Annotated in this window: 89 protein-coding genes, 1 other RNA gene and 1 pseudogene (1 of these 91 running past the window's edge); 47 read left to right on the top strand and 44 right to left on the bottom strand. The window is 59.0% G+C overall.

Annotated features, from left to right (window positions below):
- Positions 1–347: 347 nt before the first annotated feature.
- The 4 genes from Q7T36_RS15640 to Q7T36_RS15625 all read left to right on the top strand — a co-directional run bounded on the left by Q7T36_RS15640 (position 348) and on the right by Q7T36_RS15625 (position 3,305).
- The gene (locus tag Q7T36_RS15640; protein WP_304850724.1) at positions 348–893 is read left to right on the top strand and encodes a hypothetical protein; all 546 of its coding nucleotides are present in this window, start codon (positions 348–350) and stop codon (positions 891–893) included.
- A 442-nt stretch (positions 894–1,335) separates the two neighbouring features.
- Positions 1,336–1,692, top strand: a complete 357-nt coding sequence (locus Q7T36_RS15635) for a hypothetical protein (protein WP_304850721.1) — start codon at positions 1,336–1,338, stop codon at positions 1,690–1,692.
- A gap of 343 nt (positions 1,693–2,035) precedes the next feature.
- Complete coding sequence (locus Q7T36_RS15630) at positions 2,036–2,689, top strand: hypothetical protein (RefSeq protein WP_304850719.1); 654 nt, start codon at positions 2,036–2,038, stop codon at positions 2,687–2,689.
- Between the two features lie 388 nt (positions 2,690–3,077).
- Complete coding sequence (locus Q7T36_RS15625) at positions 3,078–3,305, top strand: hypothetical protein (RefSeq protein WP_304850716.1); 228 nt, start codon at positions 3,078–3,080, stop codon at positions 3,303–3,305.
- Between the two features lie 30 nt (positions 3,306–3,335).
- Here the strand turns inward: Q7T36_RS15625 and Q7T36_RS15620 are convergent, their stop codons facing one another.
- Positions 3,336–3,647 (bottom strand): YkgJ family cysteine cluster protein, encoded by a 312-nt coding sequence (locus Q7T36_RS15620; RefSeq protein WP_304850714.1) that lies wholly within the window; start codon positions 3,645–3,647, stop codon positions 3,336–3,338.
- Between the two features lie 43 nt (positions 3,648–3,690).
- Entirely contained in the window at positions 3,691–4,635 is a 945-nt protein-coding gene (locus Q7T36_RS15615) for an SDR family NAD(P)-dependent oxidoreductase (protein ID WP_304850711.1), read from the bottom strand.
- Positions 4,636–4,757: 122 nt separating this feature from the next.
- On the opposite strand from Q7T36_RS15615, the gene Q7T36_RS15610 reads away from it, so the two are divergent.
- The 6 genes from Q7T36_RS15610 (at position 4,758) to panD (ending at position 9,604) form a co-directional block, all read left to right on the top strand.
- The gene (locus tag Q7T36_RS15610; protein ID WP_304850709.1) at positions 4,758–5,465 is read left to right on the top strand and encodes a YdiY family protein; all 708 of its coding nucleotides are present in this window, start codon (positions 4,758–4,760) and stop codon (positions 5,463–5,465) included.
- 114 nt (positions 5,466–5,579) lie between these two features.
- Positions 5,580–6,896, top strand: a complete 1,317-nt coding sequence (gene pcnB, locus Q7T36_RS15605; protein WP_304850706.1) for a polynucleotide adenylyltransferase PcnB — start codon at positions 5,580–5,582, stop codon at positions 6,894–6,896.
- The gene (gene folK, locus Q7T36_RS15600; RefSeq protein ID WP_304850703.1) at positions 6,893–7,396 is read left to right on the top strand and encodes a 2-amino-4-hydroxy-6-hydroxymethyldihydropteridine diphosphokinase; all 504 of its coding nucleotides are present in this window, start codon (positions 6,893–6,895) and stop codon (positions 7,394–7,396) included. Before pcnB ends, folK begins: the two co-directional genes overlap by 4 nt.
- A 19-nt stretch (positions 7,397–7,415) precedes the next feature.
- On the top strand, positions 7,416–8,210 hold the full coding sequence (gene panB / locus Q7T36_RS15595) for a 3-methyl-2-oxobutanoate hydroxymethyltransferase (RefSeq protein WP_304850700.1): 795 nt from the start codon (positions 7,416–7,418) through the stop codon (positions 8,208–8,210).
- 15 nt (positions 8,211–8,225) lie between these two features.
- Positions 8,226–9,086, top strand: a complete 861-nt coding sequence (gene panC / locus Q7T36_RS15590; RefSeq protein ID WP_304850697.1) for a pantoate--beta-alanine ligase — start codon at positions 8,226–8,228, stop codon at positions 9,084–9,086.
- Positions 9,087–9,223: 137 nt separating this feature from the next.
- Positions 9,224–9,604: an aspartate 1-decarboxylase gene (panD, locus tag Q7T36_RS15585; RefSeq protein WP_304850742.1), complete on the top strand. Its 381-nt coding sequence runs from the start codon at positions 9,224–9,226 to the stop codon at positions 9,602–9,604.
- Positions 9,605–9,656: 52 nt separating this feature from the next.
- On the opposite strand, the gene Q7T36_RS15580 is transcribed toward panD, so the two are convergent.
- From Q7T36_RS15580 to Q7T36_RS15570, 3 genes are all read right to left on the bottom strand, one after another.
- The gene (locus Q7T36_RS15580; RefSeq protein WP_304850694.1) at positions 9,657–9,980 is read right to left on the bottom strand and encodes a cupin domain-containing protein; all 324 of its coding nucleotides are present in this window, start codon (positions 9,978–9,980) and stop codon (positions 9,657–9,659) included.
- Position 9,981: 1 nt separating this feature from the next.
- On the bottom strand, positions 9,982–11,004 hold the full coding sequence (locus Q7T36_RS15575) for a bifunctional nicotinamide-nucleotide adenylyltransferase/Nudix hydroxylase (RefSeq protein ID WP_304850691.1): 1,023 nt from the start codon (positions 11,002–11,004) through the stop codon (positions 9,982–9,984).
- A gap of 170 nt (positions 11,005–11,174) precedes the next feature.
- On the bottom strand, positions 11,175–11,540 hold the full coding sequence (locus Q7T36_RS15570; protein WP_304850688.1) for a DUF962 domain-containing protein: 366 nt from the start codon (positions 11,538–11,540) through the stop codon (positions 11,175–11,177).
- A gap of 80 nt (positions 11,541–11,620) precedes the next feature.
- Between Q7T36_RS15570 and Q7T36_RS15565 the strand changes: the two genes are divergently transcribed.
- The 6 genes from Q7T36_RS15565 to Q7T36_RS15540 are packed head-to-tail and all read left to right on the top strand — an operon-like array spanning position 11,621 to position 15,989.
- Positions 11,621–11,740 (top strand): lipoprotein, encoded by a 120-nt coding sequence (locus Q7T36_RS15565; protein ID WP_304850686.1) that lies wholly within the window; start codon positions 11,621–11,623, stop codon positions 11,738–11,740.
- 15 nt (positions 11,741–11,755) lie between these two features.
- Entirely contained in the window at positions 11,756–13,000 is a 1,245-nt protein-coding gene (gene lysA / locus Q7T36_RS15560) for a diaminopimelate decarboxylase (RefSeq protein WP_304850683.1), read from the top strand.
- A 44-nt stretch (positions 13,001–13,044) separates the two neighbouring features.
- A complete protein-coding gene (gene dapF / locus Q7T36_RS15555) occupies positions 13,045–13,887 on the top strand; it encodes a diaminopimelate epimerase (protein WP_370690140.1) in 843 nt (280 codons plus the stop codon).
- Positions 13,874–14,809, top strand: coding sequence for a tyrosine recombinase XerC (locus Q7T36_RS15550; RefSeq protein WP_304850680.1), 936 nt, complete (start codon positions 13,874–13,876; stop codon positions 14,807–14,809). The genes dapF and Q7T36_RS15550 overlap by 14 nt, the downstream gene beginning before the upstream one ends.
- Positions 14,806–15,513 carry an HAD family hydrolase gene (locus Q7T36_RS15545; protein WP_304850677.1) on the top strand — a complete coding sequence of 236 codons (708 nt, stop codon included), beginning with the start codon at positions 14,806–14,808 and terminating at the stop codon, positions 15,511–15,513. Before Q7T36_RS15550 ends, Q7T36_RS15545 begins: the two co-directional genes overlap by 4 nt.
- Positions 15,510–15,989 carry a YaiI/YqxD family protein gene (locus Q7T36_RS15540; RefSeq protein ID WP_304850674.1) on the top strand — a complete coding sequence of 160 codons (480 nt, stop codon included), beginning with the start codon at positions 15,510–15,512 and terminating at the stop codon, positions 15,987–15,989. The genes Q7T36_RS15545 and Q7T36_RS15540 overlap by 4 nt, the downstream gene beginning before the upstream one ends.
- Positions 15,990–16,090: 101 nt before the next feature.
- Here Q7T36_RS15540 and Q7T36_RS15535 read toward each other — a convergent pair whose 3' ends face one another.
- The 4 genes from Q7T36_RS15535 to Q7T36_RS15520 all read right to left on the bottom strand — a co-directional run bounded on the left by Q7T36_RS15535 (position 16,091) and on the right by Q7T36_RS15520 (position 19,723).
- Positions 16,091–16,402: a hypothetical protein gene (locus tag Q7T36_RS15535; protein ID WP_304850671.1), complete on the bottom strand. Its 312-nt coding sequence runs from the start codon at positions 16,400–16,402 to the stop codon at positions 16,091–16,093.
- Between the two features lie 136 nt (positions 16,403–16,538).
- Positions 16,539–17,780: a UbiH/UbiF/VisC/COQ6 family ubiquinone biosynthesis hydroxylase gene (locus Q7T36_RS15530; RefSeq protein WP_304850667.1), complete on the bottom strand. Its 1,242-nt coding sequence runs from the start codon at positions 17,778–17,780 to the stop codon at positions 16,539–16,541.
- A 28-nt stretch (positions 17,781–17,808) separates the two neighbouring features.
- A complete protein-coding gene (pepP, locus tag Q7T36_RS15525; RefSeq protein WP_304850664.1) occupies positions 17,809–19,128 on the bottom strand; it encodes a Xaa-Pro aminopeptidase in 1,320 nt (439 codons plus the stop codon).
- Between the two features lie 13 nt (positions 19,129–19,141).
- Positions 19,142–19,723: a UPF0149 family protein gene (locus Q7T36_RS15520; RefSeq protein ID WP_304850661.1), complete on the bottom strand. Its 582-nt coding sequence runs from the start codon at positions 19,721–19,723 to the stop codon at positions 19,142–19,144.
- A 75-nt stretch (positions 19,724–19,798) separates the two neighbouring features.
- On the opposite strand from Q7T36_RS15520, the gene Q7T36_RS15515 reads away from it, so the two are divergent.
- The 4 genes from Q7T36_RS15515 to Q7T36_RS15500 all read left to right on the top strand — a co-directional run bounded on the left by Q7T36_RS15515 (position 19,799) and on the right by Q7T36_RS15500 (position 21,283).
- On the top strand, positions 19,799–20,116 hold the full coding sequence (locus Q7T36_RS15515; RefSeq protein WP_304850658.1) for a TIGR02449 family protein: 318 nt from the start codon (positions 19,799–19,801) through the stop codon (positions 20,114–20,116).
- Positions 20,117–20,128: 12 nt separating this feature from the next.
- Positions 20,129–20,419: a cell division protein ZapA gene (locus Q7T36_RS15510; protein WP_304850655.1), complete on the top strand. Its 291-nt coding sequence runs from the start codon at positions 20,129–20,131 to the stop codon at positions 20,417–20,419.
- 54 nt (positions 20,420–20,473) lie between these two features.
- A non-coding RNA gene (ssrS, locus tag Q7T36_RS15505) (6S RNA) lies at positions 20,474–20,676 on the top strand.
- A gap of 4 nt (positions 20,677–20,680) precedes the next feature.
- A complete protein-coding gene (locus Q7T36_RS15500) occupies positions 20,681–21,283 on the top strand; it encodes a 5-formyltetrahydrofolate cyclo-ligase (protein WP_304850652.1) in 603 nt (200 codons plus the stop codon).
- Here Q7T36_RS15500 and Q7T36_RS15495 read toward each other — a convergent pair.
- Positions 21,280–21,519, bottom strand: a complete 240-nt coding sequence (locus tag Q7T36_RS15495) for a hypothetical protein (protein WP_304850649.1) — start codon at positions 21,517–21,519, stop codon at positions 21,280–21,282. The two genes, Q7T36_RS15500 and Q7T36_RS15495, sit on opposite strands and share 4 nt — an antisense overlap.
- 182 nt (positions 21,520–21,701) lie before the next feature.
- A complete protein-coding gene (locus tag Q7T36_RS15490; protein WP_304850646.1) occupies positions 21,702–22,358 on the bottom strand; it encodes an HAD family phosphatase in 657 nt (218 codons plus the stop codon).
- 114 nt (positions 22,359–22,472) lie between these two features.
- On the opposite strand from Q7T36_RS15490, the gene rppH reads away from it, so the two are divergent.
- The 3 genes from rppH (at position 22,473) to Q7T36_RS15475 (ending at position 26,134) form a co-directional block, all read left to right on the top strand.
- On the top strand, positions 22,473–22,961 hold the full coding sequence (rppH, locus tag Q7T36_RS15485) for an RNA pyrophosphohydrolase (protein WP_304850643.1): 489 nt from the start codon (positions 22,473–22,475) through the stop codon (positions 22,959–22,961).
- 34 nt (positions 22,962–22,995) lie between these two features.
- Positions 22,996–25,293, top strand: coding sequence for a phosphoenolpyruvate--protein phosphotransferase (gene ptsP / locus Q7T36_RS15480; protein ID WP_304850640.1), 2,298 nt, complete (start codon positions 22,996–22,998; stop codon positions 25,291–25,293).
- Between the two features lie 88 nt (positions 25,294–25,381).
- Positions 25,382–26,134: a class II aldolase/adducin family protein gene (locus Q7T36_RS15475; RefSeq protein WP_304850637.1), complete on the top strand. Its 753-nt coding sequence runs from the start codon at positions 25,382–25,384 to the stop codon at positions 26,132–26,134.
- A 6-nt stretch (positions 26,135–26,140) separates the two neighbouring features.
- On the opposite strand, the gene Q7T36_RS15470 is transcribed toward Q7T36_RS15475, so the two are convergent.
- From Q7T36_RS15470 to Q7T36_RS15445, 6 genes are all read right to left on the bottom strand, one after another.
- Entirely contained in the window at positions 26,141–26,527 is a 387-nt protein-coding gene (locus Q7T36_RS15470; RefSeq protein ID WP_304850633.1) for a hypothetical protein, read from the bottom strand.
- Complete coding sequence (locus Q7T36_RS15465) at positions 26,524–28,431, bottom strand: clostripain-related cysteine peptidase (RefSeq protein ID WP_304850630.1); 1,908 nt, start codon at positions 28,429–28,431, stop codon at positions 26,524–26,526. Before Q7T36_RS15465 ends, Q7T36_RS15470 begins: the two co-directional genes overlap by 4 nt.
- Before the next feature lie 60 nt (positions 28,432–28,491).
- Positions 28,492–29,811 carry an adenylosuccinate synthase gene (locus tag Q7T36_RS15460; protein WP_304850628.1) on the bottom strand — a complete coding sequence of 440 codons (1,320 nt, stop codon included), beginning with the start codon at positions 29,809–29,811 and terminating at the stop codon, positions 28,492–28,494.
- Between the two features lie 135 nt (positions 29,812–29,946).
- Entirely contained in the window at positions 29,947–31,116 is a 1,170-nt protein-coding gene (locus tag Q7T36_RS15455; RefSeq protein ID WP_304850625.1) for an ATP phosphoribosyltransferase regulatory subunit, read from the bottom strand.
- A gap of 210 nt (positions 31,117–31,326) precedes the next feature.
- Positions 31,327–32,016 carry an LrgB family protein gene (locus Q7T36_RS15450; protein ID WP_304850622.1) on the bottom strand — a complete coding sequence of 230 codons (690 nt, stop codon included), beginning with the start codon at positions 32,014–32,016 and terminating at the stop codon, positions 31,327–31,329.
- Entirely contained in the window at positions 32,009–32,353 is a 345-nt protein-coding gene (locus tag Q7T36_RS15445; protein ID WP_304850619.1) for a CidA/LrgA family protein, read from the bottom strand. The genes Q7T36_RS15450 and Q7T36_RS15445 overlap by 8 nt, the downstream gene beginning before the upstream one ends.
- A gap of 214 nt (positions 32,354–32,567) precedes the next feature.
- Between Q7T36_RS15445 and sph the strand changes: the two genes are divergently transcribed.
- Positions 32,568–34,085 carry a sphingomyelin phosphodiesterase gene (sph, locus tag Q7T36_RS15440; RefSeq protein WP_304850616.1) on the top strand — a complete coding sequence of 506 codons (1,518 nt, stop codon included), beginning with the start codon at positions 32,568–32,570 and terminating at the stop codon, positions 34,083–34,085.
- Between the two features lie 113 nt (positions 34,086–34,198).
- The gene (yegQ, locus tag Q7T36_RS15435) at positions 34,199–35,542 is read left to right on the top strand and encodes a tRNA 5-hydroxyuridine modification protein YegQ (RefSeq protein WP_304850613.1); all 1,344 of its coding nucleotides are present in this window, start codon (positions 34,199–34,201) and stop codon (positions 35,540–35,542) included.
- Between the two features lie 83 nt (positions 35,543–35,625).
- On the opposite strand, the gene Q7T36_RS15430 is transcribed toward yegQ, so the two are convergent.
- From Q7T36_RS15430 to miaA, 6 genes and pseudogenes are all read right to left on the bottom strand, one after another.
- Positions 35,626–35,976 carry a DUF3147 family protein gene (locus tag Q7T36_RS15430; RefSeq protein ID WP_304850610.1) on the bottom strand — a complete coding sequence of 117 codons (351 nt, stop codon included), beginning with the start codon at positions 35,974–35,976 and terminating at the stop codon, positions 35,626–35,628.
- A gap of 1 nt (position 35,977) precedes the next feature.
- Positions 35,978–36,835: a protease modulator HflC gene (hflC, locus tag Q7T36_RS15425; protein ID WP_304850607.1), complete on the bottom strand. Its 858-nt coding sequence runs from the start codon at positions 36,833–36,835 to the stop codon at positions 35,978–35,980.
- 8 nt (positions 36,836–36,843) lie between these two features.
- Entirely contained in the window at positions 36,844–37,932 is a 1,089-nt protein-coding gene (gene hflK, locus Q7T36_RS15420) for an FtsH protease activity modulator HflK (protein ID WP_304850604.1), read from the bottom strand.
- 42 nt (positions 37,933–37,974) lie between these two features.
- Positions 37,975–39,297 (bottom strand): ribosome rescue GTPase HflX, encoded by a 1,323-nt coding sequence (gene hflX / locus Q7T36_RS15415; RefSeq protein WP_304850601.1) that lies wholly within the window; start codon positions 39,295–39,297, stop codon positions 37,975–37,977.
- 192 nt (positions 39,298–39,489) lie between these two features.
- Positions 39,490–39,780, bottom strand: a pseudogene (hfq, locus tag Q7T36_RS15410) (RNA chaperone Hfq); the annotation flags it as partial.
- A gap of 71 nt (positions 39,781–39,851) precedes the next feature.
- Positions 39,852–40,814 (bottom strand): tRNA (adenosine(37)-N6)-dimethylallyltransferase MiaA, encoded by a 963-nt coding sequence (gene miaA / locus Q7T36_RS15405; RefSeq protein ID WP_304850598.1) that lies wholly within the window; start codon positions 40,812–40,814, stop codon positions 39,852–39,854.
- 186 nt (positions 40,815–41,000) lie between these two features.
- On the opposite strand from miaA, the gene Q7T36_RS15400 reads away from it, so the two are divergent.
- Entirely contained in the window at positions 41,001–42,038 is a 1,038-nt protein-coding gene (locus Q7T36_RS15400; RefSeq protein WP_304850596.1) for a hypothetical protein, read from the top strand.
- A 29-nt stretch (positions 42,039–42,067) separates the two neighbouring features.
- Here Q7T36_RS15400 and mutL read toward each other — a convergent pair whose 3' ends face one another.
- The 4 genes from mutL to Q7T36_RS15380 are packed head-to-tail and all read right to left on the bottom strand — an operon-like array spanning position 42,068 to position 47,833.
- Complete coding sequence (mutL, locus tag Q7T36_RS15395) at positions 42,068–43,930, bottom strand: DNA mismatch repair endonuclease MutL (protein WP_304850593.1); 1,863 nt, start codon at positions 43,928–43,930, stop codon at positions 42,068–42,070.
- Positions 43,927–45,936 (bottom strand): N-acetylmuramoyl-L-alanine amidase, encoded by a 2,010-nt coding sequence (locus Q7T36_RS15390; protein WP_304850590.1) that lies wholly within the window; start codon positions 45,934–45,936, stop codon positions 43,927–43,929. The genes mutL and Q7T36_RS15390 overlap by 4 nt, the downstream gene beginning before the upstream one ends.
- On the bottom strand, positions 45,933–46,394 hold the full coding sequence (tsaE, locus tag Q7T36_RS15385; RefSeq protein ID WP_304850586.1) for a tRNA (adenosine(37)-N6)-threonylcarbamoyltransferase complex ATPase subunit type 1 TsaE: 462 nt from the start codon (positions 46,392–46,394) through the stop codon (positions 45,933–45,935). The genes Q7T36_RS15390 and tsaE overlap by 4 nt, the downstream gene beginning before the upstream one ends.
- Positions 46,391–47,833 carry an NAD(P)H-hydrate dehydratase gene (locus Q7T36_RS15380; protein ID WP_304850583.1) on the bottom strand — a complete coding sequence of 481 codons (1,443 nt, stop codon included), beginning with the start codon at positions 47,831–47,833 and terminating at the stop codon, positions 46,391–46,393. The genes tsaE and Q7T36_RS15380 overlap by 4 nt, the downstream gene beginning before the upstream one ends.
- 64 nt (positions 47,834–47,897) lie before the next feature.
- Here Q7T36_RS15380 and queG point away from each other — a divergent pair, with 64 nt between their 5' ends.
- Positions 47,898–48,962, top strand: a complete 1,065-nt coding sequence (gene queG / locus Q7T36_RS15375) for a tRNA epoxyqueuosine(34) reductase QueG (RefSeq protein ID WP_304850580.1) — start codon at positions 47,898–47,900, stop codon at positions 48,960–48,962.
- On the opposite strand, the gene Q7T36_RS15370 is transcribed toward queG, so the two are convergent.
- Both Q7T36_RS15370 and orn read right to left on the bottom strand, forming a co-directional pair.
- Positions 48,959–50,218: a dicarboxylate/amino acid:cation symporter gene (locus Q7T36_RS15370; RefSeq protein ID WP_304850577.1), complete on the bottom strand. Its 1,260-nt coding sequence runs from the start codon at positions 50,216–50,218 to the stop codon at positions 48,959–48,961. The two genes, queG and Q7T36_RS15370, sit on opposite strands and share 4 nt — an antisense overlap.
- A 12-nt stretch (positions 50,219–50,230) precedes the next feature.
- Positions 50,231–50,782: an oligoribonuclease gene (gene orn / locus Q7T36_RS15365; RefSeq protein ID WP_304850574.1), complete on the bottom strand. Its 552-nt coding sequence runs from the start codon at positions 50,780–50,782 to the stop codon at positions 50,231–50,233.
- 42 nt (positions 50,783–50,824) lie between these two features.
- On the opposite strand from orn, the gene rsgA reads away from it, so the two are divergent.
- The 4 genes from rsgA to secB all read left to right on the top strand — a co-directional run bounded on the left by rsgA (position 50,825) and on the right by secB (position 53,106).
- Positions 50,825–51,832: a small ribosomal subunit biogenesis GTPase RsgA gene (gene rsgA, locus Q7T36_RS15360; protein ID WP_304850571.1), complete on the top strand. Its 1,008-nt coding sequence runs from the start codon at positions 50,825–50,827 to the stop codon at positions 51,830–51,832.
- A 54-nt stretch (positions 51,833–51,886) separates the two neighbouring features.
- Positions 51,887–52,297, top strand: coding sequence for a rhodanese-like domain-containing protein (locus Q7T36_RS15355; protein ID WP_304850568.1), 411 nt, complete (start codon positions 51,887–51,889; stop codon positions 52,295–52,297).
- A gap of 61 nt (positions 52,298–52,358) precedes the next feature.
- Positions 52,359–52,613, top strand: coding sequence for a glutaredoxin 3 (gene grxC, locus Q7T36_RS15350; RefSeq protein ID WP_304850566.1), 255 nt, complete (start codon positions 52,359–52,361; stop codon positions 52,611–52,613).
- 28 nt (positions 52,614–52,641) lie between these two features.
- Positions 52,642–53,106, top strand: coding sequence for a protein-export chaperone SecB (gene secB / locus Q7T36_RS15345; RefSeq protein WP_304850564.1), 465 nt, complete (start codon positions 52,642–52,644; stop codon positions 53,104–53,106).
- A gap of 54 nt (positions 53,107–53,160) precedes the next feature.
- Here the strand turns inward: secB and Q7T36_RS15340 are convergent, their stop codons facing one another.
- Entirely contained in the window at positions 53,161–53,628 is a 468-nt protein-coding gene (locus tag Q7T36_RS15340) for a tRNA (cytidine(34)-2'-O)-methyltransferase (protein ID WP_304850736.1), read from the bottom strand.
- A 133-nt stretch (positions 53,629–53,761) separates the two neighbouring features.
- Between Q7T36_RS15340 and Q7T36_RS15335 the strand changes: the two genes are divergently transcribed.
- The 6 genes from Q7T36_RS15335 to Q7T36_RS15310 all read left to right on the top strand — a co-directional run bounded on the left by Q7T36_RS15335 (position 53,762) and on the right by Q7T36_RS15310 (position 56,799).
- A complete protein-coding gene (locus Q7T36_RS15335) occupies positions 53,762–54,295 on the top strand; it encodes a hypothetical protein (protein WP_304850562.1) in 534 nt (177 codons plus the stop codon).
- Between the two features lie 90 nt (positions 54,296–54,385).
- Positions 54,386–54,931 carry an RNA polymerase sigma factor gene (locus tag Q7T36_RS15330; protein ID WP_304850559.1) on the top strand — a complete coding sequence of 182 codons (546 nt, stop codon included), beginning with the start codon at positions 54,386–54,388 and terminating at the stop codon, positions 54,929–54,931.
- Entirely contained in the window at positions 54,928–55,269 is a 342-nt protein-coding gene (locus Q7T36_RS15325; protein ID WP_304850557.1) for a hypothetical protein, read from the top strand. Before Q7T36_RS15330 ends, Q7T36_RS15325 begins: the two co-directional genes overlap by 4 nt.
- Positions 55,259–55,480: a hypothetical protein gene (locus tag Q7T36_RS15320; RefSeq protein ID WP_304850555.1), complete on the top strand. Its 222-nt coding sequence runs from the start codon at positions 55,259–55,261 to the stop codon at positions 55,478–55,480. The genes Q7T36_RS15325 and Q7T36_RS15320 overlap by 11 nt, the downstream gene beginning before the upstream one ends.
- Positions 55,473–55,973 carry a DUF3106 domain-containing protein gene (locus Q7T36_RS15315; RefSeq protein WP_304850553.1) on the top strand — a complete coding sequence of 167 codons (501 nt, stop codon included), beginning with the start codon at positions 55,473–55,475 and terminating at the stop codon, positions 55,971–55,973. The genes Q7T36_RS15320 and Q7T36_RS15315 overlap by 8 nt, the downstream gene beginning before the upstream one ends.
- A 31-nt stretch (positions 55,974–56,004) precedes the next feature.
- Positions 56,005–56,799: a porin gene (locus tag Q7T36_RS15310; protein ID WP_304850551.1), complete on the top strand. Its 795-nt coding sequence runs from the start codon at positions 56,005–56,007 to the stop codon at positions 56,797–56,799.
- A 15-nt stretch (positions 56,800–56,814) separates the two neighbouring features.
- On the opposite strand, the gene glnG is transcribed toward Q7T36_RS15310, so the two are convergent.
- Together glnG and glnL are read right to left on the bottom strand one after the other, a co-directional pair.
- Positions 56,815–58,245 carry a nitrogen regulation protein NR(I) gene (glnG, locus tag Q7T36_RS15305; RefSeq protein WP_304850549.1) on the bottom strand — a complete coding sequence of 477 codons (1,431 nt, stop codon included), beginning with the start codon at positions 58,243–58,245 and terminating at the stop codon, positions 56,815–56,817.
- Positions 58,232–59,329, bottom strand: coding sequence for a nitrogen regulation protein NR(II) (glnL, locus tag Q7T36_RS15300; RefSeq protein ID WP_370690139.1), 1,098 nt, complete (start codon positions 59,327–59,329; stop codon positions 58,232–58,234). Before glnL ends, glnG begins: the two co-directional genes overlap by 14 nt.
- A 312-nt stretch (positions 59,330–59,641) precedes the next feature.
- Between glnL and rimO the strand changes: the two genes are divergently transcribed.
- The 3 genes from rimO (at position 59,642) to Q7T36_RS15285 (ending at position 62,559) form a co-directional block, all read left to right on the top strand.
- A complete protein-coding gene (gene rimO / locus Q7T36_RS15295; RefSeq protein ID WP_304850547.1) occupies positions 59,642–60,967 on the top strand; it encodes a 30S ribosomal protein S12 methylthiotransferase RimO in 1,326 nt (441 codons plus the stop codon).
- 101 nt (positions 60,968–61,068) lie between these two features.
- On the top strand, positions 61,069–61,743 hold the full coding sequence (locus Q7T36_RS15290) for an HAD family hydrolase (protein ID WP_304850545.1): 675 nt from the start codon (positions 61,069–61,071) through the stop codon (positions 61,741–61,743).
- Positions 61,744–61,791: 48 nt separating this feature from the next.
- Positions 61,792–62,559, top strand: coding sequence for a YciK family oxidoreductase (locus Q7T36_RS15285; protein ID WP_304850543.1), 768 nt, complete (start codon positions 61,792–61,794; stop codon positions 62,557–62,559).
- A 61-nt stretch (positions 62,560–62,620) separates the two neighbouring features.
- Here Q7T36_RS15285 and rluB read toward each other — a convergent pair whose 3' ends face one another.
- The 6 genes from rluB to Q7T36_RS15255 form a co-directional block, all read right to left on the bottom strand.
- Positions 62,621–63,523, bottom strand: coding sequence for a 23S rRNA pseudouridine(2605) synthase RluB (gene rluB, locus Q7T36_RS15280; protein ID WP_304850541.1), 903 nt, complete (start codon positions 63,521–63,523; stop codon positions 62,621–62,623).
- A 15-nt stretch (positions 63,524–63,538) separates the two neighbouring features.
- Complete coding sequence (gene scpB / locus Q7T36_RS15275; protein ID WP_304850539.1) at positions 63,539–64,156, bottom strand: SMC-Scp complex subunit ScpB; 618 nt, start codon at positions 64,154–64,156, stop codon at positions 63,539–63,541.
- Positions 64,147–64,995, bottom strand: a complete 849-nt coding sequence (locus Q7T36_RS15270) for a ScpA family protein (RefSeq protein WP_304850536.1) — start codon at positions 64,993–64,995, stop codon at positions 64,147–64,149. Before Q7T36_RS15270 ends, scpB begins: the two co-directional genes overlap by 10 nt.
- 6 nt (positions 64,996–65,001) lie before the next feature.
- A complete protein-coding gene (locus Q7T36_RS15265; protein WP_304850533.1) occupies positions 65,002–66,216 on the bottom strand; it encodes a tryptophan--tRNA ligase in 1,215 nt (404 codons plus the stop codon).
- Positions 66,217–66,532: 316 nt separating this feature from the next.
- A complete protein-coding gene (locus tag Q7T36_RS15260; RefSeq protein ID WP_304850530.1) occupies positions 66,533–67,156 on the bottom strand; it encodes an L-threonylcarbamoyladenylate synthase in 624 nt (207 codons plus the stop codon).
- 87 nt (positions 67,157–67,243) lie between these two features.
- Positions 67,244–68,077, bottom strand: coding sequence for a PHP domain-containing protein (locus Q7T36_RS15255; protein WP_304850527.1), 834 nt, complete (start codon positions 68,075–68,077; stop codon positions 67,244–67,246).
- A gap of 64 nt (positions 68,078–68,141) precedes the next feature.
- Between Q7T36_RS15255 and ispZ the strand changes: the two genes are divergently transcribed.
- Genes ispZ through Q7T36_RS15230 form a run of 5 tightly spaced genes read left to right on the top strand, consistent with a single transcriptional unit; the run spans position 68,142 to position 73,140 of the window.
- A complete protein-coding gene (ispZ, locus tag Q7T36_RS15250) occupies positions 68,142–68,678 on the top strand; it encodes a septation protein IspZ (protein WP_304850524.1) in 537 nt (178 codons plus the stop codon).
- A gap of 1 nt (position 68,679) precedes the next feature.
- On the top strand, positions 68,680–68,979 hold the full coding sequence (locus tag Q7T36_RS15245) for a YciI family protein (protein WP_304850521.1): 300 nt from the start codon (positions 68,680–68,682) through the stop codon (positions 68,977–68,979).
- A gap of 26 nt (positions 68,980–69,005) precedes the next feature.
- Complete coding sequence (locus tag Q7T36_RS15240) at positions 69,006–69,602, top strand: hypothetical protein (protein ID WP_304850518.1); 597 nt, start codon at positions 69,006–69,008, stop codon at positions 69,600–69,602.
- Entirely contained in the window at positions 69,596–71,467 is a 1,872-nt protein-coding gene (gene mnmC, locus Q7T36_RS15235) for a bifunctional tRNA (5-methylaminomethyl-2-thiouridine)(34)-methyltransferase MnmD/FAD-dependent 5-carboxymethylaminomethyl-2-thiouridine(34) oxidoreductase MnmC (RefSeq protein WP_304850515.1), read from the top strand. Before Q7T36_RS15240 ends, mnmC begins: the two co-directional genes overlap by 7 nt.
- 29 nt (positions 71,468–71,496) lie before the next feature.
- Positions 71,497–73,140 (top strand): SulP family inorganic anion transporter, encoded by a 1,644-nt coding sequence (locus tag Q7T36_RS15230; protein WP_304850511.1) that lies wholly within the window; start codon positions 71,497–71,499, stop codon positions 73,138–73,140.
- Positions 73,141–73,188: 48 nt separating this feature from the next.
- Here the strand turns inward: Q7T36_RS15230 and ligA are convergent, their stop codons facing one another.
- From ligA to Q7T36_RS15205, 5 genes are all read right to left on the bottom strand, one after another.
- Entirely contained in the window at positions 73,189–75,216 is a 2,028-nt protein-coding gene (gene ligA / locus Q7T36_RS15225) for an NAD-dependent DNA ligase LigA (RefSeq protein WP_304850508.1), read from the bottom strand.
- A 156-nt stretch (positions 75,217–75,372) separates the two neighbouring features.
- Positions 75,373–76,242 (bottom strand): cell division protein ZipA, encoded by an 870-nt coding sequence (gene zipA, locus Q7T36_RS15220; RefSeq protein ID WP_304850505.1) that lies wholly within the window; start codon positions 76,240–76,242, stop codon positions 75,373–75,375.
- A gap of 11 nt (positions 76,243–76,253) precedes the next feature.
- The gene (gene smc / locus Q7T36_RS15215; protein ID WP_304850502.1) at positions 76,254–79,733 is read right to left on the bottom strand and encodes a chromosome segregation protein SMC; all 3,480 of its coding nucleotides are present in this window, start codon (positions 79,731–79,733) and stop codon (positions 76,254–76,256) included.
- A gap of 49 nt (positions 79,734–79,782) precedes the next feature.
- Complete coding sequence (locus tag Q7T36_RS15210; protein ID WP_304850730.1) at positions 79,783–80,499, bottom strand: GntR family transcriptional regulator; 717 nt, start codon at positions 80,497–80,499, stop codon at positions 79,783–79,785.
- A gap of 98 nt (positions 80,500–80,597) precedes the next feature.
- Positions 80,598–83,717 carry a DUF748 domain-containing protein gene (locus tag Q7T36_RS15205; protein WP_304850499.1) on the bottom strand — a complete coding sequence of 1,040 codons (3,120 nt, stop codon included), beginning with the start codon at positions 83,715–83,717 and terminating at the stop codon, positions 80,598–80,600.
- A gap of 296 nt (positions 83,718–84,013) precedes the next feature.
- On the opposite strand from Q7T36_RS15205, the gene Q7T36_RS15200 reads away from it, so the two are divergent.
- Positions 84,014–85,666 (top strand): nitrite/sulfite reductase, encoded by a 1,653-nt coding sequence (locus Q7T36_RS15200; protein ID WP_304850496.1) that lies wholly within the window; start codon positions 84,014–84,016, stop codon positions 85,664–85,666.
- Entirely contained in the window at positions 85,659–86,147 is a 489-nt protein-coding gene (locus tag Q7T36_RS15195) for a DUF934 domain-containing protein (RefSeq protein WP_304850493.1), read from the top strand. Before Q7T36_RS15200 ends, Q7T36_RS15195 begins: the two co-directional genes overlap by 8 nt.
- A 60-nt stretch (positions 86,148–86,207) precedes the next feature.
- Here the strand turns inward: Q7T36_RS15195 and Q7T36_RS15190 are convergent, their stop codons facing one another.
- A protein-coding gene (locus Q7T36_RS15190) for a hypothetical protein (protein ID WP_304850490.1) crosses the window boundary here: on the bottom strand, positions 86,208–86,317 show its final stretch. It continues 1,858 nt past the right edge of the window; 110 of the gene's 1,968 nt are visible here — the last part of the coding sequence; the start codon falls outside the window, past its right edge — the gene reads right to left on this strand; it ends in the stop codon at positions 86,208–86,210.

Genomic DNA, 86,317 nt, shown 5'->3' with positions numbered 1-86,317 from the left:
GTTTCAAATGTTTCAAATGTTTCAAATGTTTCAAATGTTTCAAATGTTTCAAATGTTTCAAATGTTTCAAATGTTTCAGGATAATGCTTCTATTTTTTTAAGAATTCTAGGTTCTTATACTGCTTTAAGTGCATCAATTCGTATTGACGCGCAAGCTGAGCAAAATACAATCTAACTTCGGCCTCAACTGCGACAAGTACCCAGCCGATTATTGTGTCATTTTTGATGGTTCTGAGGTAATCTCAGTTTTTAATTTTGTTGTGGGTGCTTTCGCCTTACGTAGTTGGGCGGCAGAAGAGTCTAGGCGTTCTACTCCGAGCATTAGAACCGTCATTGGGTGAGGCGTAATGAAATCTCGAAGCTTTTGGATTGGTCTCTTGATCTTACTCGGACTGCTAGTTGGCGCTTGGGTTGCTCTGACTTTGGTCTTTCAGTGGTTTGGCTCACTTGATGAGAATCTCGCAGCCGCACTCATCACTGCTCTTCTGGGGTTGATAGGGCTTTGGTACACGCAGTGGGAGTCAAAAACTAGAGACATCTCGGAGAATCATCGGGAAAAGAAGATTGAGGTTTACAACAACTTCTTTGATCTTGTGGAGCGTTTCCAAAACAATGCGATCCCTGCATCAGCCCTTGACGGCGGCGATGTCTCGGAGCAGTTAAAAGCAGAGTTTCGGCGCCTCACTCGCGGCCTCTTGATTTGGGGGTCGCCTGCTGTAATTCGAGCGTATCTAAAATTCAGGGTGGTATCAGCAGAAGGTGGGAATATCTTGTTGGCAGTTGATGAGATGTATCGAGCTATGCGGAAAGATCTCGGCAACAGCAATTTTGGGTTACAGAATGGAGATTTGATCCGACTGAACCTGAAGGATCCCAATGAGCTCAAGCCCTGACTGCCGGCGTGGTATGGCTTAATTTAGGCGATAGGTGTTTTGTGACGGATCATGATGAAACTAAGAACGCCATTCGTAAAAGACTTTTTTGTCAGCACTAGCTCCTGGCGAAAGAAACGAAAAATATGGGTTTAAATTATGTCCCAAATGTCGCGGTCGCGGCTTTGAGTGTGTCGTGCATGAAAATTCTTATATCATGGACGATTGCCCAACCTGCCACGGTGAAAAAGTATTTTCTTATACAACGAATTAAAAGCCTGGTGGAATGAGTTAAGGCACTGTGTTCAACAACAGCTTTTTGGCGTTGTGTCTGCCCAACTTCTGCGTCAAGTGTGACAAGCACCCAGCCGCTTACGGGGCTATTTTGAATTCAGTGATTACTGAATTTTAGTTTATTTTGTTGTGGGTGCTTGCACCCTACGCGGATAGTTGGGCATTAGCAATGAATGATTTTCAGCACACCGGTGAAGCATTGAGAAGAGAAGGCAGCAGCACTGCAGCCGTAGATGATCTCGTTTCTAAAACTTCGACAGCTACATCGCTCGAAGATGTGGCTGCATTTTTGAAGCAATTAGAGTTAGAAGCCAATAAGCTACCATGGCCATTTGACCGCGATTATGCTGCCTTAGCACTTCAATATTCGGCTGACGGCGCGGCACCCTCCGTTGCTAAAGAAATGCTCAAGCTTGCTCTTGGTCGGGCACAATGGTGTGCATCCTGTGCCACCGCCGGGGGTGAGGGTTTAGCAAGGTCAAGGCACGTACGTGAACTAGAGTCGTTGCTCCGCCCACATGCCTAACCATACTATAAGGAACCTCCCCGTCAACCCTTCGCCAAGATGAAGGCCCTGGCCGGATCAAGCCCGGCCGCTTATGCACCCATACCCCACCCTCCAAAGCCTGAACCCTTCCAACAGCAAACGCGCCACATCCACGGATATTGGACTGCCAATCTATAACCGGTCTTATTGGGCTAGCGCCCACCGGATTTTCCGACAAACAACTGTCATTCCGCGAATTTCTTGACATAGATCACATTTTATTCGTATAAAATCGGTTGATTCCACTGAACAGGGTACAAAAAGCCCTTTTCCCATCCTACCAACACCAGCCAGCAAGGCATACACGTCAGGAAACACCACCATGAAGAACAATCGATGGAATGCACCCCGGCGGGTTGCCGCCATCCTGCTCGGCATGGCCTTGACCACCCTTGCTTTGGCAGATGCAGGCTCCGGCACATCCGGCCGCAAAATCTGGTATCGCTATGTTGACAGCAGCGGCCAGACCACCCTGAGCGACCAGATTAGCGAAACCCATATCCGTCTTGGCTACGATATGCTGGACCGCAACATGCAGGTCATCCGCCATTTTCCTGCTTTCGACGCCACCCTCTACCAACAGGACAAGGCTGCCCGTGACAGCGCAATGCGGCGTCAAAAGGAGGATGCCCGCATTCTCCGCCTATATTCCTCCGCCAGCGACGCCACCCGTGCCCGTGACCGCCAAATTGAGGCGTTGGATACCTCCATGGGTTACAACCGCCTGCAATTGATGCGGCTGAACAGCATGCGTGCCAATATTGTAGAGGATTTGGCCAATAAGGAGCGCATGGGCCTGAAACCGGCGGAAAGCGACCGCAACACTGTTGGAAAACTGGATTTGCAAATCGCCGATCTGTCGAAACTGATTGCCGAGCAAAAGGCAGAAGTCAGCACTGTAAAGGTTCGCTTCAGCCCTATCATCAGCCGACTGAAGGAAATTGAAGCAACTCCGGCTCTGGCCTCAGGGAACTAACCGATAGTCTGAAGGCCAGCTTCACTCCCCTGAACACAGCGCCGTCCTTGGAGACGCATAGCACTTTTCAGGTCAAATACGCCAACACTCCCATTACTCCCAACCTAAGAAGCATCACGATACCCCCCCCCCTGCATAAGCTTCTGAATCCGCGCCCGTTGCTTGTCAGCAAATCGATGCATGGCCACATGATTTGCAATCTAACCAAAGACGCATTAGACTTCAAAAAGTGGCGGGTGATTCAGCACGTACACTTGAAACGTGCTGAATCAATCAGAAAGCCCAGTATCACTTTGCTATGGAACCCATCATTTGTTCTCAAACGGCAACACAAATGGATTTTAATTTAAGGTCAATACCTCATGGCCAGGCCACAGGAGTGAGCTCAATGCAAACTTACAAGAACGGCAAAACCGCCATTCTCGCGTTTAAAATCACAGAAGAATCAATCACGATCCAGTACAAGGATGGCAGGTTCTATTTATACACGCGAGAAAGCCTTGGACATGAAAAATTGTCTGAAATGAAGAAGTTAGCGTTAAGTGGCGAAGGATTGGGTAATTTCGTCAGCAACAAGGCCGCCCGGAATTACGCCGGGAAATGGATCTTGGGCTGAAATGCCGGGCCCGGCACCCCTGCAGAAGGATTACACGCGCCCCCCTTCGCTGAGTAGCCCTTGCCTTTCATCCAGGCACTCCGCCGAACCCGTCTCGAATTCCCGGCAAATCAACGGCCGTTTCTCGTAAATGGTGCACATGTACGTCTCCCGGTCCAGCGCCGCGCACCAGCCGTCCTCCAACCGCAGCATCACCTCGCCGCCCCAGGCGTCAATTTCAATGAAATAGTCCGGAACTCCTGTTTCCGTAATCAGCATCACTTCCAGCTTGCAGCAACACGCACGGCAAGTAGCGCAGGTCACCTTCAGTTCCGCAACCGCACGGACATCAATTTTCATCATTCACAACTGACATGGCATTTTTCCGGCATGGTACACCCATCCGTCAACCGCGCCACCCCTGTCCCAGCAGCCGTACGGCATACTCCTCCAGCAACACGTCCAGTTGCTCCGTTTCTTCCGGCCGCTCCCGGGTTGAGTTCATGCGATGTTCCGGCCACACCCGGCGGTCATGGAAAAACCGGCCTGATGCCCCCAAGGGCTCATCACTCGCCGCCAGCCACACCATCGTATCGGCCCCTTCCGCCGCACTACGCAATACCGGGCGCGTCAGCTTGCGGAACAACGGCAGGGCATTCTGCACCCCCGTGGTATCCGCCCAGCCCGGATGCATGCTGAACACCGCCAACGCCGGAAAGCGCTTCGCCCAACGCCGGGTCAGCATGACCTGGGCGCGTTTCGTCCGCGCATAGACCTCCGGCCCCTGATAAGGCATTTGACGCGTCTCCGGATCATCCAACCGGATACGCTGGGTATACATGCCTCCGGACGAAACATTGATCACCCGCGATCCCGGCCGCCCCGCCAAGGTCGGTAACAATATTTCGGTCAGGATGTAATGGCCCAGCAGGTTGGTCGCAAATGTGCTTTCCAGCCCTTCCTCCGTTTCCGTACGTCGGTTCAATAACACACCGGCGTTATTCAGCAGGATATCCGGCTTGCGGGCCACCAACCGTCGGCCCAGCGCCGCCACCGACTTCATATCCGACAAGTCCGCCGACTCCACCTCCGGCTTGCAGGCTCCGGGCAAGCGGCCTATGCGCTGCAACATGGCTTCCAGTTTGACGGCATCCCTCCCCACCAGGATTACGCGTGCCCCCAATCCCGCCAGCCGCTCTGCCGCCGCAGCGCCCAAACCGCCGGTAGCGCCGGTCACCACCACCGTCCTGCCATCTAGACGCGGTAAATACTCCCAGTCCGGGCGATGACGCACTGCATAACCCACGCGGGTATAGCCCAACAGCGATTTTTCCAGCAACCAGTCCAGCATGATGATCAAACCTTGAGTTTGCGACACATTAAGTCCAGCTTCCTTTCTCACCTGTCCCGGCGTCAACGTCAATCTGACAAACCCTTTGTTATGATCCGCACACCCATGAACCGGAGATAATCATGCGTTTGTCGTTATTGCCATTACTGATTGTCCTGTCTTTCAATAGCCATGCCGATGAACCGGTCAAACGCCTGACGGGTACGGTCGATGCCGGATATATCAGCAGCATGGGCAGCACTGGCGGCAGCAAGGACACCTTTCGCGGCAAAGTTGCCCTGACCCATACCGGTGACTACTGGGTCAATATTTTCTCGGCCGAAGGCATCAGCACGCGCGATGATCTTGCCGCCACCAACGATACCGAACGTTATCTGCTCAACTACAAGGCACGGCATTATTTCAACCCGCGCGACTTCTTCACCTTTCGCGCCCAATGGGAAAAGGATCTGCTAAGCGCCAACGATTACCAGAACTTCGTCTCGCTGGGACTGGGACGGGAAATTATCAAGAACGAGCATCATTTCCTGAAAGTGGAGCTTGGCCCCGGCATCCGCCATACCAAACCGGTGGGCGGCCCCGCCAGAGACAACGCCATGGGCCTGCTGAGCTGGGACTATGACGGCAAGATCAGTGAGGCCTCGCGCTTCATCCACAAAGGCACGCTGGAGGCTGGTGAAGACAGCGTCATTACGCGGGTCAGTAACCAGTACAAGCAGCACATTACCAAAGTGGTGGCTATGACCGTGGCCCATGACTACCGGCACGAGAACGGACCCGTCAACACCCGCAGCGGGGTATTCAGCTTTGGCCTCAATTACCAGTTCTGAACGCCCCGACACGGATATACCCTTGACACCCGCAGCCGAATCCTCACGCCGGGCTGAAAAACTTGCTATGATTCAGGCTCCGATTTTCCCGAACGCAGGAAACCCTCCCGTTCCATGAGCAGACACAACCCACCCCTGCAACCTGTCATTTACCAGGACACCGACTCCGGTCTGGATCGCGTGGATTTCAGTGACGCCGCCCATCATGTGGTGAAGCAGCTCGACGCTGCCGGTTATGCCGCCTATGTCGTCGGCGGCAGCGTGCGCGACAGTGTCCTGGGCTTGCATCCCAAAGATTTTGACATTGCCACCAACGCCACGCCGGATCAGATCAAGCACGTGTTCGGCCGTCAGTGCCAGATCATCGGCCGCCGTTTCCTGCTGGCCCATGTCTATCACAACCGGCACATGGTCGAGGTCGCCACCTTCCGCGCGCCTCACCATGAAGGCAGCCACGGGCAAACTTCCGACCACGGCATGATTACCCGCGACAACGTCTGGGGCCGCATTGACCAGGATGCGCTGCGCCGAGACTTCTCCATCAATGCCCTTTATTACCATCCGCTGACCGGGGAAATCCTCGACTTTGCCGATGGCATGAAGGACTTGCGCGCCCGCAAGTTGCGCATGATCGGCGATGCCGCCGTCCGTTACCGTGAAGATCCGGTGCGCATGCTGCGGGCGCTGCGTTTTGCCGCCAAGCTTGGCTTCTCGCTGGAAAAAGGCACCGCCGCGCCCATCCGCAGCCTGGCCTACCTGCTGGGCAGCATTTCGCATCACCGCCTTTATGATGAAAGCCTGAAACTGTTCAGCTGCGGCCATCTGGAAGTGCTGATGCCCGGTTTGCAGTTCTCCGGCCTGCTGTCACAACTGTTCCCGCATATCCGCGAAAGCGGCCACCTGCCGTCGCTAGTGACGCTGGCCTCGCGCAATACCGACGAACGCCTGCGTCAGGGCAAGACGGTCAACCCGGCCTTCTTCTACGCCGTGCTGTTGTGGGACCTTCAGCAAAGCATCCTGCAGCAACGGCTGGACGAAGGCGAAATGCTGCTGCCTGCTTACCAGCAAGCCGCCATCCAGGCGCTGGGCCAACAATACCAGCGTACCGCCATTCCCAAGCATGCCAGCCAGACCGTGCGTGAAATCTGGGAAATGCAGCCGCGCCTGCAACGCCCCAAGTCGCGTCAGGTGCCGGAATTGCTGGCCAGCCCCCGTTTCCGCGCCGCCTTCGACTTCCTGCTGTTACGTGAACAGACTGGCGACAAGGGCACACACGGCATGGCCGTCTGGTGGGAGGAATACCAGACCGCCCATGACGACCACCGTGAGCAGATGCTGCGTCAACTGGACCGTCCCGTTGCCGGCAAGCGCAAGCCTGCAAGGAAAAAACCGGCTCAATCCTCTGCTGCACCGGAGTCCGGCGAGGCATGATGTACCCCGCCTTCATCGGCCTGGGGGCCAATCTGGGCCAACCGCGTGAGCAATTGGTTTACGCGGTTCAAGCCATGGCCTCCCTGCCCGACACCCGGCTGACGCACGTTTCCCGCCTGTATGGCAGCCCCCCCATCGGCCCGCAGGACCAGCCGGATTACGTCAACGCCGTTGCCCGCCTTGAAACAGCCCTGACTCCGCATCGACTGCTGGCCGAACTGCAAGCCATTGAAAATGATGCCGGTCGTGTCAGGGAAAGGCACTGGGGGCCGCGTACGCTGGATCTGGACCTGCTGCTCTACGCCGACGATGAAATCCGCACTGTCAACCTGACCGTTCCGCACCCGGAAATGGTCCATCGCGCCTTTGTCATTGTCCCGCTGCTGGACATTGCCTCCGACGCGGTTTTGCCAAACGGAGCAAAAGCCGCTAGCCTACAGGCCGCCACACCCGGCCCGGACCTGCTTGTCCTGGCCGAATCCGGTTGGTGGCAAACCTGAAATCCTGTGAGGTGCCCGCATGCCTGTCTCCCTGACCACCCTGCGCGACCTGAAACAGCGCGGCGAAAAATTCGCCATGATCACCTGTTACGACGCCATTTTTGCCCAGACCATGAGCCAGGCCGCCGTGGATTGCCTTTTGATTGGTGATTCGCTGGGCATGGTGCTGCAAGGCCATGACTCCACCCTGCCCGTATCCATGGCCGACATGGTGTACCACACCCGTTGCGTGGCCCGCGGCAATCACCATGCCTTCATTTTCGCCGACATGCCGTTCATGTCCTACGCCACCGTCACCGACGCGCTGAAGAACGCCGGTGACCTGATGCAGGCCGGCGCGCACGCCGTGAAGCTGGAAGGCGGCGGCTGGCTGGCAGAGACCGTTACGCAAATGGCGCGCTGCGGCATTCCCGCCTGTGTGCACATGGGGCTTACCCCTCAATCCGTCAATGTCTTTGGCGGCTACAAGGTGCAAGGCCGCTCGGCTGATGCCGCCGCGAAGATGGTGGAAGACGCCAAGCTTCTGGAACAGGCCGGAGCCGCGCTGCTGCTGCTGGAATGCGTACCGACACCGGTGGCAAAGCGGGTGACCGAAGCGGTCAGCATTCCTGTGATCGGCATTGGCGCAGGCCCGCATTGTGACGGCCAAGTGTTGGTGCTGCACGATTTGCTGGGCATGTATCAGGGCAAGCCCGCACGCTTCGCCAAGAACTACCTGCAAGGCCGCGACTCGGTGAAAGACGCACTGAGCGCCTATGTGCAGGATGTGAAATCCGGCACTTACCCTGCCCCCGAGCACGGCTTCAGCCAGTAATCCGGAGACCCGCGCATGAAAACCGAACACACCATCAACGGCCTGCGTGATCCACTGCGCCAGGCCCGGCGCGAGGGCAAGACCATCGGCTTCGTGCCCACCATGGGCAACCTTCACGCCGGTCATATCTCGCTGGTGGAACGCGCCAAGGCGCAATGCGACCTGGTTGTCGCCAGCATCTTCGTCAACCCGACCCAGTTCGGGGCCAACGAAGACTTCGGCACCTATCCCCGCACGCTGGAGGCCGACAGCCAACTGCTGGCTGCCGCCGGTTGCGATTTCCTGTTCGCCCCGGCCGCCACCGAAATGTACGCCAACGGCCTCAACCAAAGCACCAGCGTTCATGTGGCCGAACTGGGCAAGGAACTGTGCGGCGCGCACCGTCCCGGTCATTTTGACGGCGTCAGCAGCGTGGTCAGCAAACTGTTCAACATCGTACAGCCCGATACGGCTTTCTTCGGCGAAAAGGACTTCCAGCAATTGGCCATCGTGCGGCGCATGACGCAGGAACTGAACTTCCCCATCACCATTATCGGTGTGCCGACACTGCGGGCGGAAGACGGTCTGGCACTGAGCTCACGCAACGGCTACCTCAGTGCGGCCGAACGCCAGCAGGCGCCAATGGTTTACCGCACCCTGTGCCAATTGCGCGACGCCATCGGCTATGGTCAGCGTGATTACGAAATGTTGACTGAAGCTGCCCGCCAGCACTTGCAAAAGTCGGGATTTGATCCAGACTATGTATCGGTGCGTCGTGCGTCCGATCTCCTGCCTGCCAAGGCCGAAGATACCGCGCTGGTGATCTTGGTTGCCGCCCGGCTGGGGAAGACACGACTGATCGATAATCTGGCTTTTGAGCTTCCGGCGAGTGCCTGAACGCAACTTGTTGGACGTTATGCATCTTTTTTGGGTTCCGAATGATTGAACCCAAGAAAAGTTTGGGGCAAAATGGCGCGCCATTTCGCCCCTGAAATGGGTTAATGCCCGCGCACCCCCACCCGGAGGCCACCGCCATGCAATGCACCATGCTTAAAGCCAAACTGCACCGCGCTTGTGTGACCCACGCGGAACTGGACTATGAAGGTTCCTGTGCCATTGATGGCAACTTGCTCGACTTGGCGGGCATTCTGGAATACGAACAGATCCAGATCTACAACGTGACCAACGGCGAACGTTTCACGACTTACGCCATTCGTGCCGAAGCAGGCTCGCAAATGATTTCGGTGAACGGCGCGGCTGCCCACAAGGCCCGTCCCGGTGATCGCGTCATCATCTGCACCTACGCCAACTACAACGCCAACGAGCTGATTAACTTCAAGCCGCGTCTGGTGTACTGCAACGTGGACAACACGGTCAGCCATAGCGCCAATGCCATTCCGGTACAGGTTGCCTGATCAGGTCCCGCTGAATTTCAAAGGCCCGGTTTCCAACGAAACCGGGCCTTTTTTATGAATAAAAAACCGCCACCCAAACCGTCTCCTCCTCAGGCGTCGTCCACTCCACCCGATGCCGCTCCCGTGCCGCAATCTCCACCCAATCACCCGGCTTCAATTCCACCACCCGGTCACCCTGTTCAAACCGCAGCCGCGCTTCCCCCTGCACCACCATCACCCACTCGGCTTCCTTCTGTTCATACCAGAAACCGGCCTCAGAGCAGTGGCCATGCGAAATGATGCGCTCAATGCGCACTCCCGGCCGCTGAACCAGCGCCTCAAAAAACTCTCCGGACGCCGGCATCACGGCCGGCGTGGTCAGGTTGCCGACAAGCATCTCAGTACAGCCCCGTCATGGCCCGGATAATGTGGTAATGGTCCTCAAACAACTTCTCCGGCGCCACGGCCGACAGCGGAACCCAGAATGCCAAACGCGCATCATCGCCGCCCTTCACCTTCGGTAACGCCGAGTCCACCGGCTTCAAGTCAAAATGGAAAGCATGGGTAATGGTGCGCCCCCGCGACGAGCGGTACGGATCATCAAATACCTGCTGGCCCTTGATGGCCCCCTTCAGCACCGGCTCCGGCACCTTCAGCCGGGTTTCTTCACGCAACTCACGAATGCAGGCCGTCAGCAAGGTTTCCTTCTGGTCCACAAAGCCGCCGGGCAGCGCCCACTGGCCCTTTCCAGGCCGGGCCTTGCGCTCCACCATCAGGATGTGCCCGGCCTGGATCACCACCGCATCCACGGTCACAAAGGTCGGGGGATAAGGGGCCGCCTCCCAGGTCTTGCGGTACTTGGCAATGAATTCAGCTTCCTCATGCAACTCGGTATAGGTTTCAGTGGCCATGAAGTCCTTGAGAAACTGCCACGCGCCTTCTGGAAACAGCTTGGGGTCGGGCATCTGCCCCAACAGGTAGCAGTCGCGTAACGGCGTGGCGGAAATGGACTGGATGTTATCGACCGGCACGCTGTCCCACTGTGGAAACAACCGCAGGTAATATGAGCTCTCGTCCTTCATGTGGCCAATCAAACCTATGCGCAGCGGCGACGGCTTGCCCAACCGCTCCACCACCGCCTTCACCCCTTCCTGCACGTTCTTCACCCAGACGTCATCGTTATAGAGGCAGTCCTCCAACGGTTGAAGATGCACGCGCGACTGCACTTCCGGCGGCAGGCTGGCGCGGATCATCGCCATGCGCTCCTCAATCGTAAACGGATTGCGTAAATTGCGTGGCTGGCGTGAGGAGCCGATCAGGACAATGACGTCCCTGCCCTGGGTCAGCGCCTGCTCAATGACGCGCTGGTGGGCAATGTGAAAAGGCTGGAATCGTCCGATAAAAACGAGAATGTCGTGCATGGCAGCAAACCCCTTGCTGTAGTGGATGAACGGCGCTGTCTGTCAGCACCGGTTGGATACAAGTAACAGCCACACATCGTCATTCCCACGCAGGCGGGAATCCACGGTGGTTCAATACACTAGTGTTTGTACTGGGTGGACTCCCCCCTGCGCGGGAATAACGGTGTGACTCAGAACGGTACTTTGCCCGTCAGCATGTCCTTGTACATCACCCAGTCGCCCATAAAGCTGTAGACCGGGTACTTGAAGGTGGCGGGCTTGTTATGCTCGAAGAAGAAGTGCCCGACCCAGGCGCAACCGTATCCGGCGACAATTCCCGCGGCGATATAACGCTTCTTGCCGGTCAGCATCGCAGCGCCCAACCCTGCCAGTCCCAGCGTGCTGCCCACAAAATGCAGGCGGCGGCAGGTGCTGTTTTCATGCTGGCTGAGGTAAAAGGGATAGAACTCCTCAAAACTGTTGAAAACCTCCGGAAATTCATCGGTCAGACCAGCCTCGGAGGACATCAGCTCGGTGGGATATGCGTGGGAAGTCATGACCATCTCCTTTTTGTTTTATGGCGGCAATTCCGCTAGCATAGCAGGCTATTTCCGTCTGTCCATGCCGCCCTGAAATCATGCGAATCACATTGCTGCTGCTGTCCTTGGGACTGCTGTCCGCCTGCGGCCAGAAAGGGGCGTTGTACCTGCCCGAAAAACCCGCCCAGGCCCCCGTGAATCCATCGTCCCAACCCTGAATTATTGAGTAAGCCATGACCGCCTTTACCTACCGCAACGGCTCGCTGTTTGTTGAAAACCAGTCGCTGCAAGACCTCGCCTCCCGTTTCGGCACACCGCTGTATGTCTACTCCCGCGCCCAGCTGGAAGCGCACTACCGCGCTTTCGACAACGCCTTCGCCAGCATTCCCCATCAAGTATGTTATGCAGTCAAGGCCAACTCGAACCTTGGCGTGCTGAACGTGCTGGCGCGTCTGGGCAGCGGGTTTGACATCGTTTCCGGCGGTGAACTGGCGCGGGTGCTGGCGGCTGGCGGCGATCCGGCCAAGGTGGTTTTCTCCGGTCTGGGCAAGCAGGATGCAGAAATTGAAGCGGCGCTGGATGCCGGTATCGCCTGTTTCAACGTCGAATCCGATGCCGAACTGGACCGCATCAGCGCCGTTGCTGCCCGCCTCGGCAAAACCGCGCCCATCTCGCTGCGCGTCAATCCCGATGTGGATGCGGGCACCCACCCCTACATCTCCACCGGACTCAAGGAAAACAAGTTCGGCATCGCCATCGAAGACGCCCTGTCCGTGTACCAGCGCGCCGCCGCCCTGCCCGGCCTGAAGATTGTGGGCATTGATTGCCACATCGGTTCGCAACTGACCACCACCCTGCCGTTCGCCGACGCGCTTGACCGGGTGCTGGCCATGATCGACACCTTGGCTGAAAACGGCATTACGTTGGAACACCTCGACATTGGCGGCGGCTTGGGCGTGCGCTACCGCGATGAAGTGCCACCCACTCCCGCTGAATATGCTGAAGCCCTGCTGCCGCGCCTGCAAAGCCGGCAATTGAAAATCTACATGGAACCGGGCCGCGCCATTGCCGCCAACGCCGGGGTGCTGCTGACCCGAGTCGAGTTTCTGAAGCCCTCGGCTGCGAAGAATTTTGCAGTGGTGGACGCCGCCATGAACGACCTGATACGACCCTCGCTGTACAGCGCCTGGATGGACATCGTGGCCGTCACCCCTCGTGACGCCGAGCGTCTGCCCTACGACATCGTCGGCCCGGTCTGCGAAACCGGCGATTTCCTGGGCAAGGAACGCAAGCTGGCGCTGCAGGCGGGCGACCTGCTGTCGGTGATGGGTGCGGGCGCTTATGGCTTTGTCATGAGCTCCAACTACAACACCCGTGGCCGCGCCGCCGAAATTCTGGTGGACGGCGACCAGGCCTATACCGTGCGCCGCCGAGAAACTGTGGCGGACCTGCTGGCACTTGAATCCGTGCTGCCTTAAGGCCACTATAGCCGCAACGTCAAGTATTTAAAGAGAGTGCCTTTATGCGTCTGGAATTCACCAAGATGCATGGCCTCGGCAACGATTTTGTGGTGATTGACCTGGTCACCCAGCGTGTCCGTCTGGAAGCACCGCAAATCAGACAGATTGCCGACCGCCATTTCGGCGTGGGCTTCGATCAGCTATTGATCGTGGAACCGCCAACGCGTCCCGATGTGGACTTCAAGTACCGCATCTTCAACGCCGACGGATCGGAAGTTCAGCAATGCGGCAACGGCGCGCGCTGCTTTGCGCGTTTTGTGCGTGAGCGCCGCCTCACCCGCAAGAGCAGGCTGGTGGTGGAAACTGCCAGCGGCATCATCGAGTTGTTTGTCGACAGCAACGGCTGGGTCAAGGTCAACATGGGCGCCCCGCGCCTGGAACCGGCCGAGATTCCGTTCAAGGCCGACCTGCATTGCCAGACCTACGATATCGAAGTCGGCGGCCGCACCGTTGAAATCGGTGCCGTCAGCATGGGCAATCCCCACGCCGTGCTGCTGGTTGACGACGTGCAAACTGCCCCGGTGGAAACCTTGGGGCCGCTGCTGGAAAGCCATCCGCGCTTCCCGGAACGGGTCAATGTCGGCTTCATGCAGGTGGTGGACCGTCAGACCATCAATCTCCGCGTTTACGAGCGCGGCGCGGGCGAAACCCTGGCCTGCGGCACCGGCGCCTGTGCGGCCGTAGTCTCGGGCATCCTGCGTGGCTTGCTGGACGATCAGGTGCGCGTGCGCCTGCCCGGCGGCGAACTGGATATCCAGTGGCAGGGCCAAGGTGAACCGGTATGGATGACCGGCCCCACCGCCCGCGTCTTTGACGGTGTGCTGCGTCTTTATGACTGGCGTTGAACATGCGGATGCGTTGGAAGGCCTGATGTCGGCCTGGCTGCGCGGGATGCAAACCCAGCAGCAGGCCTCCACGCACACCCTTGCCGCTTATCGCCGCGATGTCAGCAAACTATTGCACTACCTGACCCAGGCCGGTTGCACCGATTGGGCCGAACTGGACCGTGAACGCCTCACGCGCTTCATCGGACCGCTGCTGGGCACCAACGCCCTGCTGCCGTCCAGCGTGCAGCGCCTGCTGTCCAGCGTGCGCAGTTTCTATGACTGGCTGGCGGCGGAAGGCCATGTCTCCCATAATCCGGCCGCCCATTTCCGCATCAAGCGTCCTCCGCGTGAATTGCCCAAGGTCATGGACGTTGACCTGATCAACGCCCTGCTGGACGCCCCGGCACCGGAGGAGCCGGAAGCCGCCCGTCGCTGGAAACGCGATCGCGCGGTCATGGAATTGCTTTATTCCAGCGGCTTGCGGGTGTCCGAACTGGGACACATCCGCCGCCCCGATTACGACGCCTCCGCCGGTTTGGTAACGGTGCTGGGCAAGGGCCGCAAGACCCGCGTCAACCCGGTGGGCAGGAAAGCCCGTGAAGCCATTGCCGAGTGGATGGAGGTTCGCCCCCATTACGCCCGTGAACACAGCGAAAACTGGTTGTTCCTGAATACGCGCGGCGACCGTCTGGGTGAGCGCAGCATCCAGCGCGCCCTGGAGGAACAAGCCTTGCGGGTGGGTATTCCCCAGCACCTGCACCCGCATTTGTTGCGGCACTGTTTCGCGTCACATTTGCTAGAATCGTCGCAGGACTTGCGGGCGGTGCAGGAGTTGCTGGGACATGCCAGCATCAGCACCACCCAGATCTATACCCATCTGGACTTCGGACACTTGTCCCGTGTGTATGAACAGGCCCACCCTCGAGCCAAAAAAGAATGATAAAGCTGCTGACCTTCGACCTGGACAACACGCTCTGGTCGGTTGACCCCATCATCATTCGCGCCGAAAACGCGATGATGGAGTGGTTGTACGAGAACTATCCAGAATTACGCTTCCGCATCAGCCTGGTGCAGTTCGAACAATACAAGAACCGGATTGCCAGCGAGCATCCGGAGATCAGCCACGACCTGACGCAATTGCGCCTCACCACCCTGCGCGAAGTGCTGGAAGGTCACGTCAAAGGCGATATTCCCGGCATCGTCAAGAAGGCCTACGAGGTCTTTCACGAGCAACGCAACCTGGTGCAGTACTTCCCCTATGCGCGGGAAATTGTGGAAGACCTGTCACGGGATTATCCGCTGTACGCCCTCAGCAACGGCAATGCGGATGTGCACAAGGTCGGTATCGGGCATCTGTTCCAGCAGCATTATTCGGCAGGCAGTGTCGGCTTCGCCAAGCCTCATCCGGCCATGTTCGAGCGCGCCCTGCAACATGCCGGGGCCAAGCCGCACGAAGGCATCCATATCGGCGACCACCCTGTCCAGGATGTGCAGGCCGCGCAGGAGGTGGGCATGAAGACCATCTGGGTGAACTGGTTCAACCATCCTTGGCCGCTGACCACGCCGCCGGATGGCATCATTACCCATTTCGAGGAACTGCCGGAAGTGATTGACCGCATCAACGCCACCCGGAACGACCGATGAAGATCTGGGTGGATGCGGATGCCTGTCCGCTGGTGGTGAAGGAAGTCTTGTTCCGGGCCGTGGAGCGTTTGCAGATTCCCTGCACGCTGGTGGCCAATCAATGGATTCACACACCGCCTTCCAAAGTAATCCGGGCTATTCAGGTGGAAGCCGGTTTTGATGTGGCGGACAACCGCATTGTGCAGGAATGCAATGCCGGTGATCTGGTGATTACGGCGGATATTCCGCTGGCCGGAGCGGTAGTGGCGAAGGGGGCGTTTGCCTTGAATCCGCGCGGGGAGTTTTATACCCCGGAAAGCATCAGCCACCGCCTGACGATGCGGAACCTGATGACGGAGTTACGGGATAATAATCAGGTGAAGACGTTTACGGCGGGTTATGGTCCGAAGGACAAGATGGCGTTTTCGAATCAGCTGGACCGGTTTTTGGCGAGGCACTGGAAGAAACCGGCGGAGTCAGAAAACACCAGCCTGTAGGTCGGGTTTCAACCCGACAAAACCCTCCGCCAAATAACCTGGTGTAATCCATTATCGAAGGCTTGTGTCGGGCTGAAGCCCGACCTACACATCACAATACCCTAGATCGGCTTCGATCCATAACTGCTGACTGGCTTCCGTGGCGGGTCCGACGTCTCATCCGCCGGCACCTCTACAATCTTGCCGCCGCGTGACAGGAAGCGCTCCATCTCCTCTTCCAGCTGCCGGCGCAAGGACTCCTTGCTCGACACCGTCAACGACTCGGCTTCAGCCACATCACTCAACGCACCCTCAGAAGCCGGCGCAGCGCCGCCTTCGGCAGGCGCTTCAGCCGGTTCATCGCCAGTATCCGGATCATCATCGACCGGATCAGCGGTTTCATCAAACTCATCATCAAAATCGCTGTTAGACATAAAAACCTCGACTGCATAAATCCATGGTGAAGATTCTTACGATTTCGGCGGAGAAATACCAGCCTTGAGCATCACGACAGAACATGGTAATGCAACGCCGCCAATGCCTACCTTTTTAGTCACTGCCGCCGAAAAATCAAGCGCTGGCCCGATGAAAGTCCGGAATATCGGGACAGGCTTGCGCCAAGGCCGGTAAATCGCCTTCCAGCCCCAGCGCCTGCCGTTCAAAAAACGCTTTCAGGGGTAGCACCCGGTTCACCACGCCCACACCGTCATTGCGCAGCTGGATCAACCACGGCCAGTGCGCGGCGTACACCCGTTCCAGCCCGGTCATGCTGTGCATGATCAGGGCATTGTGCCCGCGACGACGCCGTGAATAGCGCCCCAGCACCGACTCATGCCCCGGCGGCAAACGCCGGTCCAGGCCACGGCCGATTTCCTCGGCCAGCACCGCCGCATCCAGAAAGCCCAGATTGACCCCCTGCCCGGCCAGCGGATGGATGTTATGCGCGGCATCGCCAATCAGCGCCAGCCCCGGCAAGGTGTAGCGTTCGGTATGGCGCGCAATCAACGGGAATGCGAAGCGACGATCGGTCCACTCCACCACACCCAGCGCATCGCCAAAAGCCGTTCCCAGCTCCCGGCAAAAAGTCTCATCATCCATCTGCATCACCTGATCCGCCCGTTCATGGGTGGCGGACCAGACTATGGAGCATAGATGGGGGTCAGGCAGCGGCAGGAAGGCCAAGGGGCCGGTTTTGAGGAATATCTGTCGTGCGGTAGCCTCATGAGGCCGGGAGGTGCGCACGGTGCATACCATGGCCTTCTGGTGATAGCCCCAGACCTCCATGGAAAGCGGAGCCAGACGCCGCACCGCCGATTGCGCGCCATCCGCGCCCACCACCAGACCCGCCTCGATGATTTCGCCGGAATCCAGTTGCACCTGCCAGTGCGAAGCATAACGCTCCAAACCTACCACACGGGCCGGAGCCAGCAGGCGCACCTGCGGATTTTCCAGGGCGGTTTCGGTCAGGGCCCATTGCATCAGCCGGTTTTCCACCAGGCAACCCAGATGGCTTTCACCAATATCCGCGGCGGAAAACACCAGCTCGGCGCGGCCCTCTTCTTCACGCACTTCCATGCGGGTGTAGGGTGAATACCGCACTGCCGTTACTTTCTTCCAGGCACCGACATGCCGAAACATGTTTTCAGAGGCGCGGGAAATGGCGGAGACGCGCGGCTCGTAGGGCGCGTCCGCCGCCGGAGGAGTCACCGGGGCGGTGTCAATCAGCAGGATGTCCAGATGCCGGTCTTTCAGCGCGGCGGCAAGCAGACTGCCCACCATGCCCGCGCCCACAATCACGATATCAGCTTTCACACAGCCTTCCTTCAATCCACGGTTAGAATCAGCCCCGCATTATTTGTTCAATGTCCGCCACATGCTTGGGAGCCGCCAGCGTCAGGATTTCATGGCCCTGCCGGGTTACCAGCACATCATCTTCAATGCGCACGCCAATGCCGCGCCAGCGCGGATCCACCGACTGGCAGTCGGGCGAAATATACAGGCCCGGCTCAATGGTCAGCACCATACCCGCCTCCAGTTGCCGCCAATCCTCGGCCACCTTGTAATCACCCACATCATGCACATCCATGCCCAGCCAGTGACCGGTGCGGTGCATGAAGAACTCGCGGTACAAGGCTTTTTCGATATTTTCTTCATAGCTGCCCTTCAGCAGGCCCAGATCCAGCAGGCCGCGCGTCAGGATATCCACCACTACTTCGTGCGGCTTGTTCCAGTGATTGTCCGGATGCACCACTTCAATCGCCGCTTCCTGTGAAGCCAGCACCAGCTCGTAAATGGCTTTCTGTTCGCCGCTGAAACGGCCATTGACCGGGAAGGTGCGGGTGATATCGGAGGCATAATGGTCCAGCTCGCCACCGGCATCAATCAGCACCAGGTCGCCGGACTGCATTTGCCGCCGGTTTTCCACGTAATGCAGGATGCAGGCGTTGTTGCCGGAACCGACAATGGTGTTGTAGGCCGGAGCACTGCAGCCGTTGCGCAGGAACTCATGCAGCAATTCCGCTTCCAGCTCGAACTCGTAGAGGCCGGGCCGGGTCTTCTGCATGGCGCGGATGTGCGCCTGGGCGGAAATACTGGCCGCCTTGCGCATGATGTCCAGTTCACCGGCGCTCTTGTACAGGCGCAACTCATGCAGCAGGTGGCTAAGCATCAGGAACTCGCCGGGCGCTTTAACGCCTTGCCGGGCGCGGCCCTGCAAATGACTGATCCAGCCCATCACCCGCGTATCAAATTCCGGCTGCGCGCCCAGGTTCACGTACACCCGCTTCTTGCCTTCCAGCAGGCCGGGAATGGTTTCATCCAGCTTGGCGATGGGGTAAGAGTCATCGGCTCCGTAAAGTTCAATGGCCCCTTCCACCCCGGCGCGGATGCCGTCCCAGATTTCCCGTTCCCGATCACGCTCGCGGCAAAACAGGATGAACTCTCCCTGCGGCCGGTTGGGTATGATGCAGATCACCGCTTCCGGTTCGCCAAAGCCGGACAGGTAATAAAAATCACTGTCCTGCCGATAACGGTAGTCGGTATCGCGGTTGCGGACGGCTTGCGGGGCGGCGGGAAGGATGGCGATGGAGTCCGGCCCCATCCATTCCATGAGGGCGGCGCGGCGCTGGGCGAATTGTTGTTTTGGCAGCAGGGAATACATACGCGTTTTCTGCTCAGTGCAATTGTTCGTGAACGGGACGATGTTCTTCGGCGGGCGACATTTCCTCAAACAGGTGAATGGCCGCCAGGCGCACAAACTCGTAGACCTCCATGAAGGCCTGTTCATCCTCTTCGTTGTCCGACTCGCCTTCACTGCTGACATGGGCAATGTGCACCAGGTCCTGCAGGGTTTCCTGGATGTCGCCGTCCTTCAGGCGAAGGTCATCGCCGCGCACTGCCAGTCCGAAACCGGCCAGCAATCCCTGACACCAGTCGGCCAGTCCTTCCAGTCGGTCGGCCAGCAGGGACTCGTCCCCCGGAATCAGCGGCAGGAACACCAGATCGGACGCGCCCAAACCTTCCAGCGTGGAAAGTTGCAACTGCCAGAGGCTGGCCACCAGCCCGTCATCAAAGGCCTGATCGGCCTCGGTGTGGGCTTCCAGCATCTTCATGAGTTGCTGGCGATTGAAGCGCACTCCCCCGGCCAGTAGGCCCGTCATGACCCCGTGGATTTCCGGCGCGGAGCTGTTCAGCTGTAAATCTTGTAACAACTGATTTAATTCCGGCAAAGAAGGGGCTTTTGCAGCTGGATGCATGATAAATCCTGATTGACCCTGATTGAGTTTAAAAACTATATTAGCCGCCAAAATCCCTGAGTGCGACTGAAAAAAATGTTGGAACAAGATCTCCGCACACTAAACGCCCGCATCGACAGCCTGATCCAGAAGATCCAGGCGGTTGGCGCTGAAAATGCCCGGCTTCGTGCAGCCGCTGGCGAAGTCCAGAACCTGCGAAACGCCGCTGCCGGCGAAGTGCAGTCCCTGCGTGCAAAGGTAGAAGCTTTGACCGCCGAAAACAATAGCCTCCGGGCCAAGGAAACAGCCCTCGCCGGCGAGCGGGACGAACTGTCCCGCAAGAATGATCTGGCCCGCGCCCGCGTGGAAGCCATCATTTTGCGCCTGAAGGCCCTTGAAACTCCCGAAGCCTGAGAGTAAACGACCATGTCGGTTGAAACCGTTGAAGTACAGATTTTTGACAAGTCCTACCGGATCAACTCCCCGGCCGGTGAACAGGCAACGCTGAAGCAGGCCGCCAATTACCTGGACCAGAAAATGCGGGAAATCCGCGCCGCCAGCAAGAACATGGAAAGCGAGCGCGTCGCCGTGCTGGCCGCCCTCAATATCTGCCACGAACTCTTCTCCAGCAAGGCCAAACCGGCTGAAGATCCGTCAAAGATTGCGCAGGCGCTGCAACTGCTGATCGGCAAGATTGATCGCGCCATCGCCAGTTAGTCGTAACAAAAGATGAAAGCCGTTGCATCCCGGAATCAGTGGGATATACTGAAGCCATCTCTAGGATGCACGCCAATCTATCGCGTCCCCTGAGCCGATTTCATCTCTTTGGGAAGCGGTATTGATGTGGTGGTGTGCATGTCTGTTCAGTGCCCGGCCTGTCCGGTCACCAGCAGAAAGCCTGATCCGCATACTGGCTTCCCCCTTGAACCTTTGGGTTCAAGGGCCAAGATGGGTAGCGGCATTCTGGAGCCTTTCCCCTTGCTTCCCGATCAGCGTCCCGACCTTCGCAAGCAACTGCGCCTGAAAAGGCGTGATATTCCCTCGCATATTCAACGAAAGTCCGCCAAGGATTTGCTGCTGCATTGCCGCCGTTGGCCCGATTTCCACCAAGCCCGCACTGTTGCATTCTACCTGCCTATCCAGGGTGAAATCAGCCCCCTGCCCCTGATGCATCTGGCGCATGCCTTGGGCAAAGCCTGTTATCTGCCGCGCATCAGGCCCTTTCCGGCCGGCAGTCTGGTCTTTGTGCGCTGGCGCCCTGGCAGCCGACTATACCGACAGCGCTGGCATATCCGCGAACCGCGTCATGGCGGCCGAAGGGAAGCGCGAGGACTGGATCTGGTCTTCATGCCGCTGACCGGATTCGACCGGCAGGGACACCGACTGGGTATGGGGGGCGGATTTTATGACCGGACGCTGGCGAAATTGCCGCAGCGACCATTAAGGGTGGGATTGGCTCATGATAGCCAGCAGGTAGCATCCATACCGGTCTGCCCTTGGGATATCAACCTGCATGCAGTGGTGACACCTTCCGGGCGGACAAGCTTCCGGGCGGGCGCAAGCCGCCGGATACCGCTTTAGCGGAAAAATTCCGGGTAACGCAGGCGTCGCGCAGCATCACGCACTTCACGGTCGGAAATGGATTCCGCAAAATCCAGCACGGCATTGGCATATTCCTGATTCTGACGAAACCAGACCAGATCAATGACACGGCCGCTGGCGCGACGAAGCGCCACATAAAAACGGGTTTGCAGAATAAAATCTTCCGGTTGCTCAACCGGCGGGCCGGCTTGTTGCAGACTCTGAGACAGGGCCATCTCACTCTCCTTTCGCACAGGCAATGCGCTGATTGTGCAAAAAGTAGCAAAGCCCGCATTAGGGAGTTGAACAATCTCGTCCTACAATCGAACAATATGACGGGATTTGGGATGAATTGGCCCGGAATGACGATGAACGGCGTCCGGCCGGATAATGCCGGACGGTGCTTTGACTCTGTTGATCAGCCGCGCAGGTCCAGCACCGGCCATCCCAGACGACGAGCATGAGCCCCCAGAACCTCGTCGGGATTGACCGCGACCGGCTTGTCCACCACCTCCAGCAACGGCAGGTCATTGCGGGAATCCGAGTAGAACCAGGCTTCGGTGAAGATCTTACCCTGACCCGCCAGCCATTGCTGATAGCGGGTAATCTTGCCTTCTTTATAACAGGGAACGCCCTGCACCTTGCCGGTATAACGTCCGTCAACCTGTTGCGGTTCGGTGGCCAGCAACTGCTCAATGCCGAAGGCCCGGCCAATGGGTTCGGTGATGAAACGGTTGGTGGCGGTGATGATCAGCAACTCATCCCCCTGTTGACGGTGCGATTCGACCAGGTCACGCGCCTTGGGCAGCATGATGCCTTCGATGCAGGTGCGCATGAAGTCATCGTGCAGCGTCTTGAGCCATGCCATGTCATGCTGCGCCAAGAAAGCAAACACGAACTCGCTGTAGGCAATGATGTCCAGTGTTCCGGCGCAATAATCAGCGTAGAAACGGTCGTTTTCGGCCTTGTAGCGGACGCTGTCCACCAGGCCGCGCATCACCAGGAATTCGCCCCAGGCATGGTCGGAATCACCGGCCAGCAGGGTATTGTCGAGATCAAAAATCGCCAGTCGCATAATTTTCCGCTGAATGTCCGGGTAATTGCCAAATGATAACAGATAAGGCTTGCCGCCTTGCGGCCCTATGGGTTATGAATAGCGCAAGTCTTTATATTTTTTAGGGTATTCACCGTGATTGACGCTGAAGGGTTCCGACCCAATGTCGGTATCATCATCGCCAACGATGAAGGACAAGTTCTGTGGGCTCGACGCAACGGCCATGAGGCCTGGCAGTTTCCGCAAGGCGGCATCAATGCCGGCGAGTCTCCGGAACAGGCGATGTACCGGGAGTTATGGGAAGAGGTGGGGCTGGAAAAGCAGGATGTCCGCATACTGGCGCAAACACGCGGCTGGCTGCGCTATCGTCTGCCCCGGCGCTATGTCCGCCACGACTCCGCACCGGTTTGCATCGGACAAAAACAAAAATGGTTCCTGCTGAAGCTGGCCGCCAAGCCTGAGCGCATCCGCCTGGACAGTTGCCGGCCCGCCGAGTTTGATGACTGGCGCTGGGTCAGCTACTGGTTTCCGCTGAACCAGGTGGTGTCCTTCAAACGCGAAGTCTATCGCAAGGCCTTGCTGGAACTGGCTCCGCGCACTCCATTCCTTAACGAAGCCGGTTAAGCCGGAAACACCGCCAAGACCGGGGACGTCTGACATGCTCGACATATTACGCAAGATTGTTCAGGAGGTGGATTCAGCGCCAACGCTGCTGACCGCCCTCGACGTCATTGTGGTGAATGTCCAGGAAGCCCTGAGTACGGAAGTGTGCTCCATTTACCTGCTGGACGAGCGCAGCAATCGCTATGTGCTGATGGCCACCCGGGGCCTGAATCCGGATGCAGTAGGTGTGGTGTCGCTGGGCCTGTCCGAAGGCCTGGTGGGCCTGGTTGGCCAGCGCGAAGAACTGATCAACCTGGAAGAAGCCTCCGCTCACCCCAAGTACCGTTATCTGCCCGAAACCGGTGAGGAGCGCTATGGCTCCTTTCTGGGCGTGCCGATCATGCATCGCCGCAAAGTTCTGGGTGTGCTGGTGGTGCAGCAACAGGAAAAGCGCCGCTTCGGAGAAGCGGAGGAAGCCTTCCTGGTCACCCTCTCCGCCCAGATTTCCGGGGTCGTGGCCCATGCCCGCGCCTTGGGGCAACTTGATAACCTGCATGCACCGAAAAACATCAACAGTCCGCGCATCTTTCACGGCGTGGCTGGCGCCAGCGGCATCGCCATGGGCCGCGCCGTCGTCATTTACCCCCCCGCCGATATCGACTCGGTACCCGACCGCGGGGTGGAAGACATTGACAGCGAACTGGCGCAACTGAACCAGGCGCTGAATGCGGTGCGGGCGGAAATGCAGATGTTGGGCAACAAGATGACGGCGTCATTGATGCCTGAAGAGCGCGCCCTGTTTGATGTCTACCTGAGCATGCTGGATGACAATGCGCTGGGGGGTGAAATCGCTGACAAGATCCGCTCCGGCAACTGGGCGCAAGGCGCACTGCGCGCGGTCATTGACGAGCACATGCAGAGCTTTGCTGCCATGGACGACCCCTATCTGCGGGAACGCATGGCCGATGTCCGCGACCTGGGTCGCCGTATTCTGGCGCACCTGCAGAAACAGGCCAGCACCACGCGCGACTATTCAGAAAACAGCATCCTGATCGGCGATGAGATTTCCACGGCCACGCTGGTGGAGACTCCTCTGGAAAGCATTGCCGCCATTGTCACCACCACCGGCGCCGCCAACTCGCACATGGCCATTGTCGCCAGGGCGCTGGGCATCCCCACCGTGGTTGGTGTCGCGGAGTTGCCGGTCTCCAGCCTCGACGATGCCGAAATGATCGTTGATGCCTATCAGTCCCGGGTTTATGTGCATCCCTCGCGTGAGCTTCGCAAGCGCTACAAGGAAATCATCCGCGAGGAACGGCAACTGGTGGCGGGTCTGGACGCCTATCGTGACTTGCCGGCCGAAACGCCGGACGGGCACAAGGTGGTGCTGTATGTGAACACCGGTTTGATGGCGGATGTCGCCCGTGCCCGTGATCGCGGCGCCGAAGGGGTCGGCCTCTACCGCAGTGAAATCCCGTTCATGCTGCGCGACCGCTTCCCCAGTGAAGAAGAACAACGCACCATCTACCGCCAGCAGTTGACGGCCTTTGAGCCGCGTCCGGTCACCATGCGCACGCTGGATATCGGCGGCGACAAGGACCTGCCCTACTTCCCCATCAACGAAGTCAATCCGGCGCTGGGCTGGCGCGGCATCCGCATCACCCTCGACCACCCGGAAATCTTCCTGGTGCAGATGCGGGCCATGCTGAAGGCCTCCATCGGACTCAACAACCTGCAGATCATGTTGCCCATGGTGTCCTCGGTATTCGAGATCGAGGAGGCCCAGCACCTGATCCACCGCGCCCTGACCGAAGTGCAGGAAGAAGAAAAAGCGGAAATCCCGATGCCTAAACTGGGCATCATGATTGAAGTACCTGCCGTGCTGCTGCAAATTCGCGAACTGGCCGGCATGGTCGATTTCGTATCGGTAGGTTCCAATGACCTGACGCAATACCTGCTGGCGGTGGACCGCAACAACTCCCGCGTGGCCGACCTGTACACCTCCTATCACCCGGCGGTGCTGCGCGCCTTGCAGTACATCGTCAACGAGTGCCACGCCATTGACAAGCCTGTAGGCATTTGCGGCGAAATGGCTGGCGACCCCGGCACCGCCATCCTGCTGATGGCCATGGGTTTTGACTCGCTGAGCATGAGCGCCAGCAACCTGCTGAAGATCCGCAAGGTGGTGCGCACCGTGCCGCTGGCGACCGGCAAGCGCCTGCTGGCGCAGGCCTTGGGTGTGGACAATGCCGCTGTGATCCGCAGCATGATGGAACTGGAACTGAACAACATGGGGCTCTGGGATATTGTGCGGCCTACCCAGAGGCCGGTTGGCGGCAAATTGCCCAGTTAAAGCGGTCATTGTCGGCTGACCGACAGTGTTCCGTGGGCCGGACCGCTATGCTTCCCCGCATCATCCGATGGTCCGCGAGACAACAACAATGAATGATTCCCTCCGCAACACCGTTTCTCCCGAAGAATGGCAGGCCCGTGTCGATCTGGCCGCCGCCTACCGGCTGGTGGCCCTGTATGGCTGGGACGACCTGATCTTCACCCATATCTCGGTCAAGATTCCCGGCACGGAACACTTCCTGATCAACCCCTACGGCATGATGTTTGAGGAAATCACTGCGTCGTCGCTGGTTAAGATCAATCTGGCCGGGGAAAAGCTGACCGACTCCCCCTGGCCGATCAACCCGGCCGGTTTCACCATCCACAGTTGCGTGCATGAGGCGCGGCCGGATGTGCAATGCGTGATGCATACGCACTCGATCAACGGCGTGGCAGTGTCAGCGCAAAAGAATGGCGTATTGCCGCTGTCGCAACAGTCGTTTTTTGTGCTGTCGTCATTGGCTTATCATGACTATGAAGGGGTGGCGCTGCTGGAAGGCGAGAAGCCGCGACTGGTGCGCGATCTGGTGGACAAACGCTTCCTGATGTTGCGCAATCACGGCCTGCTGACCACGGGCAACTCCGTGGCCGAGGCCTTCCTGAGCATGTATGTGTTTGAAGCGACGTGCATGATCCAGGTGCGGGCGCAAGCAGGCGGCGGCGAACTGACGTTCATTCCGCAACCCATTCTGGACCTGGCGCCGGGACAGATTACGCAGGTCACTCTCGGCATGGGCGGCGCCTTGGCCTGGCCGGCGCTGTTGCGCAAACTGGACCGGGTCAATCCCGGTTACAAGGACTGACTACGTTCAGGGAATGCTGATGTAAAGCACGCCGTCGCGGCTTTCACGCAGCGTTCCCACCACTTTCAGCAACCGGGGCTTGCCATTGACGGCGGGTGCCGCTTCCGGCTTGGGCCCGTGTACGTAGAGGCAGCTGCCGCCGTCCACCAACTGCCAGTCTGAGCGGCTCACCGGCGGCGCAGTCTTGCAGCCCCCCTGCCAACCGCCGTCAAAGCCACGCACTTCCACCGGCATCTCCAGATAACGATCCTTGGTGTTCACCGCGCCAGGCACGGTCAGAACCGGATGATCCTTCGTCAATGGCGACACACCGGTCGGCATATCGGATTTCACGGTATCACAGGCGGCCAGTGAACCGGCCATCAGCAACGACAACCATCCCATACTTTTCATGATGCTGTCCCTGTCTTCACGGTTTTCAACCGTCGTTTCAGTTTCGCCCGGCGCTCATTGAAATGGACCACAACCCGCTTGCCATCCGGCAGTTGGAATTCGCGGTTAAAGGACAAATTTGCACCCAAATGACGGGTCAGACCTCGGGGATACCACCAGTCTGAATAACTCCCCGCCGCCACACCGGCGTCGTTCAGTGGGTTACTTTCAATGGGAGCTATCGGCAGCCCGTCAATCAGCATCTTTTGGCTGAACTGTTTGGTTTCAACCGTGCTGGCATCTGAATAGTACAAGTCCACCTGCGTGGGGCCAGAACCCGAGTAATAGCTGACAAAGATGTCATAGTCGCCCTTCTGGACTAGCTCATCAGCCACATAACTTTCCATGGGCTCACCGCTTTCACTGGAGTCCGGCGAAAAGAAACCATTCGGGGTGCGGACGCCCATGTACGGGGCATACAAGTCTTCCGGCTCATTGACGTAGAGATCGATATCCACTGACGGATCATCCCAACGCAAGGTGAAGGCGAAATTACCCTCTACTTTTTCCAGCAGGCCGCCGACATCCCCATTGACCATCAGATTGACCAGATCCCGCCACTTATTCCTGCCATTCAGGCTGCTCGATAACTGGCTGTACTGCTGAAGTTCGTCCTGAGTGATCTGTGTATTTTGCGGCAGGAAAATGGCCAACCCTCGCGAACGATAGACCGGTGAACCGGGGCTTGACGCATGAATGCGGCTGTCCACCACCGCCTGCATGTGGGCCAGCTTCACGGCTCCGGTCAGGTTCTGCAAATCGGCGTCAGCCTTCACGGATGCCTGGGCCTCCAACTGGATCAGGAAATCCCACAAATCATGACTGTGGTTATTTGCATAGGAAACACTGGCTGAACGGGCCGCCTGCAGGGCAATGCGGTGTTGCACCAAGTGGCTCCCTGCATAGGCCGCAAGTGACTCAACTGTGTCCTGCAGTGCGGGCATGGCGGCAAGACGAACCACGGATTTGGTGACCGCATCATCCCTGAAATCCGGATCGCTGGCATAAGAACTGCGGTAAGTGCGGGCGATGGCTACTGACAAGTCCAAGGGGGCCATGGACGGCTTGGCTTTCAGCTCGCCAATCAGTGTCTTGTAATCGTCCCCCGCGCTGGGCTCCACTTCTTCGGAAGCCACCAGATAATCCGCAAGACCGATGAAGGCGTGCGCCACTTCGTACATGCCCATCAGGCAGGCATCAAAATTCAGTACCTGGAGACTGATGCCGGAGTCCTTGACCGCCTTGGCGATATCAGGCACCGACATGAAGCTGCCCGAGGTGTCGTCCGCCAGCGCGCCACGCGTGATGACACCGCCGACATCCCGCTTGACCTTCCAGCCGTCACCATGCGACCACAGCACCAGAGCATAGTTCTTGGCGGGATAGTTCTGTTTGGACCAGTTGATGAAATCGGTGAGGGTTTGGGCTTTGCCCATGTCCACGTTTGAACCCAGACTTTGCAACGGGCTGCTGATCCAGGCCGGGTCGAAATCCTTGATGATGCGGCCGCGCACCGATGCAAATCCACTGGCCGCCCCGGGAAACCCGATGCCGATATTGATGCCATCCCTAACCGCAGGGGAATTGGATTTGGTCAGACCGGGAACCGTGGGAGTGTAAGTCGGACTGAACTCCGCCTGCACCACGACATTCACTTTGTCCGAGGAACCGGACTGTTCCATCTCGTTAATATCGGCAATGGCGGCCGCTGAAAGGTTGTTATCGCCCGCCAGATAGACCATGTAGGTCCATTCGGCAGTTGCAGCGGGAGCCGTTGCCGAGGATGAGCCGCCGCCACCGCCACCGCAGGACACCAGCAGGCTGGAGAGACACAAAAAGGAGGTACGGAAGAGGAATGTGCGCATGGAAGTCCCTTCGCCATGGTTAATAAAAAGGGGCGCTTTGCGGGCGCCCCTCAGAGTCAATTACTGGAACGGATGCCGCAAGACAATGGTCTCATCGCGGTCCGGACCGGTGGAGATGATGTCAATGGGGCAACCCACCACTTCTTCCAGCCGCTTCAGGTAAGCGCGGGCATTGGCGGGCAGTTCTTCCAATTGTTTGATGCCGACGGTGGAACCTTCCCAGCCCGGCAGTTCTTCATAGACCGGCTCCACATGGGCGAAGGATTCGGCATCGGAACTCAGGCACTCTATGGTGCCAGGCTTCAGGAACTTGTAGTCCACGCAGATCTTGATGCTGTCCAGGCCGTCCAGCACGTCCAGCTTGGTCAGGCACAGGCCGGAAATAGAGTTCAGCTCGACGGCGCGACGCAGCACCACGGCATCAAACCAGCCGCAACGACGCTGGCGGCCGGTGGTGGCGCCAAACTCATGACCGTTAACGCCCAGATGCTTGCCGACAGCATCGCCTTCGTCCTTGGCTGCGTCATACAGCAGCTCGGTGGGAAACGGGCCGCCGCCGACACGGGTGGTGTAGGCCTTGGTGATGCCCAGCACGTAATCCAGGTACAGCGGGCCGAAACCGGAGCCGGTGCTGGTGCCGCCCGCCGTGGTGTTGGACGAGGTCACGAACGGATAGGTGCCGTGGTCGATGTCCAGCAGCGAACCCTGCGCGCCTTCGAACATGATGTCTTTGCCGGCGCGGCGGAAGTCATGAAGGATGCCGGGCACATCGGCGACCAGATCCTTGATCTGCTCACCCCAGGCCAGGGCATCGGCCAACGTCTTTTCATAGCTGACCGGCGCAACCTTGTAGTAATGCTCCAGCTGGAAGTTATGGTACTCCATGACCGTGGCCAGCTTTTCGGCAAAACCGGTGCCGCGAATCAGATCGCCCAGACGCAAGCCGCGACGAGCCGCCTTGTCTTCGTAGGCCGGGCCGATGCCGCGACCAGTGGTGCCGATGGCCGCCTTGCCGCGGGCCAGCTCACGGGCCTGGTCCAGCGCGCAGTGATAGGGCAGGATAAGCGGGCAGTTGGGAGAAATACGCAGACGCTCGCGGACAGGCACGCCCTTGGCGGTCAGTGTCGCCATTTCCTTGATCAGGGCGTCGGGAGCCAGCACCACGCCGTTGCCGATCAGGCACAGTACGCCTTCACGCAGGATGCCGGACGGAATCAGGTGCAGCACCGTCTTTTCGCCGCCCACGACCAGTGTATGACCGGCGTTGTGACCGCCCTGATAGCGCACCACGGCTGCCGCATTGTCCGTGAGAAGGTCGACAATCTTGCCCTTGCCTTCATCGCCCCATTGCGTGCCGAGCACGACTACATTCTTACCCATGGTTTTTGACCCTTGTTACAGTTGGCCGGGCTTGCGCCCTGATTCGGTTTGCCCGCCCGGCCGGAACGGCGCAGGGCGGTTTTTCGCATCACACGGAAACGGTTCCGCAGTAGCCGGAACACATTTCTCAAACTATTACAGCGTCACCACCCGCCATTGACCGCCCTGCTCTGCCAACGTGGCGGTGCAGCCCAGATCAGCGGCCGTGGCTCCGTCACCCGGCAAGGCCTGGATGACGATATTGCCCGCCGCACGCAGGTCACGAACCGCCTCGCACAGACGCAGGTCGTGACCAGCCGGAGCCAGCACGCGTTGCGGCATTTCCGGGGCGGCGGCATAGGCCAGCAGGGTTTTCAGGTCGGCGCTGAATCCCGTGGCGGGACGCGCCCGGCCAAAGGCTTCGCCAATGTGATCATAACGGCCGCCCTTGGCGATTTCGGTGGCGGAGTCACTGACGTAGGCGGCGAAGACCAGCCCGGTATGGTAGTGATAACCGCGCAGCTCGCTCAGGTCCAGCGACAGGCGCACTTCAGGATGCGAGGCCTGCAGGGCCGCCGCCACACCGCGCAATTCATCCAGCGCCTGCGTGACTTTTACAGGCGCATCAGCCAGTAACTGCACGGCTTCATTCAGCACCGCCACGTCACCGGACAAGGCGCCTAAAGCGGCGAACCATTCACGGTGCGGCAATTGCGGCAGCAAATCCTGCAATTCCGGCAGGCTCTTGCGCTGATAGATGTCGAACAAACGGGACTCGGTGGCGACGCTCAAACCGGCGGCCAGCGCCAGTTCGCGGAAAATGGCGACATGGCCCAGATCGAGGTGCAGGTCGGCCACCCCGGACGCGGACAGCATGTCCAGCATCAGGCGCAGGATTTCGATATCGGCATCGACACCGGTATGACCGTAAAGCTCCGCCCCGATCTGGATGGGACTGCGCGAGGCCTCCAGCGATTGGGGACGGGTATTGAGCACGGTGCCGGCATAGCAATAGCGGGCGGCATGCGGACGCGGCAGGCAGTGCGCATCCAGCCGGGCCACCTGCGGCGTGATGTCGGCGCGAACGCCCATCAGGCGGCCGCTGAGCTGGTCGGTGATCTTGAAGGTCATCAGGTCGAGGTCATGGCCGGAACCGGTCAGCAGCGACTCCAGGTATTCCATGAGCGGCGGGAACACCAGCTCATAGCCCCAGACGGCAAACAGGTCCAGCAAACGGCGACGCAGCGACTCGAGGCGTGCTGCCTCGGCGGGCAGGATATCCTGCACCCCATCGGGCAACAACCAGGTCTCGGCAGGCCTTGGCATCCGACTTTCACCTTTGAAAAGCAATAGGCCGCGACCCCGGACAGGGTCGAAGCAGGAAAATTTCCGGTTGACCGGACACAAAAAAACCGAGTTCTTACTCGGCTGGCCAATCATAGCAGAAAGGGAGAAGCATCGCCATAAAGCGATGCCTTCAACCGGAAAAACCCGCCTCAAAAATGTGCTGTCTGTCGCAAATACCGGAATGGACGCTTAATGCCACAGCCCGATGGCCGCCGGCAGCCACAAGGCCGTCAGCACCCCGTTCAGGCTCATGCCCAGCGCCGCAAACGCGCCGCAGGTGGGGCTGATTTGCAGCGCCCTGGCCGTGCCCACCCCGTGCGCGGCCATGCCCAGCGCAAATCCGCGAGCCATGTCCGACCGGATGAAACCCAGCAACGGCTCCACCAGCATGGCCCCGATAATGCCGGAAATAATGATGATGGCGGAGGCCAGCGCCAGCGGCGCATGAATCTTCTCGGCAATGCCCAAGGCCATGGGGGTTGTCACCGCCCGTGTCGCGAAGGCCAGAATGCTGCTGTCGGACAGGTGGAACAGCCAGGCCAGTCCCATCGCCGTGCCCACCCCCAATACCGATCCGAACACCAGCGAAATTCCCAACGGCCCTGCCGCCGCTTTCAAACGCGGCAGCGACTGGTACAAAGGCACCGCCAACGCCACGGTGGCCGGGCCCAGCAGGAAGTGGATGAACTGGTTACCCTGGAAATAGGTGTCGTAAGGCACCCGGAAACCCACCAGCACGCCAACCAGCAGCGTGAGCGCTATCAGCATCGGCGGGAACCACAGCGGCTCCCGGAGCTGACGATGAATCCAGAAACCGGCCTGATAACAGGTCAGCGTCAAGGCGAGCCACAACAGGGGCGAATGCATCAGGCTAGACATGCTTGCGCCCCTTCAACAGGAAATCCAGCAAAGCGGCCACGGCCACCAAGGGAATGATGGTGGAAAGCACCATCACCAGCCCGATGCGCAGTCCTTCCGCCGCCAGCAACGCGCCGAGGGTCATAACCCCGGCGGAGACCGGCAGGAAGTACAGGGTCAGGTGCGGCAGGAACTTCGGGGCGAAGGTGGCCAGACTTTCCGGCACTCGGCCGTGGATCACCAGGAAGACGAACAGCAGCAGCATGCCCGCGAGATTGCCGGACAAAGGCACCGGCAGCAGGCGGACCGTCAGTTCGCCCAACAGTTGAAAAAGGAGCAACAGGAAGATGGCAGGCATGCGAAAGCCGGAACATTAAAGAGATGAAAACGCAATTCTACCTGCCGGGCACGTTCTGACAATGACCCAATCGTCTTGATCGCTCACATGCCTGACCAACCATTGGTCGGCTGGCCGCCAATATCCCCTTTTTGGCCCGACCCGTTCTGTGCAGCAGCGGGTCACCTTCCTATGCTGGGCGTACCCCATAACAACCAAGACAAACGGGTATTCCATGAATAAATCCATCACCACCGGCGGCAGCCTGCTTTTTTGCCTGTTGATGACGGGCAACCCCGCCCTGGCAGATGGCTATACCGACGGCCTGCATGTCCTGACGCACAATGTCTATATGCTCTCCACCAACCTGTATCCCAACTGGGGCCAAAACCAGCGCGCGACGCTGATTGCCCAAGCCGACTACCTGAAGAATCAGGACGTCGTCATCCTCAACGAAGCCTTCGACAACACCGCCTCGACTACCTTGTTAAGCAGGCTTGCCGGACAATACCCCTATCAAACCCCGGTGCTGGGCCGCTCCACAACGGGCTGGAACGCCACTCTGGGCGCGTACTCGTCGATGACGCCGGAAGACGGCGGTGTGACTATCGTCAGCAAGTGGCCGATTGAGGAAAAAGTTCAGTTCGTCTACAGCGCCGGTTGCGGCGCAGACGCCCTTTCCAACAAGGGTTTTGTTTATGTGCGCATCAACCGCAACGGCCAGCGCTACCATATTGTCGGCACTCACGTACAAGCACAGGACAGCAGTTGCAGCGCCGGTCAGCCGGAGTCGGTTCGTCAGCAACAATTCACCAATATCCGTGACTTTCTGGCCGGAAAAGGGATTCCGGCAAATGAAGTGGTGTTGATTGGCGGCGACATGAACGTGGTGCGCACCAGCCCGGAATACACCGCCATGCTGACCGCCCTGGACGTTAATGCGCCCAGTGCGTATGTCGGCGTCGATTACACCTGGGACCCGCGCAGTAACGGCATCGCCAACTACAACTACCCCACTTCGGCCCGCGAATATCTGGACTACATCCTGGTGGCGCGGAATTATGCCCAGCCATCATTCTGGCAAAATCAGGCGCGTGACGTGGTTTCACCACGTTGGGAAGTCAGCGGCGGCGTGGAGCGTTACCAGTTCAAGGATTACTCCGATCATTATCCGGTGGCCGCCTTCGCCAAGGCCGACGCATCCACCCCGACGCGCAGCTTCAAGCCGGTCAATGCACGTTACGGCGATGTGGCCATTGAAAGCAGCGTTAACAAACTGGCCTTGCGCACCGGCAGCACCCCGACCTCCTGGATCACTACCACCGGCAACAGCGCCAATCTGGATAGCCGCTGGCAGGTACGTAACTTCTCTTATCCGCAAACCGGTTGTTTGCAAACCGGCGACATGATTGAAGTCGAGTCCCGCAAGAATCCCGGTTATTTGTGGAACTGGTGGCTGGGAGGCGGTGCCGGCAATTATGCCTATTACCCGAAGCAGGGAGACAGCTCGAACCGGCTGCGGATTGAAAACCTGTCGCGGGCGGCGTCGGAATGCCTGCAGGACGGGGATCAGGTGGCGTTTCGGGATACGTCGACGGTGAGCGGGTCGGATTATTATCTGAAACGCTGGGATTCGGGCTCTTGGGCCAATCATCTTTATCTGTGGTCATCCAGCATTGGCGCGGCGGAGAAATTCCGGGTGAAGGGGGTGGCCGTGCCGGTTTATCAAAACTTCAGCAACTTGCAGTACTAAACCTGACGGCGTCATTCCTGCTTAATGGAGTGACGCCTGCCCGATGGAACAGTTCATCCAGGGCTAATACCCATGTAGAATACGCGCCTTTCTCTGCCACCCCGATTTCCTCCATGAAAACCGAACTGCTCCTGCCCGCCGGCAGCCTTGAAAAAATGCGCACCGCCTACGACTTCGGCGCGGACGCCGTCTATGCCGGCCTGCCCCGCTACTCCCTGCGCGCCCGCAACAACGAATTCCGCCAGGAACAACTGGCTCAGGGCATCAGCGAAGCCCATGCCCGCGGCAAGCAGTTCTACGTCACCGCCAACATCCTGCCGCACAACGACAAGGTGCGCTCCTTCGTCCGCCAGCTACAACCGGTGGTGGACCTGAAGCCCGACGCCTTCATCATGGCCGATCCCGGCCTGATCATGCTGGCGCGGGAAGCCTGGCCCGACCTCAACATCCACCTCTCGGTGCAGGCCAACACCCTGAACCACGCCTCGGTGAAGTTCTGGCAGAAAGTCGGCGTGAAGCGGATCATCCTGTCGCGCGAGCTGTCGCTGGACGAGATTGCCGAAATCCGTCAGGAATGCCCGGAGATGGAGCTGGAAGTGTTCGTGCACGGCGCGCTGTGCATCGCCTATTCCGGCCGCTGCCTGCTGTCCGGCTACTTCAACCGCCGCGACCCCAACCAGGGCACCTGCACCAACGCCTGCCGCTGGGACTACAAGGTGCATGACGCCGCCGAGACCGAACAGGGCGATGTGGTGAAGCTGCAAGGTTTCGACTTCACGCACGAGCTGGAAGAAGCCAACAGCCACTTCGCGGCCTGCGGCGGTTCGGAGCGTCACCCGGATGCCGACAAGGTTTACCTGATTGAGGAAGGCAACCGTCCCGGCGAGCTGATGCCGGTGATGGAGGACGAGCACGGCACCTACATCATGAATTCCAAGGACCTCCGCGCCATTGAGTACGTGGACCGGCTGGTGCAGATTGGCGTCGATTCGCTGAAAATCGAGGGGCGGACCAAATCACTGTATTACGTGGCGCGTACGGCACAGGCCTATCGCAAGGCCATTGATGACGCCCGCGCGGGCAAGGCCTTCGACCCCTCGCTGCTGGCCGATCTGGACGGGCTGGCCAATCGCGGCTTTACCCCCGGCTTCCTGCAACGCCATGTGTCGCAGGACACGCAGAACTACCTGACCGGGCATTCGGAAAGCAAGCGCAGCCTGTACGTGGGCCAGGTGCTGTCGGTGGATAACGGCTGGGCGGTGGTGGATGTGAAGAACAAGTTTGCGGTGGGTGACCGGCTGGAAATCATCCATCCGTCGGGTAATCGCGAAGTGACGCTGGAGACGTTGTTCCATGTGGAAGGCCAGCCGCTGGACGTGGCGCCGGGGAACGGGATTCTGGTGAAAATACCCTTGGACAAGGCGCTGGACGGGGCGTTGGTGGCAAGGTTGTTTTGATAGTTTAAGCAGAAAGTTGTAGGTCGGGATTCAACCCGACAACCGCCCTCCGATCGGAAAGTGGTGTCGGGCTGAAGCCCGACCTACAACAGGTCGATGCCGGCTTTGGCCATGAGCCAGGCGTAAGCGGCAAAGATCACCAGGGTTCCCAGCACAAACAAGCCCAGCGCCCCGGCAAAACCGAACTGGTTCAACAGCCGGGGGAACAGCAGGAACATCGGCAGGGTCGGCACCACATACCAGAAGGTGTACCAGGCGTGGTTGGCGATCTTGTCCGTGGGTTGATGCTCCACATACAGCCATACCAATGTCAGCACCGTCACCAAGGGCAAGGAGGCCAGCAGCGCCCCCAGCTTGTCGCTGCGCTTCGCCAGCTCGGAAACGGCCACCACCACGGCGGCCGTCACCAGGTACTTCACCAGCAAGTAGGACACGCTACTTGCCTCCCGACTTCATGTACTTCAGGAACTCGCTGTCTCCTTTCAAAACAAAGACATCCCCCGGTTTGTTAAAGCTGGTGCGGTACGCTTGAAGTGACCGGTAGAAACGGTAGAACTCGGGATCCTTGCCAAAGGCCGCACCGGAAATGGCAGCCGCTCGGCCGTCACCTTCGCCGCGCAGGATTTCCGCTTTGCGGTAGGCTTCCGCCAGCAGCACCCGTTGTTCACGGTCGGCATTGGCCTTGATGGTTTCCGCCATTTCATTGCCTTGCGAGCGGTGCTCGCGGGCCTCGCGTTCGCGTTCGGTGCGCATGCGGTTGTAAATGGATTCGGAGGTGGACTCCGGGAAGTCGACCCGCTTGACCCGGATATCCACCACCTGAATGCCCAGCTCCTTACGCGCAGCCAGATTCACGGTTGCCGCCAGATCCGTCATCATTTGATCACGTTGCCCGGAGACCACTTCACGCACCGTGCGCTCGGACACCTTGTTTTTCAGCCCGTCCTTGACGCGGGGCATCAGCAGCAACTCCGCCTTGCGGGGGTCGCCGCCGGTAACAGTGAAGTATTTCTTCACATTCGCCACTTTCCACATCACAAACGCATCCACAATCAGGAACTTGTTTTCCTGTGTCAGGAACTCGGTGCGCTCGGCATCGCTGACCTGGGTGCGGGCGTCGAACTTGCGGATTTCGTGCACCAGCGGCAGCTTGTAACCCAGGCCCGGCTTGAGGTCAGGATCAATCACCTCTCCGAATTGCAGCAGCACCCCCCGCTCCGTTTCCCGCAAGGTGTACATGGAGCCCGACAGCACGCTGATCACCAGCGCAACGATCACCACTATCTGAATCATGCGCGGCGTCATTCCGAAGCCCTCCCCTTGGTGGCCGTTGCCGGAACCTGTGGCTCCGGCAAGACCTGCACCGGCGCCTGGACGGCCGGTGGAATCATCTTGTCCAGCGGCAGGTACAACATCTGGTTGCCCTGAGCCTCCACCACCACCTTGCTGGACTTGCCCAGCACCGACTCCATGGTTTCCAGATAAAGGCGCTGGCGCATCACTTGCGGCGACTGCCGGTAGGCGGCCTGCAATTGCACAAATCGCGAGGCATCCCCCTCAGCGCGATCCACAACTTCCTGCTTGTACGCTTCGGCTTCAGACACCAGCCGCGCTGCCTGGCCGCGCGCTTCCGGCACAATGCCGTTGGCGTAGGTTTCCGCCTGGTTCTTCAGCCGCTCCTTGTCTTCCTTGGCGCGGATCACATCATCAAACGAGGCCTTGACCTCCTTGGGCGGCAGCGCTTCCAGCACGTTGACGCCGGTAACTTGCAGGCCGCATTCGTAGGAATCGAGATATGCCTGCAGACGCGGCTGGATATCACGCGCCAGCGTGGCGCGCCCTTCATTCAGGATCTGCGTCATCTTCGAGCCGCCCACCACATGGCGCAAGGCGCTTTCCGTGGCATGCAGCAGGCTGGCCTCCGGGTCGCTGACCTTCATCAGGTATTTACGGGCATCCAACACGCGATACTGCACCGAAAGATTGATATCCACGATGTTGGCATCTTCGGTGATCATGGTGGCATTGAGCGGCATCTGCTCAATACGCTGGATATTGACCTTGCTGATATTGTCCACCAGCCGGGGCGCCCAGTGCAGGCCCGCCGTCTGGGTGGAATGGAACTTGCCGAAACGGAAGACCACCGCTTCTTCGGCTTGTTCCACCCGGTAGAAGCCGAGCATGACCCACAGCACCACACCGACTCCGGCCGCCATCTTCAGCAGACCGATTTCATCGGGTCCCTTGCCGTCATTACCGCCCAGCCAGCGGCTGAACTGTTCATGAATGCGGCGAATCCACTCATCCGGGTCGGGTGTACCGGGCGGACGGCGGTTACCGCCGGACGGACCGCCATTACCGGAAGGCGGTGTCGACTGGTTCCAAGCCATAAAAAACCTGCTGGTGAAATAATGAAAGGGAAATAAAAGGAGTCAATACGGGTCCGGAATGTCCAGCGGAGGGGTGACTGCCAAGTCTTCGGCGGACAGGCCCGAGCGCCGCAACAACTGGTCGAGGCTTTGCGGGGTCATCCGCACCTGCAGGGCGCACAGGCTGCCTTCCTGCGGGGTTTCTTCAAGAACGGCGCCCAACTCGTACAATTTGGCGCGAAGACGGCCATGATCCGGTGACAGGGTCATGCGGAAAGAATGCAGTTCACCAACCAGCAATACGCTGATGGCGGACTGTAATTCCCGGATGCCGGCGCCGCTGAAGGCCGACAGCCAGACGGCCTGTGGCAGGCCTTCATCATCACTGTCAATGCGGGGTTCACGCATTTCCATGAGGTCAATCTTGTTGTAGACGGTCAGGATGCGGGACTTGCTGCCGATTTCATCCAGCACTTCGTTCACCGCCTCAATCTGCGCGTCGCGCTCGGGGCTGGCGGCATCGACGATATGCAGCAGCAGGTCGGCTTCAAGCGTTTCCTCCAGCGTGGCGCGAAACGCTTCCACCAACTGGTGCGGCAAATGACGAATGAAACCGACAGTATCCACCAGCACCACCGGCCCGATGCCGGGCATGTTGATACGGCGCAAGGTGGGATCGAGCGTGGCGAACAACTGGTCGGCGGAATAGACTTCCGCATGCGTCATGCGATTGAACAGCGTGGACTTTCCGGCATTGGTGTAACCCACCAGGGAAACAGTCGGAATATCCGCCTTCTGCCGCGAGGCACGGCCTTGCTGCCGGTTCTGGCGCACCTTCTCCAGACGCTCGGTAAGCATGGTGACGCGGTTCTTCAGCAGGCGGCGGTCAGTTTCCAGCTGGGTTTCACCGGGGCCGCGCATGCCAATACCGCCTTTCTGGCGTTCAAGGTGGGTCCAGCCGCGCACCAGCCGCGAACTGAGGTGGCTGAGCTGGGCCAGTTCCACTTGCAGCTTGCCCTCAAAGGTCTGGGCGCGCTGGGCGAAGATATCGAGGATGAGGCCGGTGCGGTCAAGCACCCGGCATTGCAGTTCCTTTTCCAGATTACGTTCTTGCGCGGGGCTGAGCGCGTGGTTGAACATCACCAGATCGGCTTCTTTTTCCTGCACCAGGGCGGCAAGCTCGGCCACTTTACCGCTGCCGGCATAGAGGCGCGCATCGGGTTTTTGACGACTGCCGGTGACGGTGGCCATGATATCGGCCCCGGCGGATTTGGCCAGCAGCACAAACTCGCTCAGGTCTTCGTCGAGGCTGGCGGACTGCTGCTTGAGGTCCAAGTGCACCAGAATGGCTTTTTCACCGCCTTGGTGTCGTTCAAAAAATTCCACGTAGTTATCCGGAAGGGAAGTATTCAGGAGAGTATGGGGGCGACCAGGCAAAAACCAAAGATCACAACCGATAATTTTCCCGCCAGACGCCTTTCACCCCCCGAAAACAACCATGCCGCCCGAAGGCGGCATGGCATGCATCAACCGGGAACCGCTACCGTATCAATACGGGGCGTCCTGGTCCTGGTCGTCACCATCATAAGGTGACTGGTAACCGCCACCCATGGTGCCGCTGGACATGGGGCCGATAGGTGCGCCTGCCGGAGCGCCGATGGGGCGCGGATTGCGCGACGGCACGACCGTAGAGATGGCATGCTTGTACACCATCTGGCTGACCGTGTTCTTCAGCAACACCACATACTGGTCGAAAGATTCAATCTGGCCTTGCAGCTTGATGCCGTTGACCAGAAAAATGGAAACCGGAATACGCTCCTTGCGGAGTGCGTTCAGGAACGGGTCTTGTAAGGTTTGCCCTTTCGACATGATGTTTTCTCCTCCGCCAAGTGACGGACATAATAAAAGGTATTTTATCAGCGCAAAAAAGCCGGGCCAACTCAGCCCGAGCCATGGATTAATTTGAGGTGATTCTCGATTTTTTGCAAGGCTTTTTGTCGGACAATCGACGGGGATTCTGTCGTCAAAAAGTGAACGGCATCGCTGAATCCGCGCAGCCAGGTGTGCTGGCGCTTGGCCAGTTGCCGGGTGGCGACGATGCCCCGGTACCGCATTTCCTCACGATCCGTCCTCCCGTCCAGATACTCCCAGATCTGCCGGTAGCCGACCGAACGCATGGAAGGCAGGTCGAGGGACAAATCGCCCCTGGCGCGCAGGGCTTCCACCTCCTCGATAAATCCCGCCTGCAGCATCAGGTCGAACCTGTGTTCGATGCGTTGATGGAGCACCGCGCGGTCATCCGGCAGCAAGGCCAGCTCCAGCACGTTCCAGGGCAAGGAGTCCGGTTGTTGTTCGGCATGCCATTGCGACATCGGCTTACCCGTCACCAGCCAGACCTCCAGCGCCCGCTGCAATCGCTGCGAATCACCCGGACTCAGTCGCGCCGCCGTCACCGGGTCCACTTCGGCCAGCCTGGCGTGAATGGATGGCCAACCGGCTTTCAGGGCGTCGGCCAGAATACCGGCGCGGACGGCTTCGTCGGCCTCGGGCATGTCGGCCAAGCCCTGCTTAAGGATGCGGAAATACAGCATGGTGCCACCCACCAGCAAGGGGATGCGGCCGTTGTCATGGATTTCCTGCATCGCCTGCATCGCATCCCTCCGGAAGTCGGCGGCAGAGTAGGCGTCAACCGGATCAATCAGGTCGATCAGGCGGTGCGGGGCGCGAGCCAGTTCCTCCGCCACGGGCTTGGCGGTGCCGATATCCATGCCCCGGTAGATCATGCCGGAATCCACCGAAATCAGCTCAAAGCGTCCGGTTTCCGCCAGATGGATGGCCAGGTCGGTCTTGCCGCTGGCGGTCGGCCCCATCAGGAATACGGCGGGGGGGTACATCGAAGTCATGCCTGGCTCAAGCGAGTAAAAGTAGGATGGAATTGTAGAACGGCCGACGGCAGAAGCCCATGCCGCATGCGGCTTAAATAAAGGCGGGAAACCGGTCACATCCTGACGGCAAACAGATTGTAGTCATTGGCAACTCTTGTTACATTCAAAAATATTTTGCGCATTCGTTCCCCAGGAAATAACTATATGAACAAAACCGGAGTTTTCAAGGTAGCCCTGCTGGCGGCCGTCACCCTGCTGGGCAGCGGTTGTTCCCTGAACCGCGCCATCGGTAACAACATCAACAAATTCTCGGTTGATCACGTCTTGCCCGCTGCCCTGCAACTGGATGACATCAGCATGATCTGTCACTCCAATGAAAGCTTCGTACCGCTGCTGGTGGGTTTCAATGACTTCAATGTCGATTCCGACCTGCTGATTTCAGTTAGCTATGCCGGTGCGGCTATTTGCACCGAACATGATGCGGTGGAGAAGGAGCTGTGGTCGACACAGGCCGAAAGACAGGGCTGGATCAATGTCGCCAAGGATGCCCGGATTGCCCAGCAACTGCTGAACCGTGATGCCGGTTTGCGCCAGATCAAGTCGTACAATCACATGGCAGCCTATTTCCGCAAGAATCACAATTATGAAATCGGCGATGAAAAGTGCCCGGCCTTCAAGAGCGATTTTGAACAACAGGGTATGCTGGTCGGGGCCACCGCCGCTTTGCAAGCGCTGCAGAACGACATCGCATCCGGACGCCTGATTGATGTCGATATGGCCATCCCGGCCAAGGTTGCCCGCAGCGTCAAGTGCCTGGACAATGAAAAATGGTGGGGCGTACCAAAAGCCGTCAGCGCCGCCATGATCACCGTGCTGCCGGAAAATGCCGCCGCCGAAGCCAAGGCCTGGGAAGAACTGCAGAACTCAACCGATGTCGGGCTGTCTACCGGTGTACGTCTGACGCATGCCGTTTATGCCGCCATGGCCGCCGGCAAGGACCGTCAGGACCTGCTGCGTGATGCCCTGAAGCGTTATGAAGCCATCCCGGCTGATGCCCTGAGCCCGAAGTTCCGCCTTATGGACCAGATGGCTTCGATCCAGATCCGCCAGATTGCCGACCGCTACTGGATGCGTTACGAGGGCCATCGCGCCCCGACCCGCGATTTCAGCGTGTTCTGGGATGAACCGAAATCGAACGTTAACATCAACCAGTACAATGACATTCTCGACACCGTCAAGTAAGCCGCAGTCCGGGACGCAAGGAAGCGTCCCTATCTCCCCCGCCAGAACAGCTTGTCCAGCTCCGCCAGCGACATTTGCCGCCAGGTGGGCCGCCCGTGATTGCACTGGCTGCTGAACTCCGTCGCCTCCATATCCCGCAACAACATGTTCATTTCCGGCAAGGTCAGCGCCCGGTTGGCGCGCACCGCGCCGTGACAGGCCATGGTGCCAAACAACTCATTGATGGCTTCTTCCACGCGGCTGGACTGTCCATGCTCACGCAGGTCGGCCACCACATCGCGGATCAGCGCCGTGATATCGGCCTTGGGCAGCAACGCGGGAATGGCGCGCACCGCCAGCGACTCCTCGCCCAGCCGGTCGACCTCAAAGCCCAGTTTCAGGAACCAGTCACGCCCCTGCTCCGCCAGTTCAGCCTCCGTTTCAGACAGCGCCACGGTTTGCGGAATCAGCAAGGGTTGTGACGCCAGGCGTCCGTTTTCCCACGCGGTTTTCAGGCGCTCATAGACCAGCCGCTCGTGCGCGGCGTGCATGTCCACAATCACCAGCCCTTGGGCGTTCTGCGCCAGGATGTAAATTCCATGCAACTGTGCCAGCGCATAACCCAGCGGCGGCATGCCCGGTAACGACTCCGTCAGCATCACCGGAGACGTTCGAGCCACTTGTTCCTCCGGCAGTGAATCACGCAGCGGCGACAGATAATCCGCCAGCCGGTCACGCAAGTCCGTGGGCATGGGTTGATGCGCGGGCGTGCTGCGGCCCCACGCGCCAACCGTTTCACTCACCCCCGGACCGGGAGACTGCGGTAAGGACAGGGCCGACTGCTCGCGCAATGTCGCTGCGGTTTCGGGCAGGTTAACGGTTTCCTCGGCCGACGCCAGCGCCACGGTCTTCAGCCCGGCCAAGGCGCGATGAATGGTGCGCGCCAGGAACTCATGCACCACACGCTGGTCCCGGAAACGCACTTCATGCTTGGTGGGATGGACGTTGACGTCCACAGCTGAAGGTTCCAGTTCAAAAAAAAACACATAGGCCGGATGCCGTCCATGCGCCAGCACGTCGCTGTACGCACTGCGGATAGCGTGACTGACCACCTTGTCCCGCACCACGCGGCCGTTAACGTAGAAATACTGCATGTCCGCCTGACCACGCGCCATGGACGGGCTGCCCAGCCACCCCCCCAGACTGAGGCCGTGGGTTTCCACCAGCAACGGTGTCGCGGCGTCCATGAAGGTCTGACCACATAAGGTACTGATGCGACGGCGTTGTTCCGCCTCATCAGGTGCGGCCCGGAACTGCCAGCGCAGGGTACCGTTATGGGTGAGGCGGAAACCGACACCGAAGTTGAACAGGCACAGGCGTCGCACCACCTCTTCCAGATGGCCCAGTTCGGTATTGACCGTGCGCAGGAACTTGCGGCGGGCGGGGGTATTGAAGAACAGATCCCGTACCGTGACCGTGGTGCCGCGCGGATGGCTGGCCGCCGTCAGCACCGGCTCCATGTCACGGCCTTCGGTATGCACGCTCCAGCCGATACCGCTTTCATCGGTGCTGGAGGTCAGGGTCAGGCGCGAAACCGAGGCGATGGAGGCCAGCGCCTCCCCCCGAAAGCCTAAAGTAGCAACGGCATCGAGGTCGTCCAGCGTCAGTATCTTGCTGGTGGCGTGACGGGCCAGCGCCAGCGGCAGGTCTTCGCGATCAATGCCGCCGCCGTTATCCCGGATCTGGATCAGGCGGGTGCCGCCTTCTTCCACCTGAATGTCAATCTGGGTGGCGCCGGCGTCCAGGGCATTTTCCAGCAACTCCTTGATCACCGAGGCCGGGCGCTCCACCACTTCCCCGGCGGCAATCTGGTTGGCCAGCCGGGTGTCCAGCAAATGGATGCGGGGGGTCATGGCGCCGGAACCTTCAGGGCCTTGCCGAGCATGACGTTGTCATTCTTCAGTTTGTTGGCGTCACGCAGGGCTTTCTCGCTGACACCGTAGCGGACGGCGATGGAGGACAGGCTGTCACCAACCTTGACGGTATGGGTTGTTGGCGGTTTTACCGGCTTTTCGACGGCAGGCTTCTTGTCTGCCTTGTCTGCCTTGTCTGCCGACAGTGTCTTGCTGCCCGGCTTGGCCTGGTTTTTTTCAACCGGCGACTCCGGAGCCGTCAGCCGCAAGCGCGCGCCCAGCATGGCGGTATCCGCCTTCAAGCCGTTCCAGGCTTTCAATTCATCCAGACTAACGCCATTTTGTTCCGCAATGGCGGACAGGCTGTCGCCAGTCACCACGGTATGCATCCGGGGCTTTGAAGCTTTCAGGGGTTTGTCCTTGGCTTTTACTTCAGCCTTAGGGGAAACCACCGGCTCCACCGTTTTGGCTTTCGTCTTGGCCGGGGGTGTGTTGGCCACCGGATTTTTTGGCTCCGATACCTTCGCAGGCGGTTTATCGGCAGGCGCACCACCGGCAAAGTCTTCCAGCGACATGGGCAGGCTGGCTTTGGGCAAGGGTTTGATGGGCGTCGCGGAGGGCAACTGCGGTGTAAGGCCCTGTCCCATCAGTTTGGCCGGATCTTCCGCTTTGGCGACCACGAGGGTTTCCGGCTTCACAGCCTCCACCGGTTTGGGTGTCTCACGCACCACCGGCTTTTCTATCATGGATTCCGCAGAAGGCTTCTCAAAAACCGGTTTGGTGTTCGCTACCGACTCCAGCGCTGCCTTGCGGTTCTTGCGTGAACGCCCCTCGCGATTCCACGCAAAATAGGACCCTGACAAGGGTGATTTTTCCAGATAGGCCTTCACCCCGGAATAGACGCTGCGGGCCACGTCCTGTTGATGGTCTGAACTGATCAGCTTGCGTTCCTCGTCCGGGTTGGAAATGAACCCGGTTTCCACCAGCACCGAAATCATGCCCGGTTCTTTCAGCACGGCAAAACCGGCCTGTTCCACGTGCCGGCTGTGCAGACGCCCCAGGTTATCCAGATGCCCCAGGATGGAACTGCCCATTTGCAGGCTGTGCGAGAGCGAACCCTCGACCACCATGTCCGCCAGCACCGAGGCCAGCATGCTGCCGCCGTTATCGGGCATGTAGACGCCGCCCACCTGGTCGGCCTTGTTTTCCTTGTCGGCCAGCGCCGCCGCAAAGCGAGATGTCGCGGTATTCGCCCCCTTGCGCGACAAGGCAAATACGGACGCCCCGCGCGCCAGCGGCGACGGTGCGGAATCGGCATGAATACTGATGAAGATGTCGGCCTTGTGCCGGTTGCGGGCAATCTTGCGACGTTCCTGCAACGGGATGAAGTAATCACCGTCACGGGTCAGGTGGGCGCGAAAACCGGGGTGCTTGCGGAACTGCTCGGCCAGTTTGCGGGCAATGGCAAGCGTTACGTGCTTTTCGTAATTGCCGCTGCCGCCAACCGCGCCGGGATCCTCACCACCGTGCCCGGGGTCAATGACAATAACGACCGGTCTGCCCCGGTTGGGACCGCCATCGTCGACAACCGGCTCTTCAACGGTCACTACCGGTTCCATCGTTTGCTTGTCGAAAAGATCAATCACCAAACGCGGGCCGTACTTTTCATTGGCCGGCAGCACGAACACCTGCGGCCGCACACTGCCGCTGAGGTTGATCACCAGCCGCTTCTTGTTCCCGGCAGGCTGGAACAGGATTTCATGCACCAGCCCGACATGCGACGGCAGCAAGGGTGCGGCCACGGCCAATTCGGCATTGTCCAGCTCAACCACCACCTGCCGGTCATCCTGGCTGACCAGGCTGTAACGCACGGGTTCCGAGAGATCGAGCACAATCCGGGTGTTGTCCGGAGCCCGCCAGGAACGCACGCCGGTAATGGTCGCCGCCATGGCCTGAAGCGTACACAGGCCCAGCAACAACGGAGGAAGCAGTCTGGAAATTCTCATGCCGACAGTCTGGCCAGAGCGGCCTGTCCCCGATTGGATAAAGCAGTGAATTCTAGATGACGCCCTTGCGGAACGACAGTAATAGTTAGGTGAATATCGGGCTCAGGCAGCAGCCCCTGACCCTTCTCGGGCCATTCCACCAGCACCCGCGCTGACGGGGTGAAATAATCGCGGACACCCATCAGTTCCAGCTCTTCCGGATCGCGCAGCCGGTAAAGGTCAAAGTGGTATATCGCAATATCCGCCAGTTCATAAGGCTCCACCAGGGTATAGGTCGGGCTTTTCACCGTACCGGTATGTCCCAGCCCGCGGATGAAACCCCGGGAGAAGGTGGTCTTGCCTGCGCCCAGCGTCCCTTCCAGGAACACCACGCCGCCCTGTGGCAAGGCCAGCCCCAATTGTCGGCCGGCCTCCTCCATGCCCTCCTCGTCCGCAATGATCGTCTGCCAGGATTTCATTGATTCACCAACTCCCGTATGTGCGGCAACAAATCGGTGGCCAGCAGCCCGCGCTGACCCTGAGCGGCCGCGCGGTCACCCGCCACGGCATGCACCAGCACGGCTTGGCACAAGGTCCGGTGCGTGGCGCCAAACTGGGCGGCCAGCCCGCCAATCACCCCGGCCAGCACATCCCCCATCCCGGCCGTCGCCATACCGGGGTTGCCCGCCGGACACAATGACAAACCGTGGCTGCTGATGATCAGGGAGCCCGCCCCCTTCAGCACACTCAGGCCGCCATAACGCTGCAGCAGCATGCGCGCGGCATTCTGACGGTTTTCCTGCACCTCGGAAATGGTGGCATCCAGAATCATGGCCGCCTCGCCGGGGTGCGGTGTCAAAATCCAGTTGTCCTTTTTCAGGCCCGCTTGCGCCATCCAGTACAGGGCATCGGCATCCACCACCAGCGGATGCAGTGAATTCTGCACTAGCGGCCACAAACGCTGCCCCCACGGCCGACGGCCCAAGCCGGGGCCGATCACCACCACGCTGGCGCTGTCGAGATAACGGTCAATGGGTGTCTGTTCGTCCACCCCGCGCACCATGACTTCCGGACAGCGCGCCAACAGCGCCGTGACATGATCGGGATGCGTCAGCAACGTCACCCGTCCGGCGCCGCTGCGCAGGGCGGCCTCGGCGGTCATCATCACCGAACCGCCCATGCCTTCGTCACCGCCGATGATCAGCACATGCCCGAAGTTGCCCTTATGGCTGTTGCGCTGCCGTTGCGGAAAGTGAAGAGCAGCTTCCGTCAGATAATCCGCCACCCCCATGTCAGGATAGCAATCCGCAGGCAGGCGTAATGGCTTCAACACCAGCTTGCCGGTAAAGCTGGCCCCTTCCCCGGTCAACAGGCCCAACTTGTAGCCAATGAACGTTACGGTCAACGCAGCGCACACCGCGACACCCCGGACCGCGCCGGTATCGGCATCAATGCCGGACGGGACGTCCACAGCGACCACCTGGCAGTTCTGGTTAAGCGCCGCAATCATCTCGGCCAGCTCACCCTTGACCGCGGAGGTCAGGCCGATGCCCAGCAGCGCGTCTACATAAACATCCGCTTCGGGCAACTGCCCCATCCACGCGGAAAACGAAACACCCGACGCTTGGGCCCGGTCGGCCATGGTCTTGGCATCCGGGGTTTTGGGCGGGCCGGACTGGATCACCATGACGCGGATTCCGGCCTCGCGGGCGTGACGGGCAATGACATAGCCGTCACCGCCGTTGTTACCGGTACCGCACAACACTACCATGCTGGCGGCATCCGGGAATTGCAGGCGCAATTCGGCAAAAACCGCCGCCCCGGCGCGTTCCATCAAGGATTCAGAAACCACGCCGCCGGCAAAGGCCGTGTTTTCGATCTGACGGATTTGCTGGGTGCTATAAATCCGTTTTTCCATGCCGGTCGCCTCATTCTCGTTATAGGCTGATTATAATCATGCTTTTACCTTCCCCGAGCCTGCCATGGAAAAAATCCCGGTCCATTACGACCCCGCCGCGCTGGCCGCACAAATTCGCCAATGGGGGTTGGAATTGGGATTTCAGCAACTGGGCATCAGCGGACTGGATTTGCAGGATCATGGACGACATTTGCAACACTGGCTGGATCGCGGTTTTCACGGCGACATGGCCTGGATGGCCACCCATGGCGAAAAACGCTGGCGGCCGGAACTGCTGGTGGAAGGCGTGCAAAGCATCATCAGTGTGCGCTTTGACTATCTCGTGGAGCCACCGCCCCGGCGCCATGTGCCGCATGAACCGGAAACCGGCGTGGTGTCGCGTTATGCCCGTGGCCGGGACTATCACAAGACCCTGCGCAAGCGCTTGCAGCAACTGGCGGACCGTATTCAGGCGCAGGTGGCGGACTCGGGGCACCGGGTGTTTGTCGACTCCGGGCCGGTGCTGGAACGGGCGGTGGCGCAACAGGCCGGGCTGGGCTGGATTGGCAAGAATACGATGCTGATGAACCGGGAAGGCGGTTCCTTTTTCTTTCTGGGTGAATTGTTCACGACGCTGGCGCTGCCGCCGGATGCCCCGGTTTCGGCTCATTGCGGCTCCTGCACCGCCTGCCTGGATATCTGCCCGACGCAGGCTTTTACCGGGCCTTATGAGCTGGATGCCCGGCGCTGCATTTCCTACCTCACCATTGAATACAGCGGCAGCATTCCGCCGGAGTTGCGGCCGTTGATCGGCAACCGGATATTCGGGTGCGATGATTGCCAGCTGGTTTGTCCGTGGAACCGCTATGCCAAGCTGTCGGCAGAGGCGGATTTCCGGCCCCGGCATGGTTTGGAAGCCGCGAAACTGTGGGAACTGATGGCGTGGACGGAGGCGGAATTCCTGCGCAAGACTGAGGGTTCGCCGCTGCGGCGGACGGGGTATGATAGTTTTCTGAGGAATGTGGCGGTGGGGTTAGGAAATGCGCCAGCTTCAGCTGAAGCGGTATCGGCGCTGGAAGCGCGGCGCGGGCATGAATCGGAAGTGGTGAGGGAGCATGTGGTGTGGGCGTTGGGGAGGCATGGGGCTTAACCTCCCTTGCCCGCCCACCGGTCCACCACCAGGCTGGTAATCAAATCCCCTTCCACATTCACCGCCGTCCGCACGGTATCCAGAATGCGGTCAATCGGAATCAGGATCGCCACCGCCTCCGCCGGCAAACCCACCGACTGCAGCACCATCACCATCGTCACCATCCCGGCGCTGGGAATACCGGGCGCGCCAATCGAGGCCAGCATCGCCATCAGGCACACCACCAACTGCTGGTCCAGCCCCAGTGAAATACCCGCCAGATTCGCCACAAACAGCGCCGCCGCCGCTTCATACAGCGCCGTGCCGTCCATATTGATGGTGGCCCCCAACGGTACCACAAAGCCTGAAATTTCCCGCCGCACCGGTAAATCCGTTTCCAGACAACGCATCGTCACCGGAATCGTGGCATTGCTGGAACAGGTGGCAAACGCCGTCAGCAAGGCAGGACGCGCCCCCCGGAAAAAGCGCAACGGCGAAATCCGGGTCAACACCCACAGCAACGCCGGCAGGGTCACCGCGCCGTGCAGCAAGGTGGTGCCCACAATCACCGCCACAAACAGCAACAGGCTGTCCAGCAAGGCCAGGCTGTCCACCGCCACCAGCTTCGCCATCAGCGCCAGAATGCCCAAAGGTGCCAGATGCATGATCCAGCCGACCATGTGCATGCACAGCTGGAACAACTCATCCAGCAGCTTCAACAGCGAAGGATAACGCTCCTGCGCCTGCACCACCGCCACCCCGACAAACAAGGCAAACACCACCACCGCCAGAATGTTCGGTTGCGCCATGGCCGCCACCGGATTGACAAATATGCCATGCAACAGCTTGCCGAAAAATTCGGCAGGGGTCAGGGAAGCGGCTTCAAAGTTGGACAGGGCGTCCTGGAACAGCGACAGCTGCAGGCCCTGGCCGGGATGAAAGATGTTGGCGGCGGTGAGGCCGGTGAGCACGGCGATGGTTGTAGTCGTAGCCATGAAGCCGAGGGTCAGCTTCCACACCCGACCGATACGATGGTGGGCGCGCAAATTGGCGACCCCCAAGGCAATGGAGCTGAATACCAGCGGCACCAGCACCATTTTCAGCAGGTCAATGAAGACGCCGCTGACCAGACCGCTGACATACAGGCCCTTGACCGTGAAGTCAGAGCTTGCGCCGGCATGGCGGAACCACAGCCCCAGCAGGATGCCCAGCGCCGCCCCCAGAAAGATGCGGGCGTTAAGGGACAAGGCGAATCGTTTCACGGTGTCCGCCGTCATGTCCCCGGCTCCTTAACTCAGGCGAATGAAGTATTCCCGGTAGTAACGCATTTCATCAATGGAGTCACGGATATCTTCCAGCGCCTGGTGCGAGCTGCGCTTGGTCAGGCCTTCCATGATCTCGGGACGCCAGCGGCGGGCCAACTCCTTCAACGTGCTCACATCCAGATTGCGATAATGGAAGAAGGCTTCCAGCTTCGGCATGGTGCGGTACAGGAAACGGCGATCCTGGCAGATGGTGTTGCCGCACATGGGCGATTTGCGGGGATCGACAAAGCGCGACAGGAATTCCAGCATCGTCGCTTCGGCGTCAGCCTCGGAGATACGGCTGCGGCGCACTCGTTCCACAAGACCGGACTGGCCATGTTGACGGGTATTCCACTCGTCCATGGCGTTCAGCACGATATCTTTCTGGTGAACGGCGATGACCGGCGCTTCTGCCAGCACATTCAGGTTAACGTCAGTAACAATCACAGCCATTTCAATGATACGATCGGTGTCCGGGTTCAACCCGGTCATTTCCAGGTCAATCCAGATCAAATTGGTTTCTTTATCAATGGCCATCGCACACATCCACCTTAAGTTCCTGAATACTCTGCACTATACATGAGCAAACGCCATCTAAGCCAGCAGCAGACCCAGCGAATCCGGCAATTGCAGGAAAAACGCATCACCCGCTCGCGTGACGAAAGCTCCGGGGACGACAGCCACCTCAGCCCGCCCGGCACCGGTTTGGTGATTGCCCGCTATGGCAGCCGCATTGAGGTGGAGGGCATTGAAGGCGCGCATGCCGGGGAAGTGTGGCGTTGCCACATCCGCAGCAACCTGGATGCACTGGTGACCGGCGACCATGTGGTATGGCAGGCCGATTCCACCAACCGGGTCGGCGTGGTCACGGCGCTGCTGCCCCGCCGTTCGCTGCTGTCGCGGCCAGACCCCTACCAGCGCATCAAGCCGGTGGCGGCCAACGTCGACCGTATCCTGCTGGTGATTGCCCCCCTGCCCGCGCCTTCGGCCTGGCTGATTGACCGCTACATTGTCGCCTGCGAAAACTCCGAAATCCCGGTGCTGATCGTACTCAACAAGAGCGATCTGATGCAGGGTGTTGAAGCCGTGGAATTGCGCGACCGCCTTGCCGAATACGCCACGCTGGGTTACGGCCATATCGAGGTTTGCGCCCAAGGCGACCTTAGCGCCCTCAGTCCGGAAATACGCGGCCAGACCGTGGTGCTGGTGGGCCAGTCCGGCGTCGGCAAGAGTTCGCTGGTCAACGCCCTGCTGCCGGACGCTGAACAGCGCGTCAACATCATTTCCGACAACTCCGGCCTGGGCCAGCACACCACCACCACTTCCCGCTTGTTCCATCTTCCGGGCGGCGGAAAGCTGATTGATTCGCCCGGCATCCGTGAATTCGGGTTATGGCATCTGGATGAAGAAAGCATCCGTCAGGGCTTTGCCGAAATGCGGCCGTTTTATGGCGGCTGCCGCTTCCGCAACTGCCGCCATGTCACCGAACCGGGCTGCGCCGTCCGCCTGGCGGCCGAGAACGGACTGATCCTGCCCCGGCGGCTGGAAAGCCTGCACCGGCTGATGGTGGAAAGTAAAAGCCAGTAGAGCCGCCGACGGCTGCGGGTTATACTCGCGCCGTCCTTTCCGGTGGTTTTTTTCATGTCCAGGTTTTTCGAGTTTGCAATCAACAACGCCCTCCTGGTCGGAGGTTTCCTCAGCCTGCTGATCGCCTACATTGTGGTCGAAGTGCTGCGCGGCGGCCGTTCGATCAGCCCGCAGGGATTGTCTACCATGGTCAATAACCACGAAGCCGTGGTGGTGGACGTGCGTGACCCCGCCGAGTTCCGCCAGGGACACATTACCGGCAGCAAGAACATTCCCTATGCCCGTTTGGCCGAGCAAATGGGCGAACTGCCCAAGGACAAAGCCTTGATCATCGTCTGCAATCTGGGCCAGGTCGCCGGCTCCGCCGCCCGCCAACTCAAGGCCAAGGGCCTCGAAAACGTCTACAAGCTGGAAGGCGGTCTTTCCAACTGGAAAAGTTTGTCGCTGCCGCTTGTAAAGCGCTAAGCCATCCCCAATTCCCTATTCAAGCTCCGGTCATTCCGACGCGGAGCGTGCGGAGAAGTTCATGGCCAAAGTCGTTATCTACACCACCACGATCTGCCCCTATTGCGTGCGCGCCAAGATGCTGCTGCAAAAGAAGGGCGTGGCCTATGAAGAAATCAATGTCGGCAATGACCACGAGATGCGGATTAAGCTGGTGGAAATGACCCGGCAACGCACCGTCCCCCAGATTTTCATCAATGACCGCTCCATTGGCGGCTGTGATGAGCTTTACGCGCTGGAGCGGCAAGGCGCGCTAGATCCACTTCTTGCCCAATAAACCCATAACTCCAATCAAGGAATCCACCATGAGTGAACAAGAGAACCAAGGCGGCCAGTTTGCCCTTGAACGCATTTTTGTGAAGGATCTGTCTTTCGAAGTCCCCAGCTCCAAGGTTTTCCTGGGCGAGTGGAAGCCGGAAATGAACGTCAACCTGGGCACTGAAACCCAGCGTATCAGCGACAACCATTTCGAAGTGACCATGACCGTCACCGTCACCGCCACCAACGCCGGCGCCACTGCTTTTGTGGCCGAAGTGAAACAAGCCGGCATCTTCATGGTGCAAGGCGTGGCTGAGCCGCAACTGTCGCAGTTGCTGGGCGCCTATTGCCCCAACATCCTGTTCCCGTATGTGCGTGAGGCCATTTCCGATCTCGCCAATCGCGGCAGCTTCCCGCAATTGCTGCTGGCCCCGGTCAATTTCGACGCCCTGTTCGCCGAAAGCCAGCGCCAGCAACAACAGCAAGGCGCTGTAGCCGCCCCGCTGCAATAAGCCTGCAACTCCCTCTCCCGGCTGCGGAGAGGGAGGTTTCACCCCTTCCCGCCGTTACGCCCAAATCACTCCCGCAAACCCCTGTTGCCGCCACCCCTCGTACACCGCTATCGCAACCGCATTTGACAGGTTCAGGCTGCGCCCGGCATGCATGGGCAATTTCACCCGTTGTTCCGGTGGCAGGCTAGCCAGCAACTCCGCAGGCAATCCCCGGCTTTCCGGCCCGAACAACAAGGCGTCATTACCCTGATAACTCACGTCAAAGGAATTGTTGACGGTCTTGGTTGTGAACGCGAAAACCCGGTCCGGTTGCACCGACGACAGGAAGGCCTCCCAGTCTGCATGAACCCGCACCCGCGCCCACTCGTGGTAATCCAGCCCGGCGCGCCGCAGCTTGCTGTCTTCCAGCTCAAAGCCCAGAGGTTCTATCAAATGCAACTCAGCACCGGTGTTGGCGCACAAACGGATGATGTTGCCGGTATTGCCGGGAATTTCCGGCTCGAAGAGAACGACATGCATGATGATTGATCAATATTCCAGCAAACAAAACATTTTTCAATAAAACAGTCGGATCGTGTCAACCGATGGCCGCCTGAAGCGTTATTAACCGTACATTCAACGGAATGTGCCATTCTAACCTTGTGGAGAATACATCATGAATACCGTCAAGTCCGCCCTGACCCTGCTGGTTGTTGCTGTCGCCGCCCTGTCCACCGTTCCTGCCGTCGCGGGTGAAAGACAGCATCAGCCCCGCGCCGAACGTCATAACTTCAAACATGAGGGCGCCCGCCATACCCGTAACGACCGCGTCATCAAGAGCGAAACCCAACAGCAGGTCACTGACAACGGCTTCAAGCGCCAAACCGTGCTGACCAATGATCAGGGCCAAACCGCCACCAAGAATGTCGAAGTCATCAATGACAAGGAGGCCGGCACCCATACCCGCACCATGACCGGCACCACTTTCAACGGCAAACCGGTATCCGGTCAATCCGTGACTACCAAAACCGATGACGGCTTTACCCGTCAGGATAACTTTACCGGTCCCAATGGCCAAACCCGCACCCGCGCCGTAGATCTCAGCGCGGACAAGGAAGCCGGAACCGTCACCAAGACCGTGACCACCACCAACCCGCAGGGTGAAACCCAAACCCACGGCAGCACGCACCAGATTCAGGGCAACAAGTAAGGCGTTGGGATGATGATCATGGACGGACTTGAAGGGTTGGAAGGATTTCACTATGGTGGGACTTTTCACCCGGATGCCTTCAGGCCAGCCATGACCCATCCCTCCCGCATGGAACAGTTTGCCCGCGATGCCGCCCGACGCGGCCGCATCATGGCGGGCATGGCTGTTCGCGACCGGGAAGCGGCGCTGGATATTGTGCAGGACAGCCTGCTGGCCTTGGTCAGCCGCTATGCGGACCGGCCGGAAGCGGAGTGGCCTGCCTTGTTCCATACCGTGCTCTATAGCCGGATCATGGACTGGAAGCGCAAACAGGCTCGTCGCGGGCGCTGGATGGTCTGGTTACGGCCCGATCCCGAAGAACCGGATCATGACCCGCTGCAGGACGTGGCCGATTCTCCGGAGGCCGACCCGGCCGTACTGCTGGAGCGGGCGGATGATTTCGGCCGGGTGCAGGCAGCGTTACAGGAGTTGCCGCTGCGACAGCAACAAGCCTTTTTGTTGCGCGCCTGGGAAGGCCACGACACCGCCACCACCGCCCAAATCATGGAATGCGGTGAAAACAGCGTCAAAACCCATTACGCCCGCGCACTGGCCGCGCTGCGCCAGCGACTGTCCGAACCCGGAGATGCGCCATGAATCCATCCGAACCTGACGACCGCCTGGCCCGGCGGGTGGCCGATACCCTTGACCGGCAAGCCAAACAAGCCGACCCGGAACTGGACTCCCGTCTGGAGTCGGTTTTTCAGCGGACTTCACGTCCAAGCCAGCCCCGGCAGGCAGCCGGATGGTGGGCCATGGGCGGGCTGGCGCTGGCGGCCGGACTTTCCGCCCTGCTGTGGTTACCGGCATCGCTGCCGACATCGGCTCCACCAACTCCGGTACAGGCGCAAACCACCACACCCAGCGTTGAACCGGAGTTTCTGGAAGACATGGAACTGATTGCCGCTCTGGGAGAGGACCCCTATGAAACCTGAATGGTGGCTGGCGTTCTGCCTTAGCGCCGCCTGCGCATCGGCCAATGCCGGGGAGCAGCCGCTGGACAAGGCCTTTCTGGAGTATCTGGAAACCTTTGGCGACGATCAAGGCGAGGTGTTTGACCCTGCCGATCTGGAAACCGTGGTGCAAAATTCTGTCAAATCACCGGCTCCCCCAGCCGTAAACCGGGAGCAAAAAGCTCATGACTAGACTGATACTGTTGCTGCTGACCGCACTGTCTGCGCCACTGACGCTGGCGGCCGGAACCGCTTGGGATTCGTTGCCGCCCCAGAGCCAGGAATTGCTGCAATCACTGAAAGGCCAATGGCAGTCGCTGCCCCCGGAACGTCAGGATGCACTGGCGCATCGGGTGCAAAACTGGAAGAATCTGCCTCCGGAGCAGCAAGCCGCCGTACGCGAACGTTTCCAGCGCTGGCAGAACCTTCCCGCCGACCAGCGTGAAAAACTGTTGCAGCGCTATCAGAATTTCCGGCAGCTGCCTCCAGCCGAGCAGGAGGCCCTGAAACGCCGCTGGAACTGGTTCAAGAATCTGCCCCCGGAAGATCGTGCCGCGATGCGGGATAAATGGCAATCGTTGTCCCCGGAGCAAAAAAACGAGATCAAGTCCCGGCTGAAGAACGCAACACCGCAGGAACGCCGCCAAATGCGCCGTGATTTCATCAGGAATCACCGGAGAAAATGACTCTAATATACTGTTTAGAAAGGAAATAATCATGATGAAATACAGCGCGCTGGCGTTAGTGCTTTCCCTGTCCACCCTGGCTCAAGCCGCTGAGATTCCGGAGCCGGAATGGAGCTTTGAACTGCAAGGGAGTGTCAGCCGTCAGGAATATGCGAAAGGTACTTTGCGAACCTGGGAGGCCGTGCTCAGCCCGGCCGTGAACTTGGGGAACCTGCAGTTGTTTGTGGATGCGCCGTATTACAACAAGCAGGCGGATTTCAGCGGCGCAGTGAAAATCTATGGTCCGCGCGGCCGATTGATCGGTCAGTTCCTGGCGACCAAGCAAAAGCAGTTTGAAGGCATGGGCGACATTACTCTGGGTGGAAGTTACGCTTTGCCGTTGGAGAATGATGATCTAGGGATAACCGCGGGCCTGACTTACAAGCTGGATAATGGCGACGCCGCGCAGTTGCTGGGATCTGACAGTCACGACCTGAGTGTCAGTCTGGACGGGCAATACACTCTGGACAAGCTGACCCTGCAGACCGGCATAGGCCATACCTGGATTGACAGCAACCAGAACGTGGCAGGCAATGCCGATGCCTATCTGTTCTGGAGTGCGGGTATTAGCATCAAACCGGTAGACGGACTGCGTCTGGGCATCAGCTATAGCGATCAGGACGAGCCATACCTGAACGCCCCGGACCAAGCCATTACCCGGCTGTCGGCCGGTTGGGATATCAGCAAAATTCTGACCCTCAAAGCCGGATTCAGCCGCTACGCCGCGCAAGACGTAGCGGGACAACCCAAGACTGAAACCAGCCTCGGGGTTGTCTGGCAGCTTTAAGCGGCGCGGAGGGGATTACTCATCATCATCCTCTCCTTCAACTTCCATCCGCAACTCCTTGATTTTACGGGTTAGTGTATTTCTACCCCACCCCAACACATCAGCAGCATCACGTCGCCGCCCACCCGTATGATTTAGCGCGGTGGTAATCATCACCCGCTCAAACGCCGGCAATGCAGTATTCAATAGCTCGCGGCTGCCGCCGGCCAAAGCCTTACGCGCCCACTCCGCCAAAGCCTGTTCCCAAGTCTGCACCGGACGGGAAACTTCATGAGTAGTCACTTGCTGCAGCTCCGGCGGCAGGTCGGCCAACAGGATTTCACGTCCGGACGCCATCACCGTCAGCCAGCGGCAGGTGTTCTCCAGCTGACGAACATTACCTGGCCATGGCAGTTGCTGCATGAATGCCGTGGTTTCCGGGCGCAGCATCTTGGTTTCCACGCTCAGTTCACGACCCGCCCGCGCCAGAAAATGCTGCGCCAGCATACCGATATCCTCACGGCGGTCACGCAGTCGCGGAATGTGGATGCGGATAACGTTCAGGCGATGGTACAAATCCTCCCGGAACTTGCCTTCCGCCACCAACCGCTCCAGATTCTGGTGAGTGGCCGCGATGATGCGTACATCCACTTTGACCGGCACATGCCCGCCCACCCGGTAAAATTCACCATCCGCCAGAACACGCAGCAGCCGGGTTTGGGTATCCAGCGGCATATCGCCGATTTCATCCAGGAACAGTGTGCCGTGGTTGGCTTGTTCAAAACGCCCCTGGCGCAAGGCTGTGGCGCCTGTAAACGCGCCCTTCTCATGGCCAAACAGCTCGGACTCCATCAAGTCCTTGGGAATGGCTGCCATGTTCAAGGCGATGAACGGACGACTGGTGCGCGGTGAATGGCGGTGCAAGGCATGCGCCACCAACTCCTTGCCAGTTCCTGACTCGCCATTGATCAAGACCGTGATATGTGACTGTGACAAGCGGCCAATAGCCCGGAAAACCTCCTGCATCGCCGGCGATTCACCAATGATATCGACGCTTTTTACCGGCACGGAGGGTTGAGCCTCCGAATGCTGCTCATGGTGATGCGCCACCGCCCGGCGTACCAGGCTGATGGCTTCATCCACATCAAAGGGCTTGGGCAAGTACTCAAACGCCCCGCCTTGATAAGAAGACACTGCTGAATCCAGATCGGAGTGTGCCGTCATAACAATCACTGGAATATCAGGGTTTTCCACACGAATCTTCGCCAACAACGTCAACCCGTCGATGCCGGGCATACGGATGTCGGTGATGATGGCATGCGGCTTTTCCCGGGCCAGCCGGGTCAGCAGGTGCTGGGCATCCTCAAAAGCCGTGGCCTGGAAACCTTCCTGCATCAGGGCCTTTTCCAGGACCCAGCGAATGGATCGATCATCGTCAACAATCCAGACCTTGTCATCTGCCGTCATGGCCGTTCTCCAAAGGCAAGTAAATACTGAAAACCGTTTGGCCCGGTCGGGAATCACACTCAATCAGGCCGTGGTACTGGTGAATGATGTCCTGGGCAATGGACAGGCCAAGCCCGGTGCCACTGGCCCGCCCGCTGACCATGGGATAAAAAATGCGCTCGACCAGGCTGGAGGGAATACCGGGGCCGTTATCGATAATGTCGATACGCATCACGATGCGATGGCGTATAGACCCGATCGTGAACTGGCGCTGGGCGCGCGTGCGCAAGGTAATCATGGGCGGCAATGTCTGGTTGGGATGCTCGCGTAGCGCCTGCAAGGCATTGCCGGTAATGTTGAGAATCGCCTGAATCAACTGGTCGGGATCGGCGCGCAGCTCGGGCAGCGACAAGTCATAGTCCCGCACAATATTGATCTCGCCCTCCGCCTCTACCAGTACCAGCGAGCGGATGCGCTCCAAGCACTCGTGGATATTGACCGCCTGCAGATGCGGCAGTTTGCGCGGCCCCAGCATGCGGTCTGCCAGATTGCGCAAGCGGTCAGCCTCATCAATGATGATGGCGGTGTACTCGGTCAGGTTGCTGTCCGGCAATGCCTTGGCCAGCAACTGCGCCGCTCCGCGGATGCCGCCCAGCGGATTCTTGATCTCATGAGCCACGCCCCGCACCAAATGCCGGGTGGCCTGATGATTGGCCAGAATGGCTTCTTCACGCGAGATGCGCAGCAGGCGGTCGATTTGCTGCATCTCCATCAGCAGGCTGGGCGGCATGCCCGGCGACAGCAACGCGGCCACGGTATAATCGACACTGACCTCATGCACACCCACCCTCAAGTGTGCTTCACGCTTCGTGAACGGGTGCGCGGTACTCAGGGTTTGTTGAATCGCCGCCATCGCGTCATCGCCGATCACATCAAAAAAAACATCACGCAGATGTTGACCCATGGCGCGGTTGCGACTGACAGCCAGCAGCATTTCAGCAGCCGGATTCATGAAGGTAACCCTTAACTGCTCATCGGTCATCAGGACGGCCGTGCTCAGATGGTCAAGTATTTGCTTGTAGACCTCAATTCCGGGTGGCAACACGTGTCTTATCCTGTGAAAAGCCTGGAGGGATGAAATGGTTTCGCCCTAACTCAATGCAATAAGCGCACCAGTTTCGACAATCACTGTATTCTGTTGGTGCATTGCACCAAATTAGCGCCTAATGCCGGTGCGCGTACAAATACAGCACAAGCAGCGCACCAACATAACGCATCATTATGTGCCATTCACGCGTCAACCAAGCCGCTGCCGGGTATTTTTCGTGCAATTTATTCCTGCCGGAATGCTGGCTGTCCGGAGGTCCGAGCGGGTACAATCGCCGCGCCTTTTTCCCGTGTTTTTCCCGAGGTCCAGATGTCGCAGCAACAGCCAAAAGTCGGATTTGTTTCACTGGGTTGTCCCAAGAACCTGGTCGATTCCGAACGCATTCTCACCCAGCTGCGTTCCGAGGGTTACAGCATTTCCCCCGATTACAATGGCGCCGACCTGGTTGTGGTGAATACCTGCGGCTTCATCGAATCTGCGGTTCAGGAGTCGCTGGACGCCATTGGCGAGGCGCTGAAGGAAAACGGCAAGGTGATCGTCACCGGCTGTCTGGGCATCAAGGAGTCCCAGATCCGCGACGCCCACCCCAATGTGCTCAAGGTTACCGGCCCGCATGCCTACGAAGAAGTGATGCATGCCGTACACGGCTACCTGCCCCCCAAACACGACCCCTTTACCGACCTGGTGCCGCCACAGGGCATCAAGCTGACGCCGCGCCATTATGCCTACCTGAAGATTTCCGAAGGCTGCAACCATCGCTGCACCTTCTGCATCATCCCTTCAATGCGCGGCGACCTGGTCTCCCGTCCCATCGGCTCGGTGATGAGCGAAGCGGAAAACCTGGTCAAGTCCGGCGTGCGCGAACTGCTGGTGATTTCGCAGGACACCTCGGCTTATGGCGTCGACATCAAGTACAAGCTCGATTTCTGGAATGGTCGCCCGCTGAAGTCGCGCATGCTGGAACTGTGCGAGGCGCTGGGCGAACTGGGCGTCTGGGTGCGCCTGCATTATGTCTATCCCTACCCGCACGTCGACAACGTGATCCCGTTGATGGCGCAAGGCAAGATCCTTCCTTATCTGGACATCCCCTTCCAGCACGCCAGCCCGTCCGTGCTGAAGAACATGAAGCGCCCTGCCCACAGTGAAAACACGCTGGAGCGGATCAAGCAATGGCGTGAACTGTGCCCGGAGCTGATCCTGCGCTCCACATTCATTGTCGGCTTCCCCGGCGAGACAGAAGAAGACTTCCAGATGCTGCTCGACTGGCTGCAGGAAGCCCAACTGGACCGCGTCGGCTGCTTCAAGTACTCCGCTGTTGAAGGCGCCAAGGCCAACGAACTGCCGGACCCGGTCCCGGAAGAGGTCAAGGAAGCACGCTGGCAGCGTTTCATGGAAGTGCAGCAGGAAATCTCCGCCGCCCGCCTGCAACGCCGTGTCGGCCAGCAGATCAAGGTGCTGGTGGATGACATTGACGAGGAAGCCGGTGTCGCCATTGCCCGCTCGGCAGCCGATGCCCCGGAAATTGACGGCAATGTCTTCATTGAGGGCGACGGCGCAGCCGCATTGAAGATCGGTGACTTCGTAACCGTGACAGTGACCGAAGCCGACGAGTATGACCTTTACGCCAGTCTCTGACCGGCCCTTTTCCACCGGACGGCCTTGCCCGCAGCACTCCGCTTGCCAGGTGAAGGCCGAACCGGATGTCTTGTGCAACTCCGGCCCGTGAGCCTGAAACCATGACCCGCCCCGCCCTGTACCAATCCGTCCTGTTTGACCTTGACGGCACTCTGGTAGATACCGCTCCTGACTTCATCCGAGTGCTGAACCGCCTGCGCCAAACCTACGGCCGTGAGCCCTTGCCGCATGACACCATCCGCGCCGTCGTCTCCGCCGGCGCACGCGCCATGGTGCAAACCGGATTTCCGGAATACCCACTGGACTCGCCGGAATTTTCCCGCATCCGCCAGGAATTCCTGGATTTGTACGCCGAGGGCCTGGCTGAGGAAAGCCGTCTTTTTGAAGGCATGGACACCATTTTGCTGGCCCTGGAAAGCCGCAATATCCCCTGGGGCGTGGTAACGAACAAACCGCGCATTTATAGCGAGCCGTTGCTGGCCGGGCTGGAGCTGGACCGGCGCTGCCGTGTGCTGGTTTGTCCGGATGATGTCACCCGCAGCAAACCCGACCCCGAGCCCATGTATCTGGCCTGCCGCCAACTGGATGTGGACCCCGCACAGTCTGCCTATGTCGGCGACCATATTCGTGATATCGAGGCGGGCCGTAATGCCGGGATGCCCACCATCGCCGCCGCTTGGGGCTATGTGGTGGCAGGTGAAGATCCCCGTGACTGGTGCGCCGATCACCTTGCTTTAGAGGTGAAGGATCTGGCGGCCCTGCTAAACTTGAATTAACCCCGGCCGGGCCGTGTGGCCCGCCCTGCCATTTTCGTGAGGTTTCCCATGACACAGAACGGTCTTGACTATGCCGCCCCGGAAGGACTGCTGACAGGGCGCGTCATCCTGGTCACCGGCGCCAGCGACGGCATCGGCCGCGCCGCCGCGCAAACCTACGCCAGCCTTGGCGCCACAGTCGTCTTGCTGGGCCGCGACCTGCAAAAGCTGGAACAGGTGTATGACGCCATCGAGAAGGCCGGCCATCCGCAACCCGCCATCATTCCCATGAACTTCAGCTCCGCCACGCAGGCCGATTTTGACCAGTTGGCGGTCAGTATTGAGCAGGAACTGGGTCGGCTGGACGGCATCCTGCACAGCGCCGGGTTGCTGGGCGACATTACACCGCTGGAAATGTATGACCCGGACACCTGGGACGACATCATGAAGGTCAACCTGCGCGCGCCGTTCGTACTGACGCAGACCTTGCTGCCGCTGTTGAAGCGCTCACCGGACGCCTCGGTGATCTTTGTCAGCAGCAGCGTCGGTCGCAAGGCGCGCGCCTTCTGGGGTGCTTACGCCGTTTCCAAGAGCGGCGTTGAAGCTCTGAGCGCCCTCTTTGCCGATGAGATGACCAATATTTCCCAAATCCGTTTCAACTGTGTCAATCCGGGCGGCACCCGCACCGCCATGCGCGCCCGCGCCTATCCGGCGGAAAACCCGGCCACGGTCAAATCCCCGGAAGAAATCATGCCGGTGTTTACCTGGCTGATGGGTCCGGACAGCCGCGGCGTCACCGGGCAGTCGCTGGATGCCCAGCCGCCACGACAGGCCTGAAGCCTGAATGTAAAAAAGCCGGGAAGTCCCGGCTTTTTTGTGGACTGCAACAGGCAGGAGTTTACCGCTCTTCCTGCTCGTGGGTCTGCACTTCGTGACCCTCGCCCTTGCTGTTGCCGTCACGACGCTGCTGACGCAGATAACCACCGCGACGGGCCGGCAAAGGCTTGTCCTGCATGCGCTCGGCGCGACGCTTGGCCAGGCCGTACAAGCCGGTGCCGGTGCGCGGCTTCAGCTTGACCAGCGCCGTGAGACCTTCAATCTCGTCCTTGTCCAGTTCCATCCAGCGGCCGGTGTGCAACTGGCGCGGCAGGGAAATGGTGCCATAACGGATACGCAACAGGCGGCTGACGCGCAGGCCCTGCGATTCGAACAGGCGGCGCACTTCACGATTGCGGCCTTCCTTCACCACCACCTGATACCAGCGATTGATGCCTTCACCGCCCACCTCAAAGAAGGACTCGAACTTGGCCGGGCCGTCTTCCAACTGCACGCCGTCAATCAACTGCTGGCGCACGGCGGGCGTTACTTCACCCATGACGCGCACCGCATACTCACGCTCCACCTCGTTGGAGGGGTGCATCAGGCGGTTGGCCATCTCGCCGTCATTGGTGAACAGCAGCAAACCGGTGCTGTTGATATCCAGACGCCCCACCATCACCCAGCGATCGCCGCTCAGCGGCGGCAGCCGGTCAAAGACAGACGGACGGCCTTCAGGATCATGCCGGGTGCAGATCTCGCCTTCCGGCTTGTAATAGATCAATACCCGGCGACGGGTTTCTTCCTCGACGGAGAACTGCACCTTGCGGCCATCCACCCGCAACTCATCACCGGCTTCAATACGCTCGCCCAGTTCGGCGATGCGGCCGTTAACGCTGACACGACCCTGTGAAATGGCCTCTTCCATGTGACGGCGTGACCCAAGGCCTACGCGGGCCAAGACTTTCTGCAACTTTTCGCTCATGGCTTCAGCCTATACTCATTCATTACTTACCGGGCCCTCAATTGGCAGTTCTTTTTGTTTTGCGGCTGCCAGGTGTTGTTCCAGATCCCGGGTGATGCTGTCGATGTCGCGCAGCGCCGCCAACGGGGGCAATTCAGCCAGGTTTTTCAGGCTGAATGCATCCAGAAATTGCCGGGTGGTGGCCAGCAAGGCGGGGCGTCCGGGAACTTCCCGATGCCCCGCCACCGCAATCCATTCCCTGTCCAGCAGGGTGCGGATAATTTGCGTACTGACCACCACCCCGCGAATGCTTTCGATCTCCGCCCGTGTCACGGGCTGACGATACGCAATAATTGCCAAAGTTTCCAGCAAAGCCCGCGAAAGCCGCTGGGGTTTTTCCTCCCAGAGCTTGCCGACCCACGGCGCGTACAGCGCCCGCACCTGAAAACGAAATCCAGAACCGACCTCAATCAATTCCACGGCGCGCTCGGCATAAGCCGTCTGCAACTCGCCGATGGCACGCAGCACTTCCTGCCGGGACGGTTTCTCGCCATCCACGAACAACTGCTGCAAACCCTCAACCGACATTGGCACCGGGCTGGCAAAAATGGCGCCTTCAACAATACCCCTGACCAGCTTGCGATCTAGGCCCATGCTGCTTCCGCCGACTGCGGGTCCATTCGCCGGACATAGATCTGTGCAAAAACAGACTCTTGCACCAAGGTAATCATCTTCTGCTTCAACAACTCAAGGATGGCCATGAACGTGACCACCACGCCCATGCGACCCTCCTGCAAGAAAAACAGCTCGTGAAACATCACCAGCGAGTCATCCTGCAAGCGCTCAAGCACCTCACGCAACCGCTGCTCCAAGGTCAAGCCCTCAGAACCGATCACATGGCTTTGACGCAATTCGGCGCGACGCAAGATATCACGCATGGCATCCAGCAGGCCCGGTAAATCGCCAATCATCAGCTCTTCAGACACCACTATTTTCAAAGGGGCATCGGCCAGCGCCGGAAAAATGTCGCGGCCTTCCTGCGGCAGGGTGTCCAGATCCTCGGCCGCCTTCTTGAAGCGCTCATACTCCTGCAAGCGACGCACCAGTTCGGCGCGGGGATCGTCTTCCTCATCCCCGGTCTGGACAGGCTTCGGCAACAGCATGCGCGACTTGATTTCAGCCAGCAACGCCGCCATCAGCAGGTATTCGGCGGCAAGATCGATATGCAGCACCTGCATCAGGTCGATATAGGCCAGATACTGGTCAGTGATCCGCGAAATCGGGATATCCAGGATATCCAGGTTCTGCTTGCGGATCAGGTACAACAACAAGTCCAGCGGACCTTCAAACGCTTCCAGCACGACTGCCAGCGCATCGGGAGGAATATAGAGGTCCTCCGGCAGTTCGGTCACGGCCTCGCCGTACACCCGGGCAATCACCTCGGCGATAATTTCCGGGGCGACCTCGGCTTCAGGCGCGGACAGGCTGGCCATGGCGGGTTACCGGTAACCCAGCCCCATGGCTTCACGCACATCACGCAGCGTATCCTCGGCGACATCCCGGGCCTTCTCAGCCCCTTCGGCCAGAATGCTGCGAATCAGCTCCGGTTGCTCCTCATATTCCCTGGCCCGCAACAGAATCGGCGCCAACTCGGCATTTACAGCCTCAATCACAGGCTTCTTGCAATCCAGACAGCCGATACCGGCCGAGCGGCAGCCCTGTTGCACCCACTGCTTGGTGGCGTCGTCGGAATAAACCATATGCAACTGCCATACCGGACACACATCCGGATTGCCGGCATCAGTGCGGCGAATTCGCTGCGGATCGGTCGGCATGCGGCGGATCTTCACATCGACACTGTCCGGCTCTTCACGCATCGCAATGGTGTTGCCATAGGACTTGGACATCTTCTGGCCGTCCAGACCGGGCATCTTCGACGCCGGGGTCAACAGCGGCTGCGGCTCGGGCAGAATGATCTTGCCACTGCCTTCCAGAGAACCCAGCAAGCGTTCCTTGTCGCCCAGGGTTATGTTCTGCTGGTCCTGCACCAAAGCCTGAGCGGTAGCCAGCGCTTCTTCATCGCCGCCTTCTTGATAACGGCGGCGCAGGTCGAGATAAACCTTGCTCGCTTTCTTGCCCATCTTGGCAATACCCGCCTCCACCAGCTCCTCAAAGCCCGGCTCACGGCCGTAAAGGTGGTTGAAGCGGCGGGCCACTTCACGCGTCAGCTCAATGTGCGAAACCTGATCGGCGCCGACCGGCACATGCCCGGCGCGATACAGCAGGATATCGGCGCTTTGCAGCAGCGGATAACCCAGGAAGCCATAGGTGGCCAGATCCTTTTCCTTGAGCTTTTCCTGCTGGTCCTTGTAGGTCGGCACTCGCTCCAGCCAGCCCAACGGCGTCATCATTGACAGCAGCAAATGCAATTCGGCGTGCTGCGGCATGCGCGACTGCACGAAGATCGTAGCCGTCTTGGGGTTTACCCCGGCGGCAAGCCAGTCCACCACCATGCCATACACGCTTTTTTCAATGATGCGCGGGTCTTCATAGGCCGTGGTCAGCGCATGCCAGTCCGCGACAAAGAAGTAGCAATCATGCTCGTGCTGGAGCTTGACCCAGTTCTTGAGAACACCGTGATAATGGCCCAAATGCAATTGGCCGGTGGGACGCATGCCAGACAGTACACGCGATGATGAAGAAACAACGCTCATGGATTTCCGGAAAACATGAAGATAATTAAATTCTTGGAATTATACCGGTGGACCGGTCCAAAAAAGAATGGATTGCCCTTGAAACCGGCAAATAAAAAAAGGCAGACCATCTCGGTCTGCCTGGATAACAAAAAATAATTACCACCATCAACAAGGAGAGACACCTTCTACAGGCGCCTGACTTTGCTCAACTCCATGAAAAGCGAAAGTCACCTGAAGATACTATTCGCTTTCCATCAGTCTTGACAAGCCCCCTTTATTGAAAAACATGACCAAAAGACGGCTTTTTTCATGTTCTGCAGGGCGAGACCGCTGTCTACAGGAACGGGGCGGGATCACCTGCCCCGACCCGTAACACCTGAACGCCGTCATCCGATGAAAGATCGACCACGGTTGTGGATATCATGGCCCCGAAACCGCCATTAATTACCAGGTCCAGTTGCTTGCCCAATGACTCGTAGATTTCCTCGGGATCATAGAGCGGCGCTTCAGCACCGGGCAATTGCAGTGTGGTGGTCAGCAGCGGCTCATTCAATTCGGCCAGTAATCCCTGGCATATGGGATGCTCGGGCACACGCAAGCCGATCGTTTTGCGCTTGGGATGCATCAACCGCTTCGGCACTTCACTGCTGGCGGTGAGAATGAATGTATAGGCGCCGGGGGTGTGGGCCTTCAGTAAACGGTAGGTCGCGTTATTGACCTTGGCGTAGGTGGCGATTTCCGACAGGTCGCGGCACAACAGCGTGAATTGGTGACGCTCATCCAGCTGGCGCAACCGGATTATGCGCTGCAAGGCATCCTTGTCCCCCAAATGACAACCCAGCGCATAGGCAGAATCGGTAGGATAGGCGACCACACCACCGTTACGGATTATCGCCACCGCCTGCTTCAGCAGGCGCGTCTGCGGATTTTCCGGATGAATATGAAAATACTGGCTCATGTTTGCACCGCTTGGCCGTACTAAGGCAAAAATTCATTTAAATTCAGAAAAATGGGAGACAAACTTAAAGTAACCTAAGATCTTGCCTCAGAATAATTCCCACACCGGACGACATGTCTTGGGCAGATCCGGAAACACCCCCAGTTTCAGCCAGGGCATGTGCGCGCCGTGATAATCGCTGCCTTGGGACGCCCGCAAATCAAAACGGACCGCCAAGGCAGCAAGTTGCTGCACCACGTTGGACTTTTCCGCGCCACTGCTGACTTCCATGCCTACGCCACCGGCATCCCGAAAGTCCTGCAACAACGCGCGCAGCTTGGTTTGCGAGATCCCGTAACGCGAAGGATGCGCCAGCACCGGCACACCGCCCGACTCCAGAATCCACATAATCGCGGTTTGCAGGGACACCCAAGGAATGGGCACAGCGGCGAGCTTGCCGTCACCGAGGAATCGGGAAAATGCCTGTTGCAGGTTGCGGACATGGCCGGCATCCATCAGGTAACGGGCGAAATGGGTGCGGCCCACCCGGTCGGCATCCCCTTCGGCAGCGGCCAGCACAAACTCCCAGCTTTCGCCCTTGCCCAGCGCCGCCAGCCGGTCGGCAATCAGCCGGGCGCGCCTGCCGCGGGCTCCGGCCTGGGTGTTCAGGTTTTCCTGCAACGCGGTATTGCGGATATCAACGTTGAGGCCCAGCACATGCACCAGCGTATTGCCCCACATCGCCGAAATTTCCACTCCGTTGATGAGACGCAGGCCGCAGGCCGCCGCAGCCTCCGCCGCCTCCGGCAAACCGCGAATGCTGTCATGGTCGGTCAACGCCAGTATTTCGACACCCCGGTCGGCGGCCAGGCGGCATAAATCACCGGGAGCAAGGCTACCGTCCGAATACAGGCTGTGGCTGTGAAGATCTATGGCTGGCATGACAGACGGCAGAAAGGAGTTTAACATTCCCACTTTAACAGATTAGCCTCGTGCTGCCCAATATATGAAACCGTTACTCGATTTTGTCCCCCTGTTTGCATTTTTTGCCGCCTACAAACTTTATGACATTTATACAGCGGCCGGTGTCCTGATTGCCTCTTCGCTGCTGGTTTATGGCGGCATCTGGCTGGCTGCCCGCCGCCTGGAAAAGAGCCAGTGGTTCACACTGATTGCAACGGTTGCCTTCAGTTCCATTACCTTGATGCTGCATGATGAAGTCTGGCTGAAATGGAAAGCTCCGGTTATCAACTGGGTTTTCGCGCTGGTTTTCCTGGGCAGCCAGTTTATCGGGCAGAAGCCACTGGCCCGGAAAATGCTGGAGCAGGCGCTGGAAATGCCGGATGCCATCTGGAAACGCCTTAACCTGGCATGGGTGGCTTTTTTTCTGGTCATGGGCGCGGCCAATGCCTGGTTTGCATTTTTCATTCCGAAATACTGGGTGGATTTCAAGGTCTGGGGCAGCCTGGGCTGCACGCTGGTCTTCATGATTGCCCAGTTGTCGGTGTTATCCCGTTACGTCAAAAACGAAGAGAAGTCCTGATATGTGGTATGCCATCATGGCCGAAGATGTTCCCGGCAGCCTGACCCAACGCCTGGCCACCCGCCCCGCCCATCTGGATCGCCTGAAAGCCTTGCAGGCTGAAGGCCGGTTGTTTGTCGCCGGCCCCCATCCCGCCATCGACAGCCCCGACCCCGGTGAGGCCGGCTTCAGCGGCAGCCTGATCATTGCCGAATTTGACAGCCTGGAAGCCGCGACGGCCTGGGCGGATGCCGACCCCTATCGTGCAGCCGGGGTTTACGCCCGTGTCACGGTCAAGCCGTTCCGCAAGGCGCTGCCATGAGCCGGGGGTGGTTGTGCGGAGCAGCCATGCTGCTGTCCGGGATTTTGCACGCCAATCCGGCGGCTACTACGCCCGAGTCCGGTGCCCCTGCGCCTGAAGCCGGTTCGGGATCCCCGGCACCGGTCATTGCAAAACCGGCCGCATCGCCTGCCACCCTGCCCGCCACCGCCAAGCCGGTTCCCTCGCCAAAACCGGTAGCGCCCGTTGCCAAGCCTGCCCAGGAGAAGGTTAAACCGGCGGCTGATACCGCTGTGACACCAAAGCCTGCCCCGCAAACTGTTGTCGCCACCCCCCCGTTGGCGACAAACCCGGCAAAGCCGATGGCCGTTCCACCCATCCTCAGCCAGGGCAATATTGTGCTGCAAGCTGAGCTTGACCCGGTAGAGCGGGCGCGGCAAAGCCTGCTGGCCAACGCCGAAAAACTCAATGTCGCCAATCAAGCCTTGTTGAGCCGCAACCAGAGCCTGCTGATGCAAAATGAAAATCTGGCCCTGCAATTAAAAGTGCTGCAAAACGATCAGAGCTCGGAAGGCATTCGCAACGGTGCGCTGGCTGCCTTGGGGGGAGTCATTCTGGGATGGCTGCTGTCCGGTATCCGGAGGCCGCGAAACGACTCATGGTAATCATTCCGGCCGATCTTGAATGGCGCGACGGGCTACCTTGGTCGCGTCAGTTTGAGGACATCTATTTCTCGGTGGATAACGGGCTGGCGGAAAAACGTCATGTTTTTCTGGAGGGCAACTGCCTGCCGCAACGCTTCGCCTCCATGAGCCCCGGCCGGCACTTCACCATTGCAGAAACAGGTTTCGGCACCGGGCTGAACTTCCTCGCCGCTTGGCAACTGTGGGAGCAAACCCGAGTCGACGATGCCTGGCTGCATTTTGTGTCGGTGGAAATGCATCCACTAAAGGCAAGTGACCTTCAGCAAGCGCTGGCGCTGTGGCCGGAGTTGGCTGCACAGGCCAGTCAACTGCTGGAACAATATCCCTACCTGACACCCGGCTGGCATCGGCTGTTGTTTCCGGCAGCCCGTGTCAGCCTGACACTGCTGCTGGGTGAAGCGTCGCTGATGTTGCCGGATCTGAACGCTGATGTTGACGCCTGGTTTCTGGACGGTTTCTCCCCGGACCGCAATCCCGAACTTTGGCAACTGGACATTCTCGGCCACACCGCCAGGCTGGGCCGACCGGGCACCACAGCGGCCACCTACACCTGTGCCGGAGCCGTTAAGCGGGCGCTGGAGTCGCAGGGCTTCCGGGTAGAACGGGTCAAGGGTTTCGGCCGCAAACGTGAAATGATTATCGCCGAACAACAGCTGGCCGGTCCCTGCTCCGCCAACAGCCTGGACCGCCCCCGCCTGCACACCGCAGGCAAACGGCTGCTGGTTGTCGGAGCAGGCATTGCCGGCATCAGCAGCGCCCGCGCCTTTGCCCGTCGCGGCTGGCAAGTCACGCTGGCGGAAAAAGAGGACGGTCCGGGCGCGGGCGCATCCGGCAACCCGGCCGCCATCATCTACCCGAAAATCGCACCGCCGCATCTTTCCGCCTGGCACTTCCAGCAGCAAGGCTACCTCTGGTTACGGCAGCAGGTAAAACATTTGCCGGATATCTGGCGGGAAACCGGCCTGCTCTTGCTGCTGGCGGGCAATCAGCTTCGCGAAGGTGACAAGTTGCCGGGACATCCCTGGCATCCCGAATTGGTGCAGCGGCTCGACGCCAAGGACGCGTCGGCGCTGGCCGGAGTCACGCTGACCTCGGACTGCCTGCATTTTCCACAAGCGGGTTTCCTGCACCCGGATGCCCTGTACCGTGCCTGGCTGGATGACCCGCGCATCGATTGTCGCTGGCAAACCCGGATTGACGATTTACAGGCCGTGGAGAACCACTGGCTGGGTACAACCTCCGCCGGAGAGACACTGGCATTCGATGCCGTCATTTTGGCCAATGCCCTGGATGCCCGCAACGTTATTCCCAACCTGCCGGTATACCCGGTTCGCGGCCAGATCAGCCTGTTTCCCGGTACGCCCGGTTTGTCTGGCCTGAAAAAAGTGCTGTGTTATGGCGGCTATGTAACCCCGGCCTTTGACGGCGGGCACTGTATGGGCGCTTCCTTCGTGCCGCACGAAACCGACACTGATATCCGCGAGGAAGACCATCTCCACAACCGGCATTTACTGAAGACTTTTGTCCCGGCGCTGGCCCCCGCCCTGCCTCCGGCGGCGGCATGGCAGGGACGCGCCTCGCTGCGGGCGCAGAGCCAGGACTACCAGCCGCTGGTTGGACGCGCCGGAAACCGGCCCGGCCTGTATCTGAACATCGGTCACGGCTCCAAGGGATTCTGTTTTGCCCCGCTGGCGGCGGAAATCCTGGCCGCCGAACTGAACGGTGAACCGTTTCCGGTGCCGGACAGGGTCCTGAAAAGCCTGCATCCCGGCCGGTTTGCCCGCCGGGAAGCCCGGCGCCAAGGCACAGCCTTGGCGCCATCCTGATTTTTCACATTATTGTTGAGTGAGGCGCCATGATCGCCATCCGTGAAGCCTGGAACGCCGGCTTATTAAGTCGTCCACATTGGTTGCCAAACATTATTTCCGGACTGGTGGTGGGCGTGGTCGCCCTGCCGCTGGCCATGGCCTTCGCCATAGCTTCGGGAGCCAAACCCGAACAGGGCATCTATACCGCCATTATTGCGGGGCTTCTAACCTCACTGCTGGGCGGCAGCAGGGTGCAGATTTCCGGGCCTACCGGGGCTTTCATCGTCATCCTGGCCGGCATCACCGGCAAATACGGTATGGAAGGCTTGCAGATTGCCACCTTGATGGCCGGGGTCATGCTGCTGTTGCTGGGTCTGGCGCGCATGGGCAGCATCATCAAGTTCATTCCCAACCCGGTTATTGTCGGTTTTACGGCGGGCATTGCGGTGATTATCTGGGTAGGGCAATGGAAAGATTTTTTCGGCCTGCCGTCTACCGGCGGCGGGCATTTTCATGAAAAAGTCTGGCATTTGCTGCAGGTCTTGCCGCAGCTCCACCCAGCCACCACGGCGCTGGCGCTGGGCAGTCTGGCCATTGTCGTACTGACCCCGCGCATTCCCGTCATAAACAAGATCCCCGGCCCCATGCTGGCGCTGCTGGCAGCCACGGTCTTTCAGGCCGTGTTCGCTTTTCAGGGCGTCGCCACCATTGGCACGGCCTTCGGCGGCATCCCCCTGGGCCTGCCTGAATTCCACCTGCCTGGCATCACCCTGTCCCGTATTGTCGAGCTGATCGGCCCGGCGTTTACCATCGCCATGCTGGGCGCCATTGAATCGCTGTTGTCCGCCGTGGTGGCTGACGGCATGACCGGATCGCGCCACGACAGTAATCAGGAACTGGTGGGTCAGGGCATTGCGAATATTGCCGCCCCTTTGTTTGGCGGATTTGCCGCCACCGGCGCCATTGCCCGTACAGCCACCAACATCCGCAATGGTGGCACCAGCCCCTTGTCCGGCGTCATTCATTGCCTGACGCTGCTGCTGATCATCCTGTTCCTGGCTCCGCTGGCCGTACATATTCCCTTGTGTGTGCTCTCGGCCATCCTGTTTTTTGTGGCCTGGAACATGAGCGAGATGAAGCACTTCATCAACATGGTCAAACGTGCACCCCGGGCCGATGTCGTGATTCTGCTGATGACATTCCTGCTGACCGTTTTCACCGATCTGGTGGTGGCCGTCAATATCGGCGTCATTCTCGCCACCCTGCTTTTCCTGCGGCGCATGTCCACGGCGGTTGAGGTGCAACAACAATCCTCTGCCGATCTGGAGTTTGAACTGAACGGCCGCAAGCTGCCGGAAGGCGTACTGGTCTACACCATTGAAGGCCCGTTCTTTTTCGGGGCGGTGGAAAATTTCGAGCGGGCGCTGGCGAATACCCGCACCGACCCCAAACGGTTGGTCATCCGCCTGAAACGGGTGCCGTTCATGGATATCACTGGCATCCAGACGCTGGAGGAAGTGCTGCAAAAGTTCGTAAACCGCGGCGTTGAGGTGATCCTGTGCGAGGCCAACTGGAGCGTGAAGAAGAAGTTGCTGAAGGCGGGAACCATCCACAAGCTGGGGCGGCAAAACTATTACGATGACTTCACGATGGCGATTGAACACAAACGCCTGCAGACTGTCTCGACCTGAACCAAGCCGTCATTTGCCGGAGTCCTTGCTCCGGCAAATGACGGTCACTCAGTCCAGCCCCTGCTCCCTCAGCATGGCTAACAACTGTTCCTCACTCCAGACCGCCACCCCCAACCGGTTGGCATCTTCCAGTTTGGAGCCTGCGGCTTCCCCGGCCACCACTACGCTGGTTTTTTTTGAGACGCTGCCGCTGACCTTGGCGCCCAGTTTCTGCAGGCGGACCTTGGCCTCATCGCGGCTGAAGACTGTCAGGGCGCCGGTCAATACCCAGGTCTGACCGGCCAGCGGTTGCACATGATGACGCTCCACAGGCTTCCAGATTACACCGGCGTCCCGGAAGGCCTGGATCAATTCCCGGTGCTCCGGCTGGCTGAAATAACCCACAATCCATGCAGCCGAGACCTCACCGACATCCGGCACCTGTTTCAGCACTTCGACATCCGCCTGCATGAGGGCGTCGATATCACCGAAATACTCGGCCAGCGACAGCGCGGTGCTTTCACCCACGCCACGGATGCCCAGACTGAACAGGAAGCGCGGCAAGGTGGTTTCCCGGCTCTTGGCAATGGCAAGGACTATATTGGCCGCCAGCTTCTCACCCATGCCTTCCAGACCAGCCTCCAGCAGGGCCGATTCCGTCAGCCGATAGAGGTCGGCGCTGTTGCGCACCAGCCCCGCATCCAGCAATTGCACCAGCCAGCGCTCACCCAGCCCGTCGATGTCCATGGCCTTGCGCGACACGAAATGCGCCAGACGCCGTTGCACCTGCGCTTCGCAGGTATAATCGCCCGAGCAGCGCGCCACCACACCGCCTTCCTCCTGAACAATCGCAGAACCGCATACCGGGCACTGACAGGGCATCTCAACCGGCATCGCCCCGGGCAGGCTGGAAACAACCCGGTCCACCTTGGGAATCACATCCCCGGCCCGCATCACCTCGACTGTATCGCCTACGTGCAGCCCCAGCCGCCGGATCTCATCCAGATTATGCAGCGTCACATTACTGACCGTGACCCCGCCCACCAACACCGGACGCAGCCGCGCCACCGGCGTCAGCGCCCCGGTGCGGCCCACCTGGAAATCCACGGCCTCCACCGTCGTCACTGCCCGTTGCGCCGGGAATTTCCAGGCGACGGCCCAGCGTGGCTCGCGGCTGACAAAACCCAGTTGCTGCTGCTTCTGCAAGGAATTGACCTTGATGACCACCCCGTCAATGTCAAACGGGAGCTGCTCGCGCCGTTGACCAATGTCCTCGTAAAATTGCTCGACAAAGGCCAGCCCCGACCCCATCCTGATTTCATCACTCAGAGTGAAGCCGCCGCTCTTCAACCATTGCAAAACCTCAAACTGGGTCTGAGGTAAATTCACGCCTTCGGCCCGCACCACGGAGTACGCATAAAACGCCAGGGGGCGGCGCGCGGCAATGGCCGGATCCAGTTGCCTGACGCTGCCGGCCGCCGCATTGCGTGGATTGGCGAACACCTTCTCGCCCTTCGCCGCCGCTTCGGCATTCAGCCGCAGGAAACCGGCGCGAGGCATTAACACCTCTCCCCGCACCTCCAGCAATGCCGGCGGTTCGGTAAAATCCAGAACCTGCGGTAAATTGCGGATGGTGCGCAGGTTATGGCTGATATCTTCACCGGTGGTTCCGTCACCACGGGTAGCACCGTAAATAAAACGTCCTTGTTCATAAATCAGGCTGATCGCCAGACCATCCAGCTTCAATTCCGCACAATATTCAATATCACGGCTGTCGGGCGGCAGGCGGTCGCGAATACGACGCTCAAAATCGTGCAGTTCTTCCGCTGAAAAGACATTGCCCAGCGACAGCATCGGCACCACATGCGGCACGGAAACAAAAGCGGGTATCGGTTCTCCGCCCACGCGTCGGGTCGGTGAATCAGCCGCGCTTAATTCCGGGTGGGCGGTTTCCAGCATTTGCAGTTCGCGGAATAAGCGGTCGTAGCCATCATCACTGATTTCCGGATCATCCAGAACATAATAACGGTGATTGTGATAACGGAGTTGCTGACGAAGTTCGCGTGCTTTCTGAACAATTTCGGGACTGGCGGCCATGTCACCGGATTCCTGCTGGTTTATGGCTGCTAAAAATAGCGGGAAAATGACGATGGGTGAAGACTGAATGCAAGACTCGCGATAATTTGTGACGCCCGGATAAAAGGAAAGGGGATGTCAGACATCCCCTTTTCATTCCCTGCCCGCTGCGGATAATTAAACCGCGACGGCAACGCCCGACATCAACTGGCGGCGGGTGTATTCCAGCACATCTTCACGATAGTGCTCCACCAATTGCCGGTTCAGCGGGTTCTGGCTCTGGTCGAGCACTTCACCGTGCAGTTCTGCGGCAATGCGACGGGCAGTGTCAACCATCATGTCGTAGGCCAGCGCCGGTTGCGGGCTGGGCAAGGCCATGAACAAGGTCAGGCCGGGGATGAATTCACCGGTCATCGCTTCCAGGTCAAAGGCACCGACATCATCAGCGCGCGCCATGCTGAACAGCACATCACCATGACCGTTCGGATGCTCATGACGGTGGAACATCGACATTTCACCGAAACGCAGGCCGAAGGACAAGGCACACTTCAGCAGACGCTCACCGTCAAACGGGACATGGCTGGGCATGACATAGACGATCACATAGTCAGAGGCTTCCACCACCCGGCTTTGCGATTGCGACAGAGCCAGCGGGTCGACAAAATCGTCCTCGGCGCCAATGATCGTGTCTTCCGCGAACGCTTTCTTGCGGAGTTCCAGCGAGATTACGTTGGTGGCGGTTTCAGGCTCGTTCTTGGCCGGAACCACAAAACGGACGGTGTCCATTTCGTCATTGGCCGGCAATGCATCAACCGCCGACAGCTGCGGAGCCGCATCCACAACGGCCGCAACCTTCAGGGAAACGCCGCGACGGGCAAGATCACGGCGCTCGGCACGTGACACCACACGAATTCCATCCATGGTCGCTTCGGCGTTATCCGCCAGGCCGGCATCCGTACCGGTCCCGGAATTCCGGAAATAATCCCACACCGTTTTTGCCAGTACCAGCAGGGCGACTGCCACAGCGCCCCAAATCCAGTTTTCCATAGATAGAAACCTCATGCAGCTGCCAATGCTGCGGCTTGTTCTACATCCACTGCCACCAAACGCGAAACCCCTGGCTCGTGCATGGTGACTCCCATCAACTGTTGTGCCATCGCCATGGCTATTTTGTTATGCGTGATGTAAATAAACTGTACCTTCTGTGCCATTTCTTCTACCAGACGACAAAATCGACCCACATTGGCGTCGTCCAGCGGAGCATCCACTTCGTCCAGCAGGCAAAAAGGTGCGGGATTCAATTGGAAGATAGCAAAAACCAATGATAATGCTGTGAGCGCTTTCTCACCACCAGATAATAGATGAATTGTTGAATTTTTTTTACCCGGCGGACGGGCCATAATTGTAACTCCACTGTTAAGCGAGTCTTCTCCAACCAGGCTGAGTGTCGCCTCCCCGCCACCAAACACCTTGGGGAACAGATGCTGCAAACCGGCGTTGACCTGATTATAGGTATCCATGAACAGCGTCCGGGTTTCACGGTCAATATGCTTGATGGCATTTTCAAGTTTTTCCACCGCCTCTTCCAGATCCGCCGACTGGGCATCCAGATAGGCCTTGCGCTCCGCTTGCTGCTGATATTCTTCAATGGCAGCCAGATTAATGGCCCCTAAACGGCTGATCCGGACCGCGAGTTGTTCCAGACGGCTTTGCCAAAGCGTTTCATCAATATCCGGGGGTAAACCGGCCAGAATATCTTCCATCGCCACGCCCAGCTCCCGGACTTGCTCCTGTAAATACTCCTGGCGGGAGGCAATATTCTGCCAATGCAGGCGCCGGGATTCGAGTTGCTGACGCAATGGCTCGATACTGGCAAAAAGCCGGTGACGGTATTGCTCCATTTCCCGATACAGCCGCCCTGCTTCCTGCAAGGCCGACTCAGCATGCAGAACCCGCTCTTCGGCTTCGACTTTGCGGATATTCAGTTCTTCCTGCTGCATCATCAGTTCCGCCATCGGTTCGTGCTGGCCGGACTGCTCCGACTCCAGTTCCCTGACCTGCTGGCGAAGCTGCAGCAAATGCTGATCACTGCGTTGCAGGTTCTGGCGCAGCGCCCGCTCACGGGTCTGGCAGCCCTGCAACTCCAGCGCCAGGCGATGGCTCGCGGCGCGCTCCTCCTGCAGCCGCTGCCGCAATTGCAGCGCCTGTTCACGCAAGGCCTCACGCCGTGACAGTATGTCCTCCTCTTGAGCCTGGGACGCCTGCCAGACCTCAAGGTCATCCTGATGCCGGAGCCGGGCTTCGGCCAAGGCTTCGGCATCCTGCGCGTAATGCTCATCCAGGTCGGCCATTTCCTCGCGCACCCGTTGGGCCTGAAGCTGGGTCTGGGTCAGTTGCGCCTGCAGTTTCGCCAGCCGGGTCTGCTGCGCGCCGCGTTCCTGCAACTGACGGGAGAGCTGCTTCTGCAGTTGCCCGCGCAAAGTTTCATCCTGCTGCAATGCTTCGGCATTGCTGTGCTGTTCGCGCTGGGTTTCATCAACCTCACCCGCCAGCTCCAGCAGGCGGGCTTGCAGGGTCTCGATCACCTGTTGCCGCGCCAGCACGCTTTCTTCCGTCTTCGACGCGAAGACCCGTAACCAATGGCGGCCCAACCAATAACCTTCGGGCGTCACCAGACTTTCACCCGGCAAGAGTTCGTGCCGCTGTTGCAGCGCCTCCGTTAGGCCTGTGCAAAGACGCACCTTGGCCAGCCAGTCCGCGCCCACCGGTTCGATCATCAGACCAGCCAGGCTGCCGGGTGAGAACGGCTCCAACGGGGAGGACTCCACCAGCATCACATGCGGCGCCCCCTCCAGCGCATATTGTCCCAGATCGTCCACCATCAGCGCCGACAAGGCGTCGCCCAGCACCCCTTCCACCAGGCTCTCATGGCCGGGGGTCACCCGCACCACCTCGGCCAGCCGCGGCGCATCCCGCATGCCCTGACGGTCCAGCCAGGCATTCAGCTCCCGGTTGTCACGGCCCAAGGCGGCCTGTTGCAGCGCATTCAACGCCGAGAGCCTGCCTTGCAACTGCTGCTGCTCAGTCTTGAACACATGCAGTTGCCGGGCCAGTTCCTGCTGGCGGCGGCTGCCGGCCGTAATGCGGTCACCCAATTGCTCCAGTTGCAGTTGCGTTTCCTGCAGCAACTGATCCAGCATGGCCAGCTCTTCCTGTTGCGCGGATACATCGTGCAGCAGTTCATCGGTCGCATACTGTCCCAGGTCCTGCGTCAGTTTCAAACGCCGTTCCTGCGCACGCATCAAACCCTGCTCCAGCGCCAGAATGCGCCCCTGCCCCACCTGTACACGTGAACCGGCGGAGGACACCTCACGCTGGCAAGTCTCCAGCCGGGATTGCAATTGCTGCAAGGCCGACTCCCCGCTTTCCACCCGGAACAAGGCCTCTTCGTGGCGGGCCTGGCTTTCTTCCAGCGCCGGCTGCAAGGTCTCAAGCTCCATCAGAAGGTTTTCCAGCTCCATCTCATCCTGGGTGCGTTCATCGCCGGTTTGCAGGCAGCGCTGTTGCAGGTTGGCAATCTGCTGACCCAGTTGTTCGCGCCGCAAAGTCTGGTGACGTATCTGCTGGTCTACCGAGCCCACTGCGTTGCGGACAGCATGCAGTTGATTCTGGGACTCCAGTACGGCCTGATGACCAAGCTCCTCGCTCTCACGGGCGGCAGTCAGTGACTCTTCCAGACCCTGCTGCTGCTGCAGCGCCGAAGCCAGGGCTTCGGCCTGGGACTGGATTTCCTGCTCCAGGACCAATTGCTCGCCATGCATGTGCTGCCAGCGCCAGGCAAAAAGCTGTGCCTTGGTTTCGCGCTCCTCTGCCTTGAAACGCCGGAACTTCTCAGCCGCATCGGCTTGCTTCTGCAAATGTGCCAGTTGGCGGGATAATTCGTCGCGAATATCGTTGAGGCGGGACAGGTTATCGCGGGTATTGGCGAGACGGGTTTCGGTTTCCTTGCGGCGTTCCTTGTAACGGGAGATTCCGGCCGCCTCTTCAATATAATGACGCAACTCTTCCGGGCGCGCTTCAATCAGGCGGGAAATCATGCCCTGTTCAATAATGGCGTAGGAGCGCGGCCCCAAGCCAGTGCCCAGGAAAATATCGGTAATATCCTTGCGGCGGCAGCGGCTTCCGTTCAAATAATAATCGGATTTACCCTCACGGCTTACCTGACGGCGAACGGCGATTTCAGCGTAACGTCCATATTCCCCGGCCAGGGTGCCGTCCTGATTGTCGAAAATCAGCTCAATACTGGCCTGGCCGACCGGTTTGCGGGTGGTGGATCCATTAAAAATGACATCCGCCATCGACTCGCCCCGCAAATACCGGGCGGACGACTCGCCCATGACCCAGCGCACGGCATCAATGACATTGGATTTTCCGCAACCGTTGGGGCCGACAATGGCCGTCAGATTACTGGGGAAAGGGACCGTGGTCGGATCGACAAATGACTTGAAGCCCGCCAGTTTTATACTTTTTAGGCGCATGACCACGGAAATCCGGAGGGTGAGGCATGAAATTATACAGTAAAGCGGATTAGCGCCGGGAACGTTGCGCCCAGGCCAGCTCAATCTGCTTCATGCGCGCCAGGGAATCCAGAACCAGGCTGCGCAGATGCAGGCAGAAATCCCCCACCAGATCGGCGGCCTGCTCACCCTTGCGCAACAACACCGCCTCCAGCACGCCCTTGAAGAAATTATAGGCCTCTTGCAATTCACGCTTGTTGGTATGCAGGGCCAGATAATATCCACGCTGCAACGCCGGTTGTAAATCTTCCAGTATCTCTTCTATATAAGGATTCATGCTGAAACGGTAGCTCATGCGGAAAAAGGCAAATGAGCTTTCATAAAACCCTTCAATGTCACCGTCACGCACCAGCTGCTGCATTTTCTCCAGCAAAGCCGTGAAGCTCTCGGCATCCGACTGACGCCAGTTGTCAGCGGCGCGCCGCACCATGACGGATAACAGCAAGGTTACGATTTCAAACAGGCTTTTGATTTGCTGGGCGGACATTTCCGCCACCACCGCGCCGCGTCGGGGATAGATTTCAATCAGGTGCCGGCGTTCCAGGATCAGCAACGCTTCGCGCACCGAACCCCGGCTCACATTCAGCTCGCTGGCAATCCGCAACTCCTGGATGCGCTCTCCCTCCACCAGATCACCGGTAATGATCTGCCGCCCCACATGACGGGCGATTTGCTCGGCCAGACTCTCAGCAGCCTTGAATGTCGCGTCGTTCCCTTGTTCCAGCATGGTCGCCTCAACCTGTAAATCCAGTACGTTGGCAATTCTACCCTTTTGACTCATTGTCGTACAATCGGACTTTGAGCTTTTAACGGTTCCGACACGGGTTAAATCACGTTCAGCACCACACGGCTGGCAACCGCCTCCACTTCTCCGGTCACAGCCTCCGGCTCCAGCACAAAAACCCGGCTGTCCGTCACCTGCCCTTGTTCAATCAGTATCTGCCGCAGCGCACGGCTGCGGTCCAGGGCCAATTCCCGCAAATCACCGTCGGCAACCTCCTCTTTCTCCAGCAAGGCGGTCCTGAGGGAGGTCCGCCAGGCGGACTCGGCTTGCGGCTGCTCTACCGCGCCCGCCGGACGCATCGCCAGCGCCTTGAGTTGCTTCAAGGCTTCAGAGCTGAACTTCTCCAGATACAGGCTTTCCAGCGCCTTGATTTCCGTCCCCACCGCCGCCTTGCGCGCCTGAACCGCCTCATCCAGACGACGGACCTGCAATACCGACCTGTCCAGCGCCGGGTCAAAGGTGCCGCGCAACTCACTTTTGAGTTCGGGTCGTTTCTGCAACGCCTCGGCCAGCTTCAACAGCTTGTCGCGGGTTGGCTTGGAAACTTCCGCAGAACCGGGGGCAAACGCCAGGCTGTCCATGTCATCACCGCCACCAACCAGCCCGGCAATGAACCGGAACGGGGCGGTCGCCACCTTGGTGACGACATTGACAAACGCTTGCCAGACTATCGGCCCGACCTTGAATTGCGGGTCATCCAGACTGCCGCTGATGGGCAGGTCAAGATCAATGACGCCGTTGCTGTCCTTGAGCAAGGCCAGCGCCAGCCGCAGCGGCAAATTCACCGCGTCCGGACTTTCCACTTTCTCCCCCAGCGTCAACTGGTGCAGAACCACCTTGTTGGCGGCCTGCAAACGGCGGTCTTCGATCCGGTATCCCAGATCCAGCGACAATTTGCCTTTATCAATGCGATATCCGGCAAACTTGGCTGAATAGGGGGTGAGCGTGGTCAGCTCCAGATTATCAAAGCGGAGTTTCATGTCCGTATTGGCATCAGGGGCCAAGGGATTGATCTGGCCACGGATGTCGGCCTTGCCGTACTGGTCGACGCGCCCCTTCAAGGCGATATCGGCGACAGAGCCAGGACGCGTACTGATATGCCGAATATCGCCATTAAGCGATTCAATACCCGTAGCGAACTGCGGCTTCAGACTGAAGTCAGCAAAGAGCATGGAGCCGTTACTGACTGCCACGCGCTGCACTTCAACCGGTATATCCACTGTTCCGGAGCCCGGCTTCGTTTTTGACGGCGCAGCTTTCACGGAAGCCGTCGAACTGTCGCTGCGGAGAATCTGGCTGAAGTTGATGGTCTTATCGGGCAGGATCACCAGCCGGGTAAACGGCGAATCCGCCACAACTTCCCGCACCTTGAATTTCATGGGTGTCAGGCTGACATCCATCCCCTTGAGCTGCAGTCGCTTCCAGGCCAGAAAACGTTCCTGCAGGAACAAGTCGTTGGCCGCAAAATCAACAACGCCAACCTGCCCCTGGTAATCAGCCGACAGCTCTTTTTCCTGACGGAGCCGCAACCGTCCATCCATTTCCACCCGCCCGCTCACCAGTTGAAAACGGGCAAGGTCAGCCAGATACGGAGCCATGGGTGGCAACTCAAACCCGGTCAGCTGCACCCGGCTGTCCAGACGGAACGGTTGTTCATCCAGGCTGCCGGACATCGCCAGCCGGGACGCCTTGCCGATCTCAACCTCCCCTTCAAACCGGTGGGGTTTCTTCAGATCCAGTTCCGGATGGATGACAAGCCGGCGTATATATAAAGGAAGCTCCACCTTTTTTTTCGGTAACCGGTCTTCAATGGCTACCGTAAAATCATTCAGACCCAGCTCGCCCAGAGTCAGCTGCCACGGCTTGGACGGCAGGGGATCGGCGGCGGCGGCCGGCAACAAGCGGCGGTTCAAACGCTCCAGATACTGTTGCCAGTTGGAGTCCATAGCCGAAAGACGGATCAGGCGCGTTTTCCCCCGGCCAAAACTCAGCCGACCGGTTTCAAGGCGTTGTTGTTCCGGATAAAGCGTCAAGCCCTGCACCGCCATTTCCGGCAAATCGAGAATGACATCGGCGCCGTCATGCCACTGCATGGCCGTCAGCTCCGCCTTCCCCAAACCGGCCTTATCCGCAGCAGGGCTCCAGACCATGTCCTCCAGCCGCAATGAACGGAATGCCGCTACAGGCCCCGCCCCGTCTCCCAACTCCAGGTTTTCCAGCTTGAAAACCGGCAATGTTGCGCTTTGCTCAGGCCATTGCAAGCCGGCTCCCTGAAGTTCGATACGCCCCACCGCCAGTTGCAGGGGGTTGGCGGTGCGGGTCGTTGCCTTGAGGCCGCTGACGGCCAGCATGCCTTGATCCACCACAACACGCGGTGTTTCCGTCTCCAGGGACAAGGTATAATGCCCGGAAAAATCGAGGACCCCGCCGTTGACCGCCACCGGCAATAAATCCTGTGCGTACTCTGCCAGTGTTGCTGCCTGCCAGTGGCTCAGCGAGAGCTTGCCGGTGGAGCGAAGCGGATTGAGATTTACCGCACCTTCCCACGCCAAAAGCTCACCCTTCCCGGTTTCAGCCGCAAACACATACTTTCCCTGACCATCCCGATGCGAACTCAGGTTGACCAGCCGCAAGGTCAGCGGCTCCAGGGTGGTGGCGAAGGGAACCGGCCGGCTGTCATCCTGAAAATCAACCCGGCCTTGGCGGATGTCCAGCACCCCCAACTGCCAGGGGGTCTCAGACTTATCGGCCGGGTCATCCGGTGGAACCAGTTGCATCAAGTTGAGCTTGCCCGCCGCATCAATCCGGGCATGCAGCCGGGGTTGCAGGATATCGAAGTCATCCACTTCAATACGCCGCTGCCACAACGAGGCCACCGCATCCAGATTGAGATAGAGACTGCGGACGGACACCAGCACTTGGCCCTGAGGTTCCCGAACCGACACGTCATCCAGCCGCACCGCCAGCTGCCAGGGGTTGAACTGCACCTCACCCAGCTTCAGGTCCAGATTCAGGGTGTCATGCACATAATCCCGGGCCAGCTTCTGCACCAGATGCGGAGCAGCCAGAAAACCCAGCACTGTGTACAGAGTAAAGACAGCCAGGACTCCTGACCCCTGTTTTTTGCGACGCGGGGACAAGGCTTTCAAGGGCTTCAACATGATGGATTCGCCAGACAATTCATGAAGTGATATTAACACCGGCCACTTTGGTGCAAAACGAGAAACCATAAGTTTAACAATATTTTACGGCATGTTTTTTGGCTGGCTTACCCGTGGATTCCTGATTATCCAGTATCTTCCGGATAACAGCGCTCCGGAAATCCGTCGCCTTCTCCACCCGTTCTTTTATAAGCTTTTCTGTCGATTCATATATAAAAAAAGCATTTTTCTTATGAAGGTTGGCTTGATATGCTGCGCATCCTCCGACATCCAGCCAGACTTGCCAGGCTCAATCCATGTATCAATACGACGCCTACGACCAGAAAATCGTTGACGAACGCGTAGCCCAGTATCGCGACCAGACCCGCCGCTACCTGGCGGGCCAGCTTACTGACGACGAGTTCCGTCCATTCCGCCTGCAAAACGGGCTGTATATTCAGCGCTTTGCGCCGATGCTGCGCATTGCCGTGCCATACGGCATGCTCTCCAGCCGCCAGTTGCGGTTGTTGGCGCATATTGCCCGTCGTTATGACCGCGGCTATGCCCATGTCAGCACCCGTCAGAACTTCCAGTTCAACTGGCCGCTGCTGGAAGAAGTTCCTGACATCCTGGCCGAACTGGCCGGGGTGCAGATGCATGCCATCCAGACCAGCGGCAACTGTATCCGCAACACCACCACCGATCAATTTGCCGGTGTCGTGGCCGGTGAAATTGCCGACCCCCGCCCCACTTGCGAATTGATCCGGCAATGGTCGACGTTCCACCCCGAGTTTGCCTTTCTGCCCCGGAAGTTCAAGATTGCCGTGAATGCCCAACCGGACATCGACCGTGCGGCAACCGCCGTGCATGACATCGGCGTCTATCTGGTGCGCAATGCCGCCGGCGAGCCGGGTTATCGGATTCTGGTTGGCGGCGGACTGGGGCGCACCCCCATGGTCGGCGCCGTCATTCGCGACTTTCTGCCCCAGCGGGAACTGATTGCCTATCTGGAAGCCGTGCTGCGCGTCTACAACCTGCATGGCCGTCGCGACAACAAATACAAGGCCCGGATCAAGATCCTGGTCAAGGCATTGACGCCTGCCGTGTTTGCCGAAAAAGTGGAAGCCGAATTTGCGCATCTGCAAAACAGCCCGCTGATTGTCCCGGATGAGGAATTCCAGCGCCTGGCAGGTTTCTTCACGGAACCCGCTTATGAAAACCTGCCTGATTTTCCTGCCCCGCTGCAAGCCGGACTGGACAGTAACAAGGCTTTTGCCCTCTGGTTCCAGCACAATACCTGTGCCCACAAAAAAGCCGGCTATCGCATCGTCACCCTGTCACTGAAGCGTACCGGTGTCGCTCCCGGCGATGTGACTGATGCCCAACTTGACACCATTGCCGACCTTGCCGACCGGTTCAGTTTCGGTGAAGTCCGCACCACCCATGAGCAGAATATAGTGCTGGCGGATGTCCGTCAGGATCAATTGCCGGCTCTCTGGGAGCAACTGCGTGAATTGGGTCTGGCCACCGCCAACATCGGTTTCCTGACCAATATCATCTGCTGCCCTGGCGGGGACTTCTGTTCGCTGGCCAATGCCAAATCCATTCCCATTGCCGAACAGATCCAGCGCCGCTTTGAAGACCTCGATACTGTCTACAACATCGGCCTGCTGGATATCAACATTTCCGGCTGCATGAATGCCTGCGGTCACCACCATGTCGGCCACATCGGTATTCTCGGGGTAGACAAGAAAGGGGCTGAATATTATCAGGTGTCCCTGGGCGGTAGCGCCGGGCATGATGCCGCGATCGGCGACATTCTGGGGCCTTCGTTTTTTGCCGAAGACATGGGCGACGTGATTGAGGAAATTCTCAACACCTATCTCGATAACCGTCTGGACAACGAACGTTTCCTGGACACTTACCGCCGTATCGGCATCGCCAAGTTCAAGGAGCGGGTCTATGCCTAAAATCATCAAAGACAGGCAGATTGTTGAAGACCACTTTCAGCTCATTACCGAAGGTGTCTTACCTGCCGCCCCGGTGTATGTGAGTCTGGATTATTACCTGCAAAATCAGGAAACCGTGCTTAGCCACGCCTTCCCCAAAGGCGTGGTCCTCAAGCCCGACCAATCACCGGAGTTGCTGGGCGATACCATTCAACGGCTGGACCTGATCGCTCTTGACTTCCCGGCTTTTGCGGACGGCCGGGGTTATTCACATGCCTGGCTTTTACGAAACAGACTAAGCTTCAAAGGGGAACTCCGCGCGACCGGCGATGTCTTCAAGGACACCCTGTTTTATCTCAGCCGTTGCGGCTTTGACAGTTATGCAGTGCGCGCGGACAAAGACATGGAAGAGGCGCTACAGGGGCTCTCCGACTTTACGGAAAGCTACCAAGCCGGCATCGACCAGCCTTTGCCATTATTCCGGCGTCGGCAGTCCATCTGAACGGCGATATAAAAAAACCGGCAGTGAATGCCGGTTTTTTTTATCTGGGCCTTTGGAAACTCAGGGTTTGGGCAACGGGTTATAGCAAGCCTGCAACTGGATGTCAGAAATTACACCTTGCACCGTTGGAATTTCATCTGTGAATTTGGGCGTAATCTCACGTTTCTCAT

This window comes from Fluviicoccus sp., assembly GCF_030646115.1.
In the GTDB taxonomy this organism is placed as follows: domain Bacteria; phylum Pseudomonadota; class Gammaproteobacteria; order Pseudomonadales; family Moraxellaceae; genus Fluviicoccus.
The sequence above is the reverse complement of the archived record's forward strand: the minus strand, read 5'-3'. Positions and strand labels throughout refer to the sequence as shown.

What these genes read in the sequence shown, in the direction of transcription:
- Q7T36_RS15640 (WP_304850724.1), top strand. Translation starts at nt 348, where the DNA reads ATGAAATCTCGAAGCTTTTGGATTGGTCTCTTGATCTTACTCGGACTG.
- Q7T36_RS15635 (WP_304850721.1), top strand. Translation starts at nt 1,336, where the DNA reads ATGAATGATTTTCAGCACACCGGTGAAGCATTGAGAAGAGAAGGCAGC.
- Q7T36_RS15630 (WP_304850719.1), top strand. Translation starts at nt 2,036, where the DNA reads ATGAAGAACAATCGATGGAATGCACCCCGGCGGGTTGCCGCCATCCTG.
- Q7T36_RS15625 (WP_304850716.1), top strand. Translation starts at nt 3,078, where the DNA reads ATGCAAACTTACAAGAACGGCAAAACCGCCATTCTCGCGTTTAAAATC.
- Q7T36_RS15620 (WP_304850714.1), bottom strand. Translation starts at nt 3,647, where the DNA reads ATGATGAAAATTGATGTCCGTGCGGTTGCGGAACTGAAGGTGACCTGC.
- Q7T36_RS15615 (WP_304850711.1), bottom strand. Translation starts at nt 4,635, where the DNA reads ATGCTGGACTGGTTGCTGGAAAAATCGCTGTTGGGCTATACCCGCGTG.
- Q7T36_RS15610 (WP_304850709.1), top strand. Translation starts at nt 4,758, where the DNA reads ATGCGTTTGTCGTTATTGCCATTACTGATTGTCCTGTCTTTCAATAGC.
- pcnB (WP_304850706.1), top strand. Translation starts at nt 5,580, where the DNA reads ATGAGCAGACACAACCCACCCCTGCAACCTGTCATTTACCAGGACACC.
- folK (WP_304850703.1), top strand. Translation starts at nt 6,893, where the DNA reads ATGATGTACCCCGCCTTCATCGGCCTGGGGGCCAATCTGGGCCAACCG.
- panB (WP_304850700.1), top strand. Translation starts at nt 7,416, where the DNA reads ATGCCTGTCTCCCTGACCACCCTGCGCGACCTGAAACAGCGCGGCGAA.
- panC (WP_304850697.1), top strand. Translation starts at nt 8,226, where the DNA reads ATGAAAACCGAACACACCATCAACGGCCTGCGTGATCCACTGCGCCAG.
- panD (WP_304850742.1), top strand. Translation starts at nt 9,224, where the DNA reads ATGCAATGCACCATGCTTAAAGCCAAACTGCACCGCGCTTGTGTGACC.
- Q7T36_RS15580 (WP_304850694.1), bottom strand. Translation starts at nt 9,980, where the DNA reads ATGCTTGTCGGCAACCTGACCACGCCGGCCGTGATGCCGGCGTCCGGA.
- Q7T36_RS15575 (WP_304850691.1), bottom strand. Translation starts at nt 11,004, where the DNA reads ATGCACGACATTCTCGTTTTTATCGGACGATTCCAGCCTTTTCACATT.
- Q7T36_RS15570 (WP_304850688.1), bottom strand. Translation starts at nt 11,540, where the DNA reads ATGACTTCCCACGCATATCCCACCGAGCTGATGTCCTCCGAGGCTGGT.
- Q7T36_RS15565 (WP_304850686.1), top strand. Translation starts at nt 11,621, where the DNA reads ATGCGAATCACATTGCTGCTGCTGTCCTTGGGACTGCTGTCCGCCTGC.
- lysA (WP_304850683.1), top strand. Translation starts at nt 11,756, where the DNA reads ATGACCGCCTTTACCTACCGCAACGGCTCGCTGTTTGTTGAAAACCAG.
- dapF (WP_370690140.1), top strand. Translation starts at nt 13,045, where the DNA reads ATGCGTCTGGAATTCACCAAGATGCATGGCCTCGGCAACGATTTTGTG.
- Q7T36_RS15550 (WP_304850680.1), top strand. Translation starts at nt 13,874, where the DNA reads ATGACTGGCGTTGAACATGCGGATGCGTTGGAAGGCCTGATGTCGGCC.
- Q7T36_RS15545 (WP_304850677.1), top strand. Translation starts at nt 14,806, where the DNA reads ATGATAAAGCTGCTGACCTTCGACCTGGACAACACGCTCTGGTCGGTT.
- Q7T36_RS15540 (WP_304850674.1), top strand. Translation starts at nt 15,510, where the DNA reads ATGAAGATCTGGGTGGATGCGGATGCCTGTCCGCTGGTGGTGAAGGAA.
- Q7T36_RS15535 (WP_304850671.1), bottom strand. Translation starts at nt 16,402, where the DNA reads ATGTCTAACAGCGATTTTGATGATGAGTTTGATGAAACCGCTGATCCG.
- pepP (WP_304850664.1), bottom strand. Translation starts at nt 19,128, where the DNA reads ATGTATTCCCTGCTGCCAAAACAACAATTCGCCCAGCGCCGCGCCGCC.
- Q7T36_RS15520 (WP_304850661.1), bottom strand. Translation starts at nt 19,723, where the DNA reads ATGCATCCAGCTGCAAAAGCCCCTTCTTTGCCGGAATTAAATCAGTTG.
- Q7T36_RS15515 (WP_304850658.1), top strand. Translation starts at nt 19,799, where the DNA reads ATGTTGGAACAAGATCTCCGCACACTAAACGCCCGCATCGACAGCCTG.
- Q7T36_RS15510 (WP_304850655.1), top strand. Translation starts at nt 20,129, where the DNA reads ATGTCGGTTGAAACCGTTGAAGTACAGATTTTTGACAAGTCCTACCGG.
- Q7T36_RS15495 (WP_304850649.1), bottom strand. Translation starts at nt 21,519, where the DNA reads ATGGCCCTGTCTCAGAGTCTGCAACAAGCCGGCCCGCCGGTTGAGCAA.
- Q7T36_RS15490 (WP_304850646.1), bottom strand. Translation starts at nt 22,358, where the DNA reads ATGCGACTGGCGATTTTTGATCTCGACAATACCCTGCTGGCCGGTGAT.
- ptsP (WP_304850640.1), top strand. Translation starts at nt 22,996, where the DNA reads ATGCTCGACATATTACGCAAGATTGTTCAGGAGGTGGATTCAGCGCCA.
- Q7T36_RS15475 (WP_304850637.1), top strand. Translation starts at nt 25,382, where the DNA reads ATGAATGATTCCCTCCGCAACACCGTTTCTCCCGAAGAATGGCAGGCC.
- Q7T36_RS15470 (WP_304850633.1), bottom strand. Translation starts at nt 26,527, where the DNA reads ATGAAAAGTATGGGATGGTTGTCGTTGCTGATGGCCGGTTCACTGGCC.
- Q7T36_RS15465 (WP_304850630.1), bottom strand. Translation starts at nt 28,431, where the DNA reads ATGCGCACATTCCTCTTCCGTACCTCCTTTTTGTGTCTCTCCAGCCTG.
- Q7T36_RS15460 (WP_304850628.1), bottom strand. Translation starts at nt 29,811, where the DNA reads ATGGGTAAGAATGTAGTCGTGCTCGGCACGCAATGGGGCGATGAAGGC.
- Q7T36_RS15455 (WP_304850625.1), bottom strand. Translation starts at nt 31,116, where the DNA reads ATGCCAAGGCCTGCCGAGACCTGGTTGTTGCCCGATGGGGTGCAGGAT.
- Q7T36_RS15450 (WP_304850622.1), bottom strand. Translation starts at nt 32,016, where the DNA reads ATGTCTAGCCTGATGCATTCGCCCCTGTTGTGGCTCGCCTTGACGCTG.
- Q7T36_RS15445 (WP_304850619.1), bottom strand. Translation starts at nt 32,353, where the DNA reads ATGCCTGCCATCTTCCTGTTGCTCCTTTTTCAACTGTTGGGCGAACTG.
- sph (WP_304850616.1), top strand. Translation starts at nt 32,568, where the DNA reads ATGAATAAATCCATCACCACCGGCGGCAGCCTGCTTTTTTGCCTGTTG.
- yegQ (WP_304850613.1), top strand. Translation starts at nt 34,199, where the DNA reads ATGAAAACCGAACTGCTCCTGCCCGCCGGCAGCCTTGAAAAAATGCGC.
- hflC (WP_304850607.1), bottom strand. Translation starts at nt 36,835, where the DNA reads ATGATTCAGATAGTGGTGATCGTTGCGCTGGTGATCAGCGTGCTGTCG.
- hflK (WP_304850604.1), bottom strand. Translation starts at nt 37,932, where the DNA reads ATGGCTTGGAACCAGTCGACACCGCCTTCCGGTAATGGCGGTCCGTCC.
- miaA (WP_304850598.1), bottom strand. Translation starts at nt 40,814, where the DNA reads ATGACTTCGATGTACCCCCCCGCCGTATTCCTGATGGGGCCGACCGCC.
- Q7T36_RS15400 (WP_304850596.1), top strand. Translation starts at nt 41,001, where the DNA reads ATGAACAAAACCGGAGTTTTCAAGGTAGCCCTGCTGGCGGCCGTCACC.
- mutL (WP_304850593.1), bottom strand. Translation starts at nt 43,930, where the DNA reads ATGACCCCCCGCATCCATTTGCTGGACACCCGGCTGGCCAACCAGATT.
- Q7T36_RS15390 (WP_304850590.1), bottom strand. Translation starts at nt 45,936, where the DNA reads ATGAGAATTTCCAGACTGCTTCCTCCGTTGTTGCTGGGCCTGTGTACG.
- tsaE (WP_304850586.1), bottom strand. Translation starts at nt 46,394, where the DNA reads ATGAAATCCTGGCAGACGATCATTGCGGACGAGGAGGGCATGGAGGAG.
- Q7T36_RS15380 (WP_304850583.1), bottom strand. Translation starts at nt 47,833, where the DNA reads ATGGAAAAACGGATTTATAGCACCCAGCAAATCCGTCAGATCGAAAAC.
- queG (WP_304850580.1), top strand. Translation starts at nt 47,898, where the DNA reads ATGGAAAAAATCCCGGTCCATTACGACCCCGCCGCGCTGGCCGCACAA.
- Q7T36_RS15370 (WP_304850577.1), bottom strand. Translation starts at nt 50,218, where the DNA reads ATGACGGCGGACACCGTGAAACGATTCGCCTTGTCCCTTAACGCCCGC.
- orn (WP_304850574.1), bottom strand. Translation starts at nt 50,782, where the DNA reads ATGGCCATTGATAAAGAAACCAATTTGATCTGGATTGACCTGGAAATG.
- rsgA (WP_304850571.1), top strand. Translation starts at nt 50,825, where the DNA reads ATGAGCAAACGCCATCTAAGCCAGCAGCAGACCCAGCGAATCCGGCAA.
- Q7T36_RS15355 (WP_304850568.1), top strand. Translation starts at nt 51,887, where the DNA reads ATGTCCAGGTTTTTCGAGTTTGCAATCAACAACGCCCTCCTGGTCGGA.
- grxC (WP_304850566.1), top strand. Translation starts at nt 52,359, where the DNA reads ATGGCCAAAGTCGTTATCTACACCACCACGATCTGCCCCTATTGCGTG.
- secB (WP_304850564.1), top strand. Translation starts at nt 52,642, where the DNA reads ATGAGTGAACAAGAGAACCAAGGCGGCCAGTTTGCCCTTGAACGCATT.
- Q7T36_RS15335 (WP_304850562.1), top strand. Translation starts at nt 53,762, where the DNA reads ATGAATACCGTCAAGTCCGCCCTGACCCTGCTGGTTGTTGCTGTCGCC.
- Q7T36_RS15330 (WP_304850559.1), top strand. Translation starts at nt 54,386, where the DNA reads ATGACCCATCCCTCCCGCATGGAACAGTTTGCCCGCGATGCCGCCCGA.
- Q7T36_RS15325 (WP_304850557.1), top strand. Translation starts at nt 54,928, where the DNA reads ATGAATCCATCCGAACCTGACGACCGCCTGGCCCGGCGGGTGGCCGAT.
- Q7T36_RS15320 (WP_304850555.1), top strand. Translation starts at nt 55,259, where the DNA reads ATGAAACCTGAATGGTGGCTGGCGTTCTGCCTTAGCGCCGCCTGCGCA.
- Q7T36_RS15315 (WP_304850553.1), top strand. Translation starts at nt 55,473, where the DNA reads ATGACTAGACTGATACTGTTGCTGCTGACCGCACTGTCTGCGCCACTG.
- Q7T36_RS15310 (WP_304850551.1), top strand. Translation starts at nt 56,005, where the DNA reads ATGATGAAATACAGCGCGCTGGCGTTAGTGCTTTCCCTGTCCACCCTG.
- glnG (WP_304850549.1), bottom strand. Translation starts at nt 58,245, where the DNA reads ATGACGGCAGATGACAAGGTCTGGATTGTTGACGATGATCGATCCATT.
- rimO (WP_304850547.1), top strand. Translation starts at nt 59,642, where the DNA reads ATGTCGCAGCAACAGCCAAAAGTCGGATTTGTTTCACTGGGTTGTCCC.
- Q7T36_RS15290 (WP_304850545.1), top strand. Translation starts at nt 61,069, where the DNA reads ATGACCCGCCCCGCCCTGTACCAATCCGTCCTGTTTGACCTTGACGGC.
- Q7T36_RS15285 (WP_304850543.1), top strand. Translation starts at nt 61,792, where the DNA reads ATGACACAGAACGGTCTTGACTATGCCGCCCCGGAAGGACTGCTGACA.
- rluB (WP_304850541.1), bottom strand. Translation starts at nt 63,523, where the DNA reads ATGAGCGAAAAGTTGCAGAAAGTCTTGGCCCGCGTAGGCCTTGGGTCA.
- scpB (WP_304850539.1), bottom strand. Translation starts at nt 64,156, where the DNA reads ATGGGCCTAGATCGCAAGCTGGTCAGGGGTATTGTTGAAGGCGCCATT.
- Q7T36_RS15270 (WP_304850536.1), bottom strand. Translation starts at nt 64,995, where the DNA reads ATGGCCAGCCTGTCCGCGCCTGAAGCCGAGGTCGCCCCGGAAATTATC.
- Q7T36_RS15265 (WP_304850533.1), bottom strand. Translation starts at nt 66,216, where the DNA reads ATGAGCGTTGTTTCTTCATCATCGCGTGTACTGTCTGGCATGCGTCCC.
- Q7T36_RS15260 (WP_304850530.1), bottom strand. Translation starts at nt 67,156, where the DNA reads ATGAGCCAGTATTTTCATATTCATCCGGAAAATCCGCAGACGCGCCTG.
- Q7T36_RS15255 (WP_304850527.1), bottom strand. Translation starts at nt 68,077, where the DNA reads ATGCCAGCCATAGATCTTCACAGCCACAGCCTGTATTCGGACGGTAGC.
- ispZ (WP_304850524.1), top strand. Translation starts at nt 68,142, where the DNA reads ATGAAACCGTTACTCGATTTTGTCCCCCTGTTTGCATTTTTTGCCGCC.
- Q7T36_RS15245 (WP_304850521.1), top strand. Translation starts at nt 68,680, where the DNA reads ATGTGGTATGCCATCATGGCCGAAGATGTTCCCGGCAGCCTGACCCAA.
- Q7T36_RS15240 (WP_304850518.1), top strand. Translation starts at nt 69,006, where the DNA reads ATGCTGCTGTCCGGGATTTTGCACGCCAATCCGGCGGCTACTACGCCC.
- mnmC (WP_304850515.1), top strand. Translation starts at nt 69,596, where the DNA reads ATGGTAATCATTCCGGCCGATCTTGAATGGCGCGACGGGCTACCTTGG.
- Q7T36_RS15230 (WP_304850511.1), top strand. Translation starts at nt 71,497, where the DNA reads ATGATCGCCATCCGTGAAGCCTGGAACGCCGGCTTATTAAGTCGTCCA.
- ligA (WP_304850508.1), bottom strand. Translation starts at nt 75,216, where the DNA reads ATGGCCGCCAGTCCCGAAATTGTTCAGAAAGCACGCGAACTTCGTCAG.
- zipA (WP_304850505.1), bottom strand. Translation starts at nt 76,242, where the DNA reads ATGGAAAACTGGATTTGGGGCGCTGTGGCAGTCGCCCTGCTGGTACTG.
- smc (WP_304850502.1), bottom strand. Translation starts at nt 79,733, where the DNA reads ATGCGCCTAAAAAGTATAAAACTGGCGGGCTTCAAGTCATTTGTCGAT.
- Q7T36_RS15210 (WP_304850730.1), bottom strand. Translation starts at nt 80,499, where the DNA reads ATGCTGGAACAAGGGAACGACGCGACATTCAAGGCTGCTGAGAGTCTG.
- Q7T36_RS15205 (WP_304850499.1), bottom strand. Translation starts at nt 83,717, where the DNA reads ATGTTGAAGCCCTTGAAAGCCTTGTCCCCGCGTCGCAAAAAACAGGGG.
- Q7T36_RS15200 (WP_304850496.1), top strand. Translation starts at nt 84,014, where the DNA reads ATGTATCAATACGACGCCTACGACCAGAAAATCGTTGACGAACGCGTA.
- Q7T36_RS15195 (WP_304850493.1), top strand. Translation starts at nt 85,659, where the DNA reads ATGCCTAAAATCATCAAAGACAGGCAGATTGTTGAAGACCACTTTCAG.